This window comes from Alteromonas sp. G4i13 (assembly GCF_054960505.1).
In genome coordinates this window covers 57,672-173,014 of record NZ_JBHNYX010000003.1, presented here as the reverse complement: position 1 = coordinate 173,014, position 115,343 = coordinate 57,672, and the positions used below count along the sequence as shown (strand labels likewise).

Sequence of the window (115,343 nt, the reverse complement as noted above, 5' to 3'; positions counted from 1 at the left end):
AACTGGGGCTATGATCCTCATCACTTTAACGCGCCGGAAGGCAGCTATGCGTCGAGTGCAGAGGGAGTAGAACGCATTGTAGAAATGCGCGCCATGATCCAAGCACTTCACGAGATGGGGCTACGTGTTGCACTTGATGTAGTCTATAACCATACCAATGCGTCTGGTGTTTTCAGTAAGTCAGTATTAGACAAAACGGTACCGGGTTACTATCACCGTTATGAAGTGGATACTGGTGCGATTGTTCGTGAAACGTGCTGTGATGACACAGAGCCTCGCAATGTCATGATGGAAAAGTTCATGGAAGATTCGCTGCTGATGTGGACTGAGCATTATAAGTATGATTCATTCCGTTTCGACATCATGAGCCAAGCTACAAAAGACACTATGGTACGCTTGCGTGATGCAGTCCAAGCTATCGATGCTGACAACTATTTCTACGGTGAAGGCTGGACTAAAATAGACCGCGGTTACGAGCAAGCGAGCCAGCTCAATATGGCTGGTACCGAGATTGGTACCTATAACGACCGTATTCGCGAAGCTATTCGCCAGGGCGCTATCTTTAGACCGGAAGATGAAGGACTATTAAGCGCGCAAGACCGCGTAAAAATGGGCATGATCGGAACGTTAAAAGACTATGTTTTGGAGACGTCTTCAGGAAGTGCAGGCGCTACCAGTAACTTAGGCGGCTATGCAGAAGATCCTGCGGATATCATTAACTACGTGTCGAAGCACGATAATGAAACACTGTGGGATCAGTTAAACTACACGCTTCCACAAGATATTACTCTAGAACAGCGGGTTCGTGCCCAAAATGTAGCAATGGGTATTAATCTTGTGTCTCAAGGTATTCCATTTTTACAAATGGGCGGCGACATGCTTCGCTCAAAATCAATGGATAGAAATACCTATGATGCGGGCGACTGGTTTAACTACGTCGATTTCACCTACGAAACGAACAACTGGAACGTAGGTTTACCGTTGGCACAAGACAACGAAGCCCGTTGGGAAGAAATGGGTGAATTCATTTACAATCCAAATCGCGCGGCCTCAATGGCAGATATAATGTTTGCCTCTGATGTGTTTGCAGAATTGCTTAATATTCGAATGACAAGTCCGCTGTTTAGATTAACCACCGCTGAAGACATCATCGACCGTATAGGTTTCCACAATATTGGCGAACGCCAGCAGCGTGGTCTTATAGCGATGAGTATTGATGACGGCATATCTGAAAACAGCGAAGTACCTCGCCAAGATTTAGACATAATGAATGATGCGGTTATGGTACTTGTGAATACGGGGTATGAAGAGAAGACTATCACGGTAAACACAGCAACAGGCTTTTCACTTCACGCCACACAAATGAATTCTGTCGATGCAGCGGTACGCGGCGCCACATTTGTAGAAGGTGAAGATGGTAATGGAACCTTTACCGTTCCTGCACTAACTATTGCTGTTTTCGTAAAACCACAGTCTGGAGCTCAAGGTTATGGTCTATCAGCGTATGCCACGTCTGGTGCGCCTGATGTTGTTCCTTACGGCGACACCATCGCTTACCTGCGTGGAGATATGAATGGTTGGTCAACGGATGATGCATTTACCTATCAGGGTGACGGTAAGTACACCGTAACAGCTACACTTGAAGGTGGCGTTACATATGGATTCAAATTCGCATCTGAAGATTGGAGTACAGTGAACTTTGGTGCAGCGGATGGTGAAGAAGGTACAGTAATAGCGGGTGAAGAAAAGGTTCTTGCACGTACTAATACCAACCTTTCATTTACACCAGCGACGAGCGCGACCTACCTGTTTACTATTGATGCGACTGATAGCGAAGCACCAATCCTTATGGTTGAAAACGAAGAGCCCTATGTTGGCACACCAGTGTATCTTCGTGGTGCAATGAACGACTGGGGTACGGCTGAGGAGTTTGCTTACCAAGGCGGACGTATTTACACTTTCTCTCGTGATGTTGAGCCAGGGACTTACGAGTTTAAGATTGCTTCAGAAGATTGGAGTACCGTGAACTTCGGTGCGATATCAGCCGATGATTCAGATCGCAACCTTGCGCCTGGCCAGACTTTGGGGCTCGCCGCTACCAACGACAATCTTATTTTGAACATTGAAACCGCCGACCGCTATGTGTTCGTATTCAACGTCACTGATTTAGATGCGCCAACCATTGGTGTATTTAAAGAAGCGTTTTGGGGCGACACTCAAGTTTATATCCGTGGTGGTATGAATGGCTGGGGAGCTGTCGATATGTTTGAATATCAAGGAGAAGGTGTTTATACCACAGACATTGAATTGAGCGCAGGTAGTATTGAATTCAAAGTCGCTTCTGAAGACTGGTCGACAGTAAACCTTGGCAACCCGAACGATGCAGCAAGCAACGTAGTAACGCCTAGCGAGCCGAAAACACTTGGCGCAAGTAACAATAATCTAATGATTGAAGTTGCAGAGTCTGGTCTATACGAGTTTAAGGTATCTGGCCCTGATGGAAATGCACCTACGTTAACGGTTACGAAAAAGTAAGACCGAATAAACGTTAATTTGATAAATTTCTAATAAACCAAGATTTAAAAACCGCGACGTAGTTCGCGGTTTTTTGTTTTTGGCATATCTCTTGATTCTCTAGTAGTATCACCAAGAAAATAGTGGTCGTACCAGAGTGGTTGAATTTATTCAAAAGGAGATGAAAATGAAACGTGCACTTGTTGTTGAAGGTGGCGCTATGCGCGGAGTTTTTGCAGCAGGCGTGTTAGACAAATTCATGGAGCATGACTACCATTCGTTCGACTTCGCGATTGGTGTTTCAGCTGGCGCAACTAATCTTTCAACCTACGTGTCGAAAATGCATGGGCTTAGTAAAACCATCATCACGCAATACGCCACAAAGAGGGAGTTTTTTAGCCCGCTTCGTTTCATAAAAGGTGGGCACATGACAGATGTTCATTGGCTATGGCATCACTCTAAACAGTCCATGAATATTCCTGCACCAGGTGAAAAAAGCAGCATGCCACTGTATGTTGGGATTACTAATGCAGAGTCAGGTGAATGTGAATATATACAAGCCACCAAAGATAATGTTGATGATTTAATGGTAGCTTCCTGTGCGTTGCCAACTGCATACCGAGACGAAATTTCAATAAATGGTACGCGATACTTGGACGGGGGAGTGGCAGATGCAATACCTGCTATCCAAGCATACAAAATGGGTGCGAAGGATATCACGGTTATTCTTTCTCAACCGTTAGGTTTTACAAAACCAGAAGTAAAGTCTGTTTGGCTAATGCAAAAGATGTATGGCAACCAGCCTGCGCTACTCGATAAGATGTTGCAGCGTGCAGCCATTTATAACGAAACGTTAGCTTTTCTCAATAATCCACCCGACGACTGCACAATCCGTGTGATAGCGCCTGATGAAGCTTTTTGCGTTAAGCGTTTAACTATGGATAAGAAGAAGTTATTGCGAGGCTACGGTCAAGGGCGGCGCATGGCAAGACGCTATCTTAAACATTGCTATGAGAATTCAGTGGAAAGACAGCGCAAAAGCGCATAGCTACCCTACCAGACTGATTTCTTCTTTCTGTACAAAGCCTGTATGCAAATCGCAACAAAAGGCTTATATAGCTTGGTTTTTTTTCCAAGCTTTTTTTTATCTCCAATAAAACTCTAATTTTCAGTATCTTACCCTGTTTCAATTTGGCAACAGTTTAAGCTTAAGTTACTGGTTCTTACTTCTAGTACCAGTCTTACACAGCGTGAATTGTTGAATTTAGCAACGCTATTTCCCTTACACCGCTTATAACTAGCGCTGTTGACTTCCCGTTTGAACATAAGTTGCCATATTTCCTATTTTAGTAACATTTTGAAAAAAATGAATTTTATCGAGTTTATGAAGCATTCTTATGTAAACTTTGCAGGGAATGTGCAATATTTTCATTAAATTGGTCTACATCTTGCTGAACAGGTGGCAATAAACGCTGTTTTTTTAACGATGCGAAGATTTCAGGTGGTTCATTTATCTCAACATTAAATCCTTCTTAAAAAAGGGATTGAGTAAATAGACCAAACTGTCACACGTTATTAAAATATAGAAATTATAATCGACCACGCTTTGCAATATCACGTGCTTCTCGATAGCAAGAGGAGACCAGTGCTCATTGGCAGAAATGCTTATTGGCATAGTTGAATCGCGAGTTTTGTGTCTACCGCTTTTTAGATAAATTTAATCATACTTAAGGTTAGTTTACGCTAACCTGTCTAGAAGCGTGATAAAGAACGTGGCAATATCAAATGCTGAATAAAAAATAAAATAAATACAAACGTGCAAATTGCGAATCAGAAAATGTCAATTGGGTTAATAAACCCGAAAAATCCCGTAAATGTTGCTTCTATACTGCGAGCTGCAGGTTGTTATGGTGTGGCCAGCGTTTTTTATACTGGTCAGCGCTATCGATTTGCTAAAGATTTTAATGCGGATACGAAAGCGTTTCATAAAGTCATTCCGACCATTGGGGTCGACGACTTAAAAGAAGTAGTGCCTGAAGGTGCGTCAGTCGTAGCGGTTGAACTGGTAGAGGGTGCTACACCACTACCTTTGTTTGAGCACCCGAGCAATGCGTTTTACTTGCTAGGTCCTGAAGATGGCAGTATTGGCGAAGACGTTTTGTCTTGGTGCGATCATGTTGTCTACGTTCCTACTTTTTCATGCATGAATTTAGCGGCCACAGCAAATGTGTTGCTGTATGACCGTCTGTCAAAGTCTGATTACGTAAGTGGGGATGCACTTATCAGACAAAGTAGAGATACGAATAACAAATCTAAGATTAAATAGTAATTAAATAACTAAGGCTGTCGTTGCGAACAGGAAGTTACCCACAAGCCTAATAATAAATTAAATCAGGGGAGCTTTGCGTTGAAGATGAGAACAATGAGCGCAGTTCGAGCGTTTAATGGCGCCGTGTCTAACAAACTGAGTCGACTACCACAAACATTTTCTAGGGTACTCCCTAGTCGTTTCTCACTCGAAGAGAGTATTTCTAATTTCTTCTTTAGCCGTTACGAACTTGTGATTGCTAACGAAGAAAGTGAAAAGCAGGTGAGTTATAAAACGCGACACAAAGTGTATTGTGAAGAAATGAACTTCGAGCAGAAAAATGCCACTGCATTAGAAAAAGATAAGTTTGATGATCGCGCGATCAATTGCTACATCAAGCATTTGCCAACAGGAGAGTGTGCAGGCACGATAAGGTTGGTCTTGCCAACTGAAGCTGGCTTGGCACTTCCATTAGAAGAAAAGTGTGCGGAAGTAATTGGCGATGGTGCATTGCTACCTTCAAACTTGTCTCCACAAAGCGTCTGTGAAATCTCTCGCCTTGCAATACCGAGAGAATTTAGAGTGCGACAGTTACGCTCTAAAATCCTACCCTCTGAAAAAATTGAAAAAGTTAAACAAAAGAAAAATGTTCCATTTAACGTTGAGCATTTTCCTTATCTTTCAATTGCGCTGTACTTAATGGCAACGAGTGTGTGCCTTCATTTAAACGTTAAGCATGCCTATGTGCTTATGGAGCCTAAGTTAGCAAGAAGAATGAAGGCATTCGGTATTCATTTTAATCCAGTAGGTGAAGCTATCGAATTCAACGGTAAACGTATGCCATATAGATTGTCACCGCATGTACTGCTTGATGATTTAGCAAAACCTTTAAAAGGTTTTCACAGAAAGATTCATTCAGAACTAAATAGTGCGTTACAAGCTATTGGCGATGTGGCCGTTCCCACCATTGACCATACTCGAAAGCCTCTTCGCATAGCTCATGCAGCATGACACCATGCTATCTGGAATACTAAGCCGCCTCGTCAGGCGGTTTTTTTATGTTTGAATACGTATGCATGTTTTTTAACATCCAGTTAACGCGTATCCTGTTGGCATAATTTACGTTTATCACAATGATTACCATGCCAAATTTCCAATTTCGTTTTTGTCTTAAACCCTTGTCAATTGCTATGCTGTCAATTGGATTAACAGCGTGTACAGGGCCGACCTCTCCAGTGAATAATCAAAAACCGGTGATCAAAGACGCTAGTCTGAAACCATTTGGTCAAAGCGGCGAAAGTTCGACGCTAAACGATTCGGCTGAAAGGCAAGGTAAACCTGTTGTTTATCAAGTTTTTACTCGCTTGTTTGGAAACACGAATACAAATAACCAGCCTTGGGGCACAATAGAGCACAATGGGGTAGGTAAGTTTAGTGATTTTACTCCCGAAGCGCTTAAGGCCATAAAATCTTTGGGAACCAGTCATATCTGGTATACCGGTGTGCCGCACCATGCGGTGATTAATGACTACACTGATTTTGGTATTTCAAACGACGACCCAGATGTAGTGAAAGGCAGAGCGGGCTCTCCCTACGCAGTTAAAGATTACTACAACGTTAATCCAGACCTAGCCGATGATCCAGCCAAGCGTTTAGAAGAATTTGAAGCGCTAATTGCCAGGACTCACGCAGCGGGAATGAAGGTTATTATCGATATTGTGCCTAATCATGTCGCCCGTGATTACCATTCACTTTCTGCACCTGAAGGTGTAAGTGATTTCGGCGCGCACGACGACACGTCTGTTGAATACGCCCGTGATAACAACTTTTACTATGTAGTAGGTGAAGCGTTTCAAGTGCCCACAGCTGATAACTATCAACCTCTAGGTGGTGAAAAGCATCCACTATCTGACGGTAAGTTCGAAGAGTTTCCAGCAAAATGGACAGGCAACGGTGCTAGAGCTTCGAAACCGGATATAAACGACTGGTATGAGACCGTAAAAGTGAACTATGGCGTGAAGCCTGACGGCACCTACGACTTTCCAGTTTTACCTGAAGAGTACAGTGATAAGTCTTTTGAAGAACATGCCGCATTTTGGCAAGGAAAAGACGTACCAGATTCGTGGTATAAATTCAGAGATATTGCACATTATTGGATAGATAAAGGTGTCGACGGTTTCCGCTACGATATGGCCGAAATGGTGCCTGTCGAGTTTTGGTCGTTTCTAAATAGCAGTATTAAACAAAAGACACCTAATGCGTTCTTGCTAGCGGAAGTTTATCAACCAGATAAGTATCGCGAGTATATCCACCAAGGCAAAATGGACTACCTTTACGACAAGGTGGGTTTCTACGACACATTAAAAACGATTATGCAGGGGAGTGGAGAAGTAAGCAAACTGGTTACTATTCATGATGAAATCAATGATATCGCCCCGCATATGCTTCATTTTTTAGAAAATCACGACGAACAACGTATAGCCAGCCCCGACTTTGCCGGTAGTGCCCAGAAAGGTAAACCCGCGCTTGCAGTGAGTGCGCTTATTAGCAGTTCGCCTACGCTGTTGTACTTTGGTCAAGATGTGGGTGAAGACGGTAGCGAGGAGACTGGTTTTGGAGATCCAACACGTACGTCAATTTTCGATTATGTAGGTGTTCCTGCCCATCAGCGTTTTATGAACGACGGTAAGTTTGATGCAGGGAAATCTACCGAAGATGAAAAAGCACTTCACCAATTTTACCAAGACGTGATGGCTATTGCTGCCACAAACCCTGCTGTTACAGGTGAATATCAAAGCCTACACGCGCTCAATCTTGATGTGAAAGATTCAGCCTATACTGAGCAGCAATTTGCTTTTGTGCGCGCGCAAGGTGAGCACGGATTTGTGGTAGTGGCTAATTTTAACGATAAGCCTACAGGTGCAATGAAGCTTGTTGTTCCTTCAAATGTTTTAGGTAAAGATAGCGATCGGATTACGCTAGCGCCTATGCTTTCTCATGAAGGCATAACACTAGAAAAAGAGGGCATTAACTACAACGCTTCGTTCTCATTGGAAGGGCTTGAGACTAAAGTATTCGCCTTCTAATTAGGTTTTATCACATGCTGCTGAGTTAACGCGAAACACCATGTTTTTTTACATGGTGTTTCGTGAATACGTATGCAGAGCATTGGTCAGATCGGACGGGCAAGGTAGTATCTCATCACCATCTTGTACTTAACGTATTTTTAACATGGGGTTGATGTGCCAAAACGTAATCGTGTAACTAATGACAGTGGTCATAAAAAAATCCAAAAGCGCGCAATTCCGCTTCTCCTCAGCTGTATCACTACATTTCCTTTGTTCTCAGTTCAATCATCTGCAAACAGTGGCATTGATGTTTACCCGCCGAATTGGTGGGTTGGTATGCAAAACAGTAATGTAGAATTGATGCTTTATGGTGATGGTGTTGCCGATGACACTGTTTCAATAGTGAAAGGCGATGTAAGCGTTAAGCATAGCCAAGCCCTTGATAGTGAAAACTATCTATTCGTAACGCTAGACACGTCGAATGCTAGTGCCCAGGAATTAGTTATCAGGCTTACTGACAGCGATGGTACGACCCGTGATTTAACTTACACGTTAGAAAAAAGAGCACAAGGCTCAGCGTCGCGCGAAGGCTTTGGGCCTCAAGATGCTATTTATCTTATTGCCCCCGACAGATATGCCAATGGTAATAAGGAAAATGATAATGTTAAGGGTTATGGCGATCCCGCAGACCGTTCATTCAAAGGTGGTCGCCACGGTGGTGACATTCAAGGTATTGTTGATAACCTCAATTACATTCAGGATATGGGCTTTACTCAAATATGGACAATGCCCATGCTCGAAAATGCCATGGATAAATACAGTTATCATGGCTATTCCACCACGGATTACTACAAAATAGACCCTAGATTTGGTTCCAATGACGATTTTATTGCGTTAAGTACTGAAGCTAAGTCAAAGGGTCTTGGCATTATAATGGATATGGTACTTAACCATATAGGCAGTAATCATTTATGGATGAAAGATACGCCGTCACACGACTGGATCAATAACAACGGTAAATTTGTAGGGACAACCCACAAGCGTGAAGTTCTTCACGACCCTCACGCCATAGCAAGCGATATAAAAGGGTTTAGCGATGGTTGGTTTGTGCCAACCATGCCGGACTTGAATCAGCGCAATCCGCATTTAGCAAACTACCTTATTCAAAACGCGATTTGGTGGGTTGAAAGCGCTGGGCTAAGTGGAATACGTGTGGATACGTACTCCTATCCTGATAAGGCGTTTTTGAGCCAATGGACAAACCGCATAATGGACGAGTACCCGAATTTCAATATAGTAGGGGAAGAGTGGTCAGTTAACCCCGCAATCACGGCATATTGGCAGGCGGGTAGCCACCGCCACGATGATTACGATAGCGCACTACCATCGGTTATGGATTTCCCGCTTCAAGCCGCAGTTGTGAAAGCGTTGAGCAATGACGAAAGCTGGAATTCTGGCTTCATCTCTGTTTACGAAACCTTAGCTACTGACTTTTTGTATGGCGACCCGAATAATTTGGTCATCTTTCCTGATAACCACGATATGAGCCGCATTTTTACTCAGCTCGGTCATGATAAAGACAAATGGAATATGGCTATGACGCTATTGCTCACTACGCGCGGTATTCCACAAGTTTTTTACGGTACAGAAATTTTGATGGGTAACGAAGGCAGTGAAGACCACGGTATTATTCGTTCTGACTTTCCAGGCGGGTGGCCTTCGGACAATGACAAAAACGCTTTTACCGGGCACGGTCTAACGGATGATGAGCGTTGGGCACAGCAGCGTGTGAAGGGGTTACTTCAACTGCGTAAATCACACCCTTTGCAGTTTAAAGGCCTGTTGAAGCATTTTGCACCGGAGAATGGGGTTTATACCTATATTCGAGAGGCAAATGTCGATTCAGGCAGTGGTGCAGATAAATCAAATACTCATCAGTCTGATAAAATATTGGTCATCTTAAATAAAAAGCCAGTGGACCTGCCTCTAAACAAGTATGCAGAGGTGCTAAGCACACACCAGACGTTAACACGAGTTAGCGATGGGATATCTTTTAAGACGACGGATACCTTAAGATTACCAGCAATGTCTGCTAGTGTTTTCATTGTGCAGTAATCGTATTAACTATAGTAAAACAATAAATAGAGCAAAGTATGCAAGCAACTCAACCACGCCTTTCTTTCTGGCAAATATGGAACGTCAGCTTTGGCTTTCTAGGTGTTCAATTCGGTTTTGCACTGCAAAACGCAAACGTAAGTCGGATCCTTTCAGACTTAGGGGCAGACCTTCACTCGCTATCACTATTTTGGCTCGTCGCGCCAATCATGGGGTTAATCGTTCAACCAATTGTTGGCTCAGCATCTGATAGAACGTGGAATCGATTAGGTCGACGCCGCCCGTTCATCCTTGCTGGTGCAATCGCCGCAGTATTGGGTATGATTTTACTGCCTAATGCGCCGATATTTGTTGCCTTCTTGGCACCTATGGTAATGGGCGCGTTAATGGTTGCACTGATGGACGCGTCGTTTAACGTATGTTTTCAGCCGTTTCGCTCATTGGTGTCAGACATGGTACCGCCGTCACAACGTAATGTTGGCTATTCGATTCAGTCGTTACTGATTAATATAGGCGCAGTTATCGGCTCAATACTGCCATTTGTACTTACCAATGTTATTGGCCTTGAAAATACGGCACAAATGGGTGAGGTTGCACCTTCTGTTGTTTGGGCTTTCTACATTGGCGCTACAGTACTGCTTGGTACGGTCATTTGGACGGTAGTTCGTACCAAAGAATACGCACCAGATGAATACAACCGCTATAAAGGGCTTACTGAAGAGCAGCCTGCAACTGAAAAAGCGCCTAAAGCACCGCTAGGACAACGCTTAAGTGAGTTTTTCACGTTAGTAAAAGATATGCCAAAGACGATGAAACAACTGGCCGTTGTGCAGTTTTTCTCGTGGTTTGCGCTCTTTATAATGTGGGTATATACCACACCTGCTATTACGCAACATATATGGAATGTAGATAAGCAGTGGTTTGACCCAGCTTATATTGCTGCAGCCCCGATGGTGCCTGAAACCATCATCATGGCCAAGGGAGCCGCTGGTGATTGGGTAGGGATTCTATTTGCTGCGTATTCGGTATTTGCTGCTATTTTTTCTATTTTCTTGGCAAAACTTGCTGACAAGTTTGGTCGCAAAACGGTTTACGCTTCGTCTTTAGCGCTAGGTGGCCTGAGCTACGTAAGCTTCTTGTTATTCCAAGACCTGACGATGATCAACGTAAACTTACTGATTACAGAAGTAACAGTACCTTTGGGCGCAGTGAAGCTGTTAATCCCTATGGTAGGCGTAGGTATTGCGTGGGCTGCCATTCTTGCTATGCCTTACGCTATGTTAGCTGGTGCGTTACCTGCAAATAAAACGGGTGTTTATATGGGTATCTTCAACTTTACCGTTGCCGCCCCTCAAATTGTATCAGGCCTAACTGCTGGCTGGATCCTAAGTTCTATTTTCGACAACGACGCAAAGTACATTATCGTTGTTGCCGGAGTTTCTATGTTAATTGGTGCGGTTTCAGTTTTCTTCGTGAACGAGGCCGATAAGCAAGAAATTGAAGAAGCGCAGGGAGCTTAATATGTCATTTAATCGTACAACAATCGCATTAACGTTAGCTGGTTTATTTTGCTCAGCCTGCTCGAGTACATCTGTTCCTTCATCTAACGATATACAAGAAAACAGCCACGCTATCGTGGGTACCACTACGCCATTTGCTAGCGAAGCGGTGTACTTTGTTGTGACAGATCGCTTTGTAGACGGCGACCCTTCGAACAATCATGAAGAGCAGGGAGGCGATCACCCTACGTGGCAACTGCCCTTAGAAGGTCCTGATGGTAAGAAAGCCTATGTGGGTTACATGGGCGGTGATTTACAGGGTATCTTAAACAACGCCGAATATATTAAGGAAATGGGGTTCACGGCAGTATGGATGACGCCTGTCCACGATAACCCAGACTATGCGTTTAATGGCGATGAACCCATTACTTATGGCGGTGCCTTTAAAGACGGTGGTAAAACCGGTTATCACGGCTATTGGGCAACGAATTTCTATAAAGCTGACGAGCATCTGGTTAGCGCCAATTTAAGCGTTAGTGACTATACGGCGAAAATGCGTCAGCATGGCCTTAAGTCCGTGTTTGATATTGTGGCAAATCACGGCACACCAAGCTTCACCATGGAAAAGGACTTACCCGGCTACGGGGAAATATATGACAGTGATGGAAATCTGGTTGCTGATCATCAAAACTTGGCGCCTGAAGAGCTTGACCCTGAAAACAACCCGCTTCATAGTTTTTTTCACAACTATCCAGATTTAGTAAAGCTTTCTAATCTAGATGACGAAAACCCTGCCGTACGCGATTATCTCATCAACAGCTATTTGTATTGGATTTCTCAAGGTGCTGATGCATTTAGAATAGATACAATCAGGCATGTGCCTCATGCGTTTTGGCGTGAAGCGTCAGATCGTATACGCGAGCAAAACCCTGACTTTTTTATGTTTGGCGAAGCATTTGACTATGAGGCGAACAACATTGCCCAACATACGTTACCGAAAAATGGGGGCGTCAGCGTATTAGACTTTCCTATGCAAAAGGCCATGGTGAATGTATTTGAAAAGCCGCTAGAGAGTGATTTTGCTGACTTAGAAACGGTGCTTCATCTTACGCACGGGCCATATAACAATCCATATGAATTAACTACGTTCTACGATAACCACGATATGGCGCGCATTAATGCCACTGATGAAGGCTTTATTAATGCGCATAATTGGTTGTTTACAGTAAGAGGCATTCCGGTTGTATACATGGGATCCGAAATTGGCTTCATGCGCGGTACGGCAGAACATGCTGGCAATCGTAACTATGTTGGCCAAGAGCGCCTAGACCAAGCCAAGACACATCCTATTCAACAGGCGCTAACAAAAATTGCCAATGTGCGTAAAAACACGATAGCACTGCAGCGCGGTGTTCAAGTCAACGTTGAACTTGACGGTCATCAAGCTGCGTTTTATCGCGTCGTTGATACTGCAGACACACAGCAGACTGCGCTTGTATTACTTAATAAGGGAAGTGCCGCACAATCTTTTGAGGTTAGTGACTTTATGCAGTCGGGCGACTGGACGGAACAATTATCTGGAGATACGCAAACAGTAGAATTCGGTGACGCGTTAACCGCAACGGTTGAGCCCAATGGCGTTCAGGTATGGGTGCGCGAAGGTCAAGTAAGTAACAGTGCGTTACTTTCTCAAATTAAGCATCAGTTGGCGCGTCAATAAAACGTGTTTAACGCCCAATAAAAAAGCCCCGTGGTTGTTTAACGCCCGGGGCTTTTTGTTTAGTTTCTAGCGTGTAATTTGCGCACGCTTACTCACTGCCACATGACTGCCTAATAATAATATCCGCAGGCATTAAATAATCCTGAACGTCTTCGTTGTTAATGGCTTTTAATAAGGTGTTTACCAATAGCTCACCCGCCAGTTTGGTATTTTGCTGAACAGTGGTGAGCGAAGGCGTGGTGTAGGCCGAAACCGCAATATTGTCATAGCCAACTACGGCTACATCATCAGGCACATTCACTTTTGCCTGGCGCAGCGCTCTCAGCACGCCCATTGCAATAAGGTCTGATGCGCAGACAATTGCTTGGGGAAGTTCGCCACTTTGCAGCAATGATTTCACCGCGTCTGACCCCGCGTCCTCGGTCGAAATAGCATTGCGTTGAACACTTGACTGGTCAAGCCCATGAGATTGAAGTGTTTCAAAATAACCGTTAAAACGCGCTTTAAATTCAGGGGCGTGATCGCCGTTGTCACCAATAAACGCAAAGGAAGTTTTACCCAAGCCGATTAAATGTGACGTTATACTTTGGCCACCTTGATAGTTATCACAACCGATACTAACTCCTGGGTGCGCTTCATCTGGTGCACCCCAACGAACAAAGTGAGTGCCTTGTGACTCCAGCTGAGCAACTTTGGTTTGATAATCGGTGTAGTCGCCGTACCCAAGAAGAATGATACCGTCAGCCTTGTTTGAGTCTTCATATTCGGCGTGCCAGTCATCTTCTAAATTCTGAAATGATACGAGAAGATCATAATTGGCTTGCGCACAGGCACGAGTAATGCTACCTAGCATCGCCAAGAAAAACGGGTTAATCATCGAATCATCAGAGGTAGGATCTTCAAACAAGAGAAGGGCGATTGTGCTGCTCTTTTGCTTTCTCAAATTACTCGCGTTTTTGTCTACTTTGTAATTGAGTTCTCTGGCAATGCGCTGAACGCGGTCACGAGTTTCTTGGTTGACTAGCGGGCTGTTGTTTAGCGCTCGCGAGACGGTTGATTGCGAAACCCCTGCCAAGTGGGCAATATCAAAAGAGGTTGCTTTTTCTTTCATAAACACCATGATTTGCTGCTACGACCTTGTTGTCGCGAATTTAGATTACCATATTTTTATAATGACGCGCGCATTTTGAGACGCAGTCGCTCAAATGCCACGCAAAGTTACGATTTCGTTAGTGCTTATTTATATTTTGGAAGTCATAACGGCATTTAGTTTTAGAAGGTATTTGCAGATCGCTCTTAATTCAATCACTTGTCAGGCTTCTTTGAATAAAACATGGTTGAAGTAATTGCGAGAGTGTTATACTCAGCGAGATTTTGAAATATTACGTGCATAAGGGGAACAAGCGAATGGCCGAGACTGAACACCGTCCGACCAATTTTATCCGTCAGATTATTGATAAAGACCTGTCTAGTGGTCTACATGACGCAATTAAAACACGGTTTCCACCAGAGCCGAATGGCTTCTTACACATAGGCCACGCCAAGTCTATCTGCTTGAATTTTGGTATTGCTCAAGACTACACAGGTACGTGCAATTTACGCTTTGACGATACCAACCCTGCAAAAGAAGACATTACGTTCGTTAATTCAATTAAGGAAGATGTGCAATGGCTTGGATTTACGTGGGACGGAGAAGCACGCTATTCATCAAATTACTTTGACCAGCTTCATGCATACGCCGTTGAACTTATTGAAAAAGGTTTAGCCTATGTAGATTTTTCAGCGCAAGACGTTATGCGCGAAATGCGTGGCACACTCAAAGAGCCTGGTCAAAATAGCCCTTATCGCGATACAGACGTTGAAACTAACCTCAGTGAGTTTGCCAAAATGACGGCAGGCGAATATAAAGAAGGGGAGTGTAGTCTGCGTGCGAAAATTGATATGGCATCGCCATTTATGTGTATGCGTGACCCGGTAATTTATCGCGTTAAGCATGCTCACCACCATCAAACTGGTGATAAATGGTGCGTGTATCCAATGTACGATTTTACACATTGTATCTCAGACGCCATTGAGGGAATAACGCACTCTCTGTGTACACTAGAGTTTCAGGATAACCGTCGCCTTTATGATTGGGTTATCGAAAACATTTCTATCGACTGCACACCAAGACAGTACGAGTTCTCACGTCTTAATCTAGAATATACGGTATTAAGCAAGCGTCGCCTTATTCAGTTAGTTGACGAAAACCATGTACACGGCTGGGACGACCCACGCATGCCAACCATTGCCGGTCTGCGCCGTCGTGGCTACACACCGGGCTCAATTGTTGAGTTTTGTAAACGCATTGGTGTGACTAAGATGGACAACATGGTTGAAATGTCCATGCTAGAAGCGTGCATACGCGACGACCTAAATGCAAATGCTCCTCGCGCAATGGCCGTACTAGATCCAATAAAGCTCGTTATCGAAAATTATGAGGAAGGCCAGACAGAAACGCTGGTTGCGCCTAATCATCCTAACGATGAAAGTATGGGTACGCGTAACATCGGCTTCAGTCGCGAAGTGTATATAGAAGCAGAAGACTTCCGAGAGTCGGCGAACAAGAAGTTTAAGCGCTTAGTGCTTGATAAAGAAGTTCGTCTTCGCAACGCCTACGTGGTTAAAGCTAATCGCGTTGAAAAAGATGAGAATGGTAATGTCACTACCGTTTACTGCACGTATGACCCTGATACGCTTGGTAAAGATCCGGCTGATGGCCGCAAAGTTAAAGGTGTTATTCATTGGGTGGATGCAGCAACAGCACAGGCAGCGGAGTTTAGGCTTTACGACCGCTTGTTTAACGTGCCTAACCCAGCAGCGGAAGAAAACTTTACCGATGCAATTAACCCTGACTCGTTGGAAGTAAAACACGGTTGGGTAGAAGCCGGATTGGCAGACAATGTTCCTGAAGTAGGAGCATGGCAGTTTGAACGCACTGGCTACTTCTGTGTAGATAAAGACAGCACAGACGACAAGCCGGTCTTTAACCGCACAGTAGGTCTAAGAGATACATGGGCCAAAATGGGCGAGTAGGCACTGGCCTTTAGCCATTTATGCGCTGTAAATAAAAAACCGCTTAAGTGCTGCTTAAGCGGTTTTTTTGTTTATTGAACATTGCTTTTGTTAATTACTTTGGTTGGCAATCAAGGGATTGTCCGGTTGTTTCCTTACTGTCTTCGCCCATTAGATAAAGATACGTAGGCATAATATCTTCAGGTGTTTTTAGTGTATCAGGGTTTTCTGCTGGAAACGCTTGAGCGCGCATTTGTGTGCGGGTACCACCTGGATTAATACAGTTAAAGCGCAGTGACTTATTTCGATATTCATCAGCAAGGGTTTGCATAACACCTTCTGTTGCGAATTTTGATACGGCGTACGTTCCCCAAAATGCGCGACCTTTTCTGCCTACGCTAGAGGTGGTGAAAATTACCGATGCATTTTCTGCCTTCTCTAAAGCGGGAATAAGCGCTTGTGTCATGAAGACCATGCCATTTAGGTTAATTTGCATCACGTCTTGCCATTCTTGCGCATCAATATCTTTAAATGCACTTAGGTGGCCTAAAATACTCGCATTGTGAAGAACACCATCTAAGCGGCCAAACTGGTCAATAATGGTTTGCGTCATTTGCTGATAATGAGAGGGCGTTGCGCCTTTGATATCTAAAGGAACAATGGCGGGTTCTTGACCACCTGCTGCGACAATGTCGTCGTACACAGCTTCAAGTTTAGACACGGTGCGGCCTAATAAAATACAAATAGCGCCATGTGCAGCATACGTTTTTGCGGCTTGTGCACCAATTCCATCGCCAGCCCCGGTGATAAGAATAACTTTATCGCGCAATAAATCCGCTGGTGCGTTGTAATCGTTCATCATTTTCCTTCAAAAGGTTCATTTATATCGCAATGATTGGGGCCTGTAGACCCAATTAAGAATCAAACCCCAGATCATACTCAGCCTGACTCACAAGTAAAACAATGAATGAAAATTTCTTTAAACGTAAAAAAAGTTAACAAAAGTAGTTAACAAAACTTTGCAAAGTTGCAACAAAGTCAATAAGATTGAGGAAGATACAACTGGTCTAACATGTTTAAAACTATCATCTACGCCTGTAAAGACAGGGTAGACCAAGCTACTTTTAATAGAGTTAAGTTTTAGACACAGAATAACAACAATGCTTGTAGGGAGTAGAGATGAGAAAACTCGTATTAAGTTCCAGTGTGGCCCTTGCGCTGGGTCTAGCAGGCTGTGGTGGCTCCGATGAAACCCTTTCCGACATTCAGGCCGAAACAGAAGTCCAAACACCATTTTCACGAATCGTTTTTGACCCAGCTAATGGGAACTTGAACATTCCAAACGACCTTCTGATGCTTCCAGGCGATGATGGTTTCTTTGATTACACACTGAATATTCCGGTCGATGACCCTACAGATTTTGCTGACCCGCAAAATGCTCTAAATGTGCTGGACGGTTGGTCTACGCAGCACCCTTTTGTTATCAATGTTGAAACACCAGCAGGCGCTTCGCTAGACGAAAGCACGCTAGCTTCTGGTGTATTGCTATATGAAGCCACACTAGGTCTTGACCAAAGTGATCCTGACTGTGCGCAGGTTACAACACCTTCTGCGGGTTGTAAGCTTGGCGATCAACTTACCTTTGGTGTTGATTACGTACTCAGCCTTGCTGATAGCAACACGATCACTTTTGTTCCTCTTAAGCCGCTAAAAGCAGCTCAGGGCTACATGTTAGTAATGACCACTGATTTGAAAGACTCTTCTGGCAAATCGGTTCAGGGCTCAACTACGTGGGACTCAGTAAGACAAGACATCGACACTAATCCTCTATCAAGTGCAGCACAGCTTCAATTACAAGGCTTAGTTAATTCGTTAGTTAATCCAGTGCTTGGTGCGGGTTTCGACCGTGAAGACATCACTTACGTATCAGCTTTCACCACCCAGTCTATTGCCAACTCGCTTGATACCATCAAGAAGGTCATGATTAGCCGTTTTGCACAACTGGCTGCTGGCGGTGACCCGTCTGCTCCAACCGCACTACCTGCAATCACGGTAAGCGATGTATCTGCAGCGCCTAATGTTTTAGAAGCTATAGCACCGGAAATTGGATTATCTAGCTTAGTCACTACAGTTATAGATCAAAGTAAACAAGGTCGTTCGGATATAGCTGCAATTGATGCAACTGATTTCAGCGCGTTAGAAACTTGTGCAGGTCTTGCAGGCACAGCCTCTGGTCAGTTAGCTGCCCAGTGGGGTGAGTTGAATGATTTTGCGATAGGTGTTTCTACAGCAATCTTAACGCAAGTAGGACCATTCTGTGCAGCTCAACGTTATGAAGGTAATATTGCATTGCCTTATTTCTTGGGTGTTCCAAGTGCAGAGAACCCACTTGCTCCAGTAAATGATTTCTGGAAGGCAGCGTGTGACAGCGGCATTGTTTTAGCTGGTGCTCCTCAAGAATTACTTGCAGACGCAGAACCTGGTCCTAATGCAGCAATGTGTTCTTCACTAGGCCTTGCTGACTTTCGTATTAACGGCGAAATGTTAGATAGTGCAAGAAACATTACTAAATTCAACCCATATCCACAGCCTACTGGCGGAAACATGGGTACAGAAACGTTAGACGTTCAGGTTACTATTCCTGACCCAGCAATTGCAGGTGCTTTAGGTTTTTCTATCAGCATGCCTGAAGCCGGTTGGCCAGTGGTTATTCTAGCGCACGGCATTACCAGCCAAAAAGAAGATATGCTTGCCATCACAGGTACTCTGTCTCTAGCAGGTATTGCGTCAGTAGCAATCGACCAACCATTACACGGAAGCCGTGGTTTTGACCTTAATGGCGACGGTACAGATGAACTGAATGCGACTACGGTTAGCGCAACTCACTATATGAACCTTGCCAGCTTGCCTACGGCTCGCGACAATCTACGCCAAAGCGTGTCAGATTTACTTGGTCTACGTTTAGGACTAAACGCAGTTGTCGATACCACAGCAGCGCAAAATGTTAAGTTTGATATGTCACGTGTATCGATTATGGGTGTGTCTCTAGGCGCTATCACTGGTGGTAATTTTGCTTCAGTGGCAAACACTTCGATGGGCGGCGATTTAGCAGCACTTGATGGCATGTTTGCTGTCAAGCAAGCTTCTCTTGAGTCTCCAGGGGGCGGTGTTGCTCAGTTCCTAATTGAGTCAGCCGCGTTTGGTCCACTTATCAAAGGTCTGTTGCTGTCTCAGGCTTCTGAAGAGTTTGTTGCCTTGCTAAATCAACTGTATGAAACCACTGATGTGAGCGAAGAACAACTTCGCGCAGCGGTAGCGATTTTCGAAGAAAATCTTACTGCTGAGCAGGCTACCCAAGTAAATGCAGTATTTGCAGAGTTTGCTTTTGCTGCGCAAACGGTAATGGATGCAGGTGACCCTACTAACTACGCTCAGACACTGGGTAGCAATACGCCAGTTCATATGATGACCGTAGTGGGTGATGGCAGCGACGCGAACCTTCCAGATCAAGTTATTCCAATTTCAACAGCGTTACCATTGTCAGGTCAGCTTCCTCTGGCAGCGACCATTGGCTTGGAGCAAGTGACAACCACGCAAGGTCCTGGTACAGATCCAATTAGCGGAATTGTACAGTTCAATAGTGGTGCTCATGCTTCTAGCTTAAGCCCTGCGGCGAGCGCAGCGGTAACAACGGAAATGCAAAAAGAAGTGGCGGGTTATATTGCGTCTGACGCACTTGTACTGCCAATTTCTGATGAAAGTGTTGTAGCGAACTAACCAAGGGTAGTTTGCTCCAATGGGCAGCGTTACAACTGCTTACATTTTATAGAAAGAAAGCCGGCGTTATTGCCGGCTTTTTTGTAGAAAAATTATAATGTTGTTTGAATGTTTTCATTTGTTAATGTAGTGTGAATTCAGGTCGGATCAGTTTTACTTTTGCTGTAATTAACACCGCTTTGAAGACGCGTGCGGTAAGAGTGGTTGACCTTTTTCATTTATCATTAGGGAACATTTGAGATGATTGACAACACCTTTAACGCTAAACGGACGCTTATTGCGTTATCACTCACTGCACTTCTCGGTGCGTGCGGCGATAACGATAACGACTTTTCTAACGTAGAACAACCAGCGCCCACAACGCCTACGACACCCGAACCAACACCAGCACCAGCACCAATTCCAGCATTTTCTCCTGACGGTACACTGTCCGCGGATGTTACCTGGACCACCTATGGCGTTCCGCACGTAAAAGCCGAAAATTTAGAAAGTATGGCATATGGGGTAGGTTATGCCTTTGCGAGAGATAACCTTTGCGTACTGGCAGATCAAATTGTTAAGTACAACTCTGAACGAGCAAAGTTTTTTGGCCCAGACCAAGTGCCTGGTAGCGGCGACTCTGAACACCTCATCAATGACTTTGGCTTTTTAACATTAGGTATCAGAGAGCTTGCAGAAGAGAATTTGCCCCGCTTGTCTGCAAATTCTCGCGCAATGTTTCAGGGCTATACGGCGGGGTATAACAGATATTTAAATGAAACCCCTTTAGAAGACCAAGATCAAAGCTGTGCGGGTCAACCTTGGGTCACAGAAATTGATAGCGTCGACCTTTTAACATATTCGTTGGGCGTAGCACTTTTACCTGGTGCGGCTAATTTCTTAGGCCCTATGTTTATTGCTGCACCACAAGGCGAGAGTTATCTTCCCACACCGGCGTCGTCGTCAAGTGAAGTTGTCTCTTCATTTAAGATCTCGCCAGCAGTGGGGCTGCCTGACAGAAATCCTCAAGAGATGGGGTCTAATGGATGGGGGTTAGGTAGTGATAGAACGACCAATGGGAAGGGGATGGTTTTAGGTAACCCACATTTCCCCCATACAGGTAACCTACGCTTTTGGAATTTCCATGCCCAAGTACCCGGACACTTGAATGTAACAGGTGGCTCGTTGATGGGATTGCCTGGTGCAGTAAATATCGGATTTAACGAAAACGTTGCGTGGACACACACCTTCTCGACGGCTGAACATTTTGTTGTGTATCAGCTGACCCTCGACGAAAATGATGAATCTGGCCTTACCCATATGGTTGATGGCAACAGACGCACCATCTATGAAAAGCCACTTCAAATTGATGTCGCTGTGGGTGGAGGGCAAACCATTAAGCTAAATAAGACCGCGTATTACACCAACTACGGTCCAATGATTGAAGTGCCTGGTAACTTTGATTGGAATGGTAATAATGCCTTTGCCATAAAAGACGCAAACCTGCCTAACTTCGATATTGTAGACCATTGGCTTGCCATGAATATGGCGACATCCATGGACGAGTTTAAGCAGGCGTTTAAAGATTACGACGGTGTTATTTTCAATAATACAATGGCTGCCTCTGATGATGGTCAAGTCTTCTACATTGACGATTCAACCGTGCCGAATCTAACCGAAACCGCAATTGAGCAACTAACAACGAACCCGTTACTTATTCAAACCAAAGCTGCTGCAGGTTTTACTGTATTACCCGGTAACATTTCACAGTTTGATTTTGATGGCCCGGTTCCCTACGAGGAAGCACCTAAGTACGAGGGCACAGACTCGGTTCAGAATTCAAACAATAGCTATTGGCTGACGAATTTAGACGCTCCTATTGTTGTCAGTAACCCACTATTTGGAAATGTAGAGAATCCACAGTCTTTACGCTCACGCATGGGACAGCAGTTTATTGAAAATGAAGCTGGGAGTGATGTTACTTTCACACCTGAGGAAGTTGAGGGGCTATTACTTAACAATCGAAGCTACCTGGCAGAAAATATATTGCCATCACTGCTAGAGCTATGCGCAGAACAGGGTGATACGCCAGTAGATGTAGATGGAGCAAGCGTCGATGTATCGCAAGCCTGTGCGGCATTAGAGGACTGGGACGGTACAATGAACCTTACAAGTACTGGCGCACACGTTTTCAGAGAATTTGCCTTTCAGTTTAACCAAGCGCCGCAGTGGGAAGTACCATTTTCTCTTGATGCGCCTGTAACTACGCCTTCAGGTTTAGTTCAAAACGATACTACTCTTGAACAACTGGCACGAGCTACACAGGTTATTGAGCAAGCCGGGGTAGCATTTGATGCCCCGCTAGGTGAAGTGCAATTTGTTGAACGTAGCTTACCTGATGGCTCTGCCTCAGGTGTTAAGCTACCGTGGGCTGGTGCACATAATATTGAAGGTGGCTTTAACGTATTTGATGTTAGTAGCAGTAGAAATGGAACCCAGTTGCCCAGACACAGCTACCAAACAATAAACAATAATACGGCAATGAGTTCTGAAGCTCAGGGCTACCATATTAACTATGGCACAAGCTGGGCGATGGTTATCAACTTCACCGATGAAGGGCCAAAAGGCCGAGGTATATTGACTTACTCACAGTCTCGTAAGTTCGGCAGTGAGCATTTCTTAGATCAAACGCAACTTTACTCTACGCAACCTACACTGCGGGATATCTATTTCACCGATGAAGAGATTGAAGCAAACAAGATAGAGCAGGTTAACCTATCGTCAGACTAAGTTGAGACTGGTATTATAACGTGATTACATCAGCGGTTTTGCCTTGTATTAGGTAAGGCTGCTCTTTACGTTGTGGGTAAACAACGTTGCTTACCCGTTTATTTTACTAGGAGTAAAGTTTGGAGTTTTTGTACGAATACGGTTTGTTTGTTGCCAAAGCAGTAACGTTAGTTGTCGCCTTCGTTGTTGTTGTATCAACTATTGTTGGTGTAGCGAGTAAGCAGAAACAGGGGAAAGGACAACTTGAAATCGTTTCTATATCTGAGCAGTTGAAGGACATTACCAATTACGCGAAAGAAGTCCTGTTAGATAAAAACGCGTTAAAAAAGTTAGCTAAAGAACAGAAAAAAGAGGCAAAAGCGAAGAGCAAAGCTAAAAACAAAGCGAAAGATCAGGGTGATGAGACTGAAAAGTCTCGCTTATATGTTATCGACTTTAAAGGGTCTATGGATGCCAATGAAGTCGAGCACTTGCGTGAAGAGATCACTGCAATCTTATGTGTCGCAAATAAAGAAGACGAAGTTTTGGTTCGCCTTGAAAGTGGCGGTGGTGTGGTACACGGGTATGGGCTTGCTGCGTCGCAGTTACAGCGAATTAAAGAAAAGGGCCTCAAATTGACCATTGCAGTAGATAAGGTTGCGGCAAGCGGTGGCTATATGATGGCTTGTGTTGCTGACAAACTGCTCGCTTCTCAATTCGCCTATATCGGTAGCATAGGTGTTCTCGCTCAGTTGCCTAACTTTAACAAACTTCTGAAGAAAAACGATATTGAGTTTGAACAACATACGGCAGGGGAGTTTAAACGCACACTAACGGTCTTTGGCGAAAATAACGATGAAGGCCGCGCGAAATTTAAAGAAGAAATTGAAGAAATTCATGTGTTGTTCAAAGACTTTGTACAAAGTCAGCGCCCCGATATGGATATCGACAAAGTTGCTACAGGTGAGTACTGGCCAGGAGTTAAAGCTAAGGCGCTGGGCCTGATTGACGACATTACGACGTCTGATGATTATATTCTCTCTCACTATCCAGCCCGCGAAATATTTAGTGTTAAGTATGCGGTGAAGAAAAACGTGGCAGAGAAGTTGGGTATGTCGGCGGCGAATGTAGTTGAGCGTGTATTTATGAAAAGCATGAACAAAGCTCGTCATTGGTTTTAATACCTACAGGCCATCTATGCATATTACAATGTGGCAACTAACATCGTTAATGGGCACAGATGGCCGTTTAACTTCTAACCGACAAAAGATAATAAAAAGAATATGGCACGGCATACTAAAAACGATATATTAGATGCGGCGGAATACTTATTTTCTCAAAGTGGATTTACCCAAACATCGATGCGGGAAATTACTGCAAGAGCAGAAGTGAATCTGGCGTCGGTAAACTATCACTTCGGCAGTAAGAAAAATTTAATTCAAGCCGTGTTTAAGCGATACTTTGATGAGCTAATGCCGCAGGTAAAAGGTTGCCTAGAAGCTCTCCCGCCCATTGAAGGAGCCAAGGGCGTCGAGCAGCTTTTATATTCTCTAATTCCACCCATGTTAAACCTTAACGCGATTTCAGAGCAGGGGACTGCCACCTTTGTTAAGTTGCTTGGTCGAGGGTATAACGAAACTCAGGGTCACTTGCGCAAGTTTTTGATGCATGATTACGGTGACTGTATACGTGCCCTTGTTGACGCTATTAGACGCTGTTTACCTGAACTTCCTGAGGAAGAGCTGTTCTGGAGACTGCATTTTGCTATGGGAAGTTTTGTCTTTTCAATGGCATCGAGCCAGGCATTAACGGAAATTGCTGAGTCTGATTTTCACAAGCACGTAGATATTAAGGAAGTCATCCAGCACCTTGTTCCATTTGTTGCGCAGGGACTTGCTGGAAAATAAGTCAACTAAATTGTCGATGTCAAGACAATACGCTAGCCTCCAGAGCGGCGACTAGGCATCGTGTGAAATGCTTTTTAAATTAGCGTGGTAATGTCGCGCCAGGCACTTCGGCGTTTAGCTTTTCTGCCCAAAAATCCTTAACCGAGAAACCCGATTTTTTAGAAGCAGACGCTTTCTTCTTGGCTGGTTTGGCCGCGAGTTTAGTTTCGCTTTTCTCTTTTTTCATTTCTGTTCCTTCAGACGAATGTGACGCTAGCGCCTCTGTCATTTCCTGAAGTTGCGCTAGACGCATATTTTTGCCGCCGTCTACGCTGTACCATCCACTTTTACTTTCAATAGACGGGGCTTTACCGTTAGCTTTTTCATATGCTTTAGTGAAGGCCGCGATAACTGCATCTTTGTCTAAGTTTGCCATGCTTTTTTGCTCTTTATTTTGTTAAGATGACGAACGTTTTTGACTTGTATCACCAATAAGTAACGGCAGATTGGTTAGTGCACAATTTGCTCCCCATAAAATGAAGAAAAAGAAGGTACTGCTTTGAGCAATCCACTTTTTTTCGTTTTCTCGCAATAAGCGCCAGACGACTTATGGGTGTTATACGAAACGTTCGCGTATTTTATAGCGTTTTTTTAACAATTTGTCTAACTTTCAACCGGAGGACTTGTGTCTATTACCCGCTCAGAGCTACAAAAATATCTTGATGGATTGTTAAGGATTAGCGAAATCAGTGATTATTGCCCTAATGGTTTACAGGTAGAGGGCACCAGCAAAATAGAAAAAATTGTTACAGGGGTTACAGCATCTCAGGCTTTAGTAGACGCTGCGATAGAAGCTAACGCCGATGCGCTTATTGTGCATCATGGCTATTTTTGGAAAGGAGAGTCGCAGGCTGTAACTGGCATGAAAAAGCGTCGCCTTTCTACTTTACTTGCTAATGACCTAAATCTGTTTGCTTACCACCTTCCTTTAGATGTTCATCCAGAATTTGGCAACAATCGTCAGCTTGCATCGATTCTAGATATTCAAAATATAAGTGCTGTCAGTAGCGTTAAACCTGTAGGTGTTGTTATGCAAGGTAATCTAGAGGAAGCGACTGAAGGTGTTGCGCTACAGGCTAAATTGAAGCAATTGTTAGGGCGGGATGTGCTGATTGAAGGGCCAGCGTCAAAACTCATTTCAAGTCTTGCTTGGTGTACAGGTGGTGGACAAGGCTTTATTGAGCAAGCAGTTGATCTCGGTGTCGATGCATTTATTACCGGCGAAGTCTCTGAACAAACTGTTCATACAGCAAGGGAAATGGGCATTACCTTTTTTGCTGCTGGTCACCATGCGACAGAACGCTACGGTGTGAAATCTCTAGGGGAACATATCGCGCAGCAATTCGACGTGCATGTTGAATTTATTGATATTAATAATCCAGCTTAACAACGACAGTAGTATATGAACAACGACCGTATTTTCGATGGTATTGCAGAAAAGTTTTCTAAAAACATCTATGGCACGACGAAGGGCAAGCTTAGGCATACCTTGTTATGTGATGTCCTTGAACCTTATTTGACAAAGCCGGTCCGCGTAATCGAAATAGGCGGAGGCACGGGGGTCATGACTGCGCACATAGCTTCAAAAGGACATTCTGTGGTGCTAACTGACGCGTCTAAGGATGTTCTGGAGCAAGCTGAGATGCTTCTAGCAGTGGCGCCCAACATTACAATCAGGCATCAATATTTGCAACAGATTGAAGATTTGAACAGTTTTGATTTGGTGATTTGTCATGCGGTATTGGAATGGCTAGGCGCGCCCTTTAATGCTATCGACTTTATGTATAAAAACATGAAGCCCGGTGCCCGCTTAAGTCTCAGTTTTTTCAACCAAGATGCGAATTTGTTTGCCAATGCAATTTACGGCAATTTTGATTACATCGAAAAAGGGATGAAAGCCAAAAAGCAAGTGAGACTAAATCCGAAGCAACCCTTAAGTGCAATGCGTGTGGTTGAACATTGTGAGTCATTGGGCTTTAAGATTATCGAGAAAGCAGGCATTCGCTGTTTCCATGATTACATGCGCGACATAACCCATCAAAGTAGTAAGTTTGACGACTTACTAGCGTTGGAGCGCCAGTATCACAAGCGAGCACCATACCTTTGGCTTGGAAAGTACTTTCAACTGATTTTAGAAAAAGAAACCGATTAGCGTAGACCAGCATAAATGCACTTTGTTTTATCCGTTATCATGGCAATTTAGAGCGTATTCGCCCCTGTGATGATGTTGTTGAGCGTAGTGGCGGCAATTTCTTGAAGCGCTTCGAGTGTAAAGAACCCTTGGTGTCCCGTTATTAAAACATTAGGGAAGGTTGTTAAGCGCTGAAAAATATCATCCTGAATAATTTCCTGCGAATGGTCATGAAAGAAAAGTTCGGACTCTCTTTCATAAACGTCTAGCCCTAAATATCCAATTTTCTTCGACTTAAGCCCTTTGATGATAGCGTTATCATCGACAAGCCCGCCTCGAGACGTATTAATAAGCATTACGCCTTGGGGCATTTTATCAATGCTCTCTGCGTTAATTATATGATGACTCTTTTCGTTTAGCGGGCAGTGTAGGGTGACAATGACGCTCTTTTCGAGCAGTTCGTTAAGCGTCACATAATGCGCTCCACTTGCAGTTACATCATTATCAGGCTGCGGATCGAAGCAAAGCACACGACACCCGAACCCCAAGAGTATGCGAATAACCGCTTGTCCAATTTTTCCTGTGCCAATTACCCCTACGGTTTTACCGTGAAGCGTGAAGCCCATTAACCCGCCAAGATCAAAATTTCCCTCGCGAACACGATTATAAGCTTTGTGCGTTTTACGGTTTAACGTGAGAATAAGAGCGAGAGTGTGCTCTGCTACCGTTTCAGGGCTATAGGCGGGAACACGGCTTACCTTGATACCGGCTTTTTTTGCAGCCTTCACATCAACATTATTAAAGCCTGCGCACCGAAGCGCAATATGTTTAACCCCACAGCGCTCCAGTGCGTTTATAGTGGCGGCATCGATGTCATCATTTACAAATACAACAACATCAGTGTATCCATTGCAGCTAGCTGCAGTTGACGCATTGAGAGGGTGTTCAAAAAACACAACCTTTATAGGTTTGTCATTGTCAACGCTTACTGTTTCCAGTAGCTCGGAATACAGAGCCTTTTCATAAGGACGGGTACTAAAAAAGGCGATATGTTTTTGCTGCTGGTCGCTTTGGCTTGCGTGTACTTTTTCATGTTTAGCAGTTTTCATTTTAGTACCCAATTTTTTCACGTTGACCGCTAAAATTTACCACGTCCATTTCCCAACAGCATAGATGTAGATCAATAAGTCAAGCAGAGCGCACAATGCGTTCACTGAGCTCTTTTATTGCTGTTTCTCAGTTTGATTTTGAGATTCCGGCCAACGAATTATTACTCTGTGAGTAGCTTTACAATATCTTTTTCAATGGCTTCTGGTTTTACTGTTGGGGCATAGCGTTTAAGCACCTTACCTTGGTCAGTCACTAAGAACTTTGTGAAATTCCACTTTATACGCTTAGTACCAAGAAGGCCTGGAGCTGCGTGCTTTAACTCCTCAAACAGCGGATTGGCATCTGGACCATTGACATTCGTTTTCTTAAATAGAGGGAACGAAACACCAAAATTGAGGCTACAAAACTGAGCGATATCCTCGTCGCTACCCGGTTCTTGATGGCCGAATTGATCACAAGGGAATCCTAGAATCTCAAAGCCTTTATCGCGAAATTTTTTGTACAGTGTCTCTAGCCCTTCGTATTGTGGAGTAAAGCCGCATTTGCTTGCCGTATTAACGATAAGCAATACCTTTCCTTTATATTGTTCTAGAGTAGTCTGTTCACCATTGTTTAACGTAATTGGGTGTTCATAGAGTGCCAAAATTATTTTCCTATATTTTTGTTGTCGTTAAGTCTGTTACTCTTAGGTAATCCAAACATCTTTGTTTCGTATCTAGAGTATATTTTGTATGAGTAATTTAAAAGTGAGTTTTTTGGGCTTGGGTGTGATGGGCTTCCCCATGGCCGGGCACTTAAGCAAAGCCGGATATGCGGTCACTGTTTATAATCGAACTTCCCAAAAAGCACAGCAATGGCTATCGATTTATGACACAGATGGCGTTACCGTCAGCGCAAGCGATAGCGTTGACAAGGCGTGTGAAAACGCTGACATTGTTTTTATGTGTGTGGGTAACGATAACGATGTGAGAGATGTTGGCACTCAAGCATTAGCTGCAATGAAAGCCGGCAGTGTGTTAGTTGATCATACTACCGCGTCAGCTGATATCGCCAGAGAGCTATATGAGACTTGCAAGAATAAACAGATTGGCTTTTTAGATGCTCCTGTTTCAGGAGGTCAGGCAGGGGCAGAGAATGGCCAGTTAACCATTATGATAGGTGGCGATGAAGCGGTATATAGCGCTGTAGAGCCAGTAATGGCGCATTACGCGCGACATAGCCAGTTACTCGGTAAAAGCGGCAGCGGCCAATTGGCGAAAATGATGAATCAGATTTGTATTGCCGGTATCGTACAGGGCTTGGCCGAAGCGCTGCATTTTGGTCAACGTGCTGGACTTGATTGCAATGCGGTAGTTGACGTTATCAGTAAGGGTGCAGCGCAATCGTGGCAAATGGAAAACAGAGCCAGTACGATGTTAAACAATAGCTTTGATTTTGGTTTTGCGGTCGATTGGATGCGTAAAGATTTGAACATCGCACTTGATGAAGCCCGAAAAAATGGCTCGACTTTAGCGTTAACTGCACTGGTCGACCAATACTATGCGGACGTTCAAAAACTGGGTGGCGGTCGTTGGGATACCTCAAGCTTGCTAACTCGCTTAAAATAGAAAGGTTTTTGCAAAAATAGCTTAGCCAAGAGCAAGCAGTTTAGAGATGCTAGAGTGCTTGTTCTTGCGCGGATAAGGTGAGCTGCGTTAAACGCGCCCTGTTTGTGTCGTTTAACGGTAAGCTGGTTATTTTGTCGAGTAGGTGTTTGATACTAAACTTACGGTAAACGCCTGCGTCTGCTTCAATCATGCATTGGAGCAGGTTTAATCCAAAAGCTGCGGTTTCAGGTGAAAGCTGGAATGCATCATAGAAATGCTTCATAGCCTTAGTAAATAAGCCTTCGATGAAAAGCTGAGTGCCTGTCTCATTGATAGAAATAGCCTGCTCATGATTTAAGCCTAATCGTTCTCCGCCTGTAAAAATTAGGGCATCATTCATTACTTGCTCGGATATCGCTTGCAGTTCGGCATTCTTCTGTTTAGCCATTAATAACAGTTCACCCGCTTTACGCTCATCGCCAAGTCCATGGTGTACTTTTGCAGCGATAACCAGAATCGAGGGCTCGGTGCGAAGGTAATTATCAATGTGATCGCCCTCAAGCAGATGCTCAGCTTTTTCAAGCTCTCCATCTAACACGGCTGAAAACGCCAATAGGTAGTCTCGCTTTTGTAGTGTTTGTGGGTCGCCCTGACTTCTACCTGCAATACCTACTAGCTTTCTTGCTTGGGATAAACTTTCTTTTCTATTGGTTTCAGGCGACTCCTCTGCCAGAAACAAGTAGAACTCAGCCAATTCAAAGGTAAAGTCATTGAAGCTGTCTTTAGCACTGCGATGCATAGCTCGTTTTTTTTGCAGAAGATCGATAGCCTCAACGACCTTGTCTTGCTTTTGATAAGCGATTGTTTTTAGCTTGGCTGCGGGTAGGCTTAATTCACTAAACTTAATTTCATTTAAGTATTTTTCTACCTGGTCGTAAGAATCTTGCTCAAAAGATATAGAAGCAAGCCATTCAAATGCTTTATCACGCGCTAAGCTAGAGTTTACCATCTGACTTAAGTGACGCTTGCAATGCGGCCATTGGCCAGAGGCATATTGACACTTAACTTTACCCCATTGCGCCCAGAGTACTTTATCTGACCGAGTTAACACATCTTCATAAATGCTAAGGGCTCTTTGAAGGTCACCACTCTCGTATAGAAGCCGAGCATAAAGCTTGCGAATATCTGCAACTAGGCGAGGAGGAATACCCTCTGAAATTTTCGCCCTTATTACGCCAATAGCACGCTCTAACTGCTTATTGTCTAGGGAATGCAAAACGTTTTTGACAAAATCACGGTAGCTTAAATAGTGATTAATTTGGCGAGTTAAAGAGGCGATAGTGTACGGTTTGATGAGCAAAACGTCAGGTTGAAGATCCATGATCCGACCGATTATTTGCGGTGAGCGGTCTGAAGTAAGAAATATGATGCCCGTACTTGGCCTAATAAAGCCCGCTTCTCTTAAATTTTGCACCCACTCGACGCCAGTCTTGCCTTGACCAAGGTGATAATCCATTAACAGCAGCTCAAAATTTTGCTTTTTTAGTGCCGCTTTAAGCTCCACTCCCGAAGCGAAGCTGCTGACAGATAAATTAGCGATAGACATTAAGTGTCCTCGAAGCGCAGTTCGAGCAGTGGCATTGTCTTCTACTATGGCTATTCTGAATTCCACGGCGACCAATAAGGGTTAACTTGCGTTAGTGTAGCTTATCAGCGGCAGCATAAAAGTGCATTATTAAATAGGATAACTTTTATCAGTTATTTCTCGCATTAAAGGCCAAAAGTACCATCTCGTCACAAAATATTTACGCTAGTATTCACTAATTTTAAATAAATATTTACCTTTACGTTTACGTAAGGGGTAGGTGTTGGTTATTGTTATTAAAAAGCAACGTAATTGAAGGTATGTGTAATGAACTTTGAATTAACCGATGACCAGCTCGCCTTTGAAGATACTGCCCGACAGTTCGCCCAACAGGAACTAGCGCCCAATGCAGCGATGTGGGACAGAGAACACTATTTCCCTGTAGAGGCGATAAAAAGAGCGGGAGAATTAGGCTTTTGTGGGTTGTATGCGCCAGAGAGTGCCGGTGGCCTTGGGCTGTCAAGGCTCGATTCTTCAATTATCTTTGAGCAGCTGTCAATGGGATGTACCACAACCACCGCCATGCTAACCATTCATAATATGGCCACGTGGATGATTGCTACTTGGGGTAGCGATGATGTAAAAAACACATGGTGTGAACAGCTGGTGGCAGGCGATAAGTTAGCATCTTATTGTTTAACGGAACCTGGCGCGGGTTCAGATGCTGCATCGCTAAAAACAAAAGCGATGAAAGTTGACGGCGGATACGTACTAAACGGATCAAAAGTATTTATATCAGGTGCGGGAAGCACTGATGTTTTAGTCGTTATGGCCCGTACTGGTGAAGATGGTCCTAAAGGTGTTTCAGCGTTTGCAGTACCTGCTAATGCAGAAGGCATCGAATACGGTAAAGCAGAAGAAAAAATGGGTTGGAATGCCCAGCCCACTCGCATGATCACGTTTGATAACGTTAAATTAGATGCAAGCTGGTTACTCGGTGAAGAAGGGCAAGGCTTTAAAATGGCTATGCAGGGGCTTGATGGCGGTCGAATTAATATTGCAACCTGCTCGGTCGGTACTGCACAGCAGGCGCTTAATGTTGCGCGAGACTACATGAATGAGCGTGAGCAGTTTGGTAAACCGATTGCAGGTTTCCAGGCTTTGCAGTTCAAGCTAGCCGATATGGCGACAGAACTTGTTGCGGCAAGACAAATGGTACGTATGGCAGCTTGTAAACTGGATAATAACGATCCTGACAAAACGACTTACTGCGCTATGGCGAAAAGGTTTGCTACCGATGTGGGCTTTAACGTTTGTAACGACGCTCTTCAGCTTCACGGGGGCTATGGTTACATAAAAGAGTATCCGCTAGAGCGCCATTTCAGAGATGTTCGCGTACATCAAATTTTGGAAGGTACCAATGAAATTATGCGCGTTATTATCGGCAGACGTTTGTTGTCAGACGAGAGAAGTGTACTGTAGTACATACCGGAAATAACATCATCAGACATGATTTTTAGGACTGTAAAAAAGGAGTGGAAATGACAGACGTGGAACCAGTGGTCATTGTTGAAGAGCTAGAAACGTCCAGCGATGACTATACAATAGGCCGTTTGACGCTTAATAAGCCTAAAGCGCTAAACGCTTTAGATCTTGAAATGGCTGGCATTATGCTAGACGCGCTTCAGCAATGGCAGTCTCGCAACGATATTGTGGCTGTGGTGATTGATGCAGCGGGCGAAAAAGCCTTTTGTGCGGGTGGTGACATTGTTTCTATGTACAAATCGATGGTGGAAGCTAACGGGCAAATACCACAATTTTTAGAAACATTTTTTAAAACCGAGTACACGTTAGATTACACCATTCATAACTACAGTAAGCCTATTGTTGTTTGGGCTAGCGGCATTGTGATGGGCGGTGGAATGGGGCTTCTTTGCGGCGCAAGTCACCGCGTAGTGACCGAAACTTCGCGGTTAGCTATGCCCGAAATCACAATAGGTTTATATCCCGACGTAGGGGGCAGCTATTTTCTGCCTCGCTTACCAGGAAAATCTGGCTTGTTTCTTGGCTTAACAGGTGGGCAGATGAACGGTACCGATGCCCGTTACGTTGGGCTCGCTGATGCGTTAGTCGCGAGTTCAGAGAAAAGTAATTTGTTAAATTCTCTGCTCGAATATCCATGGAATGAAACTGATAGCGAAAGCTTAGCAGGGTCTGTAACGACAATTATCGATAGCTTGAAAAAGCCAGATTTGTCACCTAGCAGCAATGTAGAACCAAACATGCCACTTATCAATAGCCTATGCGCCGCAGATAGTGTGAGTGAAGTAGTGAATGCGATTTTGCGTGCCGACATGAAAGAAGACAAATGGCTTTCACGCGCACAGAGTACCCTAGCTAAAGGGTCTCCTATAACTATGCATTTAGTGTATGAACAATGTCAAAAAGGAGCAGAAATGACCCTGGCAGATTGCTTTCGAATGGAAGCAAATATGTCTTGTCGCTGCGGTGAGAGCGGAGAGTTTCAAGAGGGTGTACGAGCTTTGTTAATTGACAAAGATATGTCGCCTAAATGGAAGTACAAAACGGTTGAGGATGTGCCTGAAGACGTGATCGAACACTTCTTTAGTTCTCCTTGGTCTGCACAAAGCCACCCGTTAGCAGCGTTGTAAAAGCTTCACTTTTTAAAGAGCGTAGTAAAATGATAATTGCAGGCAGTTCCGTAATCGAAAGCCTGCCCAGCGCAACTAATTAGCACAAGTACGCTGTGTGTCTTAAGCCTACTTGTGCTCTATTATTGCCGTTAAGGCATCGATTTTGATATCCTGTATATCAAATTCTTAACAGAAAAGACGTTATCATGTGGCATTGCCCACTTTGTAAATCATCAATCTCGTTAAACTCTACGCCTATACGCTGTAACAATAATCACAGCTTCGATATTGCAAAATCTGGCTACGTTAACTTGTTACCTGTTCAGTTCAAAAAGTCTAAACTTCCCGGTGACGATAAAGACATGGTGAAAGCCAGACGAGAGTTTCATCAATTAAACGCCTACAAACCATTGAAAGACAAAATGCATTTGCTGGTGGAACACTTCCTCACTAAAACTGGTACTGCGAATAATGTTGCAGGTAACGCTACCAAACAAACTGTTTCTGTTTACGACGCGGGTTGTGGTGAAGGAAGCTATTTAGATGCGATGATTCAAGGGCTTTCACGTAATGGCTTTTCAGTAAAAGGTGCCGGCAGCGACATAGCTAAAATTGCTGTTGATTTGGCTGCTAAAGCGTTTAAGTACGCTCAGTTTGTTGTGGCAAGCAGCTTTGAATTACCTCTTCAGAACGAGACGCAAAACGTAGTAATGCAAGTATTTGCGCCGGGCAGTAATGAAGAGTATGTAAGAGTTTTGAAAGAACAAGGGATACTTATTACGGTTGACCCTGCGCCGAATCATTTATTTGAATTAAAGCAGCAGGTTTACGACAATGCGAGGCACCATCAAATTAGTGATGCCCCCCGGGAAGGCTTTACTCGCATTCACAATGAATGCTTTTCATTTCCGATTAAGTTTGCTGACGCTGACCACGCTCTCGCGCTAATAAAGATGACGCCTTTTTACTGGAAGCTCCCACAAGGCAAGATAGATACTATCGTCGCATCGCTAGATAGCGTAACCGCAGACTTTCATATCCAACTATGGAAAAAAGATACAAATAAAAAAGTGTTAAAAGGTCAAAGTAAGGGAGAGCAGGCAAGGAAAGACGATGGTCGATAACAAACAAAAAGCGTTGTTTTTAGACCGAGATGGCGTAATTAATGTTGACCACGGCTATGTAGGTAGCTATGAAGATTTTGAATTTGTGGAGGGTATCTTTGATATTATTCATACATTCCAAAATAATGGTTTTTTACCGGTTATTGTTACTAACCAAAGTGGAATAGCGCGTGGATATTACAGCGAAAAAGACTTTCATGGTTTAATGGAGCAGGTCCAGAAAGAATTTTCCGCCCGCAATATTGTAAACATTCCTGTATATTTCTGCCCACATCACGAGCAAGGTAGTGTTGCCGAATATGCTATAGCCTGCAAATGCAGAAAACCATTACCTGGCATGTTAAACCAGGCCGCAAGAGACCTAAATATAGACTTAGCAAATAGTGTGTTAATTGGCGACAGTTGGCGGGACATCGAAGCTGCGAATGCCGCTGGGTTAACGAAGAGCTATTTTTTGTCAGATAATCGCATTACTGCTGAACAGCTGACTACTATTAGCTCATCTCACCGTGTATCTCAGGTCAAGAGGCTGTCTGAAATATTAGTGAGTGGTTACGTGTAACCCTCTAAGCGGTTGTTACCTAAGGGAATACGGGAAATAGATAGCAGCGATAGCATTGGCTATCACTGCATTAGAGAAAAACTAGTTCTGGGTGGAAAAGCGAGACAAGTGCTTTATAGCCTGGCTCAGCAAGTCGATATTTAACGACTCTTTACTCCGTTTCCCTGTGGCTAAATCACTTATTTCATAGCTACCGTTACTCAGAACGTCAGTGCGTTTATTTTCGTGGAATACCACAATACGCTCGCCCGACGTGCTAACTAACCAAGGTCGTGCTGGTGCCAATAAGTTTTGTCCGGTTGAATAGAATGTAGACGGTGCATTACAGCCTAATGCGTTTAAAATCGTAGGTGCCAAATCTTCAGTACTAGCCAGCTTAGTTTGGATATTCAGTGTGCTGTACAACACCCCTTTACCGTCTTCGCTACCAAACCCAGTCGCGATAATAACGTCGTGTTTTCTATCTAGTGTATTTTCCACGTAGCTTTTTATGTCTGCGCCTTTCATAAAAGAAATGTGCAGCCCTTCATGATTGTTACTAAGGGGCTGTAAATAGCCAGACAATTGCGGAAGCGGCAACGCTACATCGCTATGAATAGATACAGGCATACCCGACCCCAGTGGAAGGGCAAGCAGCACTGGGCGTTTTTTAGACAATGCATCCTGATAAATCTCTGGCACACCAAACAAGGTTGAAATCATCAGTCCTTCAGTACTACTAGCCGTGGAATAGTAGTTAGGAACTTGAATGAGAGCTTTACCTTTTATGGTGCTCAAATCGATGGCGCTGTCACCGTCAACTTGCACAATTACGGTTAGGTTTTTATCTGTCTCTATTGAGCAATAAACCGGCTCAGCAGGGTAAGTAATATTGTGGATGTCGGTATTAAACTGTAGTTGCTTTCGCTCTTCATAAGCCGCTAAGTCAAGCAAGCCATAACGCGACATTGTAGTCTTAGCGGTAGCAGGGTAAGAAAGCGGAAACATGTTGTCCTGCTTAATGATAGGTTGATACAGCTTGGCATCAGCCCACACATGAATAGCGTGACTTGTTACGAAACAGCTAACAAAAAATGTAGTGACAGGAATGCCTACTTTATGACGAGTGAAACGCTCAACACGTTTCCAGATTGCATTGGCTAAGACCAGCTGGAAGCCAAGCCAAACGATAAACAGAAGAAATAAAAATGCCCACTGTTGCCAGCTTTCTATCGCCATTGTTGACTGAGCTTCACTGCGCAGTAAATCCGCGGCGTGAAAGCTAATATGAAAGCCTGTGCGATTAAATAGCAACGCATCGAAGGCCAAGAGCGCTAGCCCCACAGCTGCAATAATAGACGCGCTGACCTTTATGACTCTGGGGTTATTAACCAAGTAACAAAGGGGGAGGATAAAAATAACAAAGCCAAAAAAGGTCATAAAACCAATATGACCGAACCAGTTGGCTAGAAGATACAAGGTGCCGACACCTGTGCCAGGCATAGGTGATGAGAAAACAAAAATCGAGGCAATAACTATGGCGATGATAATGTTCGCCAAGGCAAACCAATGCCCCCAATTTACCAGTTTAGTAACACGCTGGCGACGAGGTGATTCGGCAAGTATCATGCAATCCCTTAGCTATTTTTAACGCTTTTCTTGAGTACGTCGGCAAACTGCGTTGCCATGGCTTCGCGATTTTCAGGGGCTACCTGAGTATTTAAAATGTGCGTAATGACATTTCCTAACACCATAAGTGAAAGATCGCGGTTTGCACCGCCTTCTTCAAGGGTTAGAATAACGTTATTCATTAGCGTTTCGAATTCGTCGTTGCTATAGCGGCTCTGTTGGGGCATTGCTACGCCTCTTTTTTATGATTTCTTTGATAAAAAGAATGGTTTTACACGTAAAATGATTATAATCGTTGTTTGAGTGAGTACAATCATTCATTCTAAAATCCCGCAATTCTTTGGATATTTCTGACACTTTTTAAGCAACAGGACACCCGATACTCTATGAGTGCACTGATTCATCACTTTGTTGTACATCGTTTGATTGTAAACAAAGAAGAGAAAATTGAAGCAATTCCACGTGACAACTGCTTAGCTGTTACTCCGGAAATCGAGCTTCTTGCCCATCAAATAAACCACAGTTTCAATGCTAAACCTGGAAAAGGGGTTGGCCACTTCGTGACGGAAGTCACTCGCGAAGCAAAAGTGGAAAACGAAGAAGGCGAAGAGACTACGCAAAAAAGCACCGAGAACGTGGCTGAATTTGCGGAAGGTCTTAAGCAATACATGGATATTCAAAAAGCGGCGGGGGATAATGTGGAGGACGCTTTCCATGCGTTTTCAGTATCAGCGACAAACCGCTTAGTTCGTACATTAGCAGAAACGGGTACAGTAGAAACCGGCTTTCTCATTTTTTGCCAGTACGAGTATTTAGCTACACAGTATTTAATGATTGCACTGTTAAATACACGTTCGCACGTTGAAGTAACAAACTCTTTAGACTTATCTGCTCGTGAACACCTAGATTTGGCAAAAATGCAGCTAGCTGTGCGATTCGATTTAACTCAGTTGGACATTCAGCCAGAGCAGCAGCGTTACGTTAGCTTCATTAAAGGTAGAATGGGACGAAAAGTATCTGACTTCTTCATGCAGTTTGTAGGCTGCGAAGAACTGGTTGATGTCAAACAGCAAAATAAACAATTGATCTCTACAGTTGATGCCTACCTAGCCAGTGAGTCACTAGACCCGCAAGAGCAGCACCAGCATAGAGAAGAAGTTAAATCGTACTTTAAAGAAAAGATTGATGCGGGCGAGAGTCTATCGGTAGATGAACTGGCTAACCGACTTCCACAAAATGAAGAAACCAGCAGCAACTTTTCTGCCTTTACTCAATCTATGGAAGTGCCGCTTGAGAAAGAAATTCAGCCAGACCCGGCAGCGCTAAAACAACTCGCTAAGTTTACCGGTCAGGGCGGTGGTATATCGCTAAGCTTCGAACGCAAATTAATGGGTGACAGGGTGTTTTACGACCCGGCTACGGATACGCTAACTATTCGCGGAATTCCACCAAATTTAAAAGATCAGCTTAATCGCCAATCTTCAATGGACTAGTCGCTGCGAAGCGAAGATAAAAAACGTATACTAGTCAGTAGAAAATAAACTCGATTCAAGGGTGTTATGCAATTATTTGTAAATGATTTGACAGTGATGGACTTCTCTTACCTTTGCCCTCAACGCGGCATGGTAGGAGAAAGCTGGATTGTCGATGTGATTTTGGACGGTGAACTTAACGAAGAGAGCATGGTTCAAGACTTTGGTCACGTGAAAAAGAATTTAAAGCGACTTATCGACGAGTATGTTGACCACAAGTTGCTAGTGCCTGCTGAGTACAGCGGCTCAGAAGTTATTCACGATGACGATTCTGAACAGGTTGAGACCCGTTTTACCTGCACTGATGGGCGCAGCATCATGTTACATTGCCCAGCTGAAGCCTATGCATTTGTTTACTCTGACGAGATAAACATGGAGTCTGTTGGTGTTTACCTCAAAGAAGTGTTGGCGACGCACCTTCCTGAAAATGTTGAAAACATTACGCTGCATTTGCGCGAAGAAGTTATTAACTCTCCTTATTACCACTATACTCATGGGCTTAAAAAGCACGATGGCAATTGCCAGCGTATAGCACACGGTCATCGTTCGCGAATTGATATTATTCTTGACGGTAAAGTGTGTAGTGAAAGTCAGCAATACTGGGCTGACCGTTGGGCCGACATCTATATAGCCACCCGTGAAGACGAAATAGCGTACAGCGACAGAAAGCTTAAAGGTCAAGTTCCAAATGAAGCGGATTACTACTGTTTTGCTTACGAGTCCTCACAGGGCTATTTTGAACTATTAATTCCTAAGTCAGATTGTGAAGTCATCGAAACCGACTCAACAGTCGAGTGTTTGGCGCAGTATCTTCTTGAAGAGCAGAAGAAACGCACACCTAATGGCGTTTGCCAAGTTATCGCTTATGAGGGCGTAGGTAAAGGCGCCACAGTAAAGGGTTAACATTCGACTACTGCTCGTTATAGGGAAAGGAAACAACTATGGCATTCACGCTTGCAAAAAACGCATTGCATAGCTCAGCATCTCTTGTAATAAGTTGTGTAGTGGCAATTAGCACAGTTGCCTCTATGTCATTTGCTTATGCAGATGTAGAGTTAAACGGCCAAAACGAAGTGTTATCTAGTCAAGAGCCAGTAAACGTTGTGTTGAACGGTAAGTTTACGCAAGGTGCCTTACTGCGCGGGCAAGCTCCCGCTGGGGCCAAAGTAACGCTTAATGGCGAAACCGTTCAAACCAATAAAGACGGAAAATTTGTGGTTGGCTTTGAACGGGAAGCGCCGCTTCAGCAAACGTTGGCTGTAGAGTTAGACAACGGCCAAAAGTGGCAGCGAGACATTACTCTTGAAAAACGCGAATACAACATTCAGCGAATTGACGGGCTAGAGCAAAAAATGGTTACGCCGCCTGCAGAAGTGACGGCGCGTATTAAGCAGGACAATATCAACGTAGCTAACGCGCGAAGTGGTAATACTGATTTAGATGCATTATTCACCCGGTTTGAATGGCCTGCGAAAGGCGTTATTTCCGGTGTTTACGGTAGTCAGCGCATTCTAAATGGCGTGCCGAAATGGCCGCATTATGGTTTGGACATTGCCAATGAAACAGGCACGCCTGTGTATGCCCCAGTTGATGGTGTGGTAACAATGGCTGATGACCTTTACTATTCGGGTAACACGCTGATTTTAGATCACGGCATGCGCGTGTTTTCAACGTTTCTTCATATGGATACTATAACGGTAGAAGTGGGTGAAACCGTTAAGCAAGGCGAGCAGATTGGTACAATAGGTTCAACAGGGCGCTCTACAGGTCCGCATCTGGATTGGCGTATTAATTTGGGCAAAACTCGTTTAGACCCACAGACTATTATTTCGGGGTCGCCCGAACAGTAATACTAGTCCGCATAGGTCATTAATTTGATTACGCTTAAACAACCATATGGCAAAAGGCGCTTTCAGGTAAAACCTCAAAGCGCCTATTTAGTTTTTCGTACGGAGCGATGTTATTTCCCCAGCCACTGATTAAGCTTTTCTTCATCAGTGATTTCAAAATAAGCCATTTCTTTTCTTGCCTCAGTAACCTCAAGAGGCAGGGTTAGAAGCCGCCCGTCTCGAATAAGCGTTAACTCCACCTGCGACGTTTGGGCATTATCTAATAGGCGCTGAAGCTTCTGGGCATTGACGATATGACCGTCTAACCCAATGATGACATCGTTTAAAAGAACACCTGCCTTCATTGCGGCAAGACCCTCAAATACCTGTATTACCGTAAGTCCGAAGGTAGCTGGCTTTAACGTGGCGCCAAGCTGATTTTTAATAGCAGGCAGCGAGGAGGCACCGCCTTTATCTTCACCTGACACGCGAGCACGAACCGCATAGTTAACGCCCATTTCAGATACTAACGAAGCCAATTCTACATCGTCTGTGCCATACACCACGCGATTTAAGTATTCTGAAACATCAATGCCAAAATGCGTTGTACATAGATTTTGGATCACGTCATCAGGCGTACCTTTTTCATCCACGCCATAGTGTTTCCACAATAACTGCATCAAGGTATCTAAATTCACTTGTTCGTTTGACTGCTTACGAAGGAGTAAATCTAACCCAAGGGCGATAATGCCCCCCTTTGTGTAATAACTGACAATATTGTTAGTAGCGCTTGCGTCTTGCTTATAAAACTTTGTCCATGCGTCGAAACTACTTTCAGCTGCACTTTGTTTAAAGCGACCAGCGTTTTGCAAAAGTCGACTGACATTTTGCGCAACAATATCGAGGTATTTCTGTGGTTCAATAACGCCGGCTCTAGCAAGGGTGACGTCATCATAGAAACTGGTAAAGCCTTCATAAATCCACAGCTGATTCGTGTATGTTTCTTGAGATAAGTCTGGTTTCACCATTACGCTAGGTTTAATGCGCTTAACATGCCATGTGTGGAAAAATTCATGGCTGCACAGACTTAAGAACGTAATGTAGCTGTCGGTTTTTTTCTCACTTTCACCAACTTGAGGAAGGTCGAAGCGAGGGTAAAGAAGGGCAGTAGAATACTTATGCTCTAAACCGCCGAACCCATTGTCGGCAAGCAGCGTCATAAACAGGTAGTTATTAATAGGTTGTGGAGCACCAAACAAATCTAGGTGGTGCTTGCAAATTGGCGTTAAGTCACTTGCTATGCGCTCATAATCAATATTGTTGTTACCTGAGAAAAGTAACGTAAACGTAATGCCGTCAACCTCAAAGCTGTGTGTGTCTGCAATGCCCACATAAATGGGATGATCAATGAGCTCATCGTAATTTTTTTCAACGAAGTGCCACCGAGACGGGCTTGTACTTTCACAACGAGAAGGCATTGACGTATACGCCTTCCAATTCGAGGTTGCAGAATCGCTGTCGTTCAGCTCAATGTCCACCTCACACGGCACATTCTCGAAGCCGGAAACGTTTAGAAACGCACTGGTTCCATTTATAAACGCATATTGGTCGTTCATAAAAGCAGAGCGAATAGATAAGTCGTTGGCATAAACCGAGTAAACGACCGTACATGGTTTTCCATCTGTGTCTACACGCCAAGTTTGTTTATCGAGCTTAGTTACCGAAAGGCTATAAACGCTTCTATCGCCAACATTTTCAGTACTATGACCTTCAGAAGTGTTTGCAGTTAGCTCGATAATGCTTTTTGCAAAATCGCGCACCATGTAGCTTCCCGGGATCCAGCTTGGAAGGCTAAGCTCAATTGATGAGCCAGAATGCTCAGGTATTTGCAGCGCGACAGTAAATTGATGGGCACGCCAATTGGAAATAGTTAACGTATAGCGAAGAGCAGAGGTCATAAACGTCCGAAAAGATAAGCAAAACTATCCCTCAACTATATCAACCTATTGAGTTAATCCCAATAGATTGCCTGCTACTAAGAGGCAATTTTTACGTTTATTGAACATGGTTTTCAATCGTAGTATTGATAAGTTTTTGTTTGATGCGTACATTGAGTTAAATGACATTAAATCCAGCAATAACAAATACAAATGGCTGAAAAAATACAAAGCAATTTACTAAGCGAAGATAATTTGGAATCGTTGCGTACGCTGGTACCCGGCGATACAGTAGATTTACAAATTGCTATGCCTGCAGCGCCAAAGCGTGTGAAGACTGACTACATAGGCATGCTTATTGATGAATGTTTGCTTTTTCATATTCCAACATCGGCGAAGTGGATTACCGTTAGGGATGCTCTGACTGTTGGCAACGATATCGTGGTGCGTTCTGTGCTTGAGGGCGATACTGGCCAGGTTATTGCGTTTAAAGTGAAAGTACTCAAATTGCTTTCAAAGCCATCAGGCTTACTTATTACAACCTTCCCAAAACGTATTGAAAGTATAGGGCTTCGCGCTGTAAAGCGTGCTCAACTTGGCGTTTCAGTAACGTTAGAAGCTGACGTTTATCCCAGTGACGAAAACGTAACGGGGATCATCATAGATTTAAGTGAAAAAGGGTGCAAAGTAGCGTTACAGGTCAAGCCAAATTGGCCGGTAATGCTCGATGAAGCTGAGGTTAAGCTAAACTATTCGTTGGACGGTAAAGAAGTAGCGCTTACTGCAAAAGTTAAAAATCATAAGCTTGATAGTGATGTGGTTTATTATGGGCTCGCCTTTACCTGTGAAGAAAAATTGATAAAAACGCTGTTGTCCCGACACACATTGTTAACGTAGGAAAACAATAGTTGGGTGCTCTTTAGATAATAATCAAAATAACAGGCTAAGGGGATCTACATGAGAAGTATTGAGCGACTTTTAATGCAGTACGGTGAAAGCCACCAAAACAAGACCAACGTTATCATCCATGCTATTGCCGTACCCAGCATCTATTTCGTAATGATAGGTTTGCTTTGGAGTTTGCCGGTACCTGAAATGATAGCGCAGTTCGATATAACGTGGGCGCATATCATAGCGGTTCCCGTATTGTATTATTATTTTATGTTGTCTGGTCCGATTGGGGCTGCAATGACCCTCTTAACTATACTGTGTTTCGGTGCAGTTAATACCCTAGACCACTTCAGTATCTCAGTATGGTTATTTTCTCTTGTACTGTTTGTCGTTATGTGGATTTTGCAGTTTATTGGCCATCATATCGAGGGCAAAAAGCCTTCGTTTTTTGACGATTTGCGCTTCTTGCTGGTTGGCCCAGCCTGGTGGTGGGTGCACTGGCTGAAAAGAATGAATATCAGTTACTGAGCTTAATCAGCGAATTGATATAGCCAAAACATGTCTAATTTCAAGATTTTGCCCTGCGACAAGAAGCATAAGGGGCACGACCAAGGCGCTTGGGTCGTGGCAAGGCTTGCGTATAATCTTCTTATAAGTTTTTAAATTGGTAATATTGTGAGTCGCTTTCAGCGTGTAATAGAAAGTAATGAACGTTTATTTTGGACATTGCACAGTGCAGGCTGGGCAGGGTTCGCAATAATTTATTACATCGGATCTTTTCTCCATGATGTTCGACCCATTTGGGTTTTCATCATCATGCTTAATGCTTATGCAGGATGGTTGCTAACCATTCCGCTTCGCTACATCTATCGATGGGCAAGAAAGCAATCACCGCTCAACATGATCATCATAGTGATTGTGTCGTGCTACTTAATTGCTTTGCTATGGGCCGTGGTAAAAAACATTAACTACTGGGAAATCTACAAGCACGGATATCGCCCAGACGAATGGTATATGTATTTTACCAACACTATTAACTCGCTAATAATGGTGGGTTGTTGGAGTGGTGTGTACTTTGGCATCAAGAACTTTCAAATGCTTCAAAAAGAGAAGCAGAACGCGTTAAAGGCGAGTACCATGGCGCACCAAGCTCACATAAAGATGTTGCGCTATCAACTCAACCCGCATTTTCTCTTTAATACGCTTAACGCTATCTCAACCCTTATTCTTTTAAAAGAGAACGACACAGCAGAAGCGATGGTGTCGCGTTTGAGTGACTTTCTACGTTATTCATTAGACAACGACCCGATAAAGCGAGTACCGCTAGGTCAGGAAATAAAGGCATTACGACTCTATCTAGAGATAGAGAAGGTACGTTTTGACGATCGTCTAGAAGTGCTATGGGACATCGATGAAGGGTGTGAAAGTGCACTTGTGCCGAGCATGATCTTGCAGCCCATTATTGAAAACTCAATAAAGCACGCCATATCTAAGATGGAAAATGGTGGTCGTATAGCGATTACGGCACGTACATTTGGCAATGATTTGTTAATGGATGTTGCCGATAACGGCCCTGGTGCAGATATCAAAGACGGAACACTTAGTCGAGAAAACGGCGTAGGCCTAGCCAATATAAAAGAGCGTTTGCAATCCCTCTATCATCGTAATTTTGCATTCTCTATAGAACACAATCAGCCTTCAGGCGTGCGAGTTAGAATACGCATTCCCTATGAAGTTAAGGACGTATAACATGACAAAGCAAGTGATTAAAACCATTGTAGTGGACGACGAACCTTTAGCACGCAAGGGCCTTCGTGCCAGGTTGGAGCGTCATGATGATGTGCAGGTGCTTGCAGAGTGTCAGAACGGCCTGGAGGCTGTAAGTAGCATTTCTCAACATCGTCCAGATTTGGTGTTTTTAGATATTCAAATGCCTGGCTTAAACGGCTTTCAAGTTATTCACAAGTTGCGCGAACTGAAACAGCCCATTCCCATGGTCGTTTTCGTAACTGCTTATGACAGCTACGCAATAAAAGCATTTGACGTGCATGCTTTAGATTATCTGTTAAAGCCAGCAGACGACGAGCGCTTAGGTGCGGCGTTAAACAAAGTACGTGAATATTACTCAACTCAGCATCAAGATGAGCAGTCACAAAAATTGGTAAGCCTTGTTGCTGAACTTACTGGCGATGATTGCGAAGAGATTTTACGCAAGTTAGCTAATGGTGAGCCGGTTGAAACCAATCCATACCCAGATGTATTGGCTATTAAAGATGGCTCAGAAGTAACGCGCGTAAACGTTCAAGACATTCAATGGATTGATGCTGCAGGTGATTATATGTGCGTTCACGCACTGGATGGCATGCATATAATGCGCAAAACCATGAAAGAACTTGAGCAGGAACTAAACCCACAGTTCTTTGTTCGAGTGCACCGTTCAGCTATTGCTAATATCCGTTTTGTTAAAAAGTTAGTGAGCCATATTAGTGGCGAATATCATTTAATACTTCAAAATGATACAGAACTTAAAGTGAGTCGCAGTCATCGTGATAAAGTGAAAGCGGCAATGAAGATGTAAACAAGCTTGAGCATGAAGTACTAAAAGGCGGTGTTTTATTATAAAGCACCGCCTTTTTTGTTTTTACAATCTATAAATCTTTCAAGTTAAACAGCGTTTGAACCATCTTACTTAGTCGCAGCTGTATCTTTCGTTCATTAGGGTACGCATAGCGTCAACCCGGGCTTGATTGAGGGGCTTTGTTTCTTCCCAAGTTTTGGGTAGGGGGACGGTAATAGGGCGCTGATTAACTTCACCAACCATTATGTTGGTGACGTCGCTTCCTACTAAGCTTATGGCGAATTCGCCAAGAGTAGTGGCGAGTAGTCGATCCTGTGCTACCGGCGAGCCGCCACGTTGGACATGTCCCAAGGTTACTGGCCTAACGTCGTTGATATTGTGATACTGCAAAGCTTCGGTTAATCCTGTTAAGCCATTAGGCCAAACGTTTTCAGCTACTACAACAATAAAACTGACGGGCCCTTTCAAAGCACGCTGTGCTTTGATCTGGTTTACGATCTTTTTGATTTCAGTTTCAGCGGATTCAAAAAACTCAGGAACAACCACATAGTCAGCCGCCGCGGAAAGGGCACCATTTAATGCTAAAAAGCCAGCATTGCGACCCATTACTTCTACAAGGAAAATACGTTCGAACGCATCAGCTGTATCACGAACTTTATCGATAGAACTCATGGCGGTATCTATTGCGGTAAAGTAGCCTATAGTGGCATCAGTGCCCGCTATATCGTTATCAATTGTTCCAGGAATACCAAGAATCTGGCCATCCCATAGTTCGCTCAACTTTGCTGCGCCGCGAAAAGATCCGTCACCACCGATTACAATAAGTGTGTCGATCTCGGCCTGTCTCAAGTTATCAGCCGCTTTGATAAGCCCTTCACGATTTTTAAATTCTTTACACCTTGCGCTGTGTAGTATGGTGCCGCCTTGCTGGATAAGATTGTGCGTTGAATCAAGAGATAGAGGAATAAACTCTTGCTGTAGTAATCCGTTGTAGCCGTGCTTGTAGCCAAGTAAGGTAAAATTAGCTTTCTGACACGCAATAATTGCGGCACGTATACATGCATTCATACCTGGGGCGTCGCCACCAGAGGTTAAAATTGCGACACGTTTTGACACATTAAAGTCCTTCTTTTTACAGGCAATGCCATTAAAGTAGAGTAAAGGCTGTGCAACGTAAAGTTCTCTATTGCGGATATTTATTGCGTAATATCAAAGTAAAATTCAATTTTTCAGTACACAGCAATAAGCGTTTTTGCTTGTCACGACGTAACTAACGTAAAAAAAGGAAATACTATGCGTTCATTGTTGGTTGTTGTCTTTATTATTTTTCTTACTTCATGCAGTTCTAAGCTGGCCTATAACAACCTGGATTGGTGGGTGTATTGGTACATGGACGACTACATCGAGCTTAAAGATGAGCAAGAGGAGAAGTTTGATGCGCATTTACAAAACTGGTTGAGCTGGCACAAGAAGAGTGAACTTACTCGTTATAAAGCGCAATTAGAGGATATAAAAAAGCAGATTCAGAATGACACCCTTAATTCGAGTATTGTTTATAACAACCTTGAGCTAGCTAGATCGCATTGGGAGCGCGTACGAGACGAGGTCAGTCCTGAATTAGCGGCTATTGCTAAAACACTCGATGATGAACAAGTTGTCACCCTATTTGCGGCATTAGAAAAAGACAATAAAGAAGAAGAGGAAGAGCGACAAGAGGCGCTGGAAAAGTCTGAAGCAGAGAGACTTAAAGATAGAATTGAGCGAATACAAGAAACAATAAGTGAGCGTATTGGAGATCTAAGTAAAGAGCAAAAACAAATTGTTAGCACCTACGCACAACAATTTATTTCTACAGGTGACGCTTGGATAAAGTATCGCAGAAACATTCAAAATGCGGCAAGAAAGCTATTCGTTTCGCGCAAGCAAAACGAAAGGTTTGAGCAAGAATTGGTGTCGCTAATGCAAAATCCGGATAATTATAAAAGCGATGTGTACAAGCAAAGTAGTGCTCATAATATGACTGTGACAGCAACGCTACTGGCCGAGATATTTTCAACTCTTTCAGAGAAACAGCGTCAAACACTGATTGAAAACGTGGATGAGCTAATCGAAACGGTTGATAATTTTATGGATTAATTAGTAATACTTTGGCTCAGTACACATTCAGCTCGGTCGATACAGTACTGGTCTTCTCGTAATACAAGAAGAAAGCTCCGACTTATGGTGGTAGCACTCAGTACTAAATAAGGTATTAAGTTATAATTCCTTCCAATCGATTTTAAGAACTTTACCTTCTTCGTTAGCAACGAAAAGGGGAAGTTCGGTCAATTTAGTGTTTTTTTGTTTTAATGTTTTAAGGTTCTCGTAGGAATACTGCCTCTGTATATGCCACTCTACCTTATTCCTTGATTTGTATTCTAAATCAATATTCCACCTACCCAGATAAGAAACCGCGCTTGGTTGAAGCGAGAAAAAGCAGCCATCGCATTCAGGTTTTTTAAAACGTCTTACCCCAATGTTCGAAAAAGCTGGAGTTATCGATTTTAGATAGTATTTGCCAGTTTTAACTTTGACGAGTTTTGGGAGGTGTTTCTCGTTAGCTTGACTACCCTCGAATTGCTGTGTGCTAGGTACTTTTAATCCGCGAATAACAAATATTTCACCACTGTTTAGCTCTTCAAATGTCATTCTGTGAATACCAGCATCGGCTAGTACAAAAGACTCGTTCTGACTTAGCGCCTGTTCATTGGCGCTAACCTCGTCGATTAAAATTGCCACCAGTAAAAAAACTAACAATCTCATAGCTCACCAGTTTTCTAATTCAAAAGCCAATATATTTAGAGAGTTCATCTCTAAGGTTGGTGTATTTTTCTTTGTAAGGCGCCTTAAGTGACATATCGTCAATCAATTTAAACAGCCGCTTACACTCATTAATGAGTTTCATTTCGGCTTTATCTTCTTTGATTGCAATTTGTAGAAGACACTGTAATAGATTAAGCGCAACCCCTGTATTTACAGGAGCAAAGCCTTGAGCAAGGGCAAACGAAGCTTTAGCACGTTCGTAATCTTGCTGCTGATAGTGTTGAATGCCTTCGCGGTTGAACTGTTGATAACTGGCTAAGTTTTTCTGAGCATTGAGGGCTTGCGCATCAAGCATGTTTAGACTGTTTTGGTCGAGCTCATCCTGTCTTGAAGTTAAAAGTGCATTCAACTGTAGCGCATCATCAAACTCACCCAGTTTATACATAACGTTAATACTGTCAGGAATAAACGCGGTAGGAACTTCCGTGTACTTATCGTCAAGCAGTGTTTGTGACGTTGTTAAGTGGCGTTTGGCATCAATCAGCTTGCCGTCAATAGCACTAATTCTAGCGTTGACGATTGTACCAAATATATCTACGTCAAAATCTCTGTCCATTTTTTGAAGATGTTCATCAAACTTTCCTCTTTGCAGAGTTAGTAATGCTTCTTGCTGATACTTATTGCGCTGGCGCTTGTCGTCTGCAAACTCTGCGACATCTAAAAGGCTTCGGATAATACCGCACCAGTGTAAACTTGTTTTGTGAACGGTTCGTTTCGATAAATCCCAGATCGCTTGGCTTGAACTCGCTGCCAGCACTAAATCGTCATTTTGCCGACCTATTTCACAGGCTTTGAAATGCCTGGGTAAGGAGTAGGGTGACAGTTTTATTGCTTCTTTTATTGCATCAAGTGCTTTGTCGCCAGCTGTGGTGGCTTGGTGTGCTTGCGCAAGAATATCGTGGGCGTCTGCATTGAACCGGTTACGCTTTAGCGTTCTCTTGGCAATTGAAATCGCTTTCTCATATTCCTTTAAAAGCAAGTAAGTTTTTCCAATAGCTATTTGTGCCCACAGCACGGGTTTTCCGTCAATGTAGTCACGTAACACATCTAGCGCTTTATCGGGTTGCTTTATACGCCAGTATAGCTCGACTAATAGCTGTTCACAGTGACCTTTATAGTGGGAAGGGGCGTCAAGTAACGCTTCGATATGGTCGATCGCACTGTTTATTTCACCCTGTTCAACGAGACTAAACGCTTGCTGGAGAAACTGTCTTTTTTGCCACGCACGAACAATACGAGACTTCAGCTGAACTTGAGAAAAGGGCTTAATTAAAAAATCATCGGGTCTACGTTCAATACTACCCAACACTATCGGTCGAGCGCTATCTGCGCTTATCAGAATGAACACCGATGTGGGACTGATAAGCCTTCGAGTGCGCAACTCTTCAATGAGCTCATAGCCATTTTTGTTGTCAGCTCCCAGGTGTAGATCACAAATGACAATATCAAACTTATGCTTTTTACATAGTGATACCGCTTGTTCAGCAGATGACTTCGTAACTACATCAGATGCGCCCATCGAATGCATCAGCCCCTTTAATAAAAGAAGGAAAGGGCGTTGGTCTTCAACAATCAGTACTTGTTTGTTGCTAAATTGCATTTCAAATCCATGAATGAGCGCGCGATTACTTTATAGGAGTATATCTAATTTTAGATAATAAGCTTAAGAAAAACATTATCTTGCCGAAAACATAAGTATACATATGAAGTTGTAAATAAGAATGTCGCTAGAAACTGTCGAAGCTCGTGAGCAAATACCTATTGACCCCAGTATATACTGGGAGCGCAGTGGTGTGCTTGCTAAAGCATCTGCGCAGGGAGCGTTGTTCTCTTTATATCTTGCTATGCAGCAACATAGTGTTGCCGAGCCATTTGAAATTGAAGCGGTAGCGTCAGAATCTGATGATAAAAGCAGCATCGAATCCAAGCTTGCATCGTTAAATTATTATAGAAGGCCATCGCTAGCTGCTAATGAAAGCGAATGGGGCAGAATGCGCGTTTTGTCTGAGTTAGTATCTCAAGACTATGCAGCAGCAAGATTATATTTAAGTATGAATCCCTCTCCACTATCACAAACTGATGATGCTAAACGTCTACCCGACGATGTAGTAGATAATTGTAGTTTGGCAACACAAAAGCGGTTGAAAAAGGAATACGCTAACACCGTGAAGGAAGATAATACGCTGCTATACGATATCCTTTCATCACAAGATAAAGAATACCATTCACAACAAGAAAATTCGTCACACCTCACATCTTTTGAGAATATTGCATAGCAGTCATTTCAATTCGTTGTTGCGTGCTAAGTTTGGGTTGACGTAGGAGCGCTAATTCGTATCCGCCCTAGTTTTTATCATTCCTTTTTGTTATATTGCGCGCCGCATTTTTGCACTGGTCTTACGCTCCAATCAGCAAAGGTTAAAATATGTCTAAATATATTGTATGCGCAATGTATAAATTTGTTGCGCTTGAAAACTTCAAAGAAATCCGCCAACCGCTTCTCGAAACAATGGAAGCTAATGGCATTAAAGGTACACTTCTTCTTGCCCACGAAGGGATAAACGGTACGGTTTCTGGTACCCGCGAAGGTATCGACGCATTACTTGCTTATTTAAACAGCGACGAGCGTATTAACCCTATTTCTTGCAAAGAATCTCTTCACGATGAACAGCCGTTCTATCGCACCAAGGTAAAACTGAAAAAAGAAATTGTGACCATGGGCGTTGAGGGTATTGACCCTCGCAAAACCGTTGGTACTTACGTAAAACCTAAAGACTGGAACGCACTTATTAGCGACCCAGATGTTACGGTTATTGACACGCGAAACGGTTATGAAATTGAAATTGGTACGTTCAAACACGCTATCGACCCTAAAACCGAAACGTTTCGTGAGTTTCCTGAATACGTAGCGAAAGAGCTCGACCCGTCAAAAAATAAAAAAGTGGCTATGTTCTGCACCGGTGGTATTCGCTGTGAAAAATCGACGGCTTACTTGAAAGAGCAGGGGTTTGACGAGGTTTATCACTTAGAAGGCGGTATTCTACAGTACCTTGAAGATGTACCGAAAGAAGAGTCATTGTGGGAAGGCGATTGCTTTGTATTTGATAATCGCGTTGCAGTTAACCATGACTTAGAGAAAAGCCATTATGAGCAGTGCTACGCGTGCAGACTTCCAATTACTGAAGAAGACAAGCAGAGTGATAAGTATGAGCCGGGTGTAAGCTGCCCACACTGCTTTGGTACCCATACCGACGATCAAATTGCTCGCTTTAGAGAACGTGAAAAACAGGTTCAGCTGGCAAAAGAGCGTCAACAAGAGCATGTAGGAACGGAAGCGCGTTTGACCATGGAACAAAAGCGTCAGGAAAAAGCAGAAGCTCAACGTTTACGCGCACTTAAAGCAAAAGAAAATCAGGCGTAGACAGCTAGAAAGAAGGGCGTTACACTCGTGCTTATTGCAGTTGAAATAAGGAATGCGAGTGAGCACTCAACTTTCAGAATCTAAAATTGAAGAAATTAGAAAGGACTTCAGCTTTTTCGATCGTGATGGCAACGGCCAAATCGATTTGCCGGAGTTCATCGAGCTTCTAACCGTTATTTCACCAAAAACGAAAGCTAGCCACGTACAAGAAGGCTTTAAGCTTATCGATAGTAACGATGACGGTTACATCGACTTTGAAGAGTTTTTGGAGTGGTGGCAAGAAGGATGGTGGGAATACTAAGTTTAAACTTAGTAACACTTATCGTCGACTGAGGCTTTTCGACACGCTAGGCTAAGCGTGGAAACGAGGGCTAGGCCACGTAAAAGAGCCAATTGAAAACGAGTGCTTTTAAGCACTCGTTTTTTTATGTGTTGAGTTTGGCCATTCGTGTTGGGAGTGAGATATAGCTTCCTTTGAATAGCCTTCAATGTCGGCTTCGAGCCTTGAGTTCAACTGGTGAATGCAACGCTATCCTTACTTGAGGAGGAACGTTGCTATGAAACAAAGAAAACGTATTTATTACTCACCTGAGCAAAAAGCGCTAATTTGGGACAGATATAAGCAAGGTGATTCGCTACATGACATCGCTAGAATGTTTGACCGCTTTCACTCTTCTATTATGCCAACCATCTATCAAACGGGTGGGTACCGGCCACCAGAACGAAAAAGACATCCACAGTCCCTCTCGCTTGATGAAAGAGAAGAGATATCACGATGCTTAGTCAGTAAACAATCTATTCGAGAAATTGCCAGACGTTTGTCTAGAGCGCCATCTACAATAAGTCGTGAGATAAAAAGAAATGGTGGGTTGAAGCACTACCGTGCCGTAAAAGCAGAGCAACGAGCATTGGACGAAGCATTAAGGCCTAAGCCATGTAAGTTAATCGGATCCCCAGAGTTGTGTAAACTTATAGCTGTTAAGCTTAAAAGAGCATGGTCACCACAACAAATTGCGGGTTGGTTAAAGCGACAATATCCCGATAATCAGGAAATGTACGTGTCTCACGAAACCATCTATAAAACACTCTTCATTCAGACGCGAGGGGCGTTGAAGAAAGAGTTGCAACGATGCTTGAGAACGAAGAGAGCCGTCCGAAAGTCTCGCACGTCAACGCTAAAAGGCAGAGGCTTAGGCCAAATTCCAGATGCCTTGTCAATCAGCGAGCGCCCAGCTTCCGTTGAAGATAGAGCTGTGCCTGGGCATTGGGAAGGAGACTTAATATGTGGTTCAAAGAATAGCTATATTGCAACGCTCGTTGAACGCCACTCTCGTTATGTAATGCTAGCCAAAGTGGAAGATAGTAAGTCATCTACTGTTATTGCTGCGCTAATTAAACAAGCCCAAAAGCTACCAAGCGAATTGTATAAATCACTCACGTGGGATAGAGGTCGGGAAATCAAAGACCACAAACAGTTTACACTGGCGACTGACATCAAAGTGTATCTGTGTGATCCTCACTCTCCGTGGCAACGGGGTTCAAATGAAAACACTAATAGGCTACTTAGACAATATTTCCCCAAAAGCACTGACTTGTCAGTACATAGTCAGCAAAAGCTCAGTAGCGTCGCAAGACAACTTAACGAAAGACCCAGAAAGACGCTAGACTATGAAACACCAGCACAGAGATTTAACCAGTGTGTTGCATCCATCGATTGAACTCACAGCACAAAACGGAAGTAGTCGAATAAAAGTAGGCTTGTCAGTATCTTCTCTCAAACGAACCTTTAACACAAACGCTACTCTAAACAATCACCGGCGCCCTAAAAAGCAATCCTCGGTGAATACAAATTACCAATCAGCGCTGTATACTTTGTTGGCTGCGGACGCTTCTACTTCTAGTGGGGCTTTATCGTAACCGTATTCAGCCATGTCGAAAAAGTGTTGGGTGACAACTTCATCTAAACTGGCTCGTTCAATCTGTAACACATGCACTAATTCGTGGGCTAACTTGGGTCTATTAAGCTCGAAATCTTTACGAGCATAAATCGAATAGCCGAAAACTTGTGCGTTATTTATTATTCCTTCTCCAACAAGTCCAACGGCTTCGCCAAACACTTTAAGCGCGAAGTTTTCGTAGGGATATGGCACTTCATCTACATAAACAATTCTTACTTTCATCGGCTGTTTTATGCCTATCTCCGCTGCTAGCGCCAATTCTTGTTCGTTCAACGGTTGACCTATTTTTAAGCCTTTCATATCTGTTTGATGTGCCCACTCTATGTACTGCGGCAACAATACGCGTGCTATTATTTTTTCATAGGAGAGTGCCACAACGACTATTACTATAAACAAGGCTAACGATACGAACTTTATAAATTTCATGTGGTTAAAATCCATTTTAAAGGGGGAGTGTGTGCCGCTTACACGCTTTGTTACAAACAGTTGAAGCGTGTAGTCAGCACGACCGACTTGTTGCTATATGCGTAGTAGAGCATATGATGGCGAAGTGTTCCATCAAAGGGCCGTAAGAAAATGTGATTAAAAACAAAGTGAAAGGTTACACACCGCTATTCAACAGTGAATTGTGACTAGCGGCGGTGATGGTTCAAACTACGATATAGAGTTTTATTCATCGTCGTCAGACAGAGTGTTTCTTGGCTTTCGTTTCACAGGAACCATACCAATATCTTCTCCAGACATGGTATCGACACGTTTTTTAGTGCCAGGTTTTGCTGGTTTCGCTACGCGCTTTTTACCACTTTTCGCATTTGATTGTTTCGATACTTTTTTCTTCGGCGTAAAACCTTTGAAAGACGCCGAGAATTCGTCATGCGGTGAACACTCTAACGCATATTGAAGGTGATTCTTAAGCCCCTCGAAACTGTTCCAATCACGAGGGCCAATTAACGAGAATGCTTCGCCTTTTTGCCCAGCACGGCCTGTACGGCCGATACGGTGAATGTATTCATCCGCGTTCTTAGGAAGGTCAAAGTTAACCACCAATCCTACTTTTGATAGATCTAGTCCACGAGAGGCGAGGTCGGTAGTAACCAGAATACTGTGCTGTCCACGAGCAAACGCACTCATTACTGCTGCGCGTTGGCTTTGTAGCATATCACCACGAAGCGCAATAGCTTCTAAGTTTTGTTCGTTAAGCAGTGCTGCAATTCTATCGGTATCTTCACGGGTAGCTGTAAATACGATAGCTTGGTTGTAGGTACGATTGGCTAGTTCAAACTGTAAAATTTGATCTTTGTTATCAACATTGTCTGCAAAGAAGCACTTCTGTTCGATATCGCCATGCTCTGCGGTTGAGTCTCCTACAGCTACACGGACAGCGCCTTTGGTTAACTGCGTTGTCATATGCTTTAGCTCAATATTATCGAGCGTGGCAGAAAACAACATAGTTTGACGCTTTCTGTGATCAGCATAGTCGTTAATCATTTTAAGCTGAGCAGAGAAGCCTAAATCTAACATTCGGTCGGCTTCATCAAAGATAAGCAACTCTAAACCGTTTAAATACACACTTTTATCTAATAGATGGTCGGCTACACGACCAGCGGTACCAACGATAATGTGAGGGTTACGGCGAAGCGCTTTAACTTGGTCGTTATAATTTTCACCACCCACAATAAGTGAACAAGTAAGATTTAGCCCGGTACACATTGATTTAGCTTCAATGAAAACTTGTTTGGCTAGCTCTCGAGTTGGCGCAAGAATAAGTGCGCGTGGGTCTTGACGACTAAGGGCTTTTTGCGACATTAGCCTGTTTATAGCTGGCACTAAAAAGGCGAAGGTTTTACCTGACCCCGTTTTTGATGACGCAATAATATCTTTGCCCTGAATAGCTGGCAGCATAGTGCGTTCTTGAATTTCGGTTAGCGTCGAAATGTTTTTCGTTTCGAGCTTTGAAATAATTTTGTGGTGAACAGGTAAATCAGTAACTAGCAAGAAGGTATAGCCTTTTTAAAATGACATTCGGGCGCATTATCCCTTAATGCACGGTGCATTTAAAGGTTTATTGGAAAGGCTTATGAGTTTGCAGACTGAAGGCAAGTGCTTGTAACAATCGTTACTCAACGAAGAATATAAAGTTAAAGCAAAAATGTGAGTTAACCCAATGGCGCGCGCTTACCACAAGAGCATAAATGCTGAATGATAAGCGCGACATTGCGAAGCACGATTAAATGAAAAGCACAATTAAACGTAGAGTTTAAAACTGCATTTCAGGTACATTTTCAGGAACAACAAGCTTTCCGCCCGTTTTCTCTTTAATTTCGTCTACGCTGACGCCCGGGGCGCGTTCTTGAAGCACAAATGCACCGTCTTCAACACTCAGCACTGCTAAGTCGGTAATAATGCGCGTAATACAGTTCACACCGGTTAACGGTAAGGTGCATTCGCCAAGTAGTTTTGGGTTACCGTGTTTGTCGGTATGGGTCATAGTAACAATTATGTTCTTTGCTCCAGCAACTAAGTCCATAGCGCCGCCCATGCCTTTAACGAGTTTGCCCGGTATCATCCAAGAGGCAATATTACCCGATACATCAACCTCAAATGCGCCAAGTACAGTAAAATCAACGTGGCCGCCGCGGATCATGGCAAAGCTCTCAGCGCTACTAAAAATAGATGCGCCCGTGATAGCCGTTACCGTTTCTTTACCAGCGTTTATCATATCAGCGTCAATTTCATTTTCAGTCGGGTAGCGTCCCATACCCAAAAGACCGTTTTCTGACTGTAGCATCACACTGATGTCGTTTGGCACATAGTTAGCTGCAAGGGTAGGGATACCTATGCCTAAATTGACGTAATCGCCATCTTTAAACTCTTGAGCGACGCGCATTGCGATTTGTTCTCTACTAAGCATTACACTGACTCCTTGCAAACTACACGGCGTTCAATACGTTTTACAAATGAACCTTGAATAACACGGTCAACATAAATCCCGGGAGTGTGGATCTCGCTAGGGTTCAATTCACCAGGCTCTACAATTTCCTCTGCTTCTACCACAGTGATTTTACCTGCAGTAGCGGCCATAGGATTAAAGTTTTGTGCTGTATGGCGATAAATACAGTTTCCGTAAGTATCTGCTTTCCATGCTTTTACAATGGCAAAGTCGCCAGTAATAGCATGTTCAAGAATATAAGGGCGACCGTTGAATTCTTTGACTTCTTTTCCTTCACCAACAGGCGTACCATAACCTGTGGCAGTGTAGAAGGCAGGAATGCCAGCACCACCAGCGCGCATTTTTTCCGCCAGCGTTCCTTGAGGTGTAAGCTCAACTTCCAGCTCACCGTTAAGCAGTTGTTTTTCAAACAGGGCATTTTCACCTACATAAGAAGACACCATTTTTGCTATTTGTTTGTCTTCTAGTAAAAGACCCAAGCCAAATCCATCTACACCGCAGTTATTAGAAACTACAGTAAGTCCAGATACGCCCATATTCTTAATTTGGCCTATTAGTCCTTCGGGTATACCGCACAACCCGAAACCGCCCGCAATAACTGTCATACCATTTTCAAGACCAGCCATTGCTTCTTCGTATGAGGATACAACTTTGTTAAATCCCGCCATTCTCTATCTCCAATGCATTTGTTAAAAATAAGTATCGACATTGTTGCTTCATTTGTAAAATCGAATTAATCTTACGATTAATAAAAACTATTTATTAATCGTCAAGATCAGTTGAAAAGTTTATGGATGTTTCATACCGTCAAATAAAAGCGTTTGTAGAAGTGGCCAAGTCATCAACCTTTGCTGAAGCCGCGGTAAATCTACATTTAACACAGCCAGCTTTGTCATCGGCTATTAAAAAAATGGAAGAGCAGTTAGGCGGTAAGTTATTCCAACGCAATACACGCAATGTAAGCCTAACACCAGAAGGAGAGGTGTTGTTTCCAAATGCTTTGAGGCTACTGCACGACTGGGACAATACTTTTTCTGATATTCAAAATTTGTTTGCTATGGCGAAAGGGCAGCTTACCATTTGCGCTATGCCGTCATTTGCCGAGTCTCATTTACCGAATATCTTGTCAGTATTTCATCAACGAATTCCAAACGTAAACTTACGAATTGTCGATGTAGTAATGGAACAGGTAATTCATGAAGTTACTACTGGCCGCAGCGAGATTGGGTTCTCGTTTGAGCCAGAGCGCAAAGATGGTTTAGTGTTTAAAAGCCTTTTTGCTGATGAGTTTGTTGTTGTGACCAACAAAGCACAATCAGCCCATTTAGGGGAGAAGTTGCATTGGCAGGACTGTCTAAAACTTCCATTGGTAATGATGAATAGGGGATCTGCGGTACGCCACTGGACTCAAACTAAGCTAGCACAATATGGTGAGCTAAATATAATCGCGGAAACGGGGCAGCTATCTACACTAGGAAAGCTTATTCTAAATGGTTTAGGTATATCTATTATGCCGGCGATTTGTAAAGCGCAAATGGAGGGATTGGGGCTAGTAACAAAAGAAATTAGTGACATGCCTCTGGTGAAAAATATTGGAATAATTCGAAATGCGCGAAAAGGGTTATCGCTGCCGGCTCATTCTATGTGGGACATGGCCGTAGCGCATTATGAGTGAAATAATGCGCTTTATAGTTTCTAAGAAAAGGTTCTACCTACCACTTTTTCTTAGGTGCGAACAACTCGTCTAATTCGTCTCTTTCTTCTTCTTGCTTCTTGGCGCGATCTTTTTCGTTCACGCTCTTAAGGTTGCTTTGGATTTCGTGTAACCACTCGTTAAGTGTAGCAAGTTTAGACATTGAGTATTCGTCTTGGGGATTTTGATTTTCTAGTGCGTTTTTCGCCTTTTCAAAATACTGTCTGGCTGACCCAAGCATATTAGTTTGAAGTGCAGCGCGGCCGCGCTTAATCAATGTTTCTACATTTACTTTTACCTGCAAGCGTTCAAGCTGCTTATCTTCATCCATGAATACTTTAGAATCAATTTGCCCTTTACTATGTTCTGAACGAAGAATAATGCGCAGTTTCTTAACGGCCTGAATATATTGAATGATCATTTTGTCGTTGTCGGGTAACGCGAAATCGTTAGTGATGCCGCTATTGTCCGAAAGAGCAGCGGCGGTTGCTTGCTCACTGCTTGAGATACGCTGTTTTAGTTCAGATGTACTCGATAAATCGTTCATTGCTTTTAAGGCATTTAGAATACGATTGTGAAGTATGCCCATAATGCGCGAAGAAACAGGCATGTTTACACAGGCGGCAATAACGTTCTCAGTTTCGTCGACAATAGTACGCTGTTTCGCAAGTTCAGTTCTGCGCTCAGCCTCTTGCTTTTGACGATGTTGTTGCATTGCATTGATAAAGATAGCTGCGATTAGCAAAACAACAATTAATATAATAATAATCACGTACATGCGTGTGTTTCCGTCTGTTTTTTATTTTTTATAACGTTAACGTATTACTACGTACGAGCGTTACTTTTTGTATTACTTAATGTTATCGGTCAATCTTACGGTATTTTTACTTCAAATACACTTCCACCGAGACTCCCGCCGTTGGAAAGGGCAATTGAGCCCACTTTATCTCCTTGAGAATGTGCGTTTGCAATTAACTTCGCAAAAAATAACCCCAACCCCGTTCTTCCTTGGCTTAACTCAAAGTCACAGAGCTCTTCGTGGCTTTTGGTTAACATCGCTTCGGGATAGCCACGACCATCATCCTCTATTTTAATGGTCATGAAGTCGTTCTCGTCTGCCTTGGCACTTACTATTATTTTGGATGTTCCATAGCGCATTGCGTTAATGATTACATCGTTTAATAACAAATAAATTAACTCACTGTCTAAGTACCAGCTAAGGTCATCTTCGATAGCGATGCTTATATCAATATTTTTCTGAGATACATATAACGCATTAGAGCCAACAACATCTTCAACCAAATCTTTGATGAAACTTTCGTCAACGGTAATGGGTAAACTTTCTAATTCAGCCCTGTACAAAGAGAGTACTTGAACAAGATTGGTGTTGAGCCTAGATGCTTCATAATGAACACTCGCAACCTGCTCTCTAGCTTTCTCGTCGTGAGGAGAAAGGGCGTCGCTGAGTGTTTCAATAGATTGAATAAGGAGAAAAAGTGAATTTTTCATATCGTGCACAGCAGCTGCCAACACCGATGAAAAATCAATTGTGGATGTAACTTGTTTACTGCTACTCATTATCTATCTAACACCGTGCTTTTTAATCACCTACCCATAATGTAGAAGAAATCGGACAAAGGCGAATAAATCCCACTCGAAAATGTAAAAATTCAATTATTTTCAACTTTATAATGCCAATTTCGTAATAGCAACTAGTAAAAAAAGGTGGTTTTGGTTATAACGGAGGGAGTACAGTGTCAGTCTATCGCATTAAACGGTGTAAAATATGAAGCTACAGCAACTACGGTATATCGTAGAAGTCCTCAATAACAATTTGAACGTGTCAGCAACAGCAGAGAGTTTATATACCTCACAGCCGGGTATCAGCAAACAAGTTCGCATGTTGGAAGATGAACTAGGTGTTCAGATTTTTGGCCGTAGCGGTAAGCATTTAACACACGTGACAGACGCCGGTAATGATGTAATCAATATAGCTCGTGAAATACTAGCCAAAGTAGAGAGTATTAAAGCGGTAGCAAGGGAGCACACGCTTCCAGATCAAGGTAAACTTAATATTGCGACTACGCATACGCAAGCCCGTTATGCATTACCTGATGTTATTCAGGGTTTCATGAGCAAGTATCCAAAAGTGTCATTACACATGCATCAGGGCACGCCGTCTCAAATTAGCGACCTGGCTGCAAAAGGGGAAGCCGATTTTGCTATCGCTACCGAGGCTCTTCACTTGTACAACGATTTGGTCATGCTTCCTTGTTATCACTGGAATCGCAGTGTAATAGTAAACAAAGACCATCCCTTGTCGAAAAAGGGCACTATCGATATTTCAGACATTGCCAAATATCCGTTGGTTACTTATGTTTTCGGTTTCACCGGGCGCTCTGAATTAGACCAAGCGTTTGAAAGAGCAGGGCTAACACCTAAAATCGTGTTTACCGCAACAGATGCCGACGTTATTAAAACCTATGTTCGCTTAGGTGTCGGTATTGGTGTTATTGCGTCGATGGCGGTAAGCGAAGAATTAGATGATGATCTTGTGAAGATAGATGCAAGTCACCTGTTCGATTACAGCACGACGAAAATTGGATTTAGGAAGGGGTCGTTCTTAAGAAGTTATATGTACGACTTCATTGAGCGTTTTGCGCCTCATCTGACCAAGGACAAGGTTGAGAAAGCTATGATGCTGAAAAATAACGAAGAAGTGGAAAAAATGTTTAAAGGCGTGACGCTTCCAGTAAAGTAAACGTAGCGCTTGTTGAAAACGTTCATTAAAAAGGGGCTAATTGCCCCTTTTTTCATTCCATACATTGTCTAGTTAGAACGAGGTGCTAACATTCGATAATATTTACCGCGAGTCCACCTCTCGCCGTTTCTTTATATTTAGTCTTCATATCATTACCGGTATCGCGCATGGTTTTAATAACCTTATCTAGCGATACTTTTTGCTCACCGGTTCCGCGCAGTGCAAGACGAGAAGCATTAATGGCTTTGATTGCACCCATGGCATTTCGCTCAATGCACGGAACCTGAACCAAGCCACCCACGGGATCACAAGTAAGGCCGAGGTTGTGCTCCATACCGATTTCCGCAGCGTTCTCTACCGAGGCAGCTGTGCCCCCCATAATTTCAGCTAACGCGCCTGCAGCCATTGAACAAGCGACGCCTACTTCTCCTTGGCAACCTACTTCAGCACCTGAGATTGACGCATTCTCTTTATAGAGAATACCAATAGCGCCTGCGGTAAGCAGGAATCGACTTGCTACTTCTTCATCAACAGGTCGAATAAACTTATCTACGTACTGTAGAACAGCCGGAATGATACCCGCTGCACCATTTGTAGGTGCAGTTACAACACGGCCGCCAGCTGCATTTTCTTCGTTTACAGCTAAAGCAAACAAGTTAACCCAATCCATAGTCTGCATAGGGTCGTTTGTGTGTTCAGTTTGAAGTCGACGGTATAGTCCAGGTGCGCGGCGAACTACTTTAAGCCCGCCAGGTAAAATACCTTCGCTTTCGATACCTCGTTGAATACAAGCTTTCATTACTAACCAAATGTTGTGTAGCTGTTGCTTCACTTCGTGCTTGAGCCTGAAAGTTGATTCGTTACGTAGCATCAGTGAACTAATGCTTAAGCCGTTAGTTTTACACAGAGCAAGAAGGTCACCGGCCGTTTTAAAAGGGAAGGGTACTGATGCTTGCAGGCTGGCCGCATGCGCTTTGGTCGCATCGAAGTCTTCGTCTTTTATGATAAAACCACCGCCAATACTGTAATAAGTTTGCTGTTTTACAAGCTCATCTTTCGCGTACGCATAAAACGATAAGGCATTAGCGTGTTTGGGGAGCGTTTTACGGCGATGAAAAACAATGGCGTTTTTGTTAGGAAAGCGCACTAATTTCTGGCCATTAAGGCAAAGCTTTTCCGTGTTGCGTATTTCTTCAAGTTTAGTCTCGATGCTGTCCACATCGACAACGTCTGGAAGTTCTCCTAGTAAACCGAGGATAACAGCTTTTCCTGTTCCGTGGCCGATACCGGTTTGGCCTAATGACCCAAACAGTTCAACTTTCACGCTATCCACTGAATCAAAAAGCGTAGCTTCCTGAGCGAGTTCGGTGACAAACTCGGCGCCTGCTTTCATTGGTCCTACGGTGTGCGAACTCGATGGGCCAATGCCCACGCTGAACATATCAAATACACTGATCATAAACTTTCAAAATTAAAACAAAGTAATAGTAAGATCATGCATCCACCACGGAAAAACCACAATACAGAAAAGCTAATAAAGGGATTAGTTTTGCTAATAAGCTGTAAAGTTTAATTTATAGTACACACAAGAGCGGATAAGCAAATACAAAGGCTAAGGATGAATATGATGAGATAGGTTGCGTAGCATTGCCGCCGTTGCGCCCCATATCATACGGTTTTTCCATGGGATAAAGTAAATTGGAAATGCCTTTTTATCGCGATGCGTCGTGTGAACTAAATGATTTCTTCTGTCTAAAACATGTGCGAGAGGCACTTCAAAAGCGCTTTCTACCTCATTTTTGTCAATAATCAGGGTAAAGTCAGGATTTACAAAGCCAACCACTGGCGCAATTTCATATCCGCTGATTGTTCGGTATCTAGGCAACATTCCTACTACGTCTACGTGAGTAGCGGGTAAACCAACTTCTTCTTCAGCTTCTCTAAGTGCCGCGTCAAAAAAAGAGTTGTCAGCTTCGTCGACCGCTCCGCCTGGAAAACTGATTTGACCTGGATGATGCTTGAGGTGGTGCGCTCTTTCGGTAAGCAGTAGTTGAAGCGAATTGCCATAATCTATCAGAGGGATAAGTACAGCCGCAGGGCGCCCTGTTTTTCGCAACGGAAAATCTGGCTCGGTGTGAGGCTGCCTTAAGTGGTGAAACTGTGATAGAAATTCGTTCTTTGTCATAGATATTTGCTTACAACCTATATGCTTACCTTTGTGCTAGCACATCACATACAAATACTGTGCTATTGGTTAATTGATTCAAGTACTGGCAGTATTCTAGACACTTTATCTAGGGTTTCTTGATATTCTTCGCTAGAAACAGAATCAAGCACAATACCACCACCGGCCCAGCAATGTAATCGACGGTTCTCTGCCAATACGGTTCTAATACAAATACTTGAATCCATGTCTTCACGAAAACCCATATAGAACACGCTGCCACAGTAGATATTCCGGCGGTGAGGCTCTAGCTCATCGATAACTTCCATCGCGCGGATTTTCGGTGCCCCAGTTATTGACCCCCCAGGAAATGCTGATGCCAGAAGCGATAAAGGCGAAGAAGATTCATTCAATTCACCAGTTACTGTACTTACTAAATGGTGCACAGCCTGATAACTTTCAAGAGCAAAGAGTGCTGGTACGTTCACCGAGTGAGGTTTGCAGTGCTTTGAAATATCGTTGCGCAGCAGATCTACAATCATGAGATTTTCTGCACGGTCTTTTTCTGCTGAGAGCAAGCTCTGAGCACTAGCGGCATCTTCTTCTTTGTCTTCAAATCGCGGGCGTGTACCCTTTATCGGTTTTGTTTCTACAACCCCATCTTTAACGCGTAGAAAGCGTTCTGGTGAAATGGAAGCAATACAGCCTTGGGGAAGGTTATAAAAAGCTGAAAATGGCGCTTGATTTTGATTGCGTAGCTCACAATATGCTTGCCACATATTCCCTTCAAACGCCGCGCTAAAACGTTGCGCCATATTTACTTGGTAGCAATCACCGGCACGCAAATAGGCGTGTATTTTATCCAAACAAGCTTCGTATTCCGTTTTAGACAAATTTGATTCGAACCGCGACGTTAACTTGAAATTTGGCTCAGGTGTTTCGTCGTTGAACGAAGAAAAAAACTGAGTCAGCGGTTGACTGTCAACGGAGCAATAATAGATATAACCTGTTTTTGTATCTTCAATAAGTGAACGAAGATAAAGGCCAACCGCGAAATCAGGGGTTTCGTAGTCATCTTTGGCGATGCTTGGCATGGTTTCATAAAAGCGCCCAGTATCATAGCCTGCCATACCAGCCACACCGATAATAAAAGGGAGGTGCGCTGTATTTACACTGGCATGTATCTCCACATTTGAAACGCGCGCATGTAAGTGTGATTGCACCGCTTCAAAGGGGGTCAATGTCAATTGCTGACGCTTTGAAGTGTTTAGTTCGATGAGTTGAACCTTATCACCTTTTGCTTCGATAACTGCGGAAGGTGAAAATGCCATAATATTGAAGCGTCCTTCACTTTTCGACGAACCGGAAGTATCTAGTAAAAGGGAATATGGGTGTGTAGAGACTCGCTTAAAAAGTGCATTGAAAACGGCTGTGATCTCGTCACAATTTAGCGCTAATTTATCGGCTAATTCCTCTGCAGTGAAACGGGAAACATGAACGTGAATAGTATCTGCGTGTGACATAGGTGTTTTCTGTACTTCTTTTTATCGTGGGCGTTTGGTGCTTGAATTAAGCACAAACTTCCTTCTATTTTTAACTGGCGTTAACAAATAAGGGCTAATAACCGATCACATTAGGCTGCTTTTTCAGATATCCCTTCAGCATAGTTTTTAAAAATGACTGGAATTAGCCACAAGCACATGGTTTTACATGGTGCGTTGTCTTCAGATGCGCTAGTATACGCTTTTTTAGCTAGCTAAGACCACGAAAGCCAAATAAAAAGAGGATGTCATGACCGTTATCCGTCAACAAGACTTCATTGACAGCATTGAAGATGCCCTGCAATTTATTTCTTATTATCACCCGCTCGATTACGTTAAAGCCGTAGAAGAAGCCTATAAAAAGGAAAAGAGCCAAGCCGCGAAAGACGCGATGGCGCAAATTCTTATCAACTCACGCATGTCTGCAGAGGGTAAACGCCCTTTGTGTCAAGACACGGGGATCGTAACCTGTTTTGTTAAAGTTGGTATGGGTGTGACATGGGATAAAACTGACATGACCGTTCAAGAAATGGTTGATGAAGGTACACGTCGTGCATACCTTAATCCAGACAATCCACTTCGCGCCTCTATCGTTGCTGACCCTGCCGGTGCGCGCAAAAACACCAAAGACAATACGCCATCTGTTGTGCATATCGACATGGTAGCGGGTGAAAAGATCGAAGTGATGATCGCGGCTAAAGGCGGCGGTTCTGAAAACAAGTCTAAAATGGTAATGCTTAACCCAAGCGATGATATTGCTGACTGGGTAGTAAAAACTTTGCCGACGATGGGGGCAGGCTGGTGCCCTCCAGGAATGCTGGGAATAGGTATTGGCGGTACGGCTGAAAAAGCAGCGGTACTTGCAAAAGAAAGCCTTATGGACCCAGTAGACATCCAAGAGCTTATAGAGCGCGGCCCGCAAACTACCGATGAAAAACTTCGCTTAGAAATTTTTGACCGCGTAAATAAGTTGGGTATCGGTGCACAAGGCCTAGGTGGTTTAACGACCGTTGTTGACGTTAAGATTAAGTCGCTACCTACTCACGCTGCGTCAAAACCTGTAGCAATGATCCCTAACTGTGCGGCGACTCGTCACGCACATTTTTATCTAGATGGTTCGGGTCCAGCGGAGCTTACGCCACCTAAATTAGAAGATTGGCCAGAAGTAACTTGGGAAGTGAGCGAAAACACTCGCCGCGTTAACCTTGATGAAGTAACAAAAGAAGATATCCAAGAGTGGAAAGTAGGCGAAACGGTACTGCTGTCAGGTAAGATGCTTACCGGTCGTGATGCTGCTCACAAGCGCATTCAAACCATGATGGAAAATGGTGAAGGTTTACCAGAGGGCGTTGATCTAACTAACCGCTTTATCTATTACGTTGGTCCTGTTGACGCTGTAGGTGACGAAGTGGTTGGTCCGGCTGGCCCGACAACGGCTACCCGTATGGATAAGTTCACTGACATGATGCTAGAGAAAACAGGCCTTATTGGCATGATTGGAAAGGCAGAGCGTGGTCCAGCAACCGTTGATTCAATTGCTAAACACAAAGCGGTTTATCTAATGGCAGTTGGAGGTGCAGCGTACCTTGTATCTAAAGCCATTAAGAAATCTCGTGTCGTAGCATTCGAGGACTTAGGTATGGAAGCAATTTACGAGTTCGACGTAGAAGACATGCCAGTAACCGTTGCAGTAGACAGTACGGGGGCCAATGCTCACAAAAATGGTCCGGCCATTTGGAAAGCAAAAATTGAAGAGCTTGATGCCTCGCTATCTAAATAGAGAGGAAGACAAAACTTAAGGTGAGCCGTTCTGCTTAAGAAAGCTAATTAGGTTTTTCATCACAGTATAAAAAACGGGTGCAATAGCACCCGTTTTGATTTGTGTAGTTTCATTTTTTCAAAGGATTACGTGCTAGACGTTTTGCCCCAATTTCATTTTAAATTTATACCAGTTGGTATATTTATCTGATTTTGTTTATAGTGCTGTACAAAATAACAGTATGAACGTGCACTATGTTAATTAACCTTATTTCTAGCGAGCCCATTTCCTTTCTTATAGCCTTCGTAAGTGTGTGTGCTTTTTCACTTTATTCATTTATTCGAGGCCAGGCGAATGCCACCAAGATAGCGCAGCTTTCGCAAATCAATGAGCAGCTACAAAATGATTTGAATAGCGAGCGTATTGCTATTGCCAAGCTTCAAGCACAAAACGAAGCGCACCAAGCAAGAATTCAGGCGCTTCATGCTGCGCATGAAGATAAGCTTGCGTCTATGAATGCATCTGAACAACGTCTGCATACGCAATTCGAAAATCTAGCAAATCGCATATTCGAAGAAAAGCAACAGCGTTACACGCAACAAACAAAACACAATATAGAAGCTGTTTTGGCGCCATTCAAAAACGAGTTAGATGGTTTTAAACGTCAAATCTCAGAACAACACATACGTGAGGGGCAGGAGCGAGCCTCACTTAAAACAGAGATTCTAAGTTTAAAGGCTCTCAACCAGAAAATTACGGAAGAAGCTGCAGCGCTGACCAATGCACTAAAAGGTGACAATAAAAAGCAAGGAAACTGGGGCGAAGTAGTGCTTGAGCGGATACTCAAAGAATCTGGTTTACGCGAGGGTCATGAATTTGAAACACAAATGTCAGCAACATCAGAGAACGGCAAGCGATTTCAACCAGATGTCGTGGTGCATTTGCCAAATGATAAAGATGTGATCATAGATTCAAAAGTAAGTTTGGCGGCCTATGAAAGGTATTACAACTGTGATGATGAAGCTGAGAAAGCGCAATTTTTAAGTCAACATGTGGCTTCTATAAAAGGGCACATCAAAGGCTTAGGCGCGAAGGACTACCAAACGCTGAAAGGCATAAAGACACTGGATTATGTGTTACTTTTCATTCCCATTGAGCCTGCATTTCTGATTGCTGTCGAAGAAGAACCAGATTTAGTCACAATGGCACTTAATCACAATATCATGTTGGTTAGCCCAACTAATTTACTGGTTGCACTGCGTACTATTAATAACATTTGGCAGTATGAGTACCAAAATCAAAACGCACAGCTTATTGCGGAACAAGCAGCAAAGCTTTATGACAAGTTCGTTGGGTTTGTGACGGATATGGAAAAAGTAGGTAAGTCGATGGATACCGCTCACGCAAACTACGAACAAGCAATGAATAAGTTAACCAGTGGAAGAGGGAACTTGGTAAGGCAAATAGAAAAGTTTAGAGAACTTGGCGTACAACCCAGTAAGCGAATGTCTCAGCACTTACAGCAACTTTCTCAAGACGATTAAAAAAGGCCGCAATTGCGGCCTTTTTTCTCTTATCAAAAAACGTTATGAACGTTTCATGCGTCTACGTAGGTAAACTGCTGGAGCAAGAAGCAATGCAATCCAGCCCATTGAACCACCAGACTTATCGTTAACGCGAATAGTCACGCTTTCTGTAGTAGTTTCAATACCATCTGAAGCCGTTACTTGAACCGTTACACGGTTAGACTGTTCGTTACTAGGCGCTGTATCAGTGAACGAAGTGCGCTCTACACCGTTAATGGTGATAGTCACGTCGTCTCCGTCTGCGTCAGTTGCAGAAGCAGTTACAGTGTAAGACTGACCTTCATCAACGCTAGTTGGAGCAGATATTGAAATAACTGGAGCATCTTGCACACCTGCAACCGCTACAGTTACTGTGCCTTCACCAACAATTTCACCTTCAACTGGCTCTTCGTTTTCATCAATTGTACCTTCAACACGAACGGTGTATGTAAATGAATCTTCACCGAAGAAGTCAGTATTTGGTGCATACGTTACTGTTCCATCATCATTTACAGTTACTGTGCCATTTGCTGGCTCACCAGAAATTACAACTGTTGATGGATCAAGAGGCGCTTTATCAATAGTGATAGGCGTAAACGTACGGAACTCACCAGACAGAGAGTCCATGGTGAATTTATTGATGATTGTGCTGTCCATTTCGTTAGCAAGAATGTTAGCCGTTACCGACGCATCTTCGTTAACTGACAACATGTCGTCCATATACTCACTAGATGGAACAACAGTACCTGCGTAACTGATAGTAACTTCGTCACCCGCATTAGCAGTTAGTACAAATTCGTCACCTTCAACTGGAAGGGTACCTTGAAGGCCCGCAGATGTTAGTGCAGCGTATGTTGTACCAACGCTACCTGAAATGTTTTCGGCACCAACTACCGTTGCGTAAACAGGTGAGTCCATTGGACCATATACAAAGTTTACGTTGCCTGTTTCGTACTCAAACCACAACTGGAAGTTAAAGCTTGTGCCATCTTCATTCCAAATTTGAGCGTTTTCCCACTCAACAACAAAGTGACCTGTTGTAAGGCTTACTGCGTAGATATTACCAGCGCCTGCACCGCCACCCGCAAGGTCAAAATCAGTCCAATAAGGTGCGACAATATTGTTTGGCTCACTTAGGCTTGGCAATACTTCTGCAAACGGTGTAGTAATGTTGCCAGAGCTTGTACCTAAAGATACAAAACCATTAGATGAAATCTGCATGGTTGTGTATTCGCTACCTAAGTAAGTGATAGTGCGAGGTAGGCTTACTTCAATTGAAGCGTCATCACACGAACCAGAGCACTCTAGCGGCGCAACACCAATAGATGCCATTGGTACGTAACGGTCAAGTCCAAAACCTTCAAGTATGTCACCAATAGTAGTATCTGCGTTCATCGAGAAAGAAGCAGTGTTAAGTGCGCCTTCCCAATATACGGTACCTGAGTCAGCGTCATAGCTTACTGGCTCTTGGTTTCCGTTTTTAACAGCAGAAATTGTAGAAGGGTTAATCGCATATTTGTGGTCAATTTCACCCGTGATGCTGATCATACCAGTTACGTCAGTGTTAGTAGCAAACGCTTCGGTTACTACCAATTCACCTTCAGCTGCTACTTGCGTGCTTACATCGCTATCAAACAATGATGGTTCATCACTGCTAATAGGATAGATAGCTACTGGGATGAAGTAATCGGTTGTTGTGTCGTCAGTGTCTGCCCAATTAATACCACCGAAAGACCATGACCCTGTAGACGCTGTTGTTACATCTACTGCTACCATAATTTCAGCTGAAGCACCTGCTGCAAGGGTTGCCATTTGAGGTGTAACGGTTGCAGAAATAGCTGAGTCATTAAACATTGCTGTAGCATCGACTGTAACTTCTTCATCGCTGGTGTTTGTTACAGTGATAGACATTTCGCAGTTCAGGTAGCAGTTACCGTCTACTAAGCTTAAATCGCTATAAGTTAGCTCTACCGTTGTTGCACGAGGAAGATCTAAACGACCTGCACCCATGTCAAAGTTGTCTGCTGCGGTAGACGCATCTTCTTTCAAAATATCGCGAATTGAAGAAGTAACAAGCGCACTCTTTATCTGCTGTGCAGTCCAATCAGGATGCATTTGCTTAAGAAGTGCAGCTGCACCAGCTACGTGTGGCGATGCCATTGAAGTACCGTTCTTGAACGAGAAGTTCTGGTCTTCGTGTCCTGGTGCATCCGGTGATTCGCCAGAGAAGATGCGAGTACCAGGAGCAGCAATATTAGGCTTAAGGAACGTCGGGTCGCCGTTAGGACCGCGAGAGCTGCTTTCATTCATGATGTCAGCAAGGCTGTCTGAAACAACGCGAACAATATCGCTACCGATAGTTACATTTAGCGACTCTTCAGTAGTTTCAGCTAGGTTAGCAAGCGCTAAACCTGGTGTAGCAGGAAGCATAAGTGATGGAATTGTTTGAGCTTCACTTAAGCCGCCCATTAATATTGGCGCTTCACCGCGTCCATCAACGTTATGAATAAGAACAGCAGTTGCTCCCGCTGCCTCTGCGTTCTCAATTTTAGTCACGAAACCACACGTACCACGGCTGATAAGCGCAATTGCACCATCGAACGCGCCCGCAGCAAATGCATCACAACCTTCAACGTTTGCCGCATCTACTTCGCCTGCATAAACAACAGGTGCAGTAATTGGGCTATCAAATACAATGGCAGGGTTGCCGACTGAGTAAAGTGCCGGAATAGAACCTAAAGTGGTATCGCCTTCAACGGTCACCTCGTTTGCGAACAAACGACCTGTTGTTGTATTTGCGACCGTTATTACGTCTTCTGAACAACCAGGACAGCCAATAGTGCCAGCACCCGGACCATCGTTACCCGCTGCAAAAACGGTAACAACGCCCGCATCGTGCATGGCTTCAAGTACGTCTTCATATACTGAGCCGTTAGGGTTTCCACCTGCACCGCCACCCCACGAGTTATTTACAATGTCAGCACCATCTGTAAGCGCAGCTTCAAGCATAGAAAGCAGCATTGAAGAAGCACCGCTAGAAGAAGCAGGGTTAGCTGGTGTGGCATACAAACCTTTGTAAACCATTAGATAAGCAGCTGGCGCAACACCAGAGATTTCAGCTTCTGCGCCATCGCGCTCTGCCATTACCCCGTAATTACCTACTGCTGTACCTGCTACGTGCGTACCGTGTCCATTGAATCCTAGCGGGCTCTCGTATTCTTCTTCAACAACAGAGAAGCCTTCTACGATGTCTGCTGCGCGAGCAACAATCAGTTTATTGTTACAAAAATCAGGAACTTCTGAACAGTAGTCGTCAGTAGGAAGTGTCGCAGCATCAGGTGCTGTAAAATTTTCACCACTGAATAAAGGGTTTTCTGGACGAATACCACTATCGATGATCGCTACTTTCACGCCTGCACCGGCGCTTTCCTTGCCGCCGAACTGTTCCCACGTTTGAACTGCACCGATCAGATCCAAACTAGCGTCCATTTGGGCATGGTGTACTAAGTCTGGGTATACCGCTTTTACCGTTGAAAGGCTGGAAAGCTTATCAAGTGCACTCTTTGAAACGATACCCGCAAAACCATTAAATGCTGCTGTGTAAGACATGTCAGCTTTGAATGACTTATCGAATGACTTGATAGACTGGATAACCGATTGCTGTTGAGCTTCAAGGAAAGATTGATATTCCTTCGCTGCATTTGACTTGAAATTTACCTTTTGACCTTTGTGGGCAGCCATGCTGCTTACACTTGGATTTACTGCGCTGAATTGCGCCATAGGCACGTCAGTAAGTTGTACGATAACACGTACGCTATCACTATCCGCTTGGATTGCATTTGCAAGAATATTCTTTTTGTCGAAGGATGCTTCGATGGCGTTACGTTGTTCAACGCTGTGGCCAGATAATTGATTTGATATTGCTAGTGCACCAAAGGCTGAGCCTGTTAATGCGGTAGCAATAACCGTACTAAGGATTGTTTTTTTCATAATTATTCTCGTGTGAATAGTTCCCTGGAGCCCAACGATTTTTTTGTTTGCTTAAAAGGTCATTCGCCTTTTTTAAAACGCAACTTATCGCTGTGACTATCTATTACTAGCACACTTTTTTTCTTTTTGTAACGTGTGTTTCTGCAATACACAATTTACACATTTTGTTACATTTAACGACGATTAGTCGTTGCATAGATAACTTCCTTTTTTCATTGAAGTTCTAAGCAGTAGATTATTGGATATATAAGCGTTTGAAACGTTAGAAACTCTATTACTGGATGTGAATGAGAAATGATTGTCCTACTCGGTTTTCATATTTTTTACATGGGGTTTACGTTTTTAGGACGAATATCCTTTTCATTTAGACTAATTGAGTATGTCTATTTCACCCATTTGAAAAAATGCCAATGAATAAGTAGGACGCTCCTGCATTTTCTCAACTAGCATATTGTTATCACTATAAGTCGCTATTAACCCTCATATTTAAGGGGAACAAACGTGAAAGACAGAAATCATTTGGCCGAAGTAAAAACAACAAATAAGGTCGAAATTATTACTAAAGGGGTTGTTGATATCCCAATGCTGCAAATCCTTTCTGCCGAAGGTGAACTCATTGAAAAAGCAGTTGAACCTGACCTCAGCAAAGAAGAAGCATTAAAAATATTTAATACCATGCATTACATTCGAGTATTGGATGAACGTATGGTGGGTGCACAGCGCCAAGGTCGTATTAGTTTTTACTTGGCAAGCACGGGTGAAGAAGCGGCGTCAGTTGCAAGTGCAGCAGCACTCTCAGACGACGACATGATCATGTCTCAGTACCGTGAGCAAGGCGCATTAGCCTACCGCGGATACACCACAGAACAATTCATGAACCAAATGTTTAGCAATAAAGACGATCCTAACAAAGGACGTCAAATGCCTATCCATTATGGTGACAAGCCACTTAACTTCATGACGATATCTTCACCACTAGGCACACAGATCCCTCAAGCATCTGGTTACGCCTATGGTCAAAAAATGTCGGGTAAAGATGTGGTTACTATCTGTTACTTCGGGGAAGGTGCAGCGTCTGAAGGAGACTTCCACGCAGGGTTAAATATGGCCGCTGTTTTAAACTGCCCAGTTATCTTCTTTTGCCGAAATAATGGCTACGCCATTTCAACACCAGCAGAAGAGCAATTCGCGGGTGACGGCATTGCTTCGCGTGGCTTAGGTTACGGTATTAAAACTATCCGTGTTGATGGTAACGATGTGTTAGCCATTTATGCAGCTACTAAAGAAGCCCGTCGTATCGCCATTGAAGAAAAGTGTCCTGTACTTATTGAAGCCATGACTTATCGCTTAGCGGCGCACTCCACGTCAGACGACCCAACAGGCTATCGCTCTCGTGAAGAAGAAGATAAGTGGCGTGCAAAAGACCCTATCGCTCGTATGGCGAAATGGTTAGAAAGCAAAGGCTGGTTTGACGAGGCTGAGAACCAAAAGCGCGTCGATAAAGCAAGACAAGACGTTTTAGCAGCAATGAAGAGTTGTGAAAAGACTGACGTATGTGCCATTGAAGACATTGTCGAAGATGTATACGACACAGCACCTTGGCACTTAAAAGAACAACTCAGTGAATTGAAAGCGCATATTAAGAAGTACCCTAAGATGTACCCTAAAACAGCAGGGAGAGTAAAATAATGGCTAAGATGAATCTACTTCAAGCAATTAATAATGCACTCATCACAGCCATGACCGAAGATGAGAAAGTAATGGTCTTTGGTGAAGACGTGGGCCATTTTGGTGGCGTGTTCCGTGCAACCAGTCACCTTCAAGAAAAATTTGGTAAGGCGCGTTGCTTTAACACGCCGCTTACTGAACAAGGCATTATTGGCTTCGCGAACGGCTTGGCCTCACAAGGCTCTGTACCTATTGCTGAAATTCAATTTGGTGATTACATTTTCCCTGCATTCGATCAAATTGTGAATGAGACGGCTAAATGGCGCTACCGTTCAGGCGGTCAGTTCGATGTGGGTACGCTAACAATTCGTACACCTTATGGTGGCGGTATCGCAGGCGGCCACTACCACAGTCAATCACCAGAGGCATTCTTCGCTCACTGCCCAGGGTTAAAGATTGTTATCCCTCGTGACCCTTATCAGGCAAAAGGTTTGTTGCTTGCGTCAATTCGCGATAAAAACCCTGTATTGTTTATGGAGCCTAAACGCCTTTACCGCGCTTCGGTATCGGAAGTGCCTGAAGAAGATTACGAACTGCCATTAGGTAAGGCAGATATTGTTCAAGAAGGTACCGATATCACGTTACTAGGGTGGGGCGCGCAAATAGAAATTCTGCAAAAAGCCGCAGAAATGGCTCTTGAAGATGGTGTGTCGTGTGAAATTATCGATTTACGCAGCATATTACCGTGGGACGTTGAAACGGTTATGCAATCTGTAATGAAAACAGGTCGCTTATTGATAAACCACGAAGCACCGCTAACGGGTGGCTTTGCGAGTGAAATCGCAGCGAGCATTCAGGAACGTTGTTTCTTATATCTTGAAGCGCCTATTGCGAGAGTGTGTGGTTTAGACACGCCGTATCCTTTGGCGCACGAAAAAGAATATATGCCAGATGAAACAAAGACGTACGAAGCCATAAAACGTACGCTTCACTACTAAGCCGGGGGACGATGAAATGACAATTGAATTTATCTTACCGGACATTGGTGAAGGTATAGTTGAATGCGAACTTCTGGAATGGTTAGTTTCTGAAGGTGAGCATATAGAAGAAGATCAACCTGTCGCGGAAGTAATGACCGACAAGGCTACCGTGCAAATTCCTGCAATGCATGCGGGTGTGGTTAATAAACTGCATTACGCGGTAGGCGATATTGCTAAAGTGCACGCACCGTTATTCTCTATGACGCCAGATGATGCCGACGCTAACTCAGATACACAAGAAGACGCGCAAGCGGAAGTAAAAGACAATGCGTCTGAAACAGCGACAGCGAATGACAGTGCTTCTTCAAGCGCTTCAAACGGCAAACACATTGAAGACTTTATTCTACCAGATATTGGTGAGGGTATAGTTGAATGTGAGATTGTGAAATGGAATGTAGCTGAAGGCGATGAAATAGAAGAAGACCAAGCCGTTGTAGAAGTGATGACCGACAAGGCAGTGGTAGAGATCCCCGCTAAAAACGCAGGTACCGTGCATCGTCTTTATTACGCGCAAGGCGATATAGCGAAAGTGCATAGTGCATTGTTTGCGTTAGAAGTTGCCGGTGAAGTCACAACTACTAGCGGTACTAATGACGAATCACCATCGGTAAACAACAGCGCTTCAAGCGTTGCATCTCAAAGTTCAATGAACACGCAAACAAACGGTGCAAGTCAGCAATCAGCGCAAGTTGCTCCTTCAAAATTCAGCGACGGTGAATACGAGCCACCTATCACTATAGAAGGTAAGGTGTTGGCTAGCCCCGCGGTAAGACGTGTTGCAAGAGAAAAGAATATCGACCTTTCTACTGTGGAAGGCTCGGGTAAAAAGGGGCGGATCCTTAAGTCTGACGTGTTGAATCTACAACATTCGAATGTTGACACGTCGTCTCAAAATACGTCATCTTCTGCGCCAAGCTCATCTACCGCAGAAAAAGGTGATTTGAATAGCACAAGCACTGTGCTTAAAGGCAGCGTTAGAACGGAAAAAGTACGCGGTATTCAGGCAGCTATGGCGAAGCAAATGTCGGCTTCGGTCTATACTATCCCGCACTTCACAGTCAGTGACGAGTTGGTAATGGACAACCTGATGGCGCTACGCAAGCTGCTTAAACCTGAATTTGAAGCGAAGAACGTAAAACTCAGCTTTATGCCGTTTTTCGTTAAAGCAATGTCGTTGGCACTTAATGAGTTCCCTGTCATTAACAGTCAGCTTAACGAAGACGCCACTGAGATAAGCTACTTCGCAGATCACAATATTGGTTTTGCAGTAGACTCTAAAATTGGTTTGCTTGTACCCAATATTAAGCGTGTTCAAGACCTATCTCTGTTAGATATTGCTGTTCAAATGCAGGATATTATCGAACAAGCCAGAGCGGGCCGCGTGGCTGGCGAGCACCTAAAAGGCGGTACGATTAGTATCTCTAATATCGGTGCAATAGGCGGTATTACCGCAACGCCAGTAATTAATAAGCCAGAAGCTGCTATTGTTGCTCTCGGTAAAACGCAGAAACTTCCGCGTTTTGATGATGAAGGGAATGTTAGCGCGCAAAATATCATGGCGGTTAATTGGTCTGGCGACCACCGTATTATTGATGGTGCGACGATGGTGCGATTTAATAATCTATGGATGAGTTACCTAACTCAGCCGGAAAAAATGTTGATGCACCTTAAGTGATATCATTCAAAGCAATTTGATTTGCAGTAGCAATATTTTTAAAGGGCCAATAGTAAAACTATTGGCCCTTTTTTGTTTTGTATACCTCAAAGCGCGTTGACGTTATTATAGAGCACTATAAACAAACGAAAATTTTACTGAGGTTTTGTGCTTAGTTATCAACATGCCTTTCATGCGGGCAACCACGCTGATGTCATCAAACATCTTTGTTGGATTGGCGTTATCAACGCATTAAAGAAAAAAGATAAACCTTTTACGCTTTTCGACACCCACGCAGGCGCGGGCGCGTACGATCTAACCGATGCCATGTCATCAAAAAATAAAGAGTATGAGACGGGTATATCTCGTTTGCTTATAGATGATAAAGGCGTTCAGGACTTGCCAAATTTGTTGGCCGACTATCTATTGTTGTGCCAACCATTTCTAGCGCAGCAGCAATATCCGGGCTCGCCTGCAATAAGCGCAAAAGCGAAAAGGGATAGTGATAATTTACACCTAATGGAACTTCATCCTGCGGAATTCGATAAACTAGACAACAACGTGTCCCGTTTACGCACCCGTAATAGCCACGTACATAAACGAGACGGATATGAAGGTCTTCGCGCACTTACGCCACCTAAACCCAATCGCGGTGCTATTTTAATCGACCCTCCTTATGAGCGCGTGAATGAATATAGCGACCTTATTAAGGGTGTGGAACAGGTATTTAAACGCTGGCAGCAGGCACAAATCGTAGTGTGGTATCCACTATTGTCAGAGAGGGCTGGTGCCAAAAGTGGTGCAAGTGAAGCTATGTGCGAGAAGCTTGCAGCATTAGGTAAACCCTGTTTTAAAGCAGAAATACATGTAGCAGAAAATACCCCAGATGCTGGAATGTATGGTTCTGGCGTATTCGTGTTAAACCCGCCTTGGCAATTAGATGCTAATTTAGAGAGCGCGCTAGAAAGCGTTGTTGGTATGTTAGGTGCTGATGAAACGGGTTATCACGCTACAGCGCATGTTACCTGGATAAACGAAGATAATTGATTGCTGTGCAGTTTAACAATGGTAAGCGTATCGCTGCTGATTAATCTGTTTCAAAAAGTCACTAAAAATGTGAAGTAAAAAATATGTCGCAACTCAAAGGCCTAAAACATTTCTATATACCTGATGAGCAGTCGATATATTTGCTATCCCATGCGGATGCGAAAAAACTAAAAGACTGGGTAAACCTTTGCATTTCACAGTTAGAAGGGTTGGGTTACAGTGACATCGAACTTTTAGGGAAAGGGGCCTTTGGTTTTGCGTTTGCAGGGAATGCACCAAGCGGTGAATCACGGGTATTTAAGTTTTCGCGAATAACGTTGCCGCAGCATGTGCAAGATAGACTAGAAGAGGAAGCTTTTATGCTTTCTCACGTTAATCATGAGTTTGTGCCGCGGTTTATTGAATATCAACAAATACGCAAACAATCCATCTTGGTTATGGGGCGCGCACCTGGCGAAGACCTAGAAAAAGTCAGCTTGAAAACAGGCCCACTTTCGCCCCGTATTATCGTCAAAATTGCAGTGCAGGTCGGCGAACTTTTATCCAGTTTTCGCCAATACAGTGAAAATGGAGAAATTAAACCCATTGTGCACGGAGACATAAAGCCCTCGAATCTGGTTTGGGATGCCGAAAATGAATCGGTTGGATTGATTGATTGGGGCTCTTCAGTGTTCGCACAGACTGACATCACTGGGCAATATGTAGGTAACAATGTAATGGATTTAATGTCGGGTGAACTGCATCAAACCAACGCCCGACTTGGTGATGTTTATTTTATTGGAGAAGAGCAACTTAATGGCGCACTTTCCAGCCCACGCTTTGATGAACAAGGCCTGGCGAGCACCCTGTATGCTTTGGCTTCAGGACAGTCGTGCCGTTATGGCAGTAAAGTTATTACGCCGTCATCCCTTGGACTACCCAAAATGCTCGCGAATATTTTGGAATATATGCTTAGTGAAGATCCAGTAAAGAGAAGGCAGGGCGGAGATTACCTGTTTAATCATCTCCACGTTTTAAAGAATATGGTTTTCACACAAGACAAGCCAGCGCAATACACTCCGCTAATACCTACGTGGCTGGCCCACTCTCAAAACCGTGCTGATATTGAAACCGTTGTTTACAGCTCTCGAAAATCTTACCTACGCCAACAGGCCAGATTGTCTGATTCATTAGATGAGAAAGACGTAGAGGAACTTCGCTATATAGACGACGCGCAATTTGACCGCTATTACAAAAACTACTTACAGGGAATGGGCGATACCGAAAAAGCTTTTGTTTCCGCAATCAGTAGACTGGGCCGTTACCCCGTGGTTGGCGGGATGGCTGTGCGCTGGGAGCCCGAAGGTATATATGTCGATTCAAGCCTGAACCTGTATGATGAATCGTTGAAAACTGCGTTTGATTTAGCAGTAAATAATGTCATTAACTTAGCAAGAGCTATTCATAAGCCCGCCGTGTTCAAATGCTGTATGTTCAACGCCAAAAACACGCTGCACATTGAACGCGAAAGTGAAGATGAAGACTTTAAACCATCAGACGGTATGTTTATTCCCTACGAACTATCACGGGTTTCTGCACAAAAGGATGAAAGCCGTACTCACTCATATTTCGAAGATGGCGATGATCCGGACGAACTATTAAAGCTGCCTCAGGATATTATCGATACCATCGTTCAACTTAATACAATACATCACACTGGTTGTATTATATTTGAAGCATTACCTCGGCATTTGAAAATTCACAACTATTACACGTTGCTTGATCACAGCCAAGAAGAGCGCTTCCACGCATTATTAGCGCAACTCGTTCAGCAAATTCCCAAAATAAAAGGGCTAGGCATTTCAGGGTTTATGAAGTTACCCTATAAAGATACGCGTTTTTTCGAGCATAAAGCAAAATTGCCTGAAAAGTACTACCCGCGAAACCCAAAAGCAGTAATTGAAGAGAAAGTACAACATGTCTGAGATTAAACTATCGTCACTTTTTGAACTCGAAACAGTGGAAGCTGGCATCTATCGAGGTCAAAGCTGGGATTTAGGCTTCCGCGCCTTGTTTGGTGGACAAGTTTTGGGGCAAGCGTTAGCAGCTGCATACGAAACAGTTGAGGCTGGTAGAGTCGCACACTCATTCCACACTTATTTTTTACTACCAGGCGATGCTAAAAAGCCTGTAGTTTACGATGTTGAAGTAGTGCGAGACGGCAGAAGTTTCTCTGCTAGACGGGTTAAAGCCATTCAGGATGGTAGAAATATCTTCTACATGACAGCGTCTTTTCAGGTTCCTCAAGATGGCATGGAGCATCAAAACCCAACAATGCCAGATGTGCCTGCGCCGGAAGATGTGCAGTCTGACATTGAATTCTATGAAGCTAACTTCAATAAGATTGCACGTCCTATGCAAGAAGCGTTGAGCTATCATAAACCTGTAGATATCCGCACGGTAGATGCAGCTAACTCTTACCAGTCAGCGAAACGCGAACCGACGCGTTATATCTGGTTAAAAGCAAGAGACACAATGAATGCATCACTGACTGTTCATCAAGCTGCGCTTGCTTACGCATCAGATTATCATTTTCTCAGTACGTCGCTTCAACCACACGGTGTTGCGGTAACCGATAAATCACTTCGAATCGCAACGATAGACCATGCTATGTGGTTCCACCGCCCAATCAATATGAACGAATGGTTATTGTATGCAATGGAGAGTCCTTTTAGCGGAGGCTCTAGAGGTTTGGTACGCGGACAAATATTTAACCAAAACGGTGAACTTGTTGCGTCAACCATGCAAGAAGGATTAATGAGAAAAGTAGACGAATAGGGAGAGGATAATGCGCTACAAATTAGGTTCTACATCACCGCTGGTTGATGAAAGTACGTTTATAGCGCCAGGCGCACATGTTATTGGTAATGTTGAACTCAAAGTGGGTTCAAGCGTTTGGTTCAATGCGGTTATACGCGGCGATATGGACAAGATAACCGTTGGTGAAAATACGAATATCCAAGATGGCAGCGTATTACACACCGATGCAGGTATTCCTTTAGTGCTAGGTGAAGGGGTAACAGTAGGACATAAAGTCATGCTTCACGGCTGCGAGATTGGTGACTATTCCTTGATAGGAATTAACGCTGTCGTATTAAACGGTGCAAAAATTGGAAAGTACTGCATCATTGGCGCTAACGCTTTAATAACGGAAAACATGGAAATTCCAGATTACAGTTTAGTAGTTGGAGCGCCTGGTAAAGTCATTAGAACATTTGATGAGAAGATCGAACCCAAACTAAAAGCGTCCGCTGAACATTACGTAGATAACGCCAAAACATATAAGTCATCATTACAGCCAGTTGATAGCTGAAATTTAAGACTAGGCTGTTCGCGATATTTTGAATCCCCATAAAAAATGCCCAGAACAAACGTTCCGGGCCTAGGGGAATGGCTCATTGCTGAGCCGTGCGCTAACTTTTACACAGGAGAGTTTAAATAAAATCTTTTAAACGGACAATGAGTATAGAATACATTTGTTTAAATTATAAACAATTTTTGTGTGAATTTTATCTTACACTCTCAACGTCAATTAAATTGTAGAACTTATACGTTAGTAATCAATGGACTAAAGACTGGTCGGATGTGGTGTTTTTTGAGCAAAAAGGTGTACGATTTATATCCACATGTTGCACACATTTTATCCACGTGATGAAGCGTTGTTAATATATACCCTTGTTAAATATATAGACATACTTTCATTCATGTAGGTTATGTTGAAAACAGACGGTTGTACCATGCCATTATCCTTGTAGTATGACGTCAACGTTCATGCTAAATATGCGTGATACTGACTCTAAAAACAGGCTCTTACATTAATACGAGGATGGATTATGCAATCATTTTCTACTTTTATTCCCCCTGAACGGACGTTGATGGGTCCAGGACCATCCGATGTTAACCCCAGAATTTTGAACGCCATGGCGAGACCCACCCTGGGCCATCTCGATCCATTATTCATTGAGTTAATGGACCAAACCAAGCAGCTTTTACAGTATGCGTTTAAAACTGAGAATGCACTTACTATGCCTATTTCTGCTCCGGGCTCAGCAGGAATGGAGGCATGTTTTGTTAATCTTGTAGAACCAGGCGATAAGGTACTCGTGTGTATTAACGGCGTATTTGGCAATCGAATGGTCGAAAACGTAGAGCGTTGTGGTGGTGAGGCTATTACCGTCAACAATACATGGGGCGAGCAAACTGACCTTAATGTGGTAGAAGACACCCTTAAAGCCAATCCGGATATTAAGATCCTTGCCTTTGTTCACGCCGAAACATCTACGGGCGTACGCAATGAAGCCAAAGCGCTTTGTGAGCTGGCTAAAAAGTATGATTGTCTTAGCATTGTTGATGCAGTTACCTCTCTTGGAGGTATCGAGTTAGATGTTGACGGTTGGAGCATTGACGCTATTTATTCAGGTTCACAGAAGTGTTTGAGTTGCGTGCCGGGTATCTCTCCTGTTTCATTTAGTGAAAGAGCAGTTAACGTTATTCAAAACCGAAAAACGAAAGTGCAAAGCTGGTTTCTAGACATGAACTTGATTGTTGGTTATTGGGGGCAGGGCGCCAAGCGTGCCTACCACCATACCGCACCTGTCAACAGTATGTACGCTATGTACGAAGCACTTCTGATTTTAAAAGAAGAAGGCTTAGAAAATGCGTGGCAGCGTCATGCATTGGGTCATGAAAAACTTGCGCAGGGTCTAAATGAACTTGGGTTAGAGCTAACAGTAGACAGTGCTTATCGTTTGCCTCAATTGAATGTAGTTAAAATTCCAGACGGCGTAGACGATGCTGCCGTTCGCAAGCAATTGCTTGAAGATTTTAATTTAGAAATCGGCGCCGGTTTAGGCGATCATGCCGGTAAAGTATGGCGAATTGGTCTTATGGGATACGCATGTAAACCCCGTAATATCGATCACTGCCTTGCTGCGTTGCGCACTGTGCTTAAGTAAAACGCCTAGCGCCTTTTACTCTTTTCGGTCAACACGTTCAGCGAGATGCTTAGCTGAACGGTTGGCTTTTAGCCGTTAACATAGCGCTTTGATATCAGTCCGCATAGATCATTACCCACTCAGTGAGGTTTAAAATCTTCGTAATCACGTCGTGTTACCGCAGGTATAGTGGAACTACATCAAGTTGACTGGTATTACTTATCCATTTTTGGGTCTTGCCTCATAAAAAGCGCATCTCGGCGAAGTTATATCTCTTCTCGTCTTAGTTCAGTGCTAAGATTTCGTTTATTGCGTATATTCATAAACTATTCAGTTTTAAACATTTATCCTTTAGGTAACGTAATTAAAAGGCACCATAAAAAAGGAATCTCTATGAAAATGATCACGCGTACTAATACTTATTCGACAGCTAAAAGTGTAGTTAAAAAAGCATTGTTAGCATCATCATTTATTGCCTTATCTGCACCTATGGTTGCTGCACAGGCCGCACAAGAAGCGGTTATAAATGTGCAAGGCGTAGGAGCGGTAGAAGTGACACCAAACGCTTATTCAGTCACACTCGTTGTTGAAGAAGAAGGTAATACAGTAGGTAAACTGAACACTCAGCTTGATTCGGACCTCCGCTCTATTGTTAAGTTCTTGCTTAATCAAGGTATAGATGAAAAGCATATTCAAAGTATGCAGGTACGTCTGCAGCCTCGCTACATCAATACCCCCCAAGGGCGTGTGCAAGAAGGCTTTACGCTTTCTCGTGATATCACTGTAACTTCGACTGACCTCGATACTTACGACAAAGTACTTGATGGTGTGCTTAAAAGAGGTGTCGATCGTATCCAACAGTTTAATTTCATTTCTATAGGTGAAGGCGATGCGTATCAGAAGGCGCTTATTGCTGCTGTGAAAGACGCAAAGCAACGTGCACAGTTATTAGCGAAAGAATTGGGTATAGAAGTAGGCGAAGTTGTTGCAATCTCAGAATCTGGTGGCAATATGCCGATTCCAGTAATGCGCGCAGAGGCTTTTGCCAAAGACATGTCAATGTCGCTACCAGGGCAAGAGCGTGTAGAAGCGCGGGTTAATGTGTCTTTTAACATTGTTCAATAGCAGGAAATACGATTGAAAGAACAACAGTATGGTCAGTTAATTAGCCAAGCTAAGAGTTTGGTATCTGGCGAGCACGATCTTATCGCTAATATGGCAAATATAAGTGCGCTGCTTTTCAATAGCCTCGAAGAGGTGAATTGGGCAGGTTTTTATTTGTATAAAGAAGACCAGCTAGTACTAGGGCCATTCCAGGGGCAACCTGCATGTATTCGCATTCCTCTTGGAAAAGGTGTTTGTGGTACGAGTGCAAGTACAAGAACGGTACAGCGTATAGCAGATGTGCATCAATTCGAAGGTCATATCGCTTGTGACGCTGCATCAAATTCTGAAATAGTTGTTCCTCTGGTGTTAAACGATACGCTTATTGGCGTATTGGACATCGACAGCCCTGTTTTTGAACGCTTTACCGAAGAAGACGAAAAAGGGCTAATTGAGATTGCTCAAATTCTTATGGATTCGCAGAAATAATTATGAAGTCCAGTGTTGATATTCACGTTGTTTTATCCACGTATGAGGATATGGAAGACTTTCATGATGACCCAGATGAGGCATCTGAACGTTTAAATTTTATCTTACATGCGGTGTACGACAATGCAGAAGAAGATATTGAAACACAGCGTTTAGAGCAAATTTTGCACTACGCATGGGAATCTTGGCAACAAGATAAGCATTTATTAGAAATAGATGACGACGAATTGCTTGATTGGGTTGACCACACGCTGGCAACTTGGGATGATGCAAGTAACGATGAAATCTCCTGAATAATTTAGAAAGTTAATGGAATCACCAGAGAAGTTTACCAACAGTAAGGAAGTGATAGCTTTCCTTGCAGAGACCTTTCCGAAATGTTTTAGCATTGAAGGCGAGGCCCGCCCACTTAAGATCGGTATTTTTCAAGATCTTGCCACACGTTTAGAAGAAGAGGAACGCGTTAGCAAAACCTTACTTCGTTCTACACTACGACATTACACCAACAGCTGGCGCTATCTTCATAGCATCAAAGAAGGTGCAAACCGTGTAGATTTAGACGGCGTTGAAGGCGATGCAATTGAAAAAGAACACGCTGATCATGCGCAGCAGCAGTTAGAAGAAAGCAAAGCAAAAGCAGCTGAAAAGCGCAAAGCTAAGCTAGCTCAGCAGCCTAAGCGAAAAGATAAACGTCAATTTAATCGTCCAAAAGGTGAAAAATCTGCAAATTCGGACCATGCTGATACTAAGCGCGGAACTAAACCGAAAAATAACAGACCAAACAATACACCACCTGCGAAATTGACAGATAGCGATTTACAGCAAGGTACGCAAGTTACCGTTAAATTAGGTAAAGCACCTATGCCTGCAGTAATTACCGAAGTAGCTAAAGATGGCATTCACGTTCAATTAGACTCAGGCATGGTAGTTAAAGTAAACGCAGACGCTTTACGTTTGGCACGCTCCAAGAGGTCGTAAAATATGAGAGACATCCTTCGAATTTCCATCGCCAGTGCTTTTCTTACCGTTGGGGTAGGAGCGGGCGCAGTTACGTCAACACCAGAGGTAGACGAGCTTCCCATTTTACAACAGGAATCTCAACACAGTGTTGCAGCTAAGCGAGTAAGCGCACTCTTTACCAGGGCGCACTACAAGGAAATTTCGTTGGATGATGCACTCTCAGCTAGAGTTTACCAGCGCTTCATCGATTCATTAGATCACAATAAACAAGTGCTATTGCTGTCTGATGTTGTGGGTTTTGAGAAATACCGCACATTGTTTGATGATGCGCTGAGTAAAGGCAACCTCTCTGTCGCCTATGATATGTATAACGTAAGCGCAAAACGACGCATTGAGCGTTATGAATTTGCACTTGCACTGTTAGAGAAAGGCCCGTTCGACTTTGAAAAAGAAGGCGATAAGTTCTTTTACGACAGAGAAGACGCTGAATGGCCAGCCAATAAAGCTGAGCTGGATGAAATTTGGCGTCAACGCGTTAAATACGACGCGTTAAATCTAATACTTGCAGACAAAACATGGGAAGAGGCGAAAGAACTTCTTACCAAACGCTATACGAGAGCGATCAAGCGCACTAAGCAAGCAAAGAGCGAAGACGTTTTTCAAACTGCAATGAATGCATTCGCACGTACAATTGAAGCTCACACCAGTTACTTATCTCCGCGTAACGCTGAACGTTTTCAAATGGACATGAACTTGTCGTTTGAAGGTATTGGTGCAGTATTGCAAAGCGAAGATGATTACACGGTAATCAAAAGCGTTGTACCTGGCGGTCCTGCAGACGAGTCTGGCGCAATAAAACCAGAAGATAAAATTGTTGGCGTAGCACAAGACGACGAAGAGTTTGTTGATGTGATTGGTTGGCGATTGGACGAAGTGGTTGAGTTAATTAAAGGCCCGAAAGGAAGTACTGTTCGTCTACAGGTTGAAAAAGGAGCCACGGACGCAAAAACCACGTCGGTAGTTAGCCTTACTCGCGATAAAATTAAGTTAGAAGATCGCGCAGCCAAATCGGAAGTGTATGTGCCAGAGACTGGCCCTCACGCGGGTGAACCTCTAGGTGTAATCACCATTCCAAGTTTTTACAACAACCTTAGTATGGATGTTGCTAAAGAAATAGAAAGCTTGAAAGCGCAAAACGTTAAAGGCGTTATTGTAGACTTGCGCGGTAATGGCGGTGGTTCTTTAACCGAAGCAACGTTACTTACTGGCCTATTTATTGAAAAAGGCCCGGTGGTTCAAATTCGATACGGTCAAAGCAAAGTTAGCGTTAACCGTGATACAGATGGCGAAGTGGCTTATGATGGCCCGTTAACCGTATTAGTTGACAGATATAGCGCGTCTGCTTCAGAGATTTTTGCGGCAGCGATGCAAGACTACAACCGTGCTCTCATCGTAGGTGAACAAACCTTCGGGAAAGGGACAGTGCAGCAGCATCGCGGTTTAGGTAAAATTTATGACCTTTACGACAACCCATTAGGTAGTGTTCAGTTTACTATCGCCAAGTTCTATCGCATTGACGGCGGCAGCACCCAGCATAAAGGCGTTATTCCTGACATTCTTTATCCATCGGCGGTTGAACCAGCTGAATGGGGAGAAAGCCAAGCGGAAAATGCGTTGCCATGGGACAGTATCAATCGCGCTAACTATACGACGTTTGCAGACGGTACTGCTGCGCTTGATGTTTTAACAGCGAAGCACAACAAACGTATTTTACAAGATCCTGAGTTTTCTTATATCCAAGACGACATAAAGGAATATAAGGAAAATAAAGACAAGAACTTCATCTCATTAGTTAAATCTGTACGTGAAGGCGAGAAGAAAGAGGCGGAAGAGAAGTCGCTTGCTCGTGCTAACGAACGTTTACAGCGATTGGGAATGGAAACTGTCACAACATTGGACGACCTACCTGAAGATATGGAAGAATTAGATCCATTCTTGGACGAGGCAGCCAATATTACATTCGATATGATCGAAACAGGCCGTTACGCTATCACAAGAAATTAAGTGATTAGAAAAAAGGGCTGGTCTAGGGCCAGCCCTTTTTTTGTGTCTATAAATTATTAAAACAATAATAAAGGGAAATAACATGGCTATCAGAGGCGAATTTTCCTCTCGAATAGGGTTCGTGCTAGCAGCGGCAGGCTCGGCAGTAGGACTAGGTAATATTTGGGGCTTTCCTACAAAGGTAGCAAGTAACGGTGGCGCAGCATTTGTTCTCGTATACTTACTGCTGGCTTTTGTACTCGCTTATCCCGTACTTATGGCAGAACTTATAATCGGACGTAGTTCACGTTCAAATATGGTTGACGCTTTAGGTAAAATATCGGGCAATTTCGTCGGAAGGCTAACGGGCATTTGGGGCTGTGTTACCGTGTCACTTATCCTTGCATTCTACGCTATTGTAGGCGGATGGATGTTGGTTTATTTCGCCGATGCTGCCGTTAGCATGGTGGGATTTACGAGCGCTAGCGACTGGCTACTCACTTCATCAGTTACGCGTAACATTATTTTCTGCTTCTTATTCATGGGTTTAACTGCATTTATCGTTGTCGGGGGTGTAAAGTCCGGCATTGAGAAGTGGTCAGTGCGTTTGATGCCTACATTGGTTATTCTCATTCTTGCATTGATTGTTTATGTGAGCCTACAGCCTGGTGCCGTAGAAGGTTGGTCAGCATATTTAGTACCTGACTTCTCTCGCGTTCTTGACCCAGACTTATTAATTAACGCCATGGGACAAGCCTTTTTCTCAATGTCGCTAGGTGTGGGTACCATGCTGGTTTATGGTTCATACCTAAGTAAAAATGAAAATCTACCTAGCATTGGTGCGTCGGTAGCGCTTGTCGATATCGGTGTTGCGGTTATTGCGGGTATGCTTATTATCCCGGCCATGTACGTTGCATTAAACAACGGCGTTGAAATCTTCACACCGGAAGGCGCGTTAATCCAAGGTGACACGCTGATTTTCAAAGTACTACCAGCACTGTTTGATACCATTGGTAGCGTAGGTCTTTTCGTTGCTTTTACCTTTTTCGCGCTAATGGCGATTGCTGCCGTCACGTCTTCAATTTCAATGTTGGAAGTTCCCGTTGCGTTTATGGTAGAAAGTAAAGGTCTTCAACGTAAAAAGGCCGTGTTATTAATGGCATCGGTCATCTTTGTATTAAGCTGCATCATCATTTTAAATTTTGAAACCTTGTTCGGCTTTGTTATCGCATTAACTACCGAGTATAGCCAACCGTTACTAGGACTCGCCTTGTGTATTTTCGCAGGTTGGGTGTGGCGCAGAGATGCAATACTCGATGAACTTAAACAAGGTGATCAGTTTGCTGAACACAGCATTTTCTGGAAGATTTGGCCTTGGTACGTTCGCTTTGTGTGTCCCGTTATCATTGCGCTTATGTTCTACCGCTCAGTCTTCTAAAGCATTCTGGTAAAAAGCGGACAGCACGCTTAACGCGTTACAAATACAATAATAAGGTTTTAAAAAACGACAATGACGAATAAAGAAATAAAAACGCCGTCACTTCTCGATGCAATGCTTCCTATTCTTGCGTTAGTCATAATGATGGGAAGCGCAGTTTATTTGTTTGCCGATAACTCTTCTTACGGTCCAAACCAAATTGCACTTCTTTTAGCGATGGGCTTAGCTGCTATCATTGGAATGAAAAATGGCTACAGCTGGAAAACTATCGAAAAGGGCATTGTAGACGGTATCTCAATGTCTTTAGGTGCCTGCTTGATTCTGTTAGCGGTAGGTTCTCTTATTGGCACATGGATGCTAGCTGGAACCGTGCCTACGCTTATCTATTTCGGTTTAGAGTTGCTTAACCCCTCGTTTTTCTATGCTGCCGCTTGTCTGATTTGTGCGGTTGTTGCAATGAGTATAGGTAGTTCTTGGACTACCGCGGCGACTGTGGGTGTTGCGCTAATGGGGGTTTCTGCAGGTATGGAAATGTCGGCAGCCATAACAGCCGGCGCAGTAGTTTCAGGTGCATACTTTGGCGATAAAATTTCGCCCTTATCTGAAACAACAAACTTAGCGCCTGCCGTTGCGGGCACGGATTTATTTGAGCACATTCGTTACATGCTTTGGACGACGATTCCGAGCTTTGTTATTGCGCTTATTCTATTTACGGTACTAGGCTTTAGTGAAGTGGGTGAAGCCAAAGCAGAACGCATTGAGCAGATGCAACTTTTGTTAAATGAGTCCTTTGACTTAGGTTGGCATTTGTTAATCCCCCTTGTCGTTTTGCTCACCTTAGCGATTAAAAAGATGCCTGCGTTTCCAGCTGTTTTTATCGGCGCTTTGTTAGGTGGCGTTTGGGCAGTTGTATTCCAGTGGGATGTGGTTACTTCTATGGCAAGTGGTGACGACTCGGTGAATGTAGGTGCGTTGAAGGTAGTTTGGACTGCGCTTTTCGATGGCGTGAGCTTCTCAACACCTGACGAGAACTTAAATAGCTTGCTTTCTCGTGGTGGCATGTCTTCTATGTTAAATACCATTTGGTTGATCATCTGTGCAATGTCGTTTGGTGCCGTATTAGAGCGTGTTGGCCTATTAAAGCGTGCAGTTTCTGCCATATTAATTGGTGCAAAATCCGCAGGGGATATGGTGAGCCGAACCATTCTTACTTGTTTTGGTACCAACCTGGTTACTGCGGATCAGTATATTTCAATCGTGATGCCAGGCCGTATGTACAAAGAAGAATTCAAAAAGCGTGGTTTAGATCAATTGAATCTTTCTCGAAGCCTTGAAGACGGCGGCACACTTACGTCTCCACTTATTCCTTGGAACACCTGTGGTGCTTACATGCACAGTGTTTTATTAGTCAATCCATTTGATTACGTATTCTATGCATTCTTCAACGTAATCAACCCGATCCTTGCTGTTATTTATGCGTATTTAGGTATTAAGATTTTACGTATTACGCCACCGCATGTTGAAGTAAACAGCAAAGATACGGTTTAACACAGAGTTCCAATTAAACCCACGTAGGCTTTCTTCCAGGAGGATCTATGTCAGTTCAAGCTAAACGCCGGGCGGATTACCAGCCGCCCGCTTTTTCAATAGCGACAGTTGACCTACATATAACGCTACACCCAACGCAAACCAAAGTTATCAGCACGTTGTCCGTCACTCGTAATGGCGCGCACGATAGTCCTTTAGTACTTGATGGCGATAATTTATCGCTAGATTCTATTTCTATTAACGGTACGCATCTATCTGATAATGAATACACAGTAACAGATAGCGCTTTAAGCGTAGTTACTGAACTTGATGAGTTCGTCATAGAAATTACCAATACCATTGCCCCTGAGCACAACAAAGCGCTGGAAGGCTTGTATTTATCAGGTGGTGCCTATTGTACGCAGTGTGAAGCGGAAGGGTTTCGTCGCATTACGTACTTCATGGACCGCCCGGATGTTTTGTCGGTCTACACAGTGACGGTAGTTGCCGACAAATCAGTACCGATGCTTTTGGCCAATGGCAACCCAGTGGACAAGGGCGAAGTTGACGAAAATGCGCATTTTGTTAAATGGCACGATCCACATCCAAAACCTTGCTACCTTTTTGCTCTAGTTGCCGGTGACTTCGATTTACTTACCGATAGCTACACCACCACTAGCGGTAAAGAGGTTGCGCTAGAGCTTTATGTTGATAAAGGCAAAAAATCTCAAGGTATTTTCGCATTAGAATCTCTCAAACGGGCGATGAAGTGGGACGAAGATGTGTTCGGGTTAGAGTACGACTTAGATATCTACATGATTGTTGCCGTCGATTTCTTCAATATGGGAGCGATGGAAAACAAGGGCTTAAATGTATTTAACAGTAAGTTTGTATTAGCCGATCAAAAAAGTGCCACCGACGATGACTTTTTCAATGTTGAGTCGGTTATCGCGCACGAGTACTTCCACAACTGGACCGGCAACCGTGTTACTTGTCGCGATTGGTTCCAGCTAAGCCTTAAAGAGGGGCTTACTGTATTTAGAGACCAACAGTTCAGCGCTGATATGACTTCGGCGTTAAGTAATCGTATAAAGCACGTTCGTGTTATGCGAGAACACCAGTTTGCAGAAGATGCGAGTGCAATGAGTCATCCAATTCGTCCAGAAGAAGTCATTGAAATGAACAACTTCTACACGGTGACGGTTTATGACAAAGGCGCTGAAGTTATTCGCATGTTCCACACATTATTGGGGCCTGACGGCTTCAGACGTGGTATGGACGAGTACTTTAGAAGACACGACGGTCAGGCTGTCACCTGTGATGACTTCATTTCAGCAATGCAGACTGCTACTGATTTAGATTTAACCCAGTTTACCCGCTGGTATAGTCAATCTGGTACGCCAGTGATTTCTGTCGCACACAGCACTGAGGTCGATGATGATGGCATTGTTAAGCATAGCTTTACATTGTCACAGCACACACCTGCAACCTCCGATCAGAAAGAAAAGCTTCCTCTATATATTCCTGTAAATATCGAGATTATTGATGATGAGGGGAAAAGCTATACAGACAACGAGTCGTTAATTCAAAACGGCATGGTCATTTTAAAAGATGATTCTATGCGTTTTACTGTAGAAGCCAAAACTACTAATTTAACACCTGTAGTATTGGGTAACTTCTCAGCGCCAGCGAAAGTAGAAAACCCATTGGGGACAGAGTCTTTACTTACTATATTTAAGCATGCGAAAGATCCATTTAATCGTTGGGATGCAATGCAAACGTTGTATGACCGCTGTGTGAAGCAATTAGAGGAATCGCCGGGGTCTGGTATCAGCAATGAAATCTGGAACGGTATCAAGCAAGCGATTGCCCAAGAGCAGAACAACCTTGAATTGCTGAGTGAATGTTTAGTCATACCTTCGTTTGAGACTCTGTGCCAAAGCCGAAGTAACATAAACGTTTCCGCACTTTCGAAAGCGAGAAAAGCGTTCTGCGACCAGTTTGCTCGCGCACTCGAAAAAGAGCTAAAACAAGTCTTCGAAAATATTGAGAAAAGCGCGTATTGCTACACGCAAGAAGCGGTGAATCAACGTCGCTGCAGAAATGTCGTGCTTGCACACTTAGCGCGGTTACCCCAACACGAGCATATTGTGGTTTCTCAGTTTGAAACCGCTGATAATATGACAGATACGCTAGGCGCGTTGAGAAGCGCACAACACTGTAGCGCCACCACTTTCGACAGTTTGATGGCTCAGTTTGAGGAATCGTGGAATCATGACCCGCTTGTTTTGGACAAATGGTTCGCACTCCACGCTACACAAAATCGAGACGATATCTTTGCGACTATCACAATGTTATGTGAGCACCCTCAGTTCGCAATGAGTAACCCGAACCGTGTTCGTTCTGTTATTGGTAGCTTCGCTTTCTATAACAGCGAAAGGTTTCATGCACTCGATGGCAGTGGATATAAATTTGTAACCGACTACTTACTTAAGCTCGATGCGGTCAACCCACAGGTTGCCGCCCGTATTGTAACGCCACTGACGCAATGGCAGGGCTTTGCAAGCGAGCATCAGGTTCATATGAAGCAACAGCTTGGCCGTTTGCTTAATCACAAAGGTTTAAGTAAAGATTTGTTTGAGAAAGTAAGTAAAAGCCTTGCTTATGACAAGCATTAGCCAAACTGACTCGGTTTTTTACTTTTCAATAAATGCACCTTACAAGCAATGTGAGGTGCTTTATATTCCATCTATGCCAGATGTGGTCATGGTCAGTGAATCAGGCCTAAGCGTCCAAGTACCGACCAACCGGCTCAGGCAATTTGTTACGTCTGATGGTATTAAAGGTCGTTTTAGGATGATTATTGATGCCAACAAAAAAATAAAATCCTTCGAAAGGCTCGCATAGAGCCTTTTTTGTACGCGACGAATTACTCTCTTGTATACGAGTTTTCACCACTCCCATACGTAACACTTATGCGTTTTCTTTTGTCATTGAGCGTCCCAAAATACTTAACGCAACAGTTTTGCAATATTTCTGTACATTTTTCCTGCAAGTTTATAAATGCCTTTTATACTCACAATAAAGCAATAACTATTTGATACGACTAATGTTGTAAATTTTGTTAACTGGTAGGATTAGTTCTTGCGGTTATGGCAAAATGATGTAATGATTTTGTTAATCGTTATGGTTGGTCATGATGTCACGTATTAAGTCACATCGACTTGGGAGTATAAAAATATGAAAAACGGGCCTAGCGCTTTTAAGATATCACCGGTAGCAGCGGGAGTTCTCTCACTGCTAGGTGCTGCTGCAGTACCTGCACACGCTGCGAATTGGCAAGTGGGTGATGTAAGTATTTCTTTAGATTCAACATTTACATTAGCTACAAGTATTCGAACAGAGGCAAGAGATTACGACCTTATAGGTAACAGTAACCATCCTCAATTCGACTGGAGCGGTTATCACGCAGCTTTCAATCCTTTATACCCAAGTGGCGACGTGTGGGGTTTAGCAGATGGCGGTTATTCCACCAATGGTGACCTTGGTAACCTTGCACACGATCCAGGTGACGCGTTTGCAACGCAAATTTCAGGTACTCATGAATTAGATATCAATTTTGGCGACTATGGTTTCTTCGCCCGTGGTTTCTGGTTCTACGACTTTGAGCAAATGGACGGCGACCGTCCATACTCTAACCCAATAACGGGTAACCAATACGACTTGTGTCAAGACCCTGAAGCAGAAGACCTACTGTGTACCGATGTACGTCTTTACGACGCATTCTTCTATGGCGACTGGTGGATTGGCGACAAACCACTTACGCTTCGTGTAGGCCGTCAGGTGATCAGTTGGGGTGAAAGTACATTCATCCAGCACGGTATTAACACAACGAACCCTGTTGATGTAACACGAGCTCGTGCTCCAGGTGCAGAACTTAAAGAAGTATTCCTTCCAGTAGGGATGGTGTACGCGTCTTTAGGTTTGACTGACACAGTGAGTATTTCTGGTTATTACCAGTACGAATGGCAGCGCAGCTGGCTTCCAGTTTCTGGCAGCTACTTCGCGGGCAACGACTTTGCAGGTGAGGGCGGTCAACGCCAAAATATCCAGCTTGGTTTCAGTGGTAACCCAGACATCGACTTAGATCACCTTCTCACTGCGTTAAACGGATATGGCGATTTGCTTCGCTCTGGCGCTAATCCAGCTGACATTTCGCAAGCCTACCTTGCTTATCCAACCAAAGTGGCTATCCGCGGTTTTTCTGACGAAGCGCACAATGACGCGGACGATCAGGGTCAATACGGTTTACGCTTGACGTGGTTTGCTGAGAATTTGAATGAAACAGAGTTTAGTTTCTATCACATCAATTACCACAGCCAACGCCCGCTTATCTCAGGTAAGACATCCGATTTTACTGCTGAAGGAATTGGCGCGGATCTCGCGTTCCTAGCGTCTAATACCGTTACTCGCGACAACATCACTGAACTGGGTGCATTTACACAGTCAGAGTTCTTCTACCCAGAAGATATCAAACTTTATGGTATGAGCTTTAACACTAACATCGGTACTACGGCTCTTGCGGGTGAATTTGCTTACCGTGTAGATGAGCCGCTTCAAATCGATGATGTTGAATTGCTTTACATGGGTATGCCAGAGCAGCTAGCGAATGCTGGGCTACGTCCAGATTTAGAAGGTATTTCACAGCTAAACAATATCGGAAGAGCAGTAGGTCCAGGCGAAACAGCGGAAGGTTATCTATTCTCTGATACATGGCAAATGCAGTTTACTGCCTCACACGTGTTTGGCCCTAAATTTGGCTCTGACAACTTCGTACTATTAGGCGAAGTAGGTTATGTGAACGTTGTAGATATGCCAGATCCGAACGTAATTCGCTTAAATGCGCCTGGTACAGCACGTACGCCGTCACTAGAGCCTATCAATGGCAATAGTCGTGAAGGTTTACACCAAGCGCTATCAGACGGACCAGAGACTAACCCGTTTGCTACTGACGATGCGTGGGGTTACCGCTTACTTGCTGTCGCTGATTACAACGACGTCATGGCCGGAATTAACTTACGTGCTCGTGCAACATTCTCTCACGATGTAGAGGGTACAACACCAGACCCTCTATTCCTTTTCACAGAAGATGTTAAGTCTGCTGCAATTTCATTGACGTTCGACTACCTAAGCAAGTGGTCAGCAACAGCGTCGTACAGCGCTTTCTGGGGCGGTATTGGTACTACTAATGCGCTATCAGACAGAGACTTCGTTTCATTTAACATCAAATATGCAATCTAAGAGTGGTATTTATGATTAGAAAAGTAGGAATTATCGCTGCGGCTTTATCACTTGCTCTGTCAGGTGCAAGCGCGATGGCAAAGGTGTCTGACGCAGATGCCAATAAACTAGGTAACGAATTGACGCCACTGGGCGCTATGAAAGCAGGTAATGCAGACGGCAGTATCCCAGCGTGGACTGGCGGTATTACTTCAGCACCAGCGGGCTACACAGTGGGTGATCACCATCCAGACCCGTACCCTGAAGATAAAGTGCTATTTGAAATCACGGCACAAAACTACAAAGAATATGCGGACTTTCTATCTGAAGGTCAGAAAAAGCTTTTCGAAGCTTACCCTGAAACCTTCCGTATGCCGGTTTACCCAACGCGTCGTTCTGCGTCTAATCCACAGGCTATCTACGACGCAACTAAGGTAAATGCAACTAGCGCGGAGCTACTAGACGGCGGTAACGGAATTAAAGGGGCTGTTCTCGGTATTCCGTTCCCAATTCCACAAAATGGTCTTGAAGCTATTTGGAACCATATACTTCGCTATCGCGGTGAAGCGGTTCAGCGTAATGGTGGTCAAGCTGCAGTAACAACTGGTGGTGATTACAACGTAATCGGTTTTGACGAGCAGTTATTAATTAAGTACGCAGAAGAAGGTGCTACACCAGAAAAGCTTACTGACGAAAACGTCCTTTTCATGTTTAAACAAAAAGTAACAAAGCCTGCTCGTTTGGCGGGTACAGCACTGCTTGTACATGAAACAGTTGACCAAGTAAAAGAGCCGCGTAAAGCATGGACCTACAACACGGGTCAGCGCCGTGTACGTCTAGCACCAAACATTGCTTATGATACACCTGGAACTGCAGCTGATGGCCTTCGTACTACCGATGACTTTGATATGTTTAACGGCTCACCAAACCGTTACAACTGGAAGTTAGTGGGTAAGAAAGAAATGTTCGTTGCATACAACAACTATGCACTTCATTCAGATAATGCGAAGTACGATGACATCTTAAAGCCAAACCACGTTAATCCAGACCTAACACGTTGGGAAAAACACCGCGTTTGGGAAGTAGAAGCCACATTGAAAGACGGTTTCCGTCATATTTATCAAAAGCGTGTATTCTTCATTGATGAAGATAGCTGGCAAATTCAAGTTGCTGATATGTATGATAATCGTGGCGAACTTTATCGTGTTGGTGTAGCGTATGGTGTGAACTATTATGAAGTACCTACCCAGTGGTCTACGCTGGATGTGTACCATGACTTGAACTCTCGTCGTTACCTGGCCATTGGCCTCGATAACGAAGAAGAGATGTACGACTTCACCGTACGCCCACGAGATGTGGAATTCACACCTCAGGCGTTACGACGAGAAGGTATGCGCTAATCGCCTTAAACAACAAACGGTTGGCAATTGCCAGCCGTTTTTGTATGCAGACAATTATAAATAGGGGGAATGGTTAATTATGAAAAAAACCATTGCAGCGTGCATTGCCGCCACTTTCGCAGTTAATTACTCTACAACTGCAATCGCCGAAGAAGCATTCATGGCACCACTGGTTGAGCAATCGGTTCTTTTGGACATAGACGCTGATACATTTGTCGTTATTGTCGGTGAACGCGGTCACGTGTTAGTTTCAGAGGATGGTGAGGCATTTACTCAAAAAGCCGTACCAACACAATCAACGCTTACAGCGACAACTGTTGTAGGCGATAATATTTGGGCAGTGGGCCACGACGCTGTCATTCTTCATTCTTCAGATAAAGGCGAAACGTGGGAAATTCAAAATTTCCAACCTGACCTTCAGCGCCCATTTCTAGACGTATTATTCTTCAATGAAAAGCAGGGGATTGCTACAGGTGCCTATGGCTTGTTCTATCGAACCTTAGACGGTGGAAAAACGTGGACGGCAGAACGTCATGCCAGTCTGCTTGACCCAATGGATCAAGAATACCTTGAAGATATTCGAAAAGAAGATGAAGACTTCTATCAGCAAGAACTTGAATCTATTTTACCCCACTTAAACAGAATTACCCTTGATGGTGATACGCTTTACCTAGCAGGCGAAGCCGGGTTGCTAGCCAAAAGTACCAATATGGGAGAATCGTGGGAACGGTATTACGTCGACTATACAGGATCGTTTTTCGATATTAAGCCGCTTGATGAAAATACCGTTCTAGCGGTTGGCCTTCGCGGAAATATATTTGTTAACAGAAATGAAGGTGAGTGGGAATACGTACAAACTTGCTCAACCAGCACACTAAATTCAATTCTAATTGGTTCTGAATCGAAGGTTTATGCTTTGGGTAACAACGGGATGATGGTAAGCGCACAGCGACCTTTACCCACCAGTATGCGAGACCCCTATGCAAACCTTTCAGATTGCGAAGCTGATGAAGGCATTGTCGTTTCACAAATTAAAGACAAAGCCGCGCTTCTTAATGCAACACAGTTTAAAGGTAAGAATATTGCCGTTACTGCGAATGGCATTAAAACGTTGAATTTAAAATAGGGCAGTATAAAAACAATGACCCATTTTCTTGAAAAATTAGTATTCGGAAACCGTAAAATTGTCGTAGCCTTGTTTGCTATAGCCACAGTTTTCCTTGGTTACCAAGCTTCACAAATGCGCTTAGACGCAGGTTTTGAAAAGAACATACCGCTAAATCACGAATACATGAAAACGTACATTGAGCACCGCCAAGATTTTGGTGGCGCTAACAATATATTAGTTTCTGTGTGTGATAAAAACGATAACATCTACAATCAAAACTTCTTCGATACATTAAAGAATGTTCACGACCAACTCTTCTTTATTAATGGGGTGAACCGTTCGTTAGTTATTTCGCTTTTCTCTCCTTCAACCCGCTTTACTGAAATTGTGGAAGGCGGCTTTGCAGGCGGACCGGTAATTCCTGCCGACTTTAATTCTGCAAGCCCAGAAGCATTAGAGTTGGTGGCTGCCAACGTAGAAAAGGCAAACATCGTCGGAAGACAAGTATCCAGTGATTACAGCTGCGCAATGGTAACAGCGCAATTGCTCGATATTGACCCGCAAACTGGCGAACCTCTCAATACATTGGCATTAGCAGCAGAGCTTGAAGAGCAGCTTCGCGGTCAATATGAAAACGAAAATACGTCTATTCATATAATTGGCTTTGCGAAAATGATTGGCGATGTGGCCGACGGTGCAAAAGACGTGTTGATCTTTTTCGCCATTGCTATCGCGATTACTGCCGTAATGGTGTATTTCTTCTCGCGCAGCATCATGCTTACGTTATTGCCATTAGTATGCTCAATCATTGCCGTTATCTGGCAGCTAGGACTGCTTACTTCAATTGGCTTTGGTATGGACCCTATGTCAATACTGGTGCCATTTTTGGTATTTGCCATTGGTGTGAGCCACGGCGTACAAATGATTAACGCGGTAGAAAAACAAGCCGTAACCGGTATTGGTGCTAAACGGGCATCTATGGCGGCATTCAGAAACTTGCTGGTTCCAGGCGGAATTGCATTGTTATCTGATACGGTTGGCTTTATGACGTTATTAGTAATCGATATCGGCATTATTCGCGAGTTGGCGATTACGGCAAGTATGGGTGTAGCGGTAATCATTCTTACCAACTTGTTGCTGCTGCCTGTGCTGATGAGCTTCTTAAAACTTGACCAGAAATATGTCGAAAAATTCGCGGGTAAAGAAAACGCTAATTCGAAATTCTGGGAAGTCATTGCAGCTTGTTCACGTAAAAAGCCTGCTGCAATAATTCTTATCGTTACTGCTATCCTATTCGTGTTTGGTCATTTCCAAGCTCAGAATATGAAGATAGGGGACTTACATGCGGGTGCACCTGCGCTTCATGAAACGTCACGCTACAATCAGGACACTTTCCTGATTACCGATAAGTACGAAGTAACGGTAGATTACATTTCTATTTTGGTTGAAACCACACCAGAAGCTTGTACGTCACACAGCGTGATGAAGGCCATGGACGATTTCCAGTGGAAAATGGAAAATGTTCAAGGCGTTCAATCGGCGGTTTCGTTGGCATCTGTTGCCAAAATTGTTAACGCAGGTTACAACGAAGGCAACGTTAAGTGGCAGGTACTCCCTCGGAACCAGCAAACATTGGTGCAGGCAATTTCTCGCGTTCCAACGTCGTCTGGTTTACTTAACGGCGACTGCTCGGTCATGCCAATTATTCTGTTTATGGAAGACCACAAAGCAGAAACGATCTCTCGTGTCGTTGAAGCGGTAAAAGCGTATCGCGATGAATATCAAACCGATGATATGAAGTTCAGTCTTGCTTCTGGGCCTGTTGGCGTGATGGCCGCAACTAATGAAGCGGTTAGTGCAGCGCAAGACCCTATGATGCTTTATGTATTTGGCGCCGTTATTGCGTTGTGTTTAATTAGCTTCCGCTCGCTGCGTGCTACGTTAGTTGTTGTTATTCCGCTGTATGTGGTGTCTGTACTGGCGCAAGCCTTAATGACATACCTTCAAATTGGCCTCACCGTTTCTACATTACCAGTTATCGCACTTGGCGTGGGTATAGGTGTGGACTATGGTATTTATATACTCTCTACCAAGAGCTTAATGCTGAAGAAAGGCGCTACCGTTCAAGAAGCATATTTCGCTGCATTAAAAGAACGTGGAAGTGCTGTGCTATTTACCGGTATTACGCTGGCAATAGGCGTGAGCACATGGGTGTTCTCTTCGCTTAAGTTCCAAATGGATATGGGCATTTTGCTTACATTTATGTTCGTCGTGAACATGCTTGGAGCAATAATTGTACTGCCTGCACTAGCAAGATTCCTATGGTGGAACAAGAATGACCCTGATGCATAAAATATTTTTGCATAGCTAAGCATTAAAAAGGGCCTTTAGGCCCTTTTTTTTGGGTGTTTTCTGCATACTTATCTATGCTGTTAATATAAGGTTAAAAATGGGCTTTCATTAGCGTCATTTATTAGAGAAAATAGTTAGGTACTCGGCACTTATACCAAGCTGGATTGGTATTACGACATTCAAAAAAGGTTAACAAATGACAGTCACCTCACAGCGACACTCAGTACTGCTAGACAATGTATTTGCACTTATCGACAAAAAAGTAGATACCAAGCAGAAGTCTCTTGTGCAGCAATTCGGACGTCTGTTGTATAAAAATATTTCAAGCGATGACCTAGAAAATCGCAACGACAGCGACCTTTATGGTGCAACACTTAGTTTATGGAATGGCTTGGCGAAGTTTGAACATACGTCGCCATACATACGCGTATTTAACCCGGAAATTGCCAAACACGGCTGGCACTCAAGCCACACAATTGTTGAGATTATTGTGTCGGATATGCCATTCTTGGTTGACTCGGTGCGCATGTTGCTAAATCGTTTGAACATCACCGCACATTTATTCCTTCACAGCCCAATTGGCATTAAGCGCGACAAAGCGAACAAAGTTGAAGCGTTTGCTGAGCCAGGTCAATCGCTTGAAGGTGCGAAAAAAGAAACGGTCATCTTTATCGAAATCGATAGACAAACATCGAAAAAAGATATCGATGCTCTAACACAAGAACTGCACTCTGTCGTTGATGAAGTTTCTTTGGCAGTTCAAGACTGGCAAGGTATGACAAATACCTTGCAAGACGTAATTAAAAACAATGCTAAATTTAACTGGCCTGTATCTGCAGAAGCCAAAAAGCAAACTAAAGCTTACTTAGAATGGTTAGGCGATCACAACTTCACAATGATGGGTTACCGTTATTATGACGTTAAAGCCATTGAAGGGGACCATAGATGGATCCCTCAAAACGACACCAGTTTGGGTTTGCTTAAAAACTCAGTAAACGACCGAGAGCGTTTGTTGTCTCGCTTACCTGCGTCGGCCCGTGCCGAAGCGCTTAGCAAAAACCCATTGATTCTGACCAAAACAAATTCACGCGCGCGAGTACACCGTCCTGCATATATGGACTATGTAGGCGTGAAGGTGTTTAACAAAGAAGGTCAGGTTGTTGGTGAGCACCGCTTTTTAGGTCTGTATTCTGCCTCTTTCTATAACAACAGCGTAACTCAGCTTCCGATTTTACGTGAAAAAATCAAACGTATTTGTGAGCTATCTGGTTTCGAGCCTGGAACTCACGCATACAAAGCGTTTGCAAATATTATAGAAACCTACCCACGAGATGAGTTGCTACAAACGCCAGCGGAAGAGCTAGCGCAAATTGTGATGGGTATTTTTCAAATGCAAGAGCGTGGAATTTCACGTTTATTCATTCGAAAAGATATTTTTGGCCGCTTTTTCTCGTGCATGGTGTTTGTGCCAAGAGAGCGCTATAACACCCAGTTACGCAAAGAAACCCAAGCGCTACTTAAAGCGTCATTGGGCGCAACTGAAGAAGTGGAATTTACTACGTTCTTCTCAGAGTCTGTATATGCCCGTACGCATTACATTGCTAGAGTCAACGACAACAACGCGGAATTCGATGTGAAGGAAATAGAGCAAAACATTATTGAGTTGACCAAAACCTGGAATGACAGACTCGCGTCAGCTATTTCAGCGGCACACGGTGAGGCTTCGGGTAAAGCGTTGGAACGCAAATACAACAATGCTTTCTCTCGCAGCTATATGGAGCATAACCTACCGTCAGCAGCGCTTGTAGATATTGGCAAACTAGAGATGTTAGACGACAACCACACATTGGATATGTTGTTCTATCGTCCACAAGAAGAAGACGCTGACAGCCAAGTAGTTAAGCTTAAGCTTTTCCACCGTGCCGAGCCTATTCATTTGTCTGACGTGTTACCGATGCTTGAGAATTTTGGGTTACGCGTAATCGATGAGAGCCCTTATAAAGTCACGTGTTCAGAAGGTGAACGTAACTGGGTCATGGACTTCACCATGTTACATAAAAGTGGTCAGCACTTTGACATGGAAAACGCCCAGATTCTCTTTCAAGATGCCTTTGCCAAAGTGTGGTACAAGACACTAGAAGACGACGCGTTTAACCGCCTTATCCTTGGCGCGAATATGACTGGCCGTAAAGTTACGGTACTCCGTGCTTATGCTAAATACATGCGCCAGACCGGCAGTTCTTTCAGCCGTGACTACATCGCAAACACACTAGCTAACTATCCAGACATTGCTCGTTTACTCGTAGACTTTTTCGACCAGCGTTTTAATCCTAAGAAAAAACGCAATGAGAAAAAAGAGGAAGGTATTCTTGAGACTATTAAGGAACAGTTAGATAACGTTAGCAACTTGGATGATGACCGAATTATTCGTCGTTATCTGGATATGATGTCTGCAACGTTACGTACAAACTTCTATCAGGCAGACGATGCCGGCAATGAAAAATCATATGTATCATTTAAGATGATGCCTGAACTCATTCCTGACATGCCATTACCACTGCCTAAGTTTGAAATTTTTGTTTACAGTCCTCGCGTTGAAGGTGTGCACCTGCGTGGCGGCAAAGTTGCCCGCGGCGGTCTTCGTTGGTCTGATAGACAAGAAGACTTCAGAACAGAAGTACTCGGCCTAGTAAAAGCGCAACAAGTTAAAAACACGGTGATCGTGCCGGTTGGTGCAAAAGGTGGTTTCGTTTGTAAGAACCTACCTGTAGGCGAAGGTCGCGCAGCTATTCAGGCTGAAGGCCAAGCATGCTATCGCACTTTCATCACCAGCTTGTTAGATATTACTGACAACATTGTAAATGGTGAAATTGTTCCTCCTAAGGATGTTGTTCGCCTTGATGATGACGACCCTTATTTGGTTGTTGCTGCAGATAAAGGCACCGCCACATTCTCTGATATCGCAAACGGTATTGCGGAAGAGTTTGGGTTTTGGCTGGGCGATGCATTTGCATCTGGCGGTAGTATTGGATATGACCATAAGAAAATGGGTATTACTGCACGCGGCGGATGGGAGTCGGTTAAACGTCATTTCAGAGAAATTGGTATCGACTGTCAGACCACTGACTTTACCGCTGTTGGTGTGGGTGACATGGCAGGTGACGTATTCGGTAACGGTATGTTGCTATCAGAGCATACGCGACTAATCGCTGCGTTTAACCATTTGCATATTTTCTTCGATCCAAGCCCAGATGCAGCAGCAAGTTATAAAGAGCGTCAACGCCTGTTTGAGAATCCAAGCCTAAGCTGGGAAGACTATGACAGTAAGCTGATTTCAAAAGGCGGTGGCGTATTTAGCCGCGCGTCTAAATCTATCAAGCTTACACCTGAAATGAAAAAGTGGTTAGGTACGCGTCAGCTAACGATGACGCCTAATGAGCTAATTCACAATATATTGAAAATGCCAGTCGACCTACTGTGGAACGGTGGAATCGGTACGTATATTAAGAGCAAGAAAGAATCTCACTCAGACGTAGGTGACCGTGCTAATGATGACTTACGCGTCAATGGTCGTGACGTACAAGCTAAAATTGTGGGCGAGGGCGGTAACTTAGGTCTAACGCAGTTAGGTCGTATTGAATATGCGTCTAACGGTGGCCGAGTTAACACTGACTTCATCGATAACGTAGGTGGGGTTGATTGCTCGGATAACGAAGTAAACATCAAAATCTTGCTTAACAGCCTAGTTAACGACGGTGAACTTACGCTTAAACAGCGTAATAAGTTGCTCTACGATATGACCGACGATGTAAGTCGAATTGTACTGAAAGACTGCTACCGTCAAACTCAGTCTATCTCTATTACTGAGTTAGCTGGCGTTAAGCAACTTAAAGAACAGCTTCGCTTTATCCACGGTCTTGAGCGTGAAGGTCAGCTAAACCGTGAATTGGAATTTATTCCAAGTGACGATGAGATTTCTGATCGCGTAGCCACGGATCAAGGTTTAACTCGCCCAGAGTTAAGCGTATTGATTGCGTACGGCAAAATGGTACTTAAAGATGCGCTTAATATTCCGGAAATTACTGACAATCCTTACCACGGTAAGTTGTTAGTAGAAGCATTCCCTAAAGTGCTCCGCGAAAAATTCGCAACACACATGCAACAGCATCCGCTTAGAAGCGAAATTATTGCGACTAAGTTAACCAACAACATGGTTAACGACATGGGCCTTAACTTCGTGTTTAGAATGCAGGAAGAAACTGGCGCAAGTGTGAGCGAAATTGCTGACGCATACGCAATTGTTCACGGTATCTTTAACATGAAGACGCTGTGGGAGCGCATCGAACAACTGGATAACGTTATTCCAGCTCAGCTACAGCTTAAAATGTTAGATGAAGCACGTAGAATTATGCGTCGCGCTTCGCGCTGGTATATTCGCCACGGTAATAAGACGCAATCCATTGAAGAAGCCATCGCGAGCTACCGTGGTACCTTCGATATTTTATCGAAGAACCTGCAAAACTACTTGGTTAAAAGCGAATTTACTCAGCTTGAAAACGCCACGCAGAAATACATTGATAAGGGTGTACCAGAAGACATCGCTTATCAGGTTGCAAGCTTCTCTAACATGTTCTCTAGCTTTGACCTTGCGCAAATCGTTGAAGCAGATAAGCATGATACCGATGTAGTCGCTAAGCTTTACTATCAGCTAGGTTCTCGTTTAGAGCTTCACTGGTTCTTAGATCAGATAAACAACCAGGCGGTAAGCAACCACTGGCAAGCGTTAGCTCGCGCCTCGTATCGTGAAGAGTTAGATTGGCAGCAGCGTTCCATTGCAGCAAATCTTTTAGCTTCTCGCGCAGACGTAAGTAGTGCAGATCAAATTCTTGATGAGTGGATTGAAAGCAATCAGGTCCTACTTAAGCGCTGGTATCACATGATGTCTGAGTTTAAGACCAGTACAACGCACGAATTTGCGAAATTTTCTGTCGCTTTACGTGAATTGATGCTTTTAAGCGTGAAGTCTAACCATTAGAATACACGCACCTTAATGATTTAAGCCCTGTTTATCAGGGCTTTTTATTGGCCAACTGAACATTACTGTACATTTTTTCAGCATCGCTTGTAAATGCAAACCTCATACAAGCGCAATATACGTTGATGATCAACAGGCCCTTAATTAGCGAGCGGTAAAAATAACCATGCAATCTCTAGTGCAAAAATTCTTGCTTCAGTGTGAACCTGAAAAAAGTCACGATTTCACCATTAACTGGTTAAACAAGACCCAACATACACCGCTGAAATGGATGTACAGCACACCGACGATAAAAAAGCCCGTTACCGTTGCCGGCATGACCTTCGATAATCCGGTAGGACTTGCCGCCGGTCTTGATAAGAACGGCGATTGTATTGATGCATTTGCGAGCATGGGATTTGGTTTTGTTGAGATAGGCACGGTAACGCCTCGTCCGCAGCCAGGAAACCCAAAACCTCGTTTATTCAGAATTCCGGAAAAGCACGCCATTATTAATCGCATGGGATTTAATAATAAAGGTGTTGATCATCTTGTCGAACAAGTGAAAAAGGCTCAGTTTAAAGGGCCTATTGGTATTAATATTGGTAAAAATAAAGATACCGAAGAAGCGAATGCGCTCGACGATTACCTGATTTGTTTAAACAAAGTTTATCCTTACGCAAGCTACGTCACTATTAACATTTCGTCACCGAACACACCTGGCCTAAGAAACCTTCAATACGGTGAAGCGCTCGATAAGCTGTTAGTTGGCCTAAAAGCAGCACAGGAAACGCTAACGCAAACCCACGGTAAATATGTACCGCTGTTCATTAAAATAGCGCCAGATTTGAGCGATGTGGAAATTGACAGTATCGCTGCCTCGCTAATTAACAGCAAAATGGATGGCGTAATTGCTACTAATACGACACTTTCACGTGATGCCGTTGCCGGATTACAGCACGCTGAGGAAATGGGCGGTTTAAGTGGCTCAGTTATGACAGATATGAGCTTAGAAGTAACACGCAAGCTAAACAAAGCACTTGACCGCGCTATTCCTATTATTGGCGTTGGTGGTATTGACTCACCCGAAGCGGCACAAGCACGCTTGGACGCTGGCGCATCACTGGTGCAGGTCTACTCGGCTTTTATTTATCAAGGCCCATCGCTCGTTAAACGCATCGTAAACGCGTTATAATATACCCAAACCAATCTCTCGTGTACGTGCTTTTTCTTAGGCACGTACATCAAAAACAGGTACATGAATGAATACTATTCTGGTTACGACCAGTCGCGGTCTTGACGAACTATTAAAACAAGAAGTGCTACGCCTTTGCCCTGATGCGCAAGTTAAGCAAGGGCCTGGCACTATTCAGTTTGAAGGCTCAAAAGAGGATGCGTATAAACTTTGCTTATGGTCACGCTTAGCTAACCGCGTAATTTGGGTGCTTGCATCAGGTAAAGCAGGCGATGCAGATGCACTGTATAACACGGCTATGGGTATTGACTGGCAAATGCAGATGGATTCACGTCATACCTTATCTGTACAGTTTATCGGCACAAACTTTGCCATAAAAAACACTCAATTTGGTGCGGTTCGTGTTAAAGACGCCATAGTAGATTCATTTGTAGAGCAAGGCTTACCGCGCCCATCAGTAGAACGAAAGAGCCCTGATATTTCTGTGTATGCAAGACTACATCGCGATAATGTAATTTTAGGCATAGATTTAGCAGGGGCAAGTCTGCACCAACGCGCATACCGACAAGAAACCGGTGACGCGCCGCTTAAAGAGCATATCGCAAGCGCAATGCTAATGCGTAGTGGATGGACAGAGAATACCGATGCGCCATTGGTCGACCTAATGTGTGGCTCGGGCACCATCGCGATTGAGGCAGCCTACATCGCTCGCAATATTGCGCCAGGTATAAAGCGTATGTATTGGGGCTTTACTAAGTGGCTCGGCCACGAAGAGAAGCTTTGGGATGATTTGGTAGAACAAGCTATTTCCGTTCAGAAGCCAAGCTGCAGTGGTATTTACGCGGGTGATTTCAGCCGTAAAATGGTAGCCATTGCGAAAGCCAACGCTGATTTTGCTGGCGTATTTAACGATATTTCGTTCTCACAGCAAGACGCAACAAAATCTTCTCCTCCCGTTTCCACACCAGGCTACGTCGTTTCAAACCCTCCTTACGGAGAACGTTTGGGCGAGCTAACATCGTTGATACCGCTATTTAGTGATTGGGGTAAGCGTTTTAAAGAAGCCTGGAAGGGATGGCATGTGTCGCTTCTTAGCAGCAATCGTGATTTGCTTCGGGTTTTAAAGCTTCGCGCCACCAAAGACTATGCCATGAATAACGGTAAGCTGGAATGTCGTTTAGCGAATTATGTGTTGGATGAAGAAAACACGGTACAGTTTAGCGAGGACGCTAGCAACCACGAGTTTGCCAATCGTTTGAAGAAAAACCTCAAACGCATGAAAGGCTGGATCAAGAACGCTAACACTAACTGTTACCGCATATACGATGCTGACCTGCCAGATTATAACGTTGCCGTAGATAGATATGGTGACTGGCTGGTCGTTCAAGAATACGCGCCGCCAAAAACGGTTTCTGAAGATAAAGCACGCAAGCGTCTGCAAGAAGTCTTGCTTCATTTGCCAGCAGTAACAGGTGTTTCACCAAAACAGATAGCGCTTAAAGTGCGTAGCCAACAAAAAGGTACAAAACAGTACGAGAAAATTAATCAGACTGGCGACATGATGGAAGTGTTTGAAAATGGCGCTCGTTTCCTGGTTAACCTTACTGACTACTTGGACACAGGCCTTTTCTTAGATCACCGTAATACCCGCCAAAAAGTGCAGGCGTTGTCCCAAGGTAAAGACGTTCTTAACTTGTTTTCATATACGGGTAGTGTGTCGGTATTCGCCGCTAAAGGTGGCGCAAAGTCTGTAACGACAGTGGATATGTCTAATACTTATTTAGAGTGGGCAAAGAAGAACGTAGCGCTGAACAAACTCACTGCGCCTCATGCTTTTATTCAAGCTGACTGCACCACTTGGTTAGGCACGCATAAAGGCAAATACGACTTAATTTTTATCGACCCACCTTCATTTTCGAATTCAAAGCGTATGCAAAATACGTGGGATGTGCAGCGCGACCACGTAAAAATGCTTACCGATGCTAAAGCGTGCTTAAAAGAGCAGGGGATCATCATCTTCTCTAACAACAAGCGTGGCTTTAAGCTAGACGAATCAGCCATCAGTGAACTGGGCTTGTCAGTAGACAATATTACCAAAGACACTATTCCAGAAGATTTTGCACGTAAAGGCAACATCCATCAGTGCTGGGTGCTAGGCTCATGAAAATTTATTTTTACACCGGGCCGCAATGTAGCCTGTGCGACTTAGCCGATGTTGAGCTTCAACAAACGTCTATGTTTTCATCGCTTAATATAGAGAAGGTTAACATTCGCACTAGCACTGAGCTTTATCATTTGTACGGTGCAAGGATCCCCGTTTTGAAACGGGCAGATAATGAAAAAGAAATCGGCTGGCCTTTTAATACAGCTGATTTAGAGGAGTTTCTTCAGTGAGCATTTTGCAGTTAAAAAACATCACTGTTATTTATGGGAATCCGCCGCTGTTAGACGGTGTCGAACTGGTTGTACAGCCTAAAGAGCGCGTCTGCTTAGTAGGTCGCAACGGTAGTGGTAAATCAACGCTAATGAAAGTTATCGCTGGCGATATTATTGCCGATGATGGACAGCGTATAATTGAAAATAATACGGTCATTGCGCGCCTAGAGCAGGACCCGCCCCAAACTACCGAAGTGACGCTTTTTGACTATGTTGCCGAAGGCTTATCTGACGTAGGTGAAACACTGAAAGCCTACTTTCATCAAACCCGTATCGTTGGTGAAGATCCTAGCGAATCGAATTTAAATAAATTACAGCGACTACAAGAACAGTTAGAAGCCAGAGACGCGTGGCAGTTTGAACAGCAAATTGAACAGACGCTAACCATGCTAAAGTTAGACCCTGAGATATCGCTATCTACTCTTTCTGGGGGATGGCGTAGAAAAGCAGCGCTAGCTCGTGCGCTTGTTCGACAGCCGGATTTGCTCCTGTTAGACGAACCAACTAACCACCTTGATATTGAAATGATCCGCTGGCTTGAATCCAGCTTGAGTAATTACCAAGGCGCAATTGTGTTTGTGAGCCACGACCGTGCATTTATACGTGCCATGGCTACGCGAATTATTGATCTAGACCGCGGCTCGGTTACGAGCTATCCGGGTAACTACGAAACTTATTTAGAAAAGAAACAGCACGATTTAGAGGTTGAAGCTTCACAAAACGCTGAGTTTGATAAAAAACTAGCGCAAGAAGAGGTATGGATTCGTCAGGGCATCAAAGCCCGCCGTACCCGCAACGAAGGCCGAGTAAGAGCGCTGAAAAAACTACGCGAGGAGCGTAAAGCGAGAAGAGCGGTTCAGGGCAATGCGGTAGTCAATCAACACCAGGGCGCGCGCTCTGGAAAGATGGTGTTTGAAGTAAAAGACTTAAGCTATAGCATTGAAGGCAAGCCTATTGTTAAAGGGTTAAACCTGAATGTTTTGCGTGGTGACAAGCTTGCTCTCATTGGTCCTAATGGTAGCGGTAAAAGTACGCTTATCAAGCTTCTACTTGGCGAACTCCAGCCCGATAGCGGCAACTGCAAACAAGGCACTAACCTTGAAGTTGCTTACTTTGACCAGCACCGCCACGGGCTGGATTTAGAAAAGTCTGTGATAGACGCGGTAGGCGACGGTAAACGCGATCTGATGGTAAATGGCCACCCACGCCATGTGATCAGCTATTTACAAGATTACTTGTTTACGCCTGAACGCGTTAATGCACCGGTTAAGTCGCTATCAGGTGGAGAAAAAAACCGCCTGATGCTAGCAAAACTGATGCTTAAACCGAGCAACGTTTTGGTGCTGGATGAGCCTACCAATGACTTAGACGTTGAAACCTTGGAAATGCTCGAAACCTTACTCAACGAATATACCGGCACCGTGCTTTTAGTAAGTCACGATAGGGAATTTGTTGATAACGTAGCAAATAGTAGCGTGGTATTCGAGGGTAATGGAATGCTTCGCGAATTTATTGGGGGTTTCACTGACGTAGAAAACTGGTATAAAGAGCAACAGGAAAAACGTCAGCAAATCGAAAAGGAAGAAAAAGCCAAGGTAAAGAATGAAACTAATTCAGCTTCAGACAGTCCTAGTGCTAAGTCTTCTCCCCGTAAGACGAAAAAGCTATCATACAAAGACCAGCGTGAACTTGAGTCCTTACCGAAAGAACTAGAAACACTTGAGGAAGAGCTTGAGGCTATGCAAGAAAAAGTGAACGACCCGGACTTTTTCAAACAAGACAGTGACATTACTGCCAAGGCGTTAGCCGAGTTGGCAGATAAAGAAGAATTACTTTCCCAGAAATATGCGCGCTGGGATGAACTAGAAAGTATGCTGGAAGATAATCAGCAGTAAATAGGATTTTAAATGAAACGAACTCAGCTTGCCGCCGCCGTTCTGTTGGCAACAGGAAGTGTTTCGGCATTCGCCGCGACCTATTCAGTGACGCCTCTTCCTTTACAGGATACCGCTAGAAACAATTTTGCTCGTTCGATTGATAACTCAGGCAAAATGTTGTCTGTCGTTCAACTGGAGTTCAATCCACCAATCGACGCAGAGCAGCTTGAAGAAGACACGACTTTTTTTGACCAGTTCGGTGAGAGTCTAGAAAACGAAGATGACGCACGCCAGGGTGTTTTTACAGACATAGACTACACCACGGTAGTAAACTATCTTCTATCGAACCCAAATCTTACAACGGGACAGAAGCTAGCGTCGTATAGAACCTATGCAACCGACACTCAAGATATATCATTAGTACCAGGTCTTGATGAAGTTACAGACAAATTTGATGACTATACGCGATCTGTTGAATCGACTGGTCGTGACAGCTTGAACGGTAACTTTATTGTCGGTGATTCTTCGGGACTGGTTGTTCTAGACCCATATGAGAACGAAGATGGCGATACATTAAACTACACGTATCCAGAGTCAGCACAACAAGCCTTTGTTCAAGCATCTGGAGAGACTAAAGTACTTCCAGCTGTTGATGACACTGTAGGAGGGTTCTCTTCAGCTCGAGCAATAAACGCAAACTTACAGGTTGCAGGTTTCAGTACTGTTAGTTTCCGCGATGATGTTGCCGATGCTGTTGAAACGTGTACAGACGATGAGTCTCGTGGTGACACATCTGAAGGTCGCTGCCTGTTTACTATTTATAATGGCGATTTTGCTGTTCCACGTATTTCTAGCTACTTCATTAATTCATCTACAAATTACTTACCGAGCTTCGTATTGCTGTCTGAGGTTAACGCTACCATTTGGCAGATCGATGTCAACGGCGATGTAATCAGCACCGATACCTACCCGTTATTATTTGAACCTGATGAAGACGATACACGCCACTATTTCACGTATGCCTATGACATAAATAACCAAGGTATCGCAGTCGGTGAAGGCCTTACTGGAGATCGTATTACGATAACGCGCCCAAATACATCAGGCAGGACTGAAAGTGAACGAGTTGCAACGGTTTTCAGAGACGGTGAAACCATTGAACTTCTTCCACGCGAAGAAAATATCATTAGCCAGGCTATCGCAATTAATGATGAAAATTGGGTGACGGGTGCAGTGCTTCGTTCACAAAGCGATATCGCACGCTCTCGTTTGTTTGTATACAACCTTGATACCCAAGAACAGCATTACCCTGATGGCTTCTTCGTGAGTGCTGGTGTGACTGCGAATGCCATTAACAATAATAATATCGTAGTGGGTAAGGCAGACGTGGATGCAACGAGTGATACGCTTCGCGATACAGCGGCATTTATGTACAACATTGATACTGAAGAGTTTACTAACTTAAATGATTTAGTTTCTTGTGATAACCCATATGAGCTAATTGAAGCAGTAGATATCAACGATGATAATGAGATCATTGCGAATGCGAGAATTAAAGCTACGAACAAGTATGTAACGGGTAACGATATAATTAATTCAGACGGTGAAACAGAAGAAATCGACTCCGTAGTGGCGGTTAAACTGTCTCCATTATCGAATGGTTCCATAGATGAATGTGAAATTCCTGAGGACGAACAGCCCTATGAGCGAAAAGGAGCTGCAACAGGTTTACTCGCATTTTTTGGTCTATTTGCTGCAGTATTTATGCGTAGACGTATAAAGAAATAGCTGACCATTTGGACAATATGTAATCAATATTAAAAGAGCCACCTATGCGTGGCTTTTTTTATGCCTAAAAAACGTAAAAAAAGACATATTTATGCATAAAAAATGTAACATAAATTTCATAGAAACTTCATTTATTTAAATTTTGTCAAGCCCTTTTATTTTTTATTTTTCTTGAACCATTTAGTTAATTGCACTATCACAGTATTGTACGCAATCACTTTTCCGGCACTATCAACCGAAATGATGTAGAGCGCTCGAGAAAATGATTTGTTGTACTTTCAACAAACAAAAGAGGCTAATCAATGAAAAGACAAAAAAGAGATAAACTGACACGCGCCCATTCGAAAGGCTATCAAGCTGGCATTAGCGGTCGTTCAAAGGAAAATTGTCCATTTCAGCAAAACGATGCACGTTCACAGTGGTTAGGTGGATGGCGCGAGGCAGTAGAAGACAGACACTTAGGATTAAGTGTTAAATAACACTTCTCTTTTATGAACTGATTATGCAAAAAGGAAAGCCCCTGAAAAGGGGCTTTTTTGTTGGTCAACGGTAATTGACCTTATAGCTCTATAAAGGCAGTCTAGAAGTTTGAGGTATCTTGGAACAAGCCAACTTTCAAATCTTTCGCTACGTAAATCTCACGGCCATCAACTTCTACTGAACCATCTGCCATACCCATGAAGAGTTTACGCTTTATCACGCGCTTCATCGTGATCTTATACGTTACCTTCTTAGCAGTTGGAAGGATTTGACCGGTAAATTTAACTTCACCTACACCTAAAGCTCGGCCTTTACCAGGGCCGCCGCTCCAACCTAAGAAGAAACCAACTAACTGCCACATCGCGTCTAGGCCTAGGCATCCCGGCATTACCGGATCACCTGGGAAGTGACAATCAAAAAACCATAAATCGGGGGTAATATCTAATTCAGCGATAATTTCGCCTTTCCCATGCTCACCGCCATCTTCTGTAATTGAAACTACGCGGTCCATCATTAACATGTTAGGTGCGGGAAGTTGACTGTTACCTGGGCCAAACATTTCACCACGGCTACACGCCAATAAATCTTCTTTGTTAAAACTATTTTTCTTCTCTGACATTCCCAACTCGTTGCTGTTATTAAAGTGACGCTGCTAATTTAGCGAACAGTTGTACGCCAAACAACTCTGAACAGTCATTTTTCTGAAGAAAAACGCATGCTAATATAGGTTTAGCAACTTTGGCTTGTACAAACATCGTTCTACACGTGTGATTTTTGTACGACTTCTAAATACAAGCTCTACAGTAACGTAACATTGTGTGAAAACTATGACAGAACAAACAACGAAAAAAAGCATTAAAAAGAGTGCCGCAGATAGAGCTAAAGCCAACGCTGATAAACAACGAAGGTTCAGAGAAAGGCAAAAAGACGCAGGTAAGAAACTTGTACGGGGCTATGTTAGCCCTGAAGCAAAAGCATGTTATGATGAAATACGCGACAAAACTGGCTGGACTGACAGTGAAGCTATGTCAAATGCCATGCGGCTTATGTACGCAGCTTACAAATGCGGACAAATTAAACTACTGAATGAATGGCTTCGCAAAAATAACCGTTAGCCGGTTTATTTAATTTTTGTTTTCAGCCATGCACGACTTGGACTATTTTGCATGGTGTGGCGTTTCACAATGCGATGCGCTTCTTTAACCACATCATCTCGCTCGCGATAGTCCCATAAGCGCTTTGCCGTGATGCGATTATTCTCTGTTATATCAACGAGCGGTTCAACGTAGTCGCGTTCAACGTCAAAATCTAACATTTGCGCTTCTAGGGGCGGCAATAAGTGAGGGGCGTGAACAGCTTCACTGGGTAATTTAGCAAGTTCTGGCACCCACTTCTTAATGAATACACCTTCAGGATCTAATTTTGAAGATTGTGTTGCAGGGTTGTATAACCGCACGGTGTGAATGCCGGTTACGCTAGCCTGCATCTGTATTTGGGGGTAATGAATACCTGGCTCAAAATCTAAGAACTGTGTTGCCAAATAATGCGCTGCCTTTAGCCAATGTACATTTAGGTGATGACACAGAAAACTGGTTACCATGGCGCGCATTCGAAAGTTTAAGTACCCGGTATACTTAAGTGCTCGCATGCAGGCATCTACCAACGGATAGCCGGTCAATCCCATTGTCCAAAGGTAAAAGCGACGCTCGGCTTCTGGACCATCTATAAACGGAAAGTTTTCGTATCCACTATTCATTGGTCGCCATTCAATACTGTGTTCGCTCTCAAATTTTTGAATAAAATGGCAGTGCCAATGTAACCGAGACGTTAAAGCGGCTAGGGCGCGACTCCATTGTTTTCTATCAGAATTCGGCAGTAACTTTTTCGTCTGCTTTTGATGTTGAACGCTTTGGTAAACTTGCTTAATTGA

The 115,343-nt window shown here is 43.7% G+C and carries 89 protein-coding genes (2 of these 89 cut by a window edge); 65 read left to right on the top strand and 24 right to left on the bottom strand.

Annotation, left to right across the window (positions count from 1 at the left end):
• The 8 genes from ACFI6J_RS02505 to ACFI6J_RS02470 form a co-directional block, all read left to right on the top strand.
• Positions 1 to 2,535, top strand: partial view of an alpha-1,6-glucosidase domain-containing protein gene (locus ACFI6J_RS02505; RefSeq protein WP_462556835.1) — the 3' portion only. Its footprint begins 1,797 nt before the window's first position; only the last 2,535 of its 4,332 coding nucleotides appear in the window; its start codon lies beyond the left edge, outside the window; the stop codon is at positions 2,533 to 2,535.
• A 166-nt stretch (positions 2,536 to 2,701) separates the two neighbouring features.
• Positions 2,702 to 3,562 carry a patatin-like phospholipase family protein gene (locus ACFI6J_RS02500; RefSeq protein ID WP_014949455.1) on the top strand — a complete coding sequence of 287 codons (861 nt, stop codon included), beginning with the start codon at positions 2,702 to 2,704 and terminating at the stop codon, positions 3,560 to 3,562.
• 789 nt (positions 3,563 to 4,351) lie between these two features.
• Entirely contained in the window at positions 4,352 to 4,840 is a 489-nt protein-coding gene (locus tag ACFI6J_RS02495; RefSeq protein WP_207198495.1) for an RNA methyltransferase, read from the top strand.
• A 96-nt stretch (positions 4,841 to 4,936) separates the two neighbouring features.
• Positions 4,937 to 5,833, top strand: coding sequence for a PEP-CTERM/exosortase system-associated acyltransferase (locus ACFI6J_RS02490; RefSeq protein ID WP_252118460.1), 897 nt, complete (start codon positions 4,937 to 4,939; stop codon positions 5,831 to 5,833).
• A gap of 122 nt (positions 5,834 to 5,955) precedes the next feature.
• Complete coding sequence (locus ACFI6J_RS02485; protein ID WP_156078347.1) at positions 5,956 to 7,908, top strand: alpha-amylase family protein; 1,953 nt, start codon at positions 5,956 to 5,958, stop codon at positions 7,906 to 7,908.
• A gap of 156 nt (positions 7,909 to 8,064) precedes the next feature.
• Positions 8,065 to 10,005, top strand: a complete 1,941-nt coding sequence (locus tag ACFI6J_RS02480) for a glycoside hydrolase family 13 protein (protein ID WP_462556841.1) — start codon at positions 8,065 to 8,067, stop codon at positions 10,003 to 10,005.
• Between the two features lie 38 nt (positions 10,006 to 10,043).
• The gene (locus ACFI6J_RS02475; RefSeq protein WP_039220385.1) at positions 10,044 to 11,525 is read left to right on the top strand and encodes an MFS transporter; all 1,482 of its coding nucleotides are present in this window, start codon (positions 10,044 to 10,046) and stop codon (positions 11,523 to 11,525) included.
• A gap of 1 nt (position 11,526) precedes the next feature.
• Positions 11,527 to 13,224 carry an alpha-amylase family glycosyl hydrolase gene (locus ACFI6J_RS02470; protein WP_348670802.1) on the top strand — a complete coding sequence of 566 codons (1,698 nt, stop codon included), beginning with the start codon at positions 11,527 to 11,529 and terminating at the stop codon, positions 13,222 to 13,224.
• Between the two features lie 88 nt (positions 13,225 to 13,312).
• On the opposite strand, the gene ACFI6J_RS02465 is transcribed toward ACFI6J_RS02470, so the two are convergent.
• Positions 13,313 to 14,335 carry a LacI family DNA-binding transcriptional regulator gene (locus tag ACFI6J_RS02465; RefSeq protein WP_348670804.1) on the bottom strand — a complete coding sequence of 341 codons (1,023 nt, stop codon included), beginning with the start codon at positions 14,333 to 14,335 and terminating at the stop codon, positions 13,313 to 13,315.
• A 296-nt stretch (positions 14,336 to 14,631) separates the two neighbouring features.
• On the opposite strand from ACFI6J_RS02465, the gene glnS reads away from it, so the two are divergent.
• Entirely contained in the window at positions 14,632 to 16,299 is a 1,668-nt protein-coding gene (gene glnS, locus ACFI6J_RS02460; protein ID WP_039227768.1) for a glutamine--tRNA ligase, read from the top strand.
• A gap of 94 nt (positions 16,300 to 16,393) precedes the next feature.
• Here the strand turns inward: glnS and ACFI6J_RS02455 are convergent, their stop codons facing one another.
• A complete protein-coding gene (locus tag ACFI6J_RS02455) occupies positions 16,394 to 17,137 on the bottom strand; it encodes a YciK family oxidoreductase (RefSeq protein ID WP_039220376.1) in 744 nt (247 codons plus the stop codon).
• Between the two features lie 320 nt (positions 17,138 to 17,457).
• On the opposite strand from ACFI6J_RS02455, the gene ACFI6J_RS02450 reads away from it, so the two are divergent.
• From ACFI6J_RS02450 to ACFI6J_RS02435, 4 genes are all read left to right on the top strand, one after another.
• Complete coding sequence (locus ACFI6J_RS02450; protein ID WP_348670803.1) at positions 17,458 to 20,055, top strand: VolA/Pla-1 family phospholipase; 2,598 nt, start codon at positions 17,458 to 17,460, stop codon at positions 20,053 to 20,055.
• 240 nt (positions 20,056 to 20,295) lie between these two features.
• Positions 20,296 to 22,824, top strand: a complete 2,529-nt coding sequence (locus tag ACFI6J_RS02445; protein ID WP_348670869.1) for an acylase — start codon at positions 20,296 to 20,298, stop codon at positions 22,822 to 22,824.
• Between the two features lie 119 nt (positions 22,825 to 22,943).
• Positions 22,944 to 23,984, top strand: coding sequence for a protease SohB (sohB, locus tag ACFI6J_RS02440; protein WP_348670870.1), 1,041 nt, complete (start codon positions 22,944 to 22,946; stop codon positions 23,982 to 23,984).
• 102 nt (positions 23,985 to 24,086) lie between these two features.
• A complete protein-coding gene (locus tag ACFI6J_RS02435) occupies positions 24,087 to 24,710 on the top strand; it encodes a TetR/AcrR family transcriptional regulator (RefSeq protein WP_348670871.1) in 624 nt (207 codons plus the stop codon).
• A 79-nt stretch (positions 24,711 to 24,789) separates the two neighbouring features.
• Here ACFI6J_RS02435 and ACFI6J_RS02430 read toward each other — a convergent pair whose 3' ends face one another.
• Complete coding sequence (locus tag ACFI6J_RS02430; RefSeq protein ID WP_348670872.1) at positions 24,790 to 25,125, bottom strand: hypothetical protein; 336 nt, start codon at positions 25,123 to 25,125, stop codon at positions 24,790 to 24,792.
• A gap of 249 nt (positions 25,126 to 25,374) precedes the next feature.
• On the opposite strand from ACFI6J_RS02430, the gene ACFI6J_RS02425 reads away from it, so the two are divergent.
• Positions 25,375 to 26,136 carry a Nif3-like dinuclear metal center hexameric protein gene (locus ACFI6J_RS02425; RefSeq protein ID WP_348670873.1) on the top strand — a complete coding sequence of 254 codons (762 nt, stop codon included), beginning with the start codon at positions 25,375 to 25,377 and terminating at the stop codon, positions 26,134 to 26,136.
• Between the two features lie 15 nt (positions 26,137 to 26,151).
• Positions 26,152 to 26,901 carry a methyltransferase gene (locus ACFI6J_RS02420; RefSeq protein WP_348670874.1) on the top strand — a complete coding sequence of 250 codons (750 nt, stop codon included), beginning with the start codon at positions 26,152 to 26,154 and terminating at the stop codon, positions 26,899 to 26,901.
• Between the two features lie 47 nt (positions 26,902 to 26,948).
• On the opposite strand, the gene ACFI6J_RS02415 is transcribed toward ACFI6J_RS02420, so the two are convergent.
• Both ACFI6J_RS02415 and ACFI6J_RS02410 read right to left on the bottom strand, forming a co-directional pair.
• On the bottom strand, positions 26,949 to 27,989 hold the full coding sequence (locus tag ACFI6J_RS02415) for a 2-hydroxyacid dehydrogenase (protein WP_348670875.1): 1,041 nt from the start codon (positions 27,987 to 27,989) through the stop codon (positions 26,949 to 26,951).
• Between the two features lie 161 nt (positions 27,990 to 28,150).
• A complete protein-coding gene (locus ACFI6J_RS02410; RefSeq protein WP_348670876.1) occupies positions 28,151 to 28,633 on the bottom strand; it encodes a glutathione peroxidase in 483 nt (160 codons plus the stop codon).
• A gap of 88 nt (positions 28,634 to 28,721) precedes the next feature.
• Here ACFI6J_RS02410 and ACFI6J_RS02405 point away from each other — a divergent pair, with 88 nt between their 5' ends.
• On the top strand, positions 28,722 to 29,597 hold the full coding sequence (locus ACFI6J_RS02405; RefSeq protein WP_348670877.1) for an NAD(P)-dependent oxidoreductase: 876 nt from the start codon (positions 28,722 to 28,724) through the stop codon (positions 29,595 to 29,597).
• Positions 29,598 to 29,646: 49 nt separating this feature from the next.
• On the opposite strand, the gene ACFI6J_RS02400 is transcribed toward ACFI6J_RS02405, so the two are convergent.
• Entirely contained in the window at positions 29,647 to 31,230 is a 1,584-nt protein-coding gene (locus ACFI6J_RS02400; protein ID WP_348670884.1) for a response regulator, read from the bottom strand.
• 258 nt (positions 31,231 to 31,488) lie between these two features.
• Here ACFI6J_RS02400 and ACFI6J_RS02395 point away from each other — a divergent pair, with 258 nt between their 5' ends.
• From ACFI6J_RS02395 to ACFI6J_RS02380, 4 genes are all read left to right on the top strand, one after another.
• Positions 31,489 to 32,643, top strand: coding sequence for an acyl-CoA dehydrogenase family protein (locus ACFI6J_RS02395; protein WP_348670878.1), 1,155 nt, complete (start codon positions 31,489 to 31,491; stop codon positions 32,641 to 32,643).
• A 59-nt stretch (positions 32,644 to 32,702) separates the two neighbouring features.
• On the top strand, positions 32,703 to 33,833 hold the full coding sequence (locus ACFI6J_RS02390; RefSeq protein ID WP_348670879.1) for an enoyl-CoA hydratase/isomerase family protein: 1,131 nt from the start codon (positions 32,703 to 32,705) through the stop codon (positions 33,831 to 33,833).
• Between the two features lie 188 nt (positions 33,834 to 34,021).
• The gene (locus ACFI6J_RS02385; RefSeq protein ID WP_348670880.1) at positions 34,022 to 34,939 is read left to right on the top strand and encodes a putative RNA methyltransferase; all 918 of its coding nucleotides are present in this window, start codon (positions 34,022 to 34,024) and stop codon (positions 34,937 to 34,939) included.
• Positions 34,929 to 35,501, top strand: a complete 573-nt coding sequence (locus ACFI6J_RS02380; protein ID WP_052235450.1) for a D-glycero-alpha-D-manno-heptose-1,7-bisphosphate 7-phosphatase — start codon at positions 34,929 to 34,931, stop codon at positions 35,499 to 35,501. The genes ACFI6J_RS02385 and ACFI6J_RS02380 overlap by 11 nt, the downstream gene beginning before the upstream one ends.
• 81 nt (positions 35,502 to 35,582) lie before the next feature.
• Here ACFI6J_RS02380 and ACFI6J_RS02375 read toward each other — a convergent pair whose 3' ends face one another.
• The gene (locus ACFI6J_RS02375) at positions 35,583 to 37,109 is read right to left on the bottom strand and encodes a DUF3413 domain-containing protein (RefSeq protein ID WP_462556852.1); all 1,527 of its coding nucleotides are present in this window, start codon (positions 37,107 to 37,109) and stop codon (positions 35,583 to 35,585) included.
• Between the two features lie 8 nt (positions 37,110 to 37,117).
• Positions 37,118 to 37,336 carry a YejL family protein gene (locus tag ACFI6J_RS02370; protein WP_014949499.1) on the bottom strand — a complete coding sequence of 73 codons (219 nt, stop codon included), beginning with the start codon at positions 37,334 to 37,336 and terminating at the stop codon, positions 37,118 to 37,120.
• A 159-nt stretch (positions 37,337 to 37,495) separates the two neighbouring features.
• Here ACFI6J_RS02370 and yejK point away from each other — a divergent pair, with 159 nt between their 5' ends.
• The 3 genes from yejK (at position 37,496) to ACFI6J_RS02355 (ending at position 40,491) form a co-directional block, all read left to right on the top strand.
• Complete coding sequence (gene yejK / locus ACFI6J_RS02365) at positions 37,496 to 38,602, top strand: nucleoid-associated protein YejK (protein ID WP_462556854.1); 1,107 nt, start codon at positions 37,496 to 37,498, stop codon at positions 38,600 to 38,602.
• Positions 38,603 to 38,668: 66 nt separating this feature from the next.
• Positions 38,669 to 39,544, top strand: coding sequence for a 6-carboxytetrahydropterin synthase (locus ACFI6J_RS02360; protein WP_462556856.1), 876 nt, complete (start codon positions 38,669 to 38,671; stop codon positions 39,542 to 39,544).
• A gap of 38 nt (positions 39,545 to 39,582) precedes the next feature.
• On the top strand, positions 39,583 to 40,491 hold the full coding sequence (locus ACFI6J_RS02355; protein WP_458731436.1) for a M23 family metallopeptidase: 909 nt from the start codon (positions 39,583 to 39,585) through the stop codon (positions 40,489 to 40,491).
• 110 nt (positions 40,492 to 40,601) lie between these two features.
• On the opposite strand, the gene ACFI6J_RS02350 is transcribed toward ACFI6J_RS02355, so the two are convergent.
• Positions 40,602 to 42,428: a M61 family metallopeptidase gene (locus ACFI6J_RS02350; RefSeq protein ID WP_462556859.1), complete on the bottom strand. Its 1,827-nt coding sequence runs from the start codon at positions 42,426 to 42,428 to the stop codon at positions 40,602 to 40,604.
• 192 nt (positions 42,429 to 42,620) lie between these two features.
• On the opposite strand from ACFI6J_RS02350, the gene ACFI6J_RS02345 reads away from it, so the two are divergent.
• The 4 genes from ACFI6J_RS02345 to ACFI6J_RS02330 all read left to right on the top strand — a co-directional run bounded on the left by ACFI6J_RS02345 (position 42,621) and on the right by ACFI6J_RS02330 (position 45,876).
• On the top strand, positions 42,621 to 43,304 hold the full coding sequence (locus ACFI6J_RS02345; protein ID WP_014949504.1) for a PilZ domain-containing protein: 684 nt from the start codon (positions 42,621 to 42,623) through the stop codon (positions 43,302 to 43,304).
• 60 nt (positions 43,305 to 43,364) lie between these two features.
• Positions 43,365 to 43,826 carry an Mpo1 family 2-hydroxy fatty acid dioxygenase gene (locus ACFI6J_RS02340; protein ID WP_061485882.1) on the top strand — a complete coding sequence of 154 codons (462 nt, stop codon included), beginning with the start codon at positions 43,365 to 43,367 and terminating at the stop codon, positions 43,824 to 43,826.
• Between the two features lie 147 nt (positions 43,827 to 43,973).
• Positions 43,974 to 45,047, top strand: a complete 1,074-nt coding sequence (locus ACFI6J_RS02335; protein ID WP_014949506.1) for a sensor histidine kinase — start codon at positions 43,974 to 43,976, stop codon at positions 45,045 to 45,047.
• 1 nt (position 45,048) lies between these two features.
• Positions 45,049 to 45,876: a LytR/AlgR family response regulator transcription factor gene (locus tag ACFI6J_RS02330; protein WP_061485883.1), complete on the top strand. Its 828-nt coding sequence runs from the start codon at positions 45,049 to 45,051 to the stop codon at positions 45,874 to 45,876.
• Positions 45,877 to 45,987: 111 nt separating this feature from the next.
• Here ACFI6J_RS02330 and ACFI6J_RS02325 read toward each other — a convergent pair whose 3' ends face one another.
• Complete coding sequence (locus ACFI6J_RS02325) at positions 45,988 to 46,992, bottom strand: ATP-dependent 6-phosphofructokinase (protein ID WP_014949508.1); 1,005 nt, start codon at positions 46,990 to 46,992, stop codon at positions 45,988 to 45,990.
• A gap of 177 nt (positions 46,993 to 47,169) precedes the next feature.
• On the opposite strand from ACFI6J_RS02325, the gene ACFI6J_RS02320 reads away from it, so the two are divergent.
• Entirely contained in the window at positions 47,170 to 48,012 is an 843-nt protein-coding gene (locus tag ACFI6J_RS02320) for a DUF6279 family lipoprotein (protein ID WP_039227740.1), read from the top strand.
• Positions 48,013 to 48,132: 120 nt separating this feature from the next.
• Here ACFI6J_RS02320 and ACFI6J_RS02315 read toward each other — a convergent pair whose 3' ends face one another.
• Positions 48,133 to 48,678, bottom strand: a complete 546-nt coding sequence (locus ACFI6J_RS02315) for a hypothetical protein (protein WP_039227739.1) — start codon at positions 48,676 to 48,678, stop codon at positions 48,133 to 48,135.
• Positions 48,679 to 48,697: 19 nt separating this feature from the next.
• Positions 48,698 to 50,338: a response regulator gene (locus ACFI6J_RS02310; protein ID WP_061485884.1), complete on the bottom strand. Its 1,641-nt coding sequence runs from the start codon at positions 50,336 to 50,338 to the stop codon at positions 48,698 to 48,700.
• 121 nt (positions 50,339 to 50,459) lie between these two features.
• Here ACFI6J_RS02310 and ACFI6J_RS02305 point away from each other — a divergent pair, with 121 nt between their 5' ends.
• The 4 genes from ACFI6J_RS02305 to ACFI6J_RS02290 all read left to right on the top strand — a co-directional run bounded on the left by ACFI6J_RS02305 (position 50,460) and on the right by ACFI6J_RS02290 (position 53,877).
• Positions 50,460 to 51,014 (top strand): VC2046/SO_2500 family protein, encoded by a 555-nt coding sequence (locus ACFI6J_RS02305; RefSeq protein WP_156086431.1) that lies wholly within the window; start codon positions 50,460 to 50,462, stop codon positions 51,012 to 51,014.
• A 149-nt stretch (positions 51,015 to 51,163) separates the two neighbouring features.
• Positions 51,164 to 52,159, top strand: a complete 996-nt coding sequence (trhO, locus tag ACFI6J_RS02300; protein WP_014949513.1) for an oxygen-dependent tRNA uridine(34) hydroxylase TrhO — start codon at positions 51,164 to 51,166, stop codon at positions 52,157 to 52,159.
• A 58-nt stretch (positions 52,160 to 52,217) separates the two neighbouring features.
• A complete protein-coding gene (locus ACFI6J_RS02295) occupies positions 52,218 to 52,460 on the top strand; it encodes an EF-hand domain-containing protein (protein ID WP_012518428.1) in 243 nt (80 codons plus the stop codon).
• A 256-nt stretch (positions 52,461 to 52,716) separates the two neighbouring features.
• Positions 52,717 to 53,877 (top strand): IS30 family transposase, encoded by a 1,161-nt coding sequence (locus ACFI6J_RS02290; RefSeq protein WP_156086432.1) that lies wholly within the window; start codon positions 52,717 to 52,719, stop codon positions 53,875 to 53,877.
• Positions 53,878 to 54,009: 132 nt separating this feature from the next.
• On the opposite strand, the gene ACFI6J_RS02285 is transcribed toward ACFI6J_RS02290, so the two are convergent.
• The 4 genes from ACFI6J_RS02285 to ACFI6J_RS02270 form a co-directional block, all read right to left on the bottom strand.
• Positions 54,010 to 54,543, bottom strand: a complete 534-nt coding sequence (locus tag ACFI6J_RS02285) for a hypothetical protein (protein WP_156086437.1) — start codon at positions 54,541 to 54,543, stop codon at positions 54,010 to 54,012.
• A gap of 243 nt (positions 54,544 to 54,786) precedes the next feature.
• Positions 54,787 to 56,112: a DEAD/DEAH box helicase gene (locus tag ACFI6J_RS02280; protein ID WP_014976575.1), complete on the bottom strand. Its 1,326-nt coding sequence runs from the start codon at positions 56,110 to 56,112 to the stop codon at positions 54,787 to 54,789.
• 262 nt (positions 56,113 to 56,374) lie between these two features.
• On the bottom strand, positions 56,375 to 57,028 hold the full coding sequence (locus ACFI6J_RS02275) for a CoA transferase subunit B (protein ID WP_156086438.1): 654 nt from the start codon (positions 57,026 to 57,028) through the stop codon (positions 56,375 to 56,377).
• Positions 57,028 to 57,735: a CoA transferase subunit A gene (locus ACFI6J_RS02270; RefSeq protein ID WP_156086439.1), complete on the bottom strand. Its 708-nt coding sequence runs from the start codon at positions 57,733 to 57,735 to the stop codon at positions 57,028 to 57,030. Before ACFI6J_RS02270 ends, ACFI6J_RS02275 begins: the two co-directional genes overlap by 1 nt.
• 122 nt (positions 57,736 to 57,857) lie before the next feature.
• Here ACFI6J_RS02270 and ACFI6J_RS02265 point away from each other — a divergent pair, with 122 nt between their 5' ends.
• Positions 57,858 to 58,742, top strand: a complete 885-nt coding sequence (locus tag ACFI6J_RS02265) for a LysR family transcriptional regulator (protein WP_156086440.1) — start codon at positions 57,858 to 57,860, stop codon at positions 58,740 to 58,742.
• Between the two features lie 37 nt (positions 58,743 to 58,779).
• Here the strand turns inward: ACFI6J_RS02265 and ACFI6J_RS02260 are convergent, their stop codons facing one another.
• Positions 58,780 to 59,538, bottom strand: a complete 759-nt coding sequence (locus ACFI6J_RS02260; RefSeq protein WP_014949522.1) for a hypothetical protein — start codon at positions 59,536 to 59,538, stop codon at positions 58,780 to 58,782.
• A 95-nt stretch (positions 59,539 to 59,633) separates the two neighbouring features.
• The gene (locus tag ACFI6J_RS02255; RefSeq protein WP_014976578.1) at positions 59,634 to 60,338 is read right to left on the bottom strand and encodes a sensor histidine kinase; all 705 of its coding nucleotides are present in this window, start codon (positions 60,336 to 60,338) and stop codon (positions 59,634 to 59,636) included.
• 208 nt (positions 60,339 to 60,546) lie between these two features.
• Here ACFI6J_RS02255 and cysB point away from each other — a divergent pair, with 208 nt between their 5' ends.
• The gene (cysB, locus tag ACFI6J_RS02250; RefSeq protein ID WP_014949524.1) at positions 60,547 to 61,521 is read left to right on the top strand and encodes an HTH-type transcriptional regulator CysB; all 975 of its coding nucleotides are present in this window, start codon (positions 60,547 to 60,549) and stop codon (positions 61,519 to 61,521) included.
• A gap of 85 nt (positions 61,522 to 61,606) precedes the next feature.
• On the opposite strand, the gene ACFI6J_RS02245 is transcribed toward cysB, so the two are convergent.
• From ACFI6J_RS02245 to pabB, 3 genes are all read right to left on the bottom strand, one after another.
• Positions 61,607 to 62,980 (bottom strand): L-serine ammonia-lyase, encoded by a 1,374-nt coding sequence (locus ACFI6J_RS02245; RefSeq protein WP_462585661.1) that lies wholly within the window; start codon positions 62,978 to 62,980, stop codon positions 61,607 to 61,609.
• A gap of 153 nt (positions 62,981 to 63,133) precedes the next feature.
• Entirely contained in the window at positions 63,134 to 63,706 is a 573-nt protein-coding gene (locus tag ACFI6J_RS02240) for a CoA pyrophosphatase (RefSeq protein WP_462585659.1), read from the bottom strand.
• A gap of 62 nt (positions 63,707 to 63,768) precedes the next feature.
• The gene (gene pabB, locus ACFI6J_RS02235; protein WP_156086442.1) at positions 63,769 to 65,208 is read right to left on the bottom strand and encodes an aminodeoxychorismate synthase component I; all 1,440 of its coding nucleotides are present in this window, start codon (positions 65,206 to 65,208) and stop codon (positions 63,769 to 63,771) included.
• A gap of 268 nt (positions 65,209 to 65,476) precedes the next feature.
• Between pabB and ACFI6J_RS02230 the strand changes: the two genes are divergently transcribed.
• Both ACFI6J_RS02230 and rmuC read left to right on the top strand, forming a co-directional pair.
• Complete coding sequence (locus ACFI6J_RS02230; protein WP_014949528.1) at positions 65,477 to 67,006, top strand: fumarate hydratase; 1,530 nt, start codon at positions 65,477 to 65,479, stop codon at positions 67,004 to 67,006.
• Between the two features lie 233 nt (positions 67,007 to 67,239).
• Positions 67,240 to 68,529 carry a DNA recombination protein RmuC gene (gene rmuC, locus ACFI6J_RS02225; protein ID WP_156078364.1) on the top strand — a complete coding sequence of 430 codons (1,290 nt, stop codon included), beginning with the start codon at positions 67,240 to 67,242 and terminating at the stop codon, positions 68,527 to 68,529.
• Between the two features lie 42 nt (positions 68,530 to 68,571).
• Here rmuC and ACFI6J_RS02220 read toward each other — a convergent pair whose 3' ends face one another.
• Positions 68,572 to 72,540, bottom strand: coding sequence for a S8 family serine peptidase (locus tag ACFI6J_RS02220; protein WP_061485897.1), 3,969 nt, complete (start codon positions 72,538 to 72,540; stop codon positions 68,572 to 68,574).
• A gap of 501 nt (positions 72,541 to 73,041) precedes the next feature.
• On the opposite strand from ACFI6J_RS02220, the gene ACFI6J_RS02215 reads away from it, so the two are divergent.
• From ACFI6J_RS02215 to rmf, 28 genes are all read left to right on the top strand, one after another.
• A complete protein-coding gene (locus ACFI6J_RS02215) occupies positions 73,042 to 74,229 on the top strand; it encodes a thiamine pyrophosphate-dependent dehydrogenase E1 component subunit alpha (protein WP_014976583.1) in 1,188 nt (395 codons plus the stop codon).
• On the top strand, positions 74,229 to 75,206 hold the full coding sequence (locus tag ACFI6J_RS02210; RefSeq protein WP_061485898.1) for an alpha-ketoacid dehydrogenase subunit beta: 978 nt from the start codon (positions 74,229 to 74,231) through the stop codon (positions 75,204 to 75,206). The genes ACFI6J_RS02215 and ACFI6J_RS02210 overlap by 1 nt, the downstream gene beginning before the upstream one ends.
• 16 nt (positions 75,207 to 75,222) lie before the next feature.
• Entirely contained in the window at positions 75,223 to 76,923 is a 1,701-nt protein-coding gene (locus ACFI6J_RS02205) for a dihydrolipoyllysine-residue acetyltransferase (RefSeq protein WP_462585655.1), read from the top strand.
• Between the two features lie 147 nt (positions 76,924 to 77,070).
• A complete protein-coding gene (locus tag ACFI6J_RS02200; protein WP_462585653.1) occupies positions 77,071 to 77,949 on the top strand; it encodes a 23S rRNA (adenine(2030)-N(6))-methyltransferase RlmJ in 879 nt (292 codons plus the stop codon).
• Between the two features lie 83 nt (positions 77,950 to 78,032).
• Positions 78,033 to 79,913 carry a protein kinase domain-containing protein gene (locus tag ACFI6J_RS02195; protein WP_462585651.1) on the top strand — a complete coding sequence of 627 codons (1,881 nt, stop codon included), beginning with the start codon at positions 78,033 to 78,035 and terminating at the stop codon, positions 79,911 to 79,913.
• A complete protein-coding gene (gene tesB, locus ACFI6J_RS02190) occupies positions 79,906 to 80,766 on the top strand; it encodes an acyl-CoA thioesterase II (protein ID WP_014949536.1) in 861 nt (286 codons plus the stop codon). Before ACFI6J_RS02195 ends, tesB begins: the two co-directional genes overlap by 8 nt.
• A gap of 10 nt (positions 80,767 to 80,776) precedes the next feature.
• Entirely contained in the window at positions 80,777 to 81,301 is a 525-nt protein-coding gene (locus ACFI6J_RS02185) for a gamma carbonic anhydrase family protein (RefSeq protein WP_014979334.1), read from the top strand.
• Between the two features lie 520 nt (positions 81,302 to 81,821).
• Positions 81,822 to 82,943, top strand: coding sequence for a pyridoxal-phosphate-dependent aminotransferase family protein (locus ACFI6J_RS02180; RefSeq protein ID WP_232375932.1), 1,122 nt, complete (start codon positions 81,822 to 81,824; stop codon positions 82,941 to 82,943).
• A 372-nt stretch (positions 82,944 to 83,315) separates the two neighbouring features.
• Positions 83,316 to 84,047: an SIMPL domain-containing protein gene (locus ACFI6J_RS02175; RefSeq protein WP_371342464.1), complete on the top strand. Its 732-nt coding sequence runs from the start codon at positions 83,316 to 83,318 to the stop codon at positions 84,045 to 84,047.
• A 12-nt stretch (positions 84,048 to 84,059) separates the two neighbouring features.
• Positions 84,060 to 84,515 (top strand): GAF domain-containing protein, encoded by a 456-nt coding sequence (locus tag ACFI6J_RS02170; RefSeq protein ID WP_014998395.1) that lies wholly within the window; start codon positions 84,060 to 84,062, stop codon positions 84,513 to 84,515.
• Between the two features lie 2 nt (positions 84,516 to 84,517).
• Complete coding sequence (locus tag ACFI6J_RS02165; RefSeq protein ID WP_014949541.1) at positions 84,518 to 84,808, top strand: hypothetical protein; 291 nt, start codon at positions 84,518 to 84,520, stop codon at positions 84,806 to 84,808.
• A 16-nt stretch (positions 84,809 to 84,824) separates the two neighbouring features.
• Positions 84,825 to 85,493, top strand: coding sequence for an RNA chaperone ProQ (gene proQ / locus ACFI6J_RS02160; protein WP_014949542.1), 669 nt, complete (start codon positions 84,825 to 84,827; stop codon positions 85,491 to 85,493).
• Between the two features lie 3 nt (positions 85,494 to 85,496).
• Positions 85,497 to 87,539 carry a carboxy terminal-processing peptidase gene (gene prc, locus ACFI6J_RS02155; RefSeq protein WP_014949543.1) on the top strand — a complete coding sequence of 681 codons (2,043 nt, stop codon included), beginning with the start codon at positions 85,497 to 85,499 and terminating at the stop codon, positions 87,537 to 87,539.
• An 82-nt stretch (positions 87,540 to 87,621) separates the two neighbouring features.
• Positions 87,622 to 88,956: a sodium-dependent transporter gene (locus tag ACFI6J_RS02150; RefSeq protein WP_014949544.1), complete on the top strand. Its 1,335-nt coding sequence runs from the start codon at positions 87,622 to 87,624 to the stop codon at positions 88,954 to 88,956.
• A gap of 72 nt (positions 88,957 to 89,028) precedes the next feature.
• On the top strand, positions 89,029 to 90,504 hold the full coding sequence (gene nhaC / locus ACFI6J_RS02145; protein WP_014979337.1) for a Na+/H+ antiporter NhaC: 1,476 nt from the start codon (positions 89,029 to 89,031) through the stop codon (positions 90,502 to 90,504).
• A gap of 47 nt (positions 90,505 to 90,551) precedes the next feature.
• Entirely contained in the window at positions 90,552 to 93,161 is a 2,610-nt protein-coding gene (pepN, locus tag ACFI6J_RS02140) for an aminopeptidase N (RefSeq protein ID WP_462585646.1), read from the top strand.
• Positions 93,148 to 93,390: a DUF2835 family protein gene (locus ACFI6J_RS02135; protein WP_014949547.1), complete on the top strand. Its 243-nt coding sequence runs from the start codon at positions 93,148 to 93,150 to the stop codon at positions 93,388 to 93,390. Before pepN ends, ACFI6J_RS02135 begins: the two co-directional genes overlap by 14 nt.
• Positions 93,391 to 93,723: 333 nt before the next feature.
• Positions 93,724 to 95,784, top strand: a complete 2,061-nt coding sequence (locus tag ACFI6J_RS02130; protein WP_014949548.1) for a DUF1302 domain-containing protein — start codon at positions 93,724 to 93,726, stop codon at positions 95,782 to 95,784.
• 11 nt (positions 95,785 to 95,795) lie between these two features.
• Entirely contained in the window at positions 95,796 to 97,163 is a 1,368-nt protein-coding gene (locus ACFI6J_RS02125; protein WP_014949549.1) for a DUF1329 domain-containing protein, read from the top strand.
• A gap of 79 nt (positions 97,164 to 97,242) precedes the next feature.
• Positions 97,243 to 98,289 (top strand): WD40/YVTN/BNR-like repeat-containing protein, encoded by a 1,047-nt coding sequence (locus ACFI6J_RS02120; RefSeq protein ID WP_014976597.1) that lies wholly within the window; start codon positions 97,243 to 97,245, stop codon positions 98,287 to 98,289.
• A 15-nt stretch (positions 98,290 to 98,304) separates the two neighbouring features.
• Complete coding sequence (locus ACFI6J_RS02115) at positions 98,305 to 100,623, top strand: efflux RND transporter permease subunit (RefSeq protein WP_069944360.1); 2,319 nt, start codon at positions 98,305 to 98,307, stop codon at positions 100,621 to 100,623.
• Positions 100,624 to 100,819: 196 nt separating this feature from the next.
• Complete coding sequence (locus ACFI6J_RS02110) at positions 100,820 to 105,658, top strand: NAD-glutamate dehydrogenase (protein WP_168533765.1); 4,839 nt, start codon at positions 100,820 to 100,822, stop codon at positions 105,656 to 105,658.
• Between the two features lie 166 nt (positions 105,659 to 105,824).
• Positions 105,825 to 106,832, top strand: coding sequence for a quinone-dependent dihydroorotate dehydrogenase (gene pyrD / locus ACFI6J_RS02105; protein WP_014949553.1), 1,008 nt, complete (start codon positions 105,825 to 105,827; stop codon positions 106,830 to 106,832).
• 67 nt (positions 106,833 to 106,899) lie between these two features.
• Complete coding sequence (gene rlmKL / locus ACFI6J_RS02100) at positions 106,900 to 108,996, top strand: bifunctional 23S rRNA (guanine(2069)-N(7))-methyltransferase RlmK/23S rRNA (guanine(2445)-N(2))-methyltransferase RlmL (protein ID WP_278343573.1); 2,097 nt, start codon at positions 106,900 to 106,902, stop codon at positions 108,994 to 108,996.
• Positions 108,993 to 109,226 (top strand): glutaredoxin family protein, encoded by a 234-nt coding sequence (locus ACFI6J_RS02095; RefSeq protein WP_014949555.1) that lies wholly within the window; start codon positions 108,993 to 108,995, stop codon positions 109,224 to 109,226. Before rlmKL ends, ACFI6J_RS02095 begins: the two co-directional genes overlap by 4 nt.
• Positions 109,223 to 111,163 carry an ATP-binding cassette ATPase Uup gene (gene uup, locus ACFI6J_RS02090; protein ID WP_462585644.1) on the top strand — a complete coding sequence of 647 codons (1,941 nt, stop codon included), beginning with the start codon at positions 109,223 to 109,225 and terminating at the stop codon, positions 111,161 to 111,163. The genes ACFI6J_RS02095 and uup overlap by 4 nt, the downstream gene beginning before the upstream one ends.
• Positions 111,164 to 111,175: 12 nt before the next feature.
• The gene (locus ACFI6J_RS02085; protein WP_061095051.1) at positions 111,176 to 112,933 is read left to right on the top strand and encodes a DUF3466 family protein; all 1,758 of its coding nucleotides are present in this window, start codon (positions 111,176 to 111,178) and stop codon (positions 112,931 to 112,933) included.
• Between the two features lie 302 nt (positions 112,934 to 113,235).
• Positions 113,236 to 113,412: a ribosome modulation factor gene (gene rmf, locus ACFI6J_RS02080; RefSeq protein ID WP_014949558.1), complete on the top strand. Its 177-nt coding sequence runs from the start codon at positions 113,236 to 113,238 to the stop codon at positions 113,410 to 113,412.
• A gap of 101 nt (positions 113,413 to 113,513) precedes the next feature.
• Here rmf and fabA read toward each other — a convergent pair whose 3' ends face one another.
• A complete protein-coding gene (fabA, locus tag ACFI6J_RS02075; protein ID WP_014949559.1) occupies positions 113,514 to 114,032 on the bottom strand; it encodes a bifunctional 3-hydroxydecanoyl-ACP dehydratase/trans-2-decenoyl-ACP isomerase in 519 nt (172 codons plus the stop codon).
• A 208-nt stretch (positions 114,033 to 114,240) separates the two neighbouring features.
• Between fabA and ACFI6J_RS02070 the strand changes: the two genes are divergently transcribed.
• A complete protein-coding gene (locus ACFI6J_RS02070; RefSeq protein ID WP_014976601.1) occupies positions 114,241 to 114,528 on the top strand; it encodes a hypothetical protein in 288 nt (95 codons plus the stop codon).
• A 5-nt stretch (positions 114,529 to 114,533) separates the two neighbouring features.
• On the opposite strand, the gene ACFI6J_RS02065 is transcribed toward ACFI6J_RS02070, so the two are convergent.
• A protein-coding gene (locus ACFI6J_RS02065) for a cryptochrome/deoxyribodipyrimidine photo-lyase family protein (RefSeq protein ID WP_049586300.1) crosses the window boundary here: on the bottom strand, positions 114,534 to 115,343 show its end. Its footprint extends 822 nt past the window's final position; only the last 810 of its 1,632 coding nucleotides appear in the window; its start codon lies off the right edge, out of view; its stop codon occupies positions 114,534 to 114,536.

What these genes read in the sequence shown, in the direction of transcription:
- nhaC (WP_014979337.1), top strand. Translation starts at nt 89,029, where the DNA reads ATGACGAATAAAGAAATAAAAACGCCGTCACTTCTCGATGCAATGCTT.
- glnS (WP_039227768.1), top strand. Translation starts at nt 14,632, where the DNA reads ATGGCCGAGACTGAACACCGTCCGACCAATTTTATCCGTCAGATTATT.
- trhO (WP_014949513.1), top strand. Translation starts at nt 51,164, where the DNA reads ATGTCTAAATATATTGTATGCGCAATGTATAAATTTGTTGCGCTTGAA.
- ACFI6J_RS02285 (WP_156086437.1), bottom strand. Translation starts at nt 54,543, where the DNA reads ATGAAATTTATAAAGTTCGTATCGTTAGCCTTGTTTATAGTAATAGTC.
- ACFI6J_RS02185 (WP_014979334.1), top strand. Translation starts at nt 80,777, where the DNA reads ATGCGCTACAAATTAGGTTCTACATCACCGCTGGTTGATGAAAGTACG.
- ACFI6J_RS02430 (WP_348670872.1), bottom strand. Translation starts at nt 25,125, where the DNA reads ATGGCAAACTTAGACAAAGATGCAGTTATCGCGGCCTTCACTAAAGCA.
- ACFI6J_RS02455 (WP_039220376.1), bottom strand. Translation starts at nt 17,137, where the DNA reads ATGAACGATTACAACGCACCAGCGGATTTATTGCGCGATAAAGTTATT.
- ACFI6J_RS02475 (WP_039220385.1), top strand. Translation starts at nt 10,044, where the DNA reads ATGCAAGCAACTCAACCACGCCTTTCTTTCTGGCAAATATGGAACGTC.
- ACFI6J_RS02395 (WP_348670878.1), top strand. Translation starts at nt 31,489, where the DNA reads ATGAACTTTGAATTAACCGATGACCAGCTCGCCTTTGAAGATACTGCC.
- ACFI6J_RS02275 (WP_156086438.1), bottom strand. Translation starts at nt 57,028, where the DNA reads ATGCTTAGTAGAGAACAAATCGCAATGCGCGTCGCTCAAGAGTTTAAA.
- ACFI6J_RS02370 (WP_014949499.1), bottom strand. Translation starts at nt 37,336, where the DNA reads ATGCCCCAACAGAGCCGCTATAGCAACGACGAATTCGAAACGCTAATG.
- tesB (WP_014949536.1), top strand. Translation starts at nt 79,906, where the DNA reads ATGTCTGAGATTAAACTATCGTCACTTTTTGAACTCGAAACAGTGGAA.
- ACFI6J_RS02470 (WP_348670802.1), top strand. Translation starts at nt 11,527, where the DNA reads ATGTCATTTAATCGTACAACAATCGCATTAACGTTAGCTGGTTTATTT.
- ACFI6J_RS02220 (WP_061485897.1), bottom strand. Translation starts at nt 72,540, where the DNA reads ATGAAAAAAACAATCCTTAGTACGGTTATTGCTACCGCATTAACAGGC.
- prc (WP_014949543.1), top strand. Translation starts at nt 85,497, where the DNA reads ATGAGAGACATCCTTCGAATTTCCATCGCCAGTGCTTTTCTTACCGTT.
- ACFI6J_RS02345 (WP_014949504.1), top strand. Translation starts at nt 42,621, where the DNA reads ATGGCTGAAAAAATACAAAGCAATTTACTAAGCGAAGATAATTTGGAA.
- ACFI6J_RS02450 (WP_348670803.1), top strand. Translation starts at nt 17,458, where the DNA reads ATGAGAAAACTCGTATTAAGTTCCAGTGTGGCCCTTGCGCTGGGTCTA.
- ACFI6J_RS02175 (WP_371342464.1), top strand. Translation starts at nt 83,316, where the DNA reads ATGAAAATGATCACGCGTACTAATACTTATTCGACAGCTAAAAGTGTA.
- proQ (WP_014949542.1), top strand. Translation starts at nt 84,825, where the DNA reads ATGGAATCACCAGAGAAGTTTACCAACAGTAAGGAAGTGATAGCTTTC.
- ACFI6J_RS02165 (WP_014949541.1), top strand. Translation starts at nt 84,518, where the DNA reads ATGAAGTCCAGTGTTGATATTCACGTTGTTTTATCCACGTATGAGGAT.
- ACFI6J_RS02120 (WP_014976597.1), top strand. Translation starts at nt 97,243, where the DNA reads ATGAAAAAAACCATTGCAGCGTGCATTGCCGCCACTTTCGCAGTTAAT.
- ACFI6J_RS02180 (WP_232375932.1), top strand. Translation starts at nt 81,822, where the DNA reads ATGCAATCATTTTCTACTTTTATTCCCCCTGAACGGACGTTGATGGGT.
- ACFI6J_RS02270 (WP_156086439.1), bottom strand. Translation starts at nt 57,735, where the DNA reads ATGGCGGGATTTAACAAAGTTGTATCCTCATACGAAGAAGCAATGGCT.
- ACFI6J_RS02320 (WP_039227740.1), top strand. Translation starts at nt 47,170, where the DNA reads ATGCGTTCATTGTTGGTTGTTGTCTTTATTATTTTTCTTACTTCATGC.
- fabA (WP_014949559.1), bottom strand. Translation starts at nt 114,032, where the DNA reads ATGTCAGAGAAGAAAAATAGTTTTAACAAAGAAGATTTATTGGCGTGT.
- cysB (WP_014949524.1), top strand. Translation starts at nt 60,547, where the DNA reads ATGAAGCTACAGCAACTACGGTATATCGTAGAAGTCCTCAATAACAAT.
- pabB (WP_156086442.1), bottom strand. Translation starts at nt 65,208, where the DNA reads ATGTCACACGCAGATACTATTCACGTTCATGTTTCCCGTTTCACTGCA.
- ACFI6J_RS02135 (WP_014949547.1), top strand. Translation starts at nt 93,148, where the DNA reads ATGACAAGCATTAGCCAAACTGACTCGGTTTTTTACTTTTCAATAAAT.
- ACFI6J_RS02360 (WP_462556856.1), top strand. Translation starts at nt 38,669, where the DNA reads ATGCAATTATTTGTAAATGATTTGACAGTGATGGACTTCTCTTACCTT.
- ACFI6J_RS02205 (WP_462585655.1), top strand. Translation starts at nt 75,223, where the DNA reads ATGACAATTGAATTTATCTTACCGGACATTGGTGAAGGTATAGTTGAA.
- pyrD (WP_014949553.1), top strand. Translation starts at nt 105,825, where the DNA reads ATGCAATCTCTAGTGCAAAAATTCTTGCTTCAGTGTGAACCTGAAAAA.
- ACFI6J_RS02305 (WP_156086431.1), top strand. Translation starts at nt 50,460, where the DNA reads ATGTCGCTAGAAACTGTCGAAGCTCGTGAGCAAATACCTATTGACCCC.
- ACFI6J_RS02420 (WP_348670874.1), top strand. Translation starts at nt 26,152, where the DNA reads ATGAACAACGACCGTATTTTCGATGGTATTGCAGAAAAGTTTTCTAAA.
- ACFI6J_RS02485 (WP_156078347.1), top strand. Translation starts at nt 5,956, where the DNA reads ATGATTACCATGCCAAATTTCCAATTTCGTTTTTGTCTTAAACCCTTG.
- rmuC (WP_156078364.1), top strand. Translation starts at nt 67,240, where the DNA reads ATGTTAATTAACCTTATTTCTAGCGAGCCCATTTCCTTTCTTATAGCC.
- ACFI6J_RS02210 (WP_061485898.1), top strand. Translation starts at nt 74,229, where the DNA reads ATGGCTAAGATGAATCTACTTCAAGCAATTAATAATGCACTCATCACA.
- pepN (WP_462585646.1), top strand. Translation starts at nt 90,552, where the DNA reads ATGTCAGTTCAAGCTAAACGCCGGGCGGATTACCAGCCGCCCGCTTTT.
- ACFI6J_RS02085 (WP_061095051.1), top strand. Translation starts at nt 111,176, where the DNA reads ATGAAACGAACTCAGCTTGCCGCCGCCGTTCTGTTGGCAACAGGAAGT.
- ACFI6J_RS02195 (WP_462585651.1), top strand. Translation starts at nt 78,033, where the DNA reads ATGTCGCAACTCAAAGGCCTAAAACATTTCTATATACCTGATGAGCAG.
- ACFI6J_RS02265 (WP_156086440.1), top strand. Translation starts at nt 57,858, where the DNA reads ATGGATGTTTCATACCGTCAAATAAAAGCGTTTGTAGAAGTGGCCAAG.
- rlmKL (WP_278343573.1), top strand. Translation starts at nt 106,900, where the DNA reads ATGAATACTATTCTGGTTACGACCAGTCGCGGTCTTGACGAACTATTA.
- ACFI6J_RS02260 (WP_014949522.1), bottom strand. Translation starts at nt 59,538, where the DNA reads ATGTACGTGATTATTATTATATTAATTGTTGTTTTGCTAATCGCAGCT.
- ACFI6J_RS02435 (WP_348670871.1), top strand. Translation starts at nt 24,087, where the DNA reads ATGGCACGGCATACTAAAAACGATATATTAGATGCGGCGGAATACTTA.
- rmf (WP_014949558.1), top strand. Translation starts at nt 113,236, where the DNA reads ATGAAAAGACAAAAAAGAGATAAACTGACACGCGCCCATTCGAAAGGC.
- ACFI6J_RS02415 (WP_348670875.1), bottom strand. Translation starts at nt 27,989, where the DNA reads ATGAAAACTGCTAAACATGAAAAAGTACACGCAAGCCAAAGCGACCAG.
- ACFI6J_RS02390 (WP_348670879.1), top strand. Translation starts at nt 32,703, where the DNA reads ATGACAGACGTGGAACCAGTGGTCATTGTTGAAGAGCTAGAAACGTCC.
- ACFI6J_RS02385 (WP_348670880.1), top strand. Translation starts at nt 34,022, where the DNA reads ATGTGGCATTGCCCACTTTGTAAATCATCAATCTCGTTAAACTCTACG.
- ACFI6J_RS02150 (WP_014949544.1), top strand. Translation starts at nt 87,622, where the DNA reads ATGGCTATCAGAGGCGAATTTTCCTCTCGAATAGGGTTCGTGCTAGCA.
- ACFI6J_RS02405 (WP_348670877.1), top strand. Translation starts at nt 28,722, where the DNA reads ATGAGTAATTTAAAAGTGAGTTTTTTGGGCTTGGGTGTGATGGGCTTC.
- ACFI6J_RS02500 (WP_014949455.1), top strand. Translation starts at nt 2,702, where the DNA reads ATGAAACGTGCACTTGTTGTTGAAGGTGGCGCTATGCGCGGAGTTTTT.
- ACFI6J_RS02350 (WP_462556859.1), bottom strand. Translation starts at nt 42,428, where the DNA reads ATGACCTCTGCTCTTCGCTATACGTTAACTATTTCCAATTGGCGTGCC.
- ACFI6J_RS02465 (WP_348670804.1), bottom strand. Translation starts at nt 14,335, where the DNA reads ATGAAAGAAAAAGCAACCTCTTTTGATATTGCCCACTTGGCAGGGGTT.
- ACFI6J_RS02310 (WP_061485884.1), bottom strand. Translation starts at nt 50,338, where the DNA reads ATGCAATTTAGCAACAAACAAGTACTGATTGTTGAAGACCAACGCCCT.
- ACFI6J_RS02490 (WP_252118460.1), top strand. Translation starts at nt 4,937, where the DNA reads ATGAGCGCAGTTCGAGCGTTTAATGGCGCCGTGTCTAACAAACTGAGT.
- ACFI6J_RS02245 (WP_462585661.1), bottom strand. Translation starts at nt 62,980, where the DNA reads ATGATCAGTGTATTTGATATGTTCAGCGTGGGCATTGGCCCATCGAGT.
- ACFI6J_RS02375 (WP_462556852.1), bottom strand. Translation starts at nt 37,109, where the DNA reads ATGATACTTGCCGAATCACCTCGTCGCCAGCGTGTTACTAAACTGGTA.
- ACFI6J_RS02125 (WP_014949549.1), top strand. Translation starts at nt 95,796, where the DNA reads ATGATTAGAAAAGTAGGAATTATCGCTGCGGCTTTATCACTTGCTCTG.
- ACFI6J_RS02115 (WP_069944360.1), top strand. Translation starts at nt 98,305, where the DNA reads ATGACCCATTTTCTTGAAAAATTAGTATTCGGAAACCGTAAAATTGTC.
- ACFI6J_RS02445 (WP_348670869.1), top strand. Translation starts at nt 20,296, where the DNA reads ATGATTGACAACACCTTTAACGCTAAACGGACGCTTATTGCGTTATCA.
- ACFI6J_RS02130 (WP_014949548.1), top strand. Translation starts at nt 93,724, where the DNA reads ATGAAAAACGGGCCTAGCGCTTTTAAGATATCACCGGTAGCAGCGGGA.
- ACFI6J_RS02110 (WP_168533765.1), top strand. Translation starts at nt 100,820, where the DNA reads ATGACAGTCACCTCACAGCGACACTCAGTACTGCTAGACAATGTATTT.
- ACFI6J_RS02070 (WP_014976601.1), top strand. Translation starts at nt 114,241, where the DNA reads ATGACAGAACAAACAACGAAAAAAAGCATTAAAAAGAGTGCCGCAGAT.
- ACFI6J_RS02340 (WP_061485882.1), top strand. Translation starts at nt 43,365, where the DNA reads ATGAGAAGTATTGAGCGACTTTTAATGCAGTACGGTGAAAGCCACCAA.
- ACFI6J_RS02095 (WP_014949555.1), top strand. Translation starts at nt 108,993, where the DNA reads ATGAAAATTTATTTTTACACCGGGCCGCAATGTAGCCTGTGCGACTTA.
- ACFI6J_RS02230 (WP_014949528.1), top strand. Translation starts at nt 65,477, where the DNA reads ATGACCGTTATCCGTCAACAAGACTTCATTGACAGCATTGAAGATGCC.
- ACFI6J_RS02315 (WP_039227739.1), bottom strand. Translation starts at nt 48,678, where the DNA reads ATGAGATTGTTAGTTTTTTTACTGGTGGCAATTTTAATCGACGAGGTT.
- ACFI6J_RS02330 (WP_061485883.1), top strand. Translation starts at nt 45,049, where the DNA reads ATGACAAAGCAAGTGATTAAAACCATTGTAGTGGACGACGAACCTTTA.
- ACFI6J_RS02355 (WP_458731436.1), top strand. Translation starts at nt 39,583, where the DNA reads ATGGCATTCACGCTTGCAAAAAACGCATTGCATAGCTCAGCATCTCTT.
- ACFI6J_RS02380 (WP_052235450.1), top strand. Translation starts at nt 34,929, where the DNA reads ATGGTCGATAACAAACAAAAAGCGTTGTTTTTAGACCGAGATGGCGTA.
- ACFI6J_RS02255 (WP_014976578.1), bottom strand. Translation starts at nt 60,338, where the DNA reads ATGAGTAGCAGTAAACAAGTTACATCCACAATTGATTTTTCATCGGTG.
- ACFI6J_RS02240 (WP_462585659.1), bottom strand. Translation starts at nt 63,706, where the DNA reads ATGACAAAGAACGAATTTCTATCACAGTTTCACCACTTAAGGCAGCCT.
- yejK (WP_462556854.1), top strand. Translation starts at nt 37,496, where the DNA reads ATGAGTGCACTGATTCATCACTTTGTTGTACATCGTTTGATTGTAAAC.
- ACFI6J_RS02290 (WP_156086432.1), top strand. Translation starts at nt 52,717, where the DNA reads ATGAAACAAAGAAAACGTATTTATTACTCACCTGAGCAAAAAGCGCTA.
- ACFI6J_RS02495 (WP_207198495.1), top strand. Translation starts at nt 4,352, where the DNA reads ATGTCAATTGGGTTAATAAACCCGAAAAATCCCGTAAATGTTGCTTCT.